Origin of the sequence: Prevotella intermedia ATCC 25611 = DSM 20706 (genome assembly GCF_001953955.1) — a bacterium.
Taxonomy (GTDB): Bacteria; Bacteroidota; Bacteroidia; order Bacteroidales; family Bacteroidaceae; genus Prevotella; species Prevotella intermedia.
Window position 1 is genome coordinate 1,153,428 of record NZ_CP019300.1, and the last position, 115,343, is coordinate 1,268,770.

Here is a 115,343-nt window from a genome sequence, read left to right on the forward strand (position 1 = left end):
ATAAGCTAAGTATTTCATATCTGGATATTTCTTTGCAAAGAAGCGTTTTCCGTCTTCCAACTGTTCTGTTACACTCTTCGTGTGGCTGCAATACGATGGATTGAAACTCTTGTTATCGCAGAATATGCAGCCGCCAATACCTATTCTGCCGTCCCGATTAGGACAAGTAAAGCCGGCGTCTATTGAAATCTTTTGCACTCGGAAAGGCAGTTGATTTCTTATCCAAGTACCAAAATCATGATAGTATTGTTCCATTGTTTTGCAAATTTACTTCTTTTTTTGTACTTTTGTTGCATTAAATCAATTTAATATACAATGAAAAAAATACTTCTTATGTGTGCAGCGTTATTAGCAACGTCTATTCATACGTTTGCGGGTGAGCCTCTTAAGTTAGAAGAGATGACAAAAAACACTTTCGCTGCGAAGACAATTTCTGGTATTAACCCATTGAAGGGGACGTCAGACTATGCGCAAATCTCTGCGGATAGAAAGAAAATAGTAACCTATTCTTTTGTTACCGGCAAAGAAACAGGTGTGCTCTTTGATGTTAATAAAGTCAATGGGGCAAAGTTAAAGGAAATAGAAAGCTATGAAATTTCCGACGATGGACAGTTTATACTTATTCAAACGGGTACAAAACGAATTTATCGCCGTTCCTTTACCGCAGACTTCTATTTATATAATGTAAAGAGCAAGTCGCTGAAAAAACTGTCAGAGGGTGGTCCACAGCAAATTCCGACCTTCTCACCAAATGGAAAGTATATCGCATTTGTGCGCAGCAACAATATCTTTGTAACTGATGGAGCAACTGAAAAGCAGATAACGACCGACGGTAAGTTCAACGAGATAATCAACGGATTGCCCGATTGGGTGAACGAAGAGGAGTTTGGATTCAGCAATGCCTTAGCTTGGGGTGCCGACAGCAAGACTTTGAGTTGGATACGTTACGACGAATCGAAGGTGAAGACCTATTCGTTGCAAATGTTCGAAGGTGCAAAGCCTGCATTTAAGAACTACGAGGTTTATCCTGGCGATTATTCTTACAAGTATCCGAAGGCTGGTGAGGATAATTCTAAAGTGTCCGTTCACGCTTATTCGTTGGAGTCTGGCAAGACACTTACCTACAGTTTGCCACTCGATGCCGATGGTTACATTCCACGCATAAAATCTACGAAGTTTGCCGACCGCATTGTTATTTACACAATGAACCGCCATCAAGACGAGCTAAACCTCTATAAAGCAAACCCAACTACGGGCGAATGCAGCTTGCTAATCAAAGAGAAAGCCAACAAATATGTGAAGGAAGATGCGATGGGAGGTATTCTCGTGATGAACGATTACATTCTTTTCCCTTCCGACCGCGACGGTTATATGCACTTATACCTCTACACCATTGACGGAAAATTCATTCGTCAGATAGAGAAAGGCAAGTATGATGTCATCGAAGTTTACGGCTTTGACGAGAAAACAGGTGAGACTTACTTCCAAGCTGCTGCAAAGACACCGATGCAACGTGAGGTATATGTGGCTGACAAACACGGAAAAGTAACGTGTCTGACAACGAAAGAGGGCTGGAACTCTGCTGTGTTCTCTGGCGATTATAAGTACTTCCTGAACAATTGGAGCGACCGCAATACTCCTTATTCATACGCAATCTACAACAACAAGGGAAAGGTTGTGCGCGAAGTTCTCAACAACGATAAACTCATAAAGGATATGGTAAAGTACGATTTGCCTGCTCGCGACTTCTTCAAGTTTACTACTTCTGAAGGCGTTCAACTGAACGGCTGGATAGTAAAACCTAAGGACTTCGACCCTAATAAGAAGTATCCTGTCATCTTCTTCCAATACAGCGGCCCTGGCAGTCAGCAGGTTGTAGACCGTTGGGCACTTGGCTCAATGGGTGCAGGTGGTATCTACGAGGCATATCTCACGCAGCAAGGCTTCATCGTTGCTTGTGTAGATGGACGTGGAACAGGTGCCCGTGGCTCTGAATTTGAGAAATGCACCTATCTGAAGTTGGGCGATTTGGAATCGAAAGACCAAGTTGAGGCTGCCCTTTGGATAGCAAAGCAACCCTACGTTGATGCCGATAACATTGGAATATGGGGTTGGAGCTTTGGCGGTTTCAACACTTTGATGAGCTTGAGCGAAGGTCGCAACGCCTTCAAAGCGGGTGTTTCTGTTGCGCCACCTACCAATTGGCGTTGGTACGACACCGTTTATACCGAGCGATATATGCGCACACCGCAGGAAAATCCTGACGGTTACGCTGTAAATCCTATTGAACGTGCATCGAAAATGAATGCAAAACTGCTCATCTGTCACGGCATTGCCGACGACAATGTGCACATTCAGAATGCTTACGAATATTCAGAAGCATTAGTGCAAGCTGACAAAGACTTCAAAGAAAACTTCTATACGAATCGTAACCACAGTATTTTTGGTGGCAACACACGCAACCACCTCTTCCGCCAAATCACCGATTGGTTTGTTCAGAACTTGAAGTAATCTTCATCAAGCATACAGAAAAAGGATTGCACATCGTGTTTGTGCAATCCTTTTTCTGTATGTTTTTGTATTCTCCTTAATAGTGTAAGTACCCCAAATGATGGTTTGCAACTTCTGCAAAACTATTCCTCTGCAAACAGATAATCAATAAGCCATATCCTTGTTTCTGATGTCAGGATAGACTTTTTCAGAGGTTCTGATATTATTTTGGCACGTTTCCCTTTTGTGGGAAACCGTATATAGTATGATTTTTCTACGTGTATTTTAAATTATCTAAGCTTTGATAAGTATTTATCTAAGCTTAGATAATAGTTTATCAAAGCTTAGATAAATGTTTCTCACAGCTGTGATAATTCAATTTTCACGTACGTAAATAGTATTAGAATGGGTATAAATATCTTCAGAACCTGTACTTTTGTCAGTTCTTAACGCTCAGAAAGGTTTCGGAATATTATTCTTTTGCATTGGTTTTGGCTTCTTTTTAAGATGTTTTAGTGTTAAAAGACTGTTAAATTAATACTTCTTTTGAGAATTTATTATCTATATATGTATCTTTGTAAAGAAAAATAACGAAACCTAAAAAGTTGATAATTAAAACTCTAAAATCTTATGAAAGTCTATATTAAAAAGCACATTCAATGTATTTGTCTGCTGTTATTGTTTTTCGCTTTGCCTGCACAGGCGAATGATTACAAACATTCCGTTGAAGGTTCTGTTGTTGATAACATCACAGGCATGGGGGTTACAGCCAAAATAACCTTGATGACTGCCGACAGTGTTGTTATTGATACGATTACAGCGGATATAGAAGAGATGCCTTGGGATATTGGTTATCACAAGGCTTATTATGAATTTAAAGATGCTGTAACGTCGAAAGGAAAGTACATTATTAAGGCTGAGAAAGAGGGCTACGACGTTTGTTATATGAATTGTGAATTGAGAAGCACTCGCCAAGACTATATTAAGGTAAAAGAAATCCGAATGACGAAGATTGTGGAACACGAACTACAGGAAGTTACGGTTGTTGCTTCAAAGGTGAAAATGGTCATGAAAGGCGATACCATTGTCTACAATGCTAATGCTTTTAACTTAGCCGAAGGCAATATGCTCGATGCCTTAATCGCCCGCTTGCCGGGTGCAAAGTTAGAGAAAGACGGAAGGATTTATGTGAATGGGAGGTTTATTCAGAGTCTGTTGGTAAACGGACATGAATTCTTTTCCGGTAATCCTAAACTGGCTTTAGAGAACCTTCCTGCCTATACGGTGAACAAAATAAAGGTATATAACAAGGCGGGAACAAAGTCAAGGCTGATGCAACAAAGTATGGGAGATAATACTTACGTGATGGACGTCAGGTTGAAACGTGAATATGCAACGGGCTATATGGGCGATTTGGAAGCTGGAGGCGGTACACAGAAGCGTTACAAACTTCGTGGTTTCGGTATGAAGTTCTCCGATAAAGAACGTATGGGAGCCTTCTTCAATATCAATAATCTGAACGATAATCAGCGTGCTGAACTCACTGGAGAATGGGAACCGCAAGATGTGGGCAACGGTTTGCTTACAGTAAAGAACGCAGGTGTATCGTATGTACGTTTCTTGAATAATGAAAGATCGTGGGTTTCAACCGGAAACACTTGGCAACATATCAGTACAGACAACGAGTCTATTACACATACGCAGACTTATTTGCCTGAAGGAAACTCATTCTTACACAATCATAGCAAACAACTGAATAGTTCGGATAAGTGGGAAAGCATAAACCGTCTTTCTATTGATAAGACTAATTTCTCTACATCTAACTCTCTTAGTATTTCCTATCTGCGCAATAATGGGTTTGGAAGTACGAACAGCACCACTGCAAATGAAACAACAAAGCTGAATACTTTGCTATCGAGAAACAGTTTCGAGTCAAGCGATTTCAACTTTGACTTCTCGACAGGCAATTATGTTAAGTACATTACAGACTTGATACGAGGAGACTTTTCTGTAAGTTACAATCGTAATAAGCAAAAACAGTTTATGTTGAACAACGTTCAATATCTGCAGGGAGGTCAACCCAATGACCTTCGTAACAATTACTTTGACATGCCCAATCAGAAGCTGAAGCTATCTGCTGGTGTGGGCTACGATTTTAAAATACGTGAAACAACTTTAACTCCAGAATATTCTTATACTTACACATATAACAAGGCAAGTAATTTGCTTTACCGTCTTGACTGGATTGCAGGAAGAGATATTAATCAGTTTAATGTCTTGCCTTCTGCTTCAAATGTTTTGCTTTCCGTATTGGATAATAACAATAGCTATCGCTTCAATGAATATCGAAACGAACATAAATTTAATTTTAAATACTTTAATCGTAAGATTAAAATATTGAATAGCTTTGTTTTACTAAATCTTCCGCTGCGTTTGTTAAATGCCGATTTCCATTATTATGGTATTAGTGAGCAACGTTTTTCTCGTCGCAAACTGTTCTTTGAACCAAACGTAGAACTAAACCATTGGGAAGAAGATGTGTCATGGGTGTTTACTGCAGGTATGAAATCAGACTTTCCAAGCCTGCTTGCCACAGCAGATTATCGCAACGACAGCGACCCTTTGAACATTCGATTGGGTAATAAAGACTTACGCAACCTGCATTATTATGATGTAGATGCCAATATTACCTTTAATGGAGAAAATGAAAAAACAATTAGTTTATCTGCCAATTATCACCGAACAGACAATCAAGTGGCCTATGCGCTCATCTTTGATAAGACGACGGGAGCTTCAATTATATATCCTACCAGTGTGAATGGCAATTGGAATACAAAGTTTGAAGTAGAGTTTAAACGTGCATTGGACAAAGCGAATAAAATCCTGTTCAGCAACAATTTCTCTACGAATTATAACCACAGTGTAGATATGGCTTCAATAGCAGGAAGTACTGAAAGCCAACGAAGCATTGTGAATAACTGGGAGTTTGGCGATGAACTGAAGGTTAATTGTCGTCTGAACGACAACTATGAATTTACATTCCATACAGGTGGAAAGTACTATCTTATAAATAGCGAGCGTGTAGGCTTTGAGAAAATCAAGGCATCTGACTACAACATAGGGCTGAATGCACAGATTGTATTGCCTTGGGAGTTACAACTAACTACCGATATGACGATGTTTGCAAGGCGAGGTTATCAGCAATCTGAAATGAATACCACCGATTGGATTTGGAATGTTCAGTTGGCACGTACCTTCTTAAAAGGACATCTTACCGCTAAACTGCAAGGTTTCGACCTGTTGCAACAACTGTCAAACACACGCTACGTTATTAATTCGCAAGGGCGTACAGAGTCGTGGAACAACAGCATACCACGATATGTAATGCTTTCTCTTGCGTGGAAGTTCAACATTAATCCAAAGAAAAAATAATACGTTCGTTAATTAAAAGGATTGCACATAGTGTTTGTGCAATCCTTTTTTTGTGTAACTTTGCGTTGTTATCAGTACTACAAAACGGCAATAATGGGCTTTATACGGAAATACAAATGCGTTGCTTGTGGCTACGAGGCTGACATATACGAAGGAAAAGGCTTTATGGGACAAACCATCGAAATGGTATCGTGTGCCGACTGCCACTCGGTGCAGCCATTGGTGGTGGGTGGCGTAATCGGCGATGCTGCCCCTTCGTTTCGCACATTGATAGGCAGGCTGTGCTTGAATTGCGGTTCAGAACACATCATAAAGTGGGACGGACATACTTGTCCGCAATGTAAGGGCAATATGGAAGATATGGGCAGCCGTGAATTTTGGTCGTAGTCGCAGTGTTAAAATATATGTATAAATGTTTAGAGCGAAAACTTGAGCAGAACAATTGAAATAGAATCGTGAAACAATAAAAAGGCAATTAAATTCCAAAGAAAATTCTTTCAGATTTTAAAACCTATGCTCTTGCAAAGCAAAACAATAGGTTTTACACCGCAAAAGAGCTGCTTTTGCAAGGCGAAACCTACACTTTTATAAGGCGTTTTTAGTTCTATACGCTACTTTTTTTGTTCCTTTTGCGAGTAAATACCTGCTGTTTTATTGCACAAAGTATCTATATAAAGTTGTACTTGTTTAATAGTTAGAAGGTTGTGCTTGCACACGAATGCTTCGATTATTTGCAGATAAATATCTTATCGTTCCTAAAAACCGCCTTCCTGCCATTGTTTCACGCTTGAATTTTAACACTATTGTGCGTTTGGTGATAGTAATTATGATTTAGTAACAATAACACTTTAATTTGTTAATGTGTGATTTTTTTTAAATGAATATTTGCAAATAAAAAGATAAATTTCTATATTTGTAAAAAATATAGTATAAGTTTATCAGAAAAATATCACATCTATACTGATTAACCTAATAGTATGAGAAATGAGTATATTTTAGATGTTGTTGACAAAATATTGAATTTGAACGATATTCATGCTAATAGAAAAAAACTTTTTAAAGTTCTTTTCTCTTCGCCTGTTTTTCCAAGTTTAGCTGCCATTTCTCAAACTTTATCTTATTACGGCCTACATAACAATGCTTTTGTTACTGATTTAAAACATCTATTGAAACTTAAAAATGTAATAGTTCATTCTATTAAAAAAGAGGAAGGACATTTCTATATTCTTACCCAAATAGACAGTAATACAGTAACACTCTATGATGGCGATGAAACAAAAATTAGTCTTGAAGAGTTTACTGTAATATGGGACGGTGTTGTGTTGGTGGTTGAAGAGAAAGAGAATGTCAATATAAAACGGTCTATTATTGCTTTTCCGTTTTGCTGTTTTGGTTTTTGGGGGTATTTATTGTTGTATTTTTTCTTTACCACAACAAAATTTACTATAGACTTTATTTTAGACAGTATAGGGTTCACTTTGTCATTAGTATTGTTTAGGCAACATTTGATAATATTCGAGAAAACTTCTTTTTGCCAAATTGGAAAGAATGTTGATTGCAATTATGTTGCAGATAGAAATCCATTGCAAAAATGGCTACCGATAGATTTAGCTATAATGGGCGTTTTCTTTTTTCTTTTTAATCTACTTAGCCTGATTATAGTTGGAGCAGCAAATTGTATATCGGGTTATATCACTCTTGTTGCAGCTATTTTTATGATGTTTCTTAGTATTTATCAGGTATTTAAAATAAAAAAATATTGTCTTTATTGTTTAGGCATAACGATTGTGGTTTTTGCAAAACTCTACATTTCGGTTTTATCATTTAATGCTAATCATATCTATTTGTTACCTAAATTTGTCATTTCAATAATTATTGCTTATTTATTTAGTTATCTAATTTATAAAATAATGAACTATGATAAACTATTATTAAATAATGATATAGAACTCTTAAGAATAAAACGCAATCCCAGTATTATAAAAAAATATTTCGTTCAATCTCATTCTATCGTGCCTACTGAGGAAATGATGGAGTTTGGCAACAAGTATGCAGATATAGTGATAACTACTTTTATTAGCTTACATTGTCGCCACTGTCAAAAGGTTGTGTCAGAAGTTATTCAGCTTATAGATAAGTTTCCTAAACGTTTCTTATGGCGCGTTGCGATACAAGGTATTAGCAGCAATGATATGGATGATAACGTTTTTGCCCGATTGAATACTCGTCAGTTGAATATTCTTCAACTCTATATAAATGATAAAAAGCGTTGCTTGAAAGCAATGCGCTTATGGAATTTTAAGAATATAACTGATTGTTTGGAAGAGTTGATTGCAAAATATCGTTTTCAGCAGAAAAATATTGAAAAAATGATAATAATGCATTATCCTACAATATGGGTAAACGGTATTGTTCTACCTCAAGAATATACAACATCCGATTTACAATATATTAACCAAGAATTAATAGAAATGAAACATAACGAAACTTATCGAATGAGATAAACATATACTATCTTACTTAAGTAAAGGATTAGCTACCCTTTTTCCAAGTAAGATAGTGTAGAGGAGTTGCCTATTCCCTCTTTTAATGTTAAAAGCATAAATACTAGTTAATGCAATATCGATAAAAGGTATAGTAAATAAAATATAATTTTTTAAATTAAAACAAATGAAAAAGCTAAATTTTATTGAAATGTCCACTGTTTATGGTGGTTTTGACAACGAAAAAGGTCGTGAAGTACAGCAAAGAGGTCATGAACTTGACAACAAACAAAATGGTAGAATTACGCTTTGTAATACTTCAGAAGAAGAAAAAGCTTACCGAGATAAATTGGAGCAAGATTGGGAACAATGGATAATAGATTTTAATAAGTATTGTGTATAATAATTATCTTCCTCACAGAGAATATTATTTTCTGTGAGGAAGGGTTTATAATAAAATAAAAATGAAGACCATAGCATCTTTATTGATGATATTAAGTGTACAATTTTGTTTTTCACAGGAAACCCGTGTTATCGAGCCTGCAGAGCTTGAAATAACTTTTTCTACAAAGGAATATGCATTTTGGGACACCTATACCTTCCGTTGTGGAAAGAATGTGAGCCAATATTTTAGTATTTCTGAATTGCAACATCAAAAGATGTTAGCTGATGATGATCCGGCTCTCTTTATCCTTTGGGATAAGAGATTGGCAGATTACGATGAGCCGGACCCGGCAAAAAGGATGCCTGCGAGTACGGGAAACTTAGATGAAATTTACCGCAACCTTGAGCAAGGGAAGTTTACAACCTATTCAACTGTTGTGGGAACTCATTATTTAATAACCGAAGATGTTGTTATTCCCGAGTGGACAATGTACGAAGACTCCACAATTACAGTCTTAGGCATGGAATGTAAGAAAGCTACGACAAACTTTCGGGGTCGCTATTGGGAAGTCTGGTATGCCGAAGAATTGCCCATCAGCCAAGGTCCTTGGAAGTTGTGCGGCTTGCCGGGCATGATATTAAAAGCGAATTGCCCCAAGTTTATGTTGATAGAAGCAACCGGTATCAAGAACAAAAACCTTGAACCCGTAACCTTTTATAATTATCTGAACTATAAATATGCCCCGATAGACCGCATGGAATATCTAAAGAAAGTGCATAAACCGGGTATCTATCCAACCGGAGGAAGTCGTAAAACGATAGAAATAGATGATACTGAATAGAACTGATATGAAGCCAAGGTCTTTTCTCTTAGTTTTGTTCTTTATGCTAAATGCTGCAATGTGTTTAGCACAAGAAACCCACGTTATAGAGCCGGCAGAACTTGAAATAGTTTATTCGGTAAAAGAACAACCGCACTGGGATACTTATATTTTCCGTTGTGGTAGGAATGTGAGCCAATATTTTAGCCAACCTGCACTGCAAAGTGATAAGATGTTAGCGAATGACGACCCGGCTCTCTTTATTATCGCAAATGAAAGAATGAAAGCTTTAGACACACCCGAATATGCAAAAAAATATCCTGTTAGTACAGGTCGTCATGATATCATTTATCGGAACTTTGAGGAAGGAGTATTAAAAACTTATTCAAGAGTGTTTGGTTCTAAGTATTTAATAGTTGAAGATATTACTATTCCCGACTGGACAATGTACGAAGACTCCACAATTACGGTCTTAGGTATGGAATGTAAGAAAGCTACAACAAATTTCCGTGGCCGTTATTGGGAAGTTTGGTATACAGAGGATATTCCTATTAGTCAAGGTCCTTGGAAACTATGTGGATTGCCGGGTATGATATTAAAGGCGAATTGCCCGGGCTTTATGTTGATAGAAGCAATGGGTATCAACAACAAAAACCTTGAACCCGTAACCTTTTATAATTATCTGAACTATAAATATGCCCCGATAGACCGCATAGAATATCTAAAGAAAGTGCATAAACCTGGTGTTTATCCAGGCGGTGGAAGTTGTGATACTATTGAAATAGACGATAAAAAATAATACCAATATGAAAAAACTATTTGTATTAATTGTTATAACGTTGTTTTCAGAAATATTGCAGGCACAAGTAACAGTAACGGGAGTGATAACTGATGTAAATGGAAGTCCGTTATCCGCAGCAATCATAAAAAGTATTGATGCTTCAACAAAGAAAATGCTTGCATTTTGCAATACCAAAAATGATGGTAAATTTAGTATTAAAGCAAAAGTGGGCGACTTACTGCAAATTTCTGCAATGAGCTATAAGAAAAAGCAAATAGCGGTAATAGCAGATATGCCAGAACAACATATCGTGCTTGAAGATGATGCAAAAGCATTGGACGAGATAACGGTAAAGGCAAAGCCTGTAAGGATTGATGGCGACACGATAAAATATCTTCTTGGCGTATATGCAAAACCTGGCGATCGCACTTTAGCCGATGTATTGGCTCGTGTGCCGGGTTTTGAGGTGAATAAAAGCACGGGGCAAATTTCGTATGAGGGAAGAAGCATCAGCAACTTCTATATAGAAGGAATGGATATGTTGGGCGGAAAATATGGTGTTGCTTCAAAGTCGCTGCCTCAAAACGATATAGCAACGGTGGAAGTGATGAAGCATCATACCCCCATTCGGGTATTAGACGACTTTGTTTATTCAGACGAAAGTGCCATTAACGTTCGTATGAAGAAAGGTGCTAAAGCACATTGGATAGCTACGTTTAATGGTGGCATAGGCTATAAGAGTGGTGGCGGGCTGTGGAACTTTGAAAGTTTTGCCATGCGTTTAAAGCAGAATTGGCAAACCATGATTACCTATAAAACGAACAATAGTGGCAGAGACATTGTTCACGAAACGAACAAAGCCTTTACTTATGGTGAGTTGGACAGCAGGCTGGTCCCATTTATTTCGCTGCCTTCCCCTGCAAGTTCCAGATTGGGAGAACGCTCTTTGTTCAACAGAAGTCATACGTTGAACTTGAATATGTTGCAACGTATAAACGAGACATCGCAAGTAAATGTTCAGGTTACTTACATCAACGACCGCCAAGAGACTTTCTCTAAACGTACAGCGGAGTACTTTTCAAAGCGAGGAAACAAAGTATCGGACAATGAAAAACACTATATAGCAAAGACTAATGAACTCTTTGCAAAGGTTAAATATGAGAACAATGCCAACAGTCAGTATCTAAAGAATGAACTTTCTACGAACTTAAATTGGAACAAACAGCTGCTGATAGAGCGTGGCACAAATCCACACGAAATGAATGGTAACCTTCCTGTATTCACATTGAAAGATAATCTTTTGCTAATGCGTAAGTATGGCAAGCGTTTGTACTCTTTCGAGTCGAAGAATATAATGGAAGCGCGCCCCCGGCAGTTAGCTATGGACACACTGCACCAAGACATTAACCAACATTATTACGAGACTGACAATAAAATATCAGGTAGTTTCCGTTTGGGTAAGTTTGTTCTGACAGGGAAAGTAGGAGCCAATGCAGCACTGCACGCATTTTCTTCGCATCTTGTAGGTGTCCCCGACAGCATCGGAATGCTTTCCGGTAACAGCCGCTTTTCCATGTTTCGGTTCTATGTAAGTTCAAATATAGAATACAAGTTATCCGATTTTATCTTTAATTTTTCTTCGGACGTGTCTTACAATCGCTATAAATACAGTCTAAGCACGGCTTACAGTCGTGCACTTTTCTCGCCCAACTTGCACATTCGTTGGAATGCCACACCGCATTGGACGTTCGCTGTTGATGGAAGAATAGGGCAGAGAGAAGTAGACGTAAATCAGTTTTATCCCACCCTCGTATTAGCCGATTACGAATATATAAACAAAGGCTTTGCCGATTACAGAATAGGTAAGGATAAGACGGCAGGCATCATTGTTCGGTACAACAATGCACTACAAGGCACGTCGGTGTTTCTTACTGCCAACAGAACTTTTATGACCACACCTTATACAGCTTCGCAAGACTATGTAGGCAGCTATATTGTATTGTCGCTTGTGCCACAAGAAACCAAAAGCAATGCGTGGACAATTAACTTAATGGGGTCGCAAGGTGTTGGCTTTCTAAAAGGAAAGCTGAATATCAGAACCATATACAACAGTTCAAAATCGTATATTGTGCAAAACAACGAGGTGATGCCTTTCAATACAAGCACTTGCAATGTGAGAGGAGGCTTAACAGTTGGCCTTGTCAGGAATACCGATTTGGGTTACAATATTGAATATAGCTACTACCAAACCGACATGCCGGCACTCTCTTCCGCCTATACACTGAACAACTGGAAGCACAATGCTTACTTGCGACTGTTTCTTACGAAGAAGTTTACAACCGAGGCAAGGGCAGAATACTATCACAACCAAATAGCGAAAGATAAGTTTAAAGACATCTTCTTTGCCGATTTAGCAATGCGATACAGCTTTAAGAAGTTCGACATTACGTTAGAACTCAACAACTTATTGAATAAGAAAGGTTACGGTTATGGCGTAAACGGCACATTTGTTCGCAGCTATAACAGTTTGAATATTCGAGGAAGAGAGATAATGGTAAGTGTCTATTATAAGCCTTAAAGTAAGAAAAGTATTTTTAAAAAAAGTATTAAAAATTATCCCATATATTTATTTTCAACTTTAAAATGCAACAATTTCCATTATTCAAACAGCACGACTCTATGCTTTGTGGCATAACTTGTCTTAAAATGGTGTGTAAATATTACGGTGCATTTTATTCTATTGAGTTTCTTTCTTCGCTGTGTAAAGAGGGACGCGAAGGTATATCGTTACTTGCAATGAGTAAAGGGGCAGATAGCTTGGGATTAAAAAATGAATGTGGATTAGCTGAAATAGCAGAATTGAAAAATAGTCTTCCTTGTATTCTCCATTGGAATCAAAATCATTTCGTAGTATTATATAAGGTTAATAAAGGGAAGATTTTCTATATTGCAGATCCTGCAAAAGGACTTACAAAGTATAGTCTTGAAGATTTTAAGAAGCATTGGATTAGTACAAAGTTAGGAGGTGAAGAAAAAGGAATAGCGATGTTTATTGAACCAACTTCAGAGTTTTATGAAAGGCAAATAGAAGAACCCATGGAGAAACGATCGTTTAAATTTCTTTTTGGTTATATAAAGAAGTATCGCAAATATTTCGGGCAGATTGTCTTAGGCTTGTTTGTTGGTAGTTTGTTGCAACTAATTTTGCCTTTCCTTACCCAAGCTATTGTGGATGTAGGTATTAAAAAACATAGTATAAGTTTTATTTGGTTGATACTTTTAGGTCAATTGGTATTGACGATAAGCCGTACAGCTATCGACTTTATTCGTCGTTGGTTGTTGCTTCACATATCAATGCGTATCAATATTTCGTTGGTGAGCGATTTCTTCATTAAACTTTTGAAACTACCGATGTCGTTCTTTGAAACAAAGTTGTTGGGCGACCTAATGCAACGTATGGGAGACCATAGTCGTGTGAATGGCTTTTTAACGCAGCAAACATTAAGCATTGTATTTTCGTTTTTTACCTTTATTGTGTTCAGTATCGTACTGTTATTTTATAATTGGTTGATATTTTCCATTTTTCTTTTGGGGAGTTTGTTGTATGGTAGTTGGCTTGCTCTTTTTCTTAGGCGAAGAAAAGTACTCGACTATGAATTCTTTGAGCAACAAGCTATAAACAACAACAAGACTTATGAATTTATTACTTCTATGCAAGAAATAAAACTCCAAGATTGTGAACAGCGTCGTCGTTGGGAATGGGAAGATGTGCAGGCTGAACTCTTCGGCGTGCAGATGAAGTCGTTGAAACTCCAGCAAACACAAGAAGCCGGTAGTATTTTCATAAACGAACTTAAGAATATAATCATCACAGTGGTTGCTGCAACAGCTGTAATACAGGGCCAGCTCACTTTGGGTATGATGCTTGCAGTGCAATATATAATTGGTCAGCTCAATTCTCCAGTTGAACAACTGATGGGATTCTTTTATTCTGTCCAAGATGTAAAAATAAGCCTTGAACGTATCAACGAAATACACAATGTAGACGATGAAAATGGAAAGAATGGATTACAAACAATAGTGAGAGAAGAAAGTAAGGGAATAGACTTTGAAAATGTTAATTTCAAATACGACCCTCACGCACTGAAAGCGATAATTGATAATGTGAACATACAAATTCCCAAAGGTAAAGTAACCGCTATCGTGGGCGCGTCGGGCAGTGGGAAAACAACATTAATAAAATTAATGTTAGGTTATTATCCTGTTTTGAGCGGACAAATTTCCATTGACGGAACAGACATAAATACATTGAATAAAAAATGGTGGCGCAGGCAGTGTGGTGTAGTAATGCAAGACGGCGTTATTTTTTCCGAATCTATTGCACGCAACATTGCCATAGATGATAGTGATATAGACAAAGAACGATTACAAAGAGCTGCCAAGATAGCTTGTATCAACGACTATATTATGGGATTGCCCTTAAAGTATAATACCAAGATAGGGCGTGATGGTATTGGCTTGAGTCAAGGGCAAAAGCAACGTATCTTGATAGCAAGAGCTGTATATAAGAATCCTGACTACATTTTTCTTGATGAAGCGACCAATTCACTCGATGCTAATAACGAACGTATGATTGTAGAAAACCTCAATCAATTTTATAAAGGTAAAACAGTGGTTATTGTGGCACACCGTCTTAGCACGGTAAAGAATGCCGACCAAATAGTGGTATTAGGCAAAGGAAAAGTATTGGAAGTAGGTAACCATGAACAGCTTACTGCAAAACGTGCCGCATATTATAACCTTGTGAAAAATCAATTGGAGCTGGGCAATTAATCTAAAAAAACAGATTATGGCAGATGACAAAATAGAACTTCGTAGCGAGAAGATACGTAATATTATTGATGAACCTCCTTCAAAAATTATTTGTTATGGAATTACGATAATCAGTATTGTTATTTTAGTATTTCTAATTATTGTTTATTTCATAATAAGAAAAACTCCGTACTTTAATATTTAAAGATGAGTTCGGTGTTTTTTATGGTGTTGAATATTTCATTAAAAATGGGAAAGAAATGGTTAATAACTACGAAAGTATATTTCGTCGTGGTCTTAAATTTATCCTTTGGGGGGTATATCATTAAAGAAACGCTTACTGTTCGTTAAACTCAGGTAGTTTAATTATTTCTCATTCTGTCAGAATAGAATGATAGAACGCCTCGTATTGCTTTGCTACTTTAATGTGGTCGTGGTGTTTGTGAACGTAGTCGATGCTTTCTTGTTGAAGTTGTGGTATGCGTTCGGGGTGGAGTGCCAATAGCTTTATTTGTTCGTAACAGCTTTCGTAAGTTGGCTGAACGTTGATGATAGGGTGTAGTTGTGTTTCGTTTAGTATCTCGTAGTTTTCGGGTTCGCCTCCTCCAATGCAAATAATACCCCTGCTCATAGCTTCCAATGGGTTCATCGAAGGAGTGTAGCTATAAAGCTGGTCGAGTATGGCATCAGAGCCTTCCATTAGCTTTACGTATTCGTTGAATGGAATTCCTTCGGCTATGCGCAACTCCAACAGTTCGGGATAGTCTGCTTTTACCGCCTTGGCAGCTCGGAGCATAATGTCTGTTCCTTTATATTCTGAACGGTTCTTGCTTATTCCTATGAACAGTTTTAGTGCTCCGTCTTTCCTTTCAGCTTGTGTGTTTTTTCCTTCGGTGATGATGGGAAAGGGAATGAATGTTGTTTTGTCGGGAAAGAAGGGCTGGTAGCAAACTTGGTATTCGTATAGTCCTGCCACAATGCCGTCACAATCGTTGGCAATTGTTTTGTTCAGTTGTTCTTTGTCTGTGCCTACCCAATCGCATTGCTCTATAATGGCATCTTTGTTTGTTCTTAGTGTTTTGCCGATGTTGAAGTCGCTGTATCGTAAAGGCATGGTGGTGCTATTGACGTGTACCCAATAGTAGTCCATACCGAAAGCACCCATTATTATTTTCTTATTGTGGCGACGCAGGTAGTTGTATATGTACTGAATGCGTTTCGCCTTCAGGTCTATGAAGACGGGATTGATAATTTGCACGATGTCGTAGCCACGCAATTTGTGCAGATTGGCGCATAGATGCAACGTAAGCCGAAGCCCTGCAAACCGTCCTGACGGTCGGGCAAGGTCGATGTCGCGGGGATATGCTTTCCAGTAATCGCCGTTTGAAGCCACAACGACCTTGTGTCCTAAACGATCCAAACCCGCTTTCAAGGTGTTGTGCACATTGCTGTACTCTCCAATCAACAGTATTTTCATTTCGCTATGATGCTACTAATTCAGACGTGGCAGTGTGTGAATAAGGATTTTTCGCCCCACTTTCGAGTTTATCATGATAGAGAACAGCTTGTACTTTCGTGTGTAATTCTTCTTTGGCAGAGGGAAAAGTCCACGCTTTTCGAGCCGTAACAGAACGTGGTTAAGATACTGTTCGTCGCGTGTCAGGATTATAATGTTGTAAATATAGTCCATCGTCAGCTGTGCCACACGGCGCAGCATAGCCACTCTGTCTTTAGCAGGCATAAGGTCGGCTTTGTCTTGCAGGCTCTTTATCACCTGTTCGGTGTCTTGCAGACGCTTTAGTTTCCAGCGTTTGTCCTTGTTGTGCGTTATCGATTCCTTGCGCTTGCGGTAGAAGTAGGCTTGCACTTTGGTGTTGTAAACCTTGTCGGCACGAATAATAAGCTGCGGTGTAAATTCTTCGTCTTCGTGTAGAATCCCCTTTGTGAAACGCAAGTTTACCAATAGATTCTTCTTGAAAATATATCCGCATGCCGATGCCCGCAAGTTGTTGTTGTGCATGTATTCTGTACCAGAAAGTTCCTCGTTGTTGGCAAGTTGTGCACTTGACACTTCTTTGGTGGCAAAGTCGAAAAGAACGATGTCGGCATCTTTAAACCTTATAAAGTCCAAACACTTATCGTAGTTGCTCGATATAAGGAAGTCATCAGCATCTACAAACTGGAGGTATTGCCCATTTGCCATTGCAATTCCAGTGTTTCTTGCGTGGCTAAGTCCTTGGTTGGGCTGCCGAATGTATATCATTTGGTCGGCAATATCTGTCAATAAGTTGAGTGGCGACACATCTGAGCCATCATCAATGACGATAATCTCACGCTCTTCTCTGTTAAATGTGAGCATAAGAATGCTATCGATACATTTCTTTAGCATATCGATAGGTTCGTTGTAATAGGTGATGATAAAGCTGATTAGTGGCTGGGCTTTATCGTTTTGTGGAAGAGGGTGTTGAGTTTGCATAAGCATTTTATTCCTAAAAGATGAAGTAATGTTAGTTTTAAGTTGCCATAGAACGGACGAATCGGCAGCAATGGCACAGCCTTGGTTGCCTCGTAAACGTCCAACTGAATGTTCAGAACGTGTGCGTAATAGGTTGCGTCTATCTCGTTGTTGCCATTTATATAAGCCAAATGCGCTTCTAACAAACTCGTTAGGTCTTGTCCGTTGGCATTGGCAGTAATTCCTGCGTCGTTCCAGCAGTAATAATATGTTCCCAAACTTGTGGTTGCGATGGTTTTAGCCGCAGCCATGAGCTTTGGAAGTGTATGTGCATCTTCAAAATTCTTGCCTTTTGGAAATTCAATATCGGCAAACAGTTCTCGCCGATATATCTTGTTCCACGCGTAAGTATGGCGGTAGGCTTGCCCTTTCAGCCAGTATTCCTGCTGGTTTTGATAGACACAGTCGTCCAATATCAATGGGTGTTGCGCTTTTGAACCATACTTCTCGATAACTGAAAATTCAAGAATGTCGTATTCGGGGTGGGCGTTCAGCAAATCCATAACACCTTTGTAGGTGTCTTGTGCAATGAAGTCGTCGGAGTCTATGAATGTGATGTATTCCCCTTTCGCTGCCTTTATACCTGTATTTCGGGCTGCAGAAAGCCCTTGGTTGCTCTGGTGTATAACGCTAATTCTATTGTTCGTTCGGGCAATTTCGTCTACCATTGTGGCGGAATTGTCTTTTGAGCCATCATCAACCAATATCATTTCAAAGTTTTGAAACGACTGTCTGAGAACGCTCTCAACACACCGAAGGAGCGTTTTCTCAACATTGTAAACTGGTATGATAATACTTAATTCCATAAATTTCCTTGTTGCAAAAATAATAAAAACTTTTAAATTACGTTTAAAGATTAATGAAAAAAACAGACAGCTACAGCCATATTCTGCGATATACTGGACTCTTTGGTGGAGTTCAGGGACTGAATATATTGGTTGGTGTCGTGCGAAATAAGTTGGTTGCAATGATTTTAGGGCCTGATGGAATGGGACTTATTTCGTTGTTTAATTCTACTTTGAAGTTGATGAGCGACTCCACCAACTTCGGAATATCTATCAGTGCTGTCAAGAGTATATCCGAACACTTTGACAAAAACGAAGAAGAGAAGTTGGCAGATACCGTGAAATTGGTGCGTTCGTGGAGTTTGTTGGCAGGATTGTTGGGAATGTTTCTTTGCATCGTATTGAGTCCGTTGTTAAGCAAGTTCACTTTTTCGTGGGACGGACACCGCCTGCATTTCATTCTTCTTTCGCCCATTGTAGCCCTAATGGCTTTGTCGGGAGGTGAGCTTGCTATATTAAAAGGACTTCGTGAGTTAAGGAAATTAGCAGTAATCTCTATCTTTAATGTGTTAGGTGCATTGATTTCTTCAGTGCCGTTGTATTACTTCTTTCGCGAAAAAGCCATTGTGCCGTCATTAGTAATAATGGCACTTATTCAGTTTGCTTTAACGATAGCTTTTTCATATCATATTTATCCTTTGCGATTAATGAACCGTTGGCAATCTATGCGTGAAGGAGTGGGAATGCTACGGCTCGGAATTGCATTCGTGATTGCGGGCATTTTGGGTTCGGGGGCAGACTTCTTGATTCGTAGTTATATTAATAATGTGGCGAACATTGATACCGTTGGTTTCTTTAATGCGGGCTATATGATGACGATGACCTATGTCGGTATGGTGTTTGCAGCAATGGAAACCGACTTTTTCCCTCGTCTTTCAGGTGCCAATCAGTACCGATTTACTTTTAACCAGATAGTAAACAGACAGATAGAAGTTATGTTGCTGTTGGTTTCTCCGCTGTTGGTGCTGTTTTCTTTGTTTCTTCCGATACTGCTTCCTTTATTATATACAGGCAAATTTATGCCTGCTTTGGGAATGATGCAAGTAATTATGCTTGCCATGTACTTTAGAGCCGTGAAATTGCCGGTACAGTATATCCCATTGGCAAAAGGCGATTCTGTTTCCTATTTGCTTTTAGAAGGCATTTACGATGTTGTGTTGGTGGTTGCCGTAATTCTGAATTTCGACCGCCTCGGTTTGGTTGGAGCAGGGTGGGCGATAACCATTGCTGGCTTTTTAGATGCCATATTGGTGTTTGTTTATTCTCGTTGGAAGTATGGCTATAAGGTTTCTTCAAGCGTATTGCTTTATTCTTCCATACAGATTCCCATAGGATTCTTAACCTTTATGGTAACCCAGCAGTCTAATCAGCTGATGTATTGGGGCGTGGGATTGTTGTTGGCGTTGATAAGTGCTGCTACATCAGTTAGCATACTGAAAACAAAAACGAACCTATGGTATAAGCTTACTTCAAAAATATTAAGGCGTTTTAAGCGGAATGGTGAAGATTAGCATTTTAGTAGCTGTATATAATGCAGAGAAATACTTGTCCCAATGTTTGAGTTCCTTGCTCTCTCAGACGCTTCAAGACATAGAAATAATATGTGTTGATGATGCCTCTACCGACTCGTCGCTAAATATTCTTAATGCGTATGCTGCAAAAGACGAAAGGATAAAAGTAGTACACTTGCCCCAAAATGCAGGAATAGCCAAGGCAAGAAATGCAGGATTACATATTTCTACTGGTGAGTATATTGCATTTGTTGATAGCGACGACTGGCTGTCGGAAGATGCTTGCGAAAAGGTTTTTGATGTCTTCAAGCGTTATCCATCAACCGATACGGTGCTTTTCCATGTAAAAAGCGTTTATGGCGATAAGGAAGTAGATTTCTATATGCCTCCTTTTACCACCTTAGACGGCTTCACGGCATTCCGTGAAAGCCTGACTTGGAATATCCACGGCATTTATGTTATTAAGCGAGAATTGCATCTTCGTTTCCCTTACGACGAGTCTGCCATTGCGTACAGCGATGAAAACGTAACACGTTTGCATTATTTGGAGTCGCGGGAAATACGTACTTGCGAGGGCATCTATTATTATAGGCAGCATTTAGGTTCGGTAACGCATAAGGTTAGCTTACGTCGCTTCGACTATTTGTTGGCAAATAAAAGTATGAAACAGCAACTGGAAGCATTGAATGTTTCGGACAAGATACTCGATATATACGAAGAAGTGCGTTGGCGGAATGTGATAGGTCTTTATATGTTCTACTTTCTGCATCGCAAAGACCTTGATAAGCCTTCTCGGAAACAAGGTTTGGAGATAATAAAAAACAGTTGGCAAAGCATAGAACAAAACCGTTTGCCACGGTGGCTGATACGAAAGTTCGGTTATATACCTCTTCAAAAATCCTGGTTTGCTTTTCGTTTGCAGGAGGAATTCTATTTCTTTTTGCGTGCATTGATTGGTAGAAACAAAGAGCAATTGTAGATTTTAAGCTCTTGTTAATGGTTGTATTATCAGTGCAAATTATCTGTTTGTCTTTATTGTAAGCCTGCAACAAAATAATAGAAGTTTTAGTGAGAATACTTATTTTATGAGCAAAAATAATACGGTAGGTGTGTAAACATTTTTCGTAAGAATAACTATTGCTTAACCCATTTGTTATCAATGCGTTACAAAACCTATTGTTTTGCGTTCTAAAAGCGTAGGTTTTGCACGGTAAAAGAGCCTCTTTTGGTCGGCAAAACAGCCGCTTTCGCAACGCCAAAACGAAATTGCTGCTTTTTAACAAAATTATCTTTACAAAATCAAAGTGTTTTTTGTCATTTTCCTAAAGCAAGTAAAAGGAAAGCAATTCCTTCTGTAAATATCAACTATTGAGTGATTGCGATATTAGCAAGGCAAAGCTGTATGAACGTAGTATTGCTGTAATTGACTTTCTTTTTATAATCTGTCGGTAAATATAAACACCGAACGGGAAATATTTTCGTAGTAAGCAAGGAAGAAAACAACCACTTATTCTTCATCAAAATGAAAAGATTTTTTGAAATTAATTCATTATTTGTGCTTTCTGAAAAATAATTCGATAACTCTCTTTGTATTATAGAAAATTTTATTAACTTTGTGCCAAATTTAAATACTACGATTTATACAAACAAGGCGAAGTAATTATGGCTAAGGTCAAAACAATTGGTATTTTAACTTCGGGCGGCGACGCTCCGGGTATGAATGCTGCCGTTAGAGCTGTTACTCGTACTGGAATTTACAATGGGTTTTCTATAAAAGGAATCTACCGTGGATATGATGGGTTGCTTACTGGAGATATAAAGACATTTACAACAGAAAATGTAAGTGGCATTATTGATGAAGGTGGAACAATCTTAAAGACGGCTCGGTCGAAAGCCTTTATGACCAAAGAAGGCAAGGAGAAAGCCTATGAGAATATAGTAAAGGAAGGAATTGACGCACTTGTAGTAATCGGAGGAAACGGTTCTTTGACAGGAGCAATGAACTTTGCTCAAGAATATGACCTTTGTTGTATAGGTTTGCCGGGCACAATAGATAACGACCTCTATGGAACGGATAGCACCATAGGTTACGATACAACCTTAAACACAATAATGGAGTGCGTGGACAGAATACGTGATACGGCGCAAAGCCACGAGCGCATCTTCTTTGTGGAAGTAATGGGGCGCGATGCTGGTTTCTTAGCACAAAATTCGGCAATAGCAAGTGGTGCTGAGGCTGCAATCATTCCTGAAGACTCAACCGATGTAGACCAGTTGGCTCGATTTATGGAGCGCGGTATTCGGAAGTCAAAGAAAAGCTGTATCGTCGTGGTTTCAGAAAGTCCCAAATGCGGTGCTATGTATTATGCTGACCGTGTAAAGAAAGAGTTTCCAAACTTCGATGTTCGTGTTTCGATACTTGGACACTTGCAAAGAGGCGGAAGACCATCGGCACGCGACAGAATACTTGCAAGCAGAACAGGCTATGGCGCAATAGAAGCCATAATGCAAGGACAGCGGAATATAATGGTAGGAGTTCGCAATAACGAGGTGGTGTATGTGCCGCTTTCAGAAGCTATTCGCTCCGATAAGCCTTTCGACAAGAAACTTATTAAAATCTTGGACGTGCTTAGTATATAAGTATAGTTCGCAATAAATATTATTAACAGAGAATTAAAGCATAAAAAAATAATAAAAACAAAGCGTATGTCACAGATAAATGGACGTATTTCCCAAATTATTGGACCAGTAATTGACGTCTACTTTGATGTTAAGGGAGAAGATCCCGAAAAGGTGCTCCCGAAGATTTACGATGCTCTTCGTGTAAAGAGACCTAATGGAGAAGACCTGATTATTGAGGTGCAACAGCACATCGGAGAGGATACGGTGCGGTGTGTCGCTATGGACAATACCGAAGGTTTGCAGCGTGGCTTGGATGTTGAAACAACAGGAAGTCCTATTGTTATGCCAGCAGGTGAGCAAATCAAGGGTCGTATGATGAATGTGATAGGCAAGCCTATCGACGGTATGGAAGACCTTAGTATGGAAGGTGCATACCCTATTCACCGTGAAGCACCTAAATTCGATGAGTTGTCTACACAGAAAGAAATGTTGGCAACTGGTATCAAAGTCATTGACTTGCTTGAGCCTTATATGAAAGGTGGTAAGATTGGACTGTTTGGTGGTGCTGGTGTAGGTAAGACCGTGCTTATTATGGAGCTTATCAACAATATTGCAAAGGGACACAATGGTTATTCTGTATTTGCTGGCGTGGGAGAGCGTACTCGTGAAGGAAACGACTTGATACGAGATATGCTTGAGTCTGGCGTTATTCGCTATGGCGAGAAATTCCGCAAGGCAATGGACGAAGGCAAATGGGATCTTTCGCTTATTGATAAAGAAGAACTGAAAAAATCGCAAGCTACACTTGTTTACGGACAGATGAATGAGCCTCCTGGGGCACGTGCATCGGTGGCACTTTCTGGTCTTACCGTTGCGGAAGAGTTCCGCGACCACGGTGGTAAGGACGGAGAAGCAGCGGATATTATGTTCTTTATTGATAATATTTTCCGTTTCACACAGGCTGGGTCTGAAGTGTCTGCGCTTTTAGGTCGTATGCCTTCTGCGGTAGGTTATCAGCCTACACTTGCAAGCGAAATGGGTGCAATGCAAGAGCGTATTACTTCTACCAAGAAGGGCTCTATTACATCTGTGCAGGCGGTATATGTACCTGCCGACGACTTGACCGACCCTGCTCCAGCTACAACTTTTACTCACTTGGACGCAACAACAGAGTTGAGCCGTAAGATTACCGAACTTGGTATTTATCCAGCCGTAGACCCATTGGGAAGTACTTCACGTATTCTCGACCCATTGGTTGTTGGTAAGGAACATTATGAATGCGCACAACGTGTAAAGCAGTTGTTGCAGCATTATAACGAATTGCAGGATATTATCGCAATCTTGGGTATGGACGAATTGTCAGACGAAGATAAGTTGGTGGTAAACCGTGCACGTCGTGTACAGCGTTTCTTGTCTCAGCCATTTACTGTTGCAGAGCAGTTTACAGGTATTCCTGGCGTGATGGTGCCAATCGAAGACACAATTAAGGGCTTCAATGCTATCTTGAATGGCGAAGTAGACGACCTTCCAGAGCAGGCATTCCTTAACGTCGGTACAATCGAAGATGCGAAGGAAAAAGCTAAGAAGCTTCTTGCAGCAGCTCAGGGCTAATTAATGTAACAAATTAAAAAGGTTGCGATGTTAGTTCTAAGGATAGTATCACCGGAGAAAATCCTCTTTACAGGAGAAGTGGAAAACGTATTAGTCCCAGGTGAAGTGGGAGAATTTGAGATTCTGATAAACCACGCACCCATTATTTCTACATTGGTAGAAGGACGAGTTGTTTATACCATTAACTCCGAGAAGAAGACGATTATGGTTAAAGGTGGTTTTGTGGAAGTAAAGAAGAACGTGGTAAGTCTTTGTGTTGAACTGTAATTCAGCATAGGATTTATACTCAACAACATCTTTGAGACAGTGGATATTGCTAAGATAGAAAAAGGTTATAACAAGATAAACCTTTGGCTTGTAGTAGCACTAACTTTGTTAGGACTACTTATGTCGCAGGTTTTATTGAAACCAAACTTGGTAACACCAATGGTTGTTAGCTCAATATTTTTCATTGCTACGAGTAAGTTATACGGAAAGGCGTGGAAGTATTTTGCAACTAATTCACCAAAAGTGTTAGGGCGTTTTTACTTGGCAGGTTCAATGTTGAGAATGTTTCTTGCGGTAATTGTGATTCTTATAGGAGCACTTGTTTATCGTGGAGATAGCGAGAAGATACTTACCTATGTGGCTGTGTTTGTAGTTTACTATATTACAGCAATGATTTTAGACTGCGTATATTTCTTCCGCATTGAGAAAAATAATAAAATAAATAATAAGAAGATATGAAATTTATCAAACAAGTACTTCTCTTGTTGCTCTTATTTACAGCACTTGTACCGACAGTTGCACGCGATATGTCGAAGAAAGGTGATGTAGATGTGAAAGAGATATTGTGGGGACATATCAAAGATTCTTATGAATGGCATATTACGGATTTGGGTTCGGAAGGAAATTTCCACCCAGTTGTAATACATCTTCCTATTATCGTGAAATCTTCTACGGGTTGGCACGTGTTCAGTAGCGAAGAGTTTTTAGAAGAACGAGATGCTAATGGCGATAGGCCAGGTCCCTATAATCTTGTCATAAAGAATGGAGAGGATAAGGCAAATCCAAACCTAATAGTGGAGAAGATTGGCAACGAGGAAGTACGTCCTATTGATATTTCTATAACAAAAGCAGCTTGCACTGTCTTTATAGATGGCATATTGCTTTTGTTGGTAATCTTAATACCAGCACGTTGGTGTCGTAAGCATAAGGCGAACGACCCAGCACCAAAAGGTTTTACTGGCTTGATGCATATGTTCATTATGAATATTCACGATGATGTCATTAAACCTTGTTTAGGCGAAGATACTCCTAAGTATGCTCCTTGGTTGCTTACATGTTTCTTCTTTATATTCTTTGCGAATCTTATGGGATTGGTTCCGTTCCCTCCAGGAGGCGGTAACCTGACTGGTAATATAACTTGTACCTTCTTTTTAGGAGCTTGTACTTTCCTAATTACCAACTTCACGGGAACAAAAGAATATTGGAAAGAGATATTTTGGCCTGATGTACCAGTGTGGATGAAGTTTCCTGTGCCATTGATGCCAATTATTGAACTCTTTGGTATCTTCACAAAACCATTGGCTTTGATAATCCGACTTTTTGCAAATATGTTTGCTGGACACGCCATTGCATTGTGTTTCTGTGCGATAATCTTCATTATGTTTAGCATTGCTGATAATGCTATTGCGAACTGGAGTGCAGGTACAGGTATGTCAATTGTTGGAGTTCTCCTAAGCATCTTTATGATGTTGCTCGAGCTTTTGGTAAGCTACATTCAGGCTTTAGTGTTTACAATGTTGAGCGCAGTGTTCATTGCACAAGCTCATATTAAAGAACACGAGGCATAAAATAAATAAAAAGAGTAAGAAAAGAAAAATTAAAATTAATAACAAATTAAAGCTTAAAGATTATGTTATCATTATTATTAGCAGATGTTGCTATCGCAAAATTAGGTGCTGCCATTGGTGCAGGTTTGGTTGCTATTGGCGCAGGTATGGGTATTGGTCGTATTGGTAGCCAGGCTATGGATGCTATGGCACGCCAGCCAGAGAAGATTGGCGACCTCCGTTCGTCAATGATTATCGCAGCAGCGTTGATTGAAGGTGTTGCCTTCTTGGCTGTGATTGTATCAATCCTCGCAATTGTAATGTAATTATGGAGTGTGGCGCAAAGTGCGCATAATGCCCAAATAGATTTTTAGAAAGAACAAAACCAGCGTATGGATTTATTAATTCCCAATAGTGGACTTCTTTTTTGGATGACGCTTGTCTTCCTTATCGTGGCTTTCATCGTGATAAAGTTTGGGTTCCCAGTCATTATCAATATGGTGAACGAGCGTAAGGAATATATTGACGAGAGTCTTCGCAAAGCACATGATGCTAATGAAAAGTTGTCTAATATTCAGAAAGAAGGTGAATCCGTCATGCAGCAAGCACGTGAGCAGCAAGCACTTCTGTTGAAGGAGGCAACTGCTACACGTGATGCAATAGTTGGAAAGGCACAAGATAAAGCACACGAAGAAAGTGCACGTATCATCGCAGAGGCAAAATTGGAAATAGCTGCAGAAAAGCAGAATGCCTTTAAAGATATTCGTGGACAGGTTGCAGAACTCAGTGTAAAAGTTGCAGAGAAGATTCTTCGCGACCAACTTTCCAGCGATGAGAAGCAGATGGAATTGATAGGGAAATTGCTGGATAATGTTTCTTCTCCTGTAAGCAACGGTAAGTAAATAAATAAACTATGGATATAGGTGTAATATCTGTTCGCTATGCGCGTGCGCTTCTCAAAGGAGCAACTGTGCAGCAGCAAGAAGATAAAGTCTATGCGGAAATGCAAACACTACTCGGAAGTTATTCTGAGTTGCCACAGTTGCGTTTTACGATAGACAATCCTATGCTATCTAAAGATAAGAAGCAAGAGTTGTTAGAAGTAGCGAGTGGCGGTAGCGTCAGTGCTCTCTTAAAATCTTTCTTTGCTCTTGTCTTGAAAGAAGGGCGTGAAGGAATCCTACTTTTTATTGCGAACTCTTACATCACGCTATATAGGAAGCAGAAGAAAATTATTCAGGGAAAGCTCACAACAGCTGTTCCTGTAACACCAGTTATTGAGGAGAAAATGAAAGACTTGGTACGTGCTAATGCAAATGGTACCGTAGAATTCAACACGACAGTGAACCCTGATATTATTGGTGGATTCATTCTTGAATATGATACATACAGAATGGACGCAAGCGTGAAGACGAAGCTCAATGCTGTCCTCACACAGTTAAAGAAATAAAAGAAAATAAACATGTCAGATAAAATAAAGCCAAGTGAAGTGTCTGAAGTTCTTTTAAAAGCACTTCAAGGCGTTAATGCGGAGGAAAAATTTGACGAAGTTGGTACTGTGCTGACTATCAGCGATGGTGTGGCTCGTATTTATGGACTTCGCAATGCTGAAGCAAATGAACTCTTAGAGTTCGAAAATGGCACAATGGCGATTGTCATGAACTTGGAGGAAGACAATGTTGGTTGTATTCTTCTTGGTCCAACCGCAGGCATCAAAGAAGGGCAGAGTGTGAAGCGCACGCATCGTATTGCTTCTATTCGTGTCAATGATAACTTCTTAGGACGTGTCGTTAATCCTCTTGGTCAAGCTATTGACGGTAAGGGAGAGATTGATTTGTCTGATGCTTTTGAGATGCCATTGGACCGCAAGGCTCCTGGTGTGATATATCGTCAGCCTGTAAAGGAACCTTTGCAGACAGGTCTTAAAGGTGTCGATTCAATGATTCCTATCGGACGTGGCCAGCGTGAGCTTATCATTGGCGACCGTCAGACAGGTAAAACAGCCATTGCTGTTGATACAATCATTAATCAGAAGAACTTTTACGAGCAAGGCAAGCCAGTATATTGTATTTATGTAGCGATTGGTCAGAAAGCATCTACCGTTGCCAACCTTGTGCAAACATTGCGCGACCATGGTGCATTGCCTTACACTATCATTGTAAGTGCAACTGCTGCCGACCCTGCAGCTATGCAGTATTATGCTCCTTTTGCTGGAGCAGCAATTGGTGAATACTTCCGCGACCGTGGATATTCCGCTCTTGTGGTTTATGATGACTTGTCGAAGCAGGCTGTTGCTTATCGTGAAGTATCTTTGATTCTTCGCCGTCCTTCGGGTCGTGAAGCATATCCAGGTGATGTCTTCTACCTTCACTCTCGTTTGTTGGAGCGTGCAGCACGCATCAACGACCAGCAAGAAATTGCTGAACAAATGAACGACCTTCCAGAATGTATGAAGGGACACGTTAAGGGTGGTGGTTCGCTCACAGCACTTCCTATCATCGAAACACAAGCGGGCGACGTTTCTGCTTATATTCCAACCAACGTGATTTCTATTACCGACGGTCAGATATATTTGGAGAGCGATTTGTTCAACCAAGGTTTCCGTCCTGCTATCAACGTAGGTATCTCTGTTTCTCGTGTGGGTGGTTCTGCGCAAGTAAAGAGTATGAAGAAAGTTGCCGGTACACTGAAGATAGATATGGCTCAGTATCGTGAGTTGGAAGCATTCTCTAAATTCTCTTCTGATATGGACAAGGTTACCGCAATGACTTTGGACAGAGGTAGAAAGAACAATCAGTTGCTTATCCAGCCACAATATGCTCCGATGCCAGTTGGCGAACAAATTGCCATTCTCTATTGCGGTGTCCATGGTTTAATGCATGCTGTTCCAGTAGAGAATATTCGTGAATGCCAAGACCAATTCCTTGAAAGTATGCGCAACACGCATAAGGACGTTATTGATAATCTTGCTTCAGGAAAACTTCTTGACGACGATATTAAAGTTATTGAAGAGGTTATGGGCAACATAACTGCACAATATAAATAAGACGATAAGAAATGCCATCTTTAAAGGAAATAAAGATTCGAATTGCCAGTGTCAATAGTACTCGTAAGATTACAAGTGCTATGAAGATGGTGGCTTCGAGTAAACTTCACCATGCTCAGGTAGCCATTGAGAATATGCTTCCTTACGAGAGTATGCTCGAACATATTCTGAAAGCATTCTTGGTGTCTACCCCCGATACCAATACTCCATACAATGAGGAACGACCCGTAAAGCGTGTGGCTTTGCTTGTCTTCTCTTCCAACAGTTCTTTGTGTGGAGGTTTCAATGCTAATATTATAAAGATGCTCCAAAATACAGTCAGCGAATACTTGGCTCAAGGCGTGTCTAAAGATAATATTATTGTTTATCCTATTGGGCGTAAAGTGGCAGAGAAGGTGGCTAAGATGGGACTTAAAAGCGCAGGTTCTTTCTTGGAGTTGGCTGATAAGCCCAACTCTGAAGAATGCCAACGCATTGCTGTTGAGATAGAAAAACTATGGCTCGACGAGGAGATTGATAAGGTTGAAATGATATACCATCACTTTAAGAGTGCAGGTAGTCAGATTCTTACACGTAAGACCTATTTGCCAATTGACTTAGAGACAGAGTTGAATCTTGACAAAGAGCGTGATTTGACTTCAAATATTGCGACGAAAAAAGCCCAAGAGTATCTGAAGCAGCATGGAAAGAATACGCATTCAGGTGAAAAGGAAGAGGTAAAGCCATTGAACGATGACTTTATTGTAGAGCCAGACCTTAAAACCGTATTGACTTCCTTAGTGCCCAAGTTGCTCCATCTAATGGTTTATACAGCTTTGTTAGATAGCAATGCTTCCGAGCATGCAGCCCGTATGGTGGCTATGCAGACTGCTACCGATAATGCAGATGAATTGCTCCGTGGCTTAAAACTTCAATATAACAAGTCTCGTCAGGCAGCCATTACTTCTGAATTGTTAGACATTGTAGGAGGTACGGTTAATAACTAATCTTCTCTTTCAATTAATAATAAAAATCCCTTGCCATTCTTTTGGTAGGGGATTTTTGTTTTATCTGAAATCTGATTTTATTTTACAGAAAGTGTTAATAAATGTTTTATAATCGCCTATTATTTGGTTTTCTTATTTAATAAACGTATATTTGCTACGTGTTTTTATGGATTTAGAGATTTTCTAAATCATTTTTCTCGAGGTTGGTAGCTTCCTGCACCAACCTCTTTTTTATGTTTAAACTTCTCTTATCCATCGGTTCGCTTTAGTAGGAAAGTAGCAATATTTTTCTTTTGTTGCTTATTGAAATTCCTAAGGAACAGTCTTGATTTTGTAAAGATAGTTCGTAAGAAAAATGATAATTTCGATTTGGCATTGCGAAAGCGGCTGTTTTGCGATGCAAAACCTACGCTTTTACCGTGCAAAAGAGCCGCTTTTGCGTTGCAAAACAATAGGTTTTGCAATGTATTGATAATGAGATGGTTATATAATAGATATTCTTGTAAAAAATATTTACACTTCCTCAGTATTCTTTTTGTTCAGAAAGTAAAGAATATAGGCAAAATAAAGTAACAGATAGAATATTCTTTTTATTGGCAACGATAAATTATATGACTGCCTCTATTTGATTTTTTCGAGTATATTTTTGTGTTTTAAAAGTTTGTTTTCCTTTGCTATTTTGAAAATATTTCTTATCTTTGTAAAGAATTATCCTAAACAGAATTAAATAATAGAATACAATGAAAAAAGCTTATTTATCATTTTTACTTATCGTATGTTTCTTGTTTGCAAGTTGTACAAAGAATGTTTACGAATACTATGGGGTAAATCCAGAAGCCGAAAATGAACAAGAGGGCGATGGAAGCAATAAGAAAGATGGTTACGAATTTGAATACGACCATAATAGTAAGGTGCAAACAGTAGCTTCTTTTATTGCAACAGACTTTGGCGATGCTTCTGTTTGGGTAGAAGGATACATTGTCGGCAGTTGCACGAAAAGTATTAAGAATGCTGTTTGGGAACCTCCTTTCTCTTCTGACAACGCCATTTTATTGGCAGATGAGCAAGGAGAAACCGATGCCGACAAGGTTATTTCAATTCAATTAAAGACCAAGGAGTATAAAGAAAATATAGGATTAGCAACCAATTCTAACAATTATAATAAGCGTATAAGGTTTTTAGGCGTGAAGAGAAAATACCTTGGAATATGGGGAATGAAAGACCTTATTCAAGCTTACGAGTGGGTAAAATAGCGTCTTTTAATAGTTTTCATCTACTTTTTTCGTTAATAATTTGTCAGAAAAGATAAAAGTAATTATATTTGCACACGCATAAACAATAAAATGAATTAAAGATACAAGCCTATAGGAACACCATTACTTAAATATAAATCATTTTAAAGAATGAAGAAACTTAGTGAAATGACGGACGAGGATTTGGCCTTGTCGTACATTAATGGTGACAATAGAGCTTTCGATTTACTTTTGTCGCGCAATCAGTCTAAGCTCTTTTCCTATATACTTTTTGTTGTTAGGAATCGTGATGTTGCTGATGACATATTCCAAGAAACATTTGTGAAGATAATCACAAAATTGCAGGAAGGACGTTACAAACCAAGTGGCAAGTTCTCTGCTTGGGCAATGCGTATTGCTCATAATGTGATTATGGATTGGTATCGTGCGCAAAAATCTGATAAGATAGTCGAGCCAACGAAAGAAAACGACCTTTCTAATATTGGCGGTGCAGACGTGCAGATTGGCAATATCGAAAACCAGTTTGTGAATATGCAAACATTGGCAGACATTCAGAAGATGATGGAGCACCTTCCTGCTTCTCAACGTGAAGTCGTGTTTATGCGCTTTTATCAGGAAATGTCGTTTAAAGAAATTGCCAAGACTACAGGTGTCAGTATCAACACGAGTCTTGGCAGAATGCGTTACGCCATTTTAAATCTCAGAAAGATGGTGCGCGAGAACGATGTTCTTTTGCAGTTAGCGTATTAGTTCCCTTAAACTTTTGATGGTTTCGGTTGGGTTGGGAGATTTGAATACATAGCTTCCACTCACCAACATATCAGCCCCAGCCTTTACAAGTCGTGGTGCAGTTTCACCTTGAACACCGCCGTCCACTTCAATAATTGCGTGGCTGCCCGTTTCGTCAATAAGTTTACGAAGGCGTTCCACCTTCTTAATAGCATTTTCGATGAACACCTGACCGCCGAAACCTGGGTTTACGCTCATAATAAGTACAAGGTCTACTTCTACGATAATATCTTCGAGAACCGAAACAGGTGTTGCAGGGTTGATGACAACACCAGCTTTCATACCCGCTTGCTTTATCTGTTGAATGGTTCTGTGCAAGTGTAGGCAGGTTTCGTAGTGCACACTCATAATGGCAGCCCCCGCATCAGCAGTCTGTTGAATATAGTTTTCGGGGTGGACAATCATATAATGAACGTCCATAGGCTTTTTGCAAGCCTTGCCAACAGCTTTGAGAATGGGGAAACCGAAAGAAATGTTAGGAACAAATACACCGTCCATTATATCCATATGGATATAATCGGCTTCGCTCTTATTTATCATTTCGATGTCTTTGTCTAAGTGCAAGAAGTCGGCTGATAATAGCGATGGTGATACTAAAGTTTTCATTTTTCTAATTAAGACAATAGGTTTCTAACTTGCCGTTTACTTTCATTGCTCTGTAAGTATAAGCAATTTGGCGAATAATGTTCAACGTTTTTTCTGACGGTTTCATTTCTTCTTTTGTAAATATTTCTATCATAGGCTATGTTATTTGTTACATACTCTTTTATACATCAAACGCATTCTTTATCTTATTATTATATTTTTCTCTAATCTTTTCATTAACTTTGTAGTATGAAAGATATTTTGGAAGCAATTGTAGCCAATAAACAGAAAGAATTGGAGCAATGGAAACAGTATGTTCCATTGAAGCAGTTGTATGGCATTATTGAATACGAGGGAGCAATGAAGCGTGAAGTTCCTTCACTGAAAGCTGCACTTAGCGATTCTTCTACAATAGGTGTGATAACAGAATTTGTGCGTAAAACACCTGCCTTAGGCTGGATAAACCAAGATGCAAAGATAAGGAATGTCGGTGCGGATTACGCACGTTATGGAGCTACTGCCATAAGTGTTCCAACCGATTTCACTTATTTTGGTGGATACGATGAGTTTGTTCAGGAGGTTCGTGCAATAGGTATAACCTTGCCTTTGTTGTATAAGAATTATATTATTGATGAATACCAATTGTTTCAAGCCAAACACGCAGGAGCATCTGCTGTTATGCTGACTGCCGTATTACTCGAATTGGAGCAATGCCATTCTTTGGTTTCGCTTGCCCATCAGTTGGGAATGGAGGTGGCATTGGAATTGCATACGGCTGAAGAAATGGATTATCTTGCTTGCAATGCCGATATGGTAGTGGTGAACAATCGTAAGGCTTGTAGCTTTGAAATGGATATAAATCGTTCGCTTGAGTTGGCGAAGTTGCTTCCTGCAAGTATGCTTAAAATAAGCGAAGGCGGGATTGACACTCCCGAAACTGCAAAGCAATTAGCAGCAGTAGGCTATCAAGGCGTTATTATTGGTGAGCCGTTTATGCTGGCAGAGAACCCTGGTCTTGCGTTTGGTGAGTTTATAAAGAAATTAAAGGAATAGGTCTGAATATATGATTATAAAAGTTTGTGGCACCCGTGAAGCCGAGAATATTCACGCTTTAGCAGAACTTGGAGTAGATTGGATAGGCTTTGACTTTCGCCCAGATAGTCCGAAGTTTGTACGACAAATATCGTCTCGTGTGGGCATAATTCCCGATTATGGCAGTCGTGAGGCAGCAATGGGCAAGGAAACTGTGCAGAATGAATCTGCCGATGGGTGTTTCCTACAACGCTTTGGCGTGTTTGCCGACGATATGCCGCAGAATATTGTAACACGAGTAGTGAACTTCAAACTCACTATGGTGCAGTTAGATGGCGAGGAGAGCAGCGTTATGGTAAACAATCTTCGTTCTACACTCGACCCAGATATTCGTGCAGGCATCAATATAATGAAGACCTTACACATTCAATTGGTTGAAGACCTAATGCAAACACGAGAGTACGAAGGTACAGTAGATTATTTTTTGTTTAAGGTAGACACAGCAAAGGTCGATTTAAACGTTATCAAAACCTATACAGGCAGTACGCCTTTCATAATAGGAAACGTTGCGTTGGAACAGATGGATAAGCTAAAAGCCTTTCAACACCCTATGTTTGTCGGTGTAGATTTAGACGATTGTGCAGATGTGCAGACCGCAATAAAGACTTTGACTGAATAGAATGGATACGCAAGACGATACTATGAAGAAAGTAAAGTGTGTGATAATAGACAATTACGATTCGTTTACTTACAACTTGGTTCATCTTTTACACGAATTGGGAGCTGAGGTTTCAGTGAAGCAGAACGATAAGTTTGCTTTGGAAGATTTGGAAGAATACGATAAGATAGTGCTGAGTCCCGGTCCTGGCGTACCTTCTGAAGCAGGTTTATTGCTCGAAGTTATTCGTCGCTATGCTGCTACCAAACCCATGTTGGGCGTATGCTTGGGGCATCAAGCCATTGCAGAAGCCTTTGGTGGAAAGATAGAAAAGCTGTCAAATGTATTCCACGGAGTAGAAACACCGATAAATGTAGATACGCATACAAGTTTGTTCAACGGCTTGCCCACACAGTTTTCGGTTGGCAGATACCATAGTTGGGTGGTTTCAAAGGACAGTTTCCCCTCTGAATTGGAGGTGATTGCTGAAACTGCTGATGGATTGATAATGGCTTTGCAACATAAGGAATACGACTTGTATGGTATTCAGTTTCACCCAGAAAGCGTGCTGACACCAATGGGAAAAGCCATTGTAGAGAACTGGTTGGCTATCTGAAAAATAATTGTAGTTGCTATGGAAGAGAAACAGGAAAGATATGTTGATACGATAACAGACGATAAAAACGATTGGTATGCCATTCGTTTATACACCACGAAACAAGAAGAAGTGGCGCAGTTTTTTACTGAAAAGGGGATAGAAACTTTTATTCCAAAACAATATGTAGCTGAAGAGGACAAGCAGGGTAGGGTGCATCAGAAGCTGAAACCTGTTGTGCGCAACCTTCTTTTTGTTAAGAAGACAATGGAAGATACCGATTTTAAACGTTTAGTATACGAATCAAACTTTAAGATGAGCGTACTGACAAAGGCAGAAGACAATAGCAAGTACAGCTTAATTCCCCACGACCAGATGTATGAATTCCGTTTAATGTGTAATCCTGATGTTCATATTCGCAAATTCATTTCTGCCGAAGAAGCCCGCTTGAAGGCAGGCGATGCAGTGCTTGTGAAGTTCGGTCCACTGAAAGGAATGACAGGAAGGCTGGTTCGTTCCAGCAAAAAGTATTATCTACTCAAGGAGATTCCAGGCATTGGCGTTATGTTGAAAGTGTCGCGTTGGTGCTGTGTGCCTCAGTAGAAAGTTAATGGGAACGGTCTGCTTTATGAACGAAAAGAAGATAATAAAGCTGTAAATATTTTTCATGAACATAACTATTGCATAACTTGTTCGTTATCAGTGTATTGCAAAACCTATTCTTTTGCATTCCAAAAGCGGCTGTTTTGCACGGTAAAAGCGTAGGTTTTGCATTGCAAAAGAGCCGCTTTCGCAACGTTAAAGCGCAGTTATCACTTTTTAACGGAATAATCTTTACAAAGCTATTGCTCAGCCTACCAAATGACCATTATGCCTAAAAGATTGAACAGCCATACACGCTCCTAGCTTTCGTTGCGTAGCAACATTAAAAGAAGGGAGTAGAAGTTCCCACTGCAGCTGCGCGGAATACGAAGCGATAACTTAAATCCGTGAAAAGAACAGCGACAGGAATAGAAGCTGTTACACCGCCCATTGCGTTCCCGCTGATTCTTCCAATATTAAACTTTCATAGTTTCAAAAAGAAGAAGTATCAGATTTATTGAAACAGCCGATACCCTCTTTATGGTGTTACAACATTTATTTGCTTACAATATGTTGAATTTCCTTAATGCCTTTTTGGCTATCATTTCATATCCATTGCCTAAATCGCAGAAGCGCATTACACAGCGATAAGCGGCTTGTTTCGTGGGTAAGTCGTTACCGCTAAGGGCAACTTCCGCCTGGTCGAGAAACTCGTTCATACCTCTTTCGTTAGGTTCTTTACCATCAGAAAACAGACAAGCTAATGTCTGAAAACCACACATCTGGTATAAACTCTTATCGGACGCAAGACATTGGTAAGCCAACGATGGGGCAAAATCTAAATGCCGAAGCAGGTTGAACGAAAGAAGTTCTGCGATTTCCTGTGTCGGTACTTGTTCCAACCAAATGTCTACGATTTCGGGCAGCATCTTCTCGGCTGGCATTATGTAGGTTGCAAGTATCTTACATTCGCGGCTATTCTCTTTCCAAAGAGCAATCGCCAAGTCGTAATCCTTGCCATATTCTTTTGCTATCTTTCGCAGATTAATCAAATCTATTCCCCAATTTACTTTGTATTCTGCCCCTTTTTCACGCATTGACTGAGCAGTAACACCATTCATAAACAAGCGAAACGATTGCTTTATCTGCTTTAGTTTATTGTGTGTTTCTTCCGTTATCATAAACTATAATCTTTTGAATATCTCATCATTTGGTCTGAGTAAGTTTCTGTATAATCTAAATTTACATCAACTATTTCGTTATCAGAATCAAACTCTAAGCTCATTACAGGATTTATAAAACCTTTATAAGGTGCTATATTTAGGCGTTCATAGCGTTCCAAAACCTCACTATGAAGTGCCTTATCTACCTTTACGGCATAGCCTTCGACAAGTTCTCGTGCCTTATCGAAATCACCCATGCTCTTTATTCGTTGTATCTCTACAAGCTGTTGAGCAAATATCTGACGTAATGCAGCATAGTCGTTAATACGCACAAAGGTTTTAAATTCATTCGTCGCACTATCGGATAGTTTCACAAACTCTATTACATTCTTCTCCTTACCCAATTCGTATGCCCACCAAGCAATTAAAGCACGGTTCTGCATATGCGATTCTTCTATTTGCTTATCGGGTTTAATGCGGGCTAACTGCGTCATCAAGCCATTCATTATGTAACTATAATATTGCGCTTTGAAAGCTTCTTCCGAGTTTAACAGTCCTAATTCCAACAGCTTTTCGTCTGCCATATAGTAGAGTCCGAACAAGTCTGCCCTTGCTTCTTCTATCGTATTACCATAATTTTTAAGCGAATCGGGGTCGGTGTCAGGAAGCAGTTTGCCGCTACCGTGTCCTAAACATTCGTGCAAATCCGTATGCAGTTCATCGGTTAAATTGCCATAAGTATCTATCAATTCACGTGTTTGAGCATCAATAACAAACTCCTCTATGAATCCATTGCCTTTTGCTGCCCTGTCGTAAGCATGTGTAAGATTGGAGATGGTAACACTTTTTGAACCATATTCTGCTCTAATCCAATCGGCATTTGGAAGATTTATACCGATAGCCGACGCAGGATATTCATCACCTCCAAGCATTGCTGCACACACAACATTGGCAGTAACTCCCTTCACCACTTCTTTCTTGAAACGCTTGTCCACAGGAGAATGGTTTTCAAACCACTGTGCATTAGTCGAAATAGTTTGCGTTCGCTTTGTTGCTTCTAAGTTCTTGTAGTGCACTATGCCCTCCCATGAGCCTTTTAAGCCAAGCGCATCGCCATAAACTTCGATGAAGCCGTTGATGAAATCCACTTGTCCGTTACATTCTGTAACCCATTTAATGGAGTATTTATCGAAGTCTGCAAGGTTGCCCGAGGTATAATAAGCAATAAGTAAACGGATTATCTCTTTCTGCTCGTTGTTCTCGCAAAAGGCAATTGCCTTGTTTAACCAATGAATAATCTGCTCTATGGTTTTGCCATAACGCCCATTCAGTTTCCAAACAATTTCTTCGAGCGTGCCCCCACGTTTTACCAAAGTAGAGTTTAAACCAAACGACAACCGCTTATCGTCAGCAGTTTCTTTCTTTTCCGCATAGAAACGCTCCACCTCTTCTTGGGTAACGCCTTCATAATAATTGTTTGCCGATGTTTTTATTACGTCTGCTCCTTCTGCCTTGTTTACCCGTTTGGGCATACACGCAGGATTGAATATTACTTCGCTTAACGTATTTATATAGTATGTGAGAGATTCTTCTGCATCAAGACCTAACTTTTCCTTGCCAACTGAACCCAACGCTTCGGCAAAATAACTGCGCGAAAATGCAGGAACAAACTTATCCATTGCATAATGATGATGGATTCCACTGGCAAACCAAACTTTCTTCAAGTACAGTTCCAAGGCTTTAAAATCGTCGCTATCCTCTTTATATTTTTCTGTAACGATACATTCTAAAGCCTTTCTTATCTGCAAGTTATACTTACCGAACTGATGAAAAGTTATATCGCGTCCCCACAAAGTAGCTTGTGCAAGACAGTATATATAGAGTTTTTGTGTTAGCGTAAGGTCTTCAAATCCATCTAAACGATAGCGCAACATTTGTATGTCACCAAATCGTTCAGATGAATAACTAAAAGAATCTTCATTCATTTGCGTTGTAGTTTTATTCACTTTTACTTCACTCCGTCCTTGTCGGCAGCGTTTTTGCTTGCCGATTTCTGAGCACTCAATTTGTACTCACGGGGCGTCATTCCGTTTATACGATAGAAAGAAGCATAGAACGATTGGCGATTAGAAAAGCCGACCATATCGCTAATATCCTCCATATTCAAGTCCTTGTACTTTTCTGATGAAAGAATATTCATAGCCTCTTCTATTCTGAATTTATTTACAAATGATGTATAGTTCATGTTGAACTTTACGTTTACCACTGCAGAGATGTATCTTGTGTTGGTTTTCAAATCTTCCGCAAGTTGCTTTGCAGAATAGTTCTTATCCCGATACCTCTGTTGAAAGAGTATTATATTGAGGATTTGGTCCTTCAACTCTTCCATTAACTTTTGACTCACAAGGCCACGATATGCAGCCGTTTTTGTCTTCTTTTCTGTTATATTATACTTTCCCATAAATAGTTAAGCTTTAGATAAGTTACTGTTAAGTTGTTTCTTCTGCAAATATAAATATTTTTTTTTACAAAGTCAATTATTAATCAAACTTTTTTTTTAAATATATAAATTCATAACATAAAAAGAGGCAAAATGAAGCATTTAGGTCTAGAGCAATAATTAATTTTTTAGCAATTGAGAAGAAAGAAAAGGAACTTTATTTTAGGGCAAAAGAGTTTTTTTATCTGTAAATGTTTTTCACAGGCGTAGTTGTTGTGTAACTACTTCATTATCAAAATGTTGCAAAACCTATTGTTTTGCATTCCAAAAGCGGCTCTTTTGCACGGTAAAAGCGTAGGTTTTGCGTTGTAAAAGAGCCGCTTTCGCAATGCCAAAACGCAGTTATCACTTTTTAAGGGATTTATCTTTACAAAATAGAAGATATTCTAAGCCATATCGGCACAAAAAAGATAGAAAGCCCTACAATACTTTTCGATTAAACCGTTTTTTGCTCCAACTCTGCTTGTAAGCGCAATATTTCATCACGATACTGTGCAGCTTGCAAGAAGTCGAGGTTCTTGGCAGCTTCTTTCATCAGTGCTGTTGTATTCTGAATACTCTTTTCAAGCTGTTTTCTTGTCATTTTCATAACAATAGGGTCAGCCACCATTGCAGTTCCTTCTTGCGGTATGTTGTATGTTTGCGATTTCTTCTTGTCAATCGTAACGTTTGGTGTCATAGAAGTATCGCCCACAGGTAGTATTTCTTTTATAGAACGTCTGATTTGAGTTGGCGTGATATGGTGTAATTCGTTATATTTTAATTGCTTTTCACGCCTGCGTAATGTTTCTTCAATAGTTCTTTGCATACTTTCTGTAATGGTGTCGGCATACATAATAACCTTTCCATTTACATTACGTGCAGCCCTGCCTGCGGTCTGTGTAAGACTTCTATGGCTACGAAGAAAACCTTCTTTGTCGGCATCGAGTATTGCTACCAACGAAACCTCTGGTAAGTCTAAGCCTTCACGTAAAAGGTTTACTCCAACAAGAACGTCATAAATTCCACTGCGTAAGTCGTTTATAATTTTTATTCTATCCAAACTTGCGACGTTGCTGTGTATATAGGCAGCTCTTACTTCGTGATTTAAAAGATACTCAGTTAGTTCTTCTGCCATTCGTTTCGTGAGTGTCGTAACAAGAATACGTTCCTCTTTTTCCGCCCTTATCAGAATTTCTTCCATTAAGTTATCAATTTGATTTTCTGATGGACGAACTTCTATTTCGGGGTCGAGCAAGCCTGTTGGGCGTATAAGTTGCTCTACCACGACGCCTTCAGCTTCTTCTAATTCAAAGTTTGCAGGGGTTGCCGATACATAAATAATTTGCTTGATGAGGCTATGAAACTCTTCAAACCTTAGCGGACGGTTGTCGAATGCCGCAGGTAAACGGAAACCAAACTCTACGAGATTCTTCTTTCTTGCCCTGTCGCCACCATACATAGCCGAGATTTGAGGAACGCTTACGTGGCTCTCATCAATTATAATAAGGTTGTCTTCGGGGAAAAAATCCAAGAGACAATAAGGACGTTGGCCAGCTTCTCTGCCATCGAAATAGCGAGAATAGTTCTCAATTCCTGAGCAGTGACCTAACTCCTTTATCATTTCTATATCGTACTCTACACGTTCCTTAATGCGTTGAGCTTTAATACTATCCCCTATTTCATTAAAGAAATCAATTTGTATTGTCAGGTCGTCTTGAATTTGTCGGATAGCATTTTCGGTTTGCTCCTTTGATGTAACAAAAAGATTGGCTGGGTAAACCTCGTATTCTTCAAATGTGCCTAAACGGTGATAAGAAACAGAATCCACCTCTTCTATGGCATCTATTTCATCGTCCCACCACGTAACTCTTAATATATTGTCGCTGTAAGCCATTGCTATATCAACCGTATCTCCCTTTACACGGAAATTGCCACGCTGCAAATCAATATCATTTCTAACGTATAGAGCATTTACGAGTTGTCTTAAAAAGATGTTACGGTCGAGTATTTGCCCTTTCTTTATCCTTATTACATTGTCTTTCATGGCGACAGGACCGCCCATACCATAAATACAGGATACCGATGAGACCACAATTACATCTTTTCTGCCCGACAATAGCGAAGAAACTGCTGAAAGACGGAGTTTGTCAATCTCATCGTTGATTGCCAAATCTTTCTCTATATAGGTGTCGGTTGAAGGCATGTAAGCCTCTGGCTGATAATAATCGTAGTACGAAACATAGTACTCCACCGCATTTTGAGGGAAAAAGCCTTTCATTTCCTCGAAGAGTTGGGCAGCCAAAGTTTTGTTGTGCGATAGAATTAAAGTAGGTTTGTTTACGTTGGCGATGACATTTGCCATTGTGAAAGTCTTGCCCGAACCTGTTACGCCTAACAGAACTTGACTTTTATCGCCACGTTCCAATCCCTCTGTTAATTCCTTAATTGCCTCTGGTTGGTCGCCAGTGGGCTTGTATTTTGATGTCAGTTTAAAGTCCATTGCTAAGTACAAAGTTAATAAAAAACTGCAGATTATAGATAATTAAAAGTGATTTTTTGCTAAAAATGCAGTAACAGCTTTGTTAATTATGGAATTATATGTAACTTTGCATCTCAAAGTGAATTTATGAAGAAGAATATTCTCATTACATTTATTCTGTCGCTTCTTCTCACAAGTTGCGCACAAGAATACAACCAAGTGTATAAAAGTACAGACCATACATACAAGTATGAGTACGCAAAGGAGTGTTTCGCAAAAGGGAAATACAGTTTTGCAGTGCCCCTGCTTCAGGATTTAGTAACTATTCAAAAAGGTACTGACAATGCGCAAGAGTGCCTCTATATGCTTGCAATGGCAGAATATGGGTTGCGCGATTACCAAGCTGCTTCAGAAGCCTTTAAGAAGTATTATCAAACCTATCCGAATGGAGAGTATGCAGAAATGGCTTCTTTCTATATTGGACAGAGTTTGTATGAGGGAACTCCAGAGCCTCGCTTAGACCAGACTCCAACCGTTGCAGCAATCGCAGCATTCCAAGATTACTTGGATTTATACCCAAATGGAAAGATGAAAGGAACTGCACAGCAACGATTGTTTGCTTTGCAAGACAAGCTTATTCGTAAGGAATACTTAAATGCAAAGTTGTATTACAATCTCGGTTCTTACTTTGGCAATTGCGGAAACGATGGCGGTAACAACTATGAAGCATGCATTATTACAGCTCAAAATGCTTTGAACGACTTCCCCTATTCTTCGCTTCGAGAAGATTTTGCCATTCTTGTAATGAAAGGTAAATACGAGTTGGCGCAGATGAGTGTTGAAGAAAAGAAAGTGCAACGCTATCAGGACGCAGAAGATGAATGCTACGGCTTTATAAACGAATATCCTGATTCTAAGGAACGTTCAACTGCCGAAAAGTATATAGAGAAGTGTAAGCAATTTACTGCAAAAGCAAAATAGAAATATAAAACAAGCATAAATAAATGGATTACAAGAAATCAAAAGCACCTGTAAACACAGTAACTCGTGATGTGGTAGAACTTTGGAACGAAACAGACAACGTTTATGAAAGTGTTGCCATCATTGCAAAGCGTGCTAATCAAATTTCAGTTGAAATCAAACAAGACCTCAGTAAGAAACTTGCGGAGTTTGCTTCGTATAGCGATTCTTTAGAAGAAGTGTTTGAAAATCGTGAGCAAATAGAGATTAGTCGTTACTACGAGAAACTTCCAAAGCCAACACTGTTGGCTACTCAAGAGTTTTTGGACGGTAATGTTTATTGGCGCGACCCATCGAAAGATGGCTTAGAGAACGAAGAAACTCAAATATGATACAAAGAAAGCAAACTATCTTCTTGTTCTTATCGTTCATAGTTCTTGCCATTTGCCTTTGTATGCCTATTGGTTTGTTAGAGCCAAGCGGCATGGGAATATCAAGTAAGATGACAAACTTATGGATAGTAGACGGAAATGGAGTGAAAGACTTTAAGGTGTGGCCCTTGTTCGCTACTCTGTTGATAACACTTCCACTGCATTTGTTTGTTATATTTGATTATAAGAATAGGAAACGCCAAATACTTTTTTGCAGCATTACAATATTCCTTGTAATAGCTTGGCATCTTGCCTATTTGCTTATAAGTCAATTTATGATGGGCGAACTGAAGCTTCATTTTGAATATGGAGCGTGCCTACCATTCGTTTCGCTGATATTGTTGATATTAGCAAGAAATGCAATCAAGTCCGACGAAGCACTTGTACGTGCAGCAGATAGAATAAGATAATTATCGTATCCAACCAAACAAAAACTTATTATCATAACTGGTAATAAGTTTTTTGTGTTTATAGTTTGGAGGTTAAGAAGAATTTTACTAAATTTGCAGACAATGCTAAGAATAGACCGACATATTGAAATATTATTATTGGAAAATGATTGTATCATTGTCCCAGGACTTGGTGGCTTCGTTGCATATCATAGCGAAGCACGATACGAGCAATCTGATAATATCTATCTCCCACCTTATCGTACTGTCGGTTTCAACCCTGTGTTAAGAATGAATGACTCTTTGCTTGCTCAATCGTATATTGAGGCTTACGACCTCAGTTATCCAGAAGCAATGAGAGAAATTGAAACAGAGGTTGATAGCATTCTCAAGACTTTAGAGGAAGTTGGGCAACTTGAGCTGAAAGGACTTGGTGCACTTAAGCGTGAGGGAGATAATAAAATCGCATTTGAACCTTACGAGGGTGGATTATTAACCCCTAAATTCTATGGCTTCAGTAGTTTTGAAATAGCAAAATCAAGCAATGTTGCCAATATAGATATAGAAAAGACATCTATTCGCGAAAAGGTAGAAAAGAAACCGCAAGTTATTTATATAGATACCAACAACCAAGGTGATAAGCGATTAAGCGTCAGTCTTAAAGCAGTGAAAGACCTTGCAGTCGCAGCTGTCTTGATTTCTTTTGTCTTTATCGTCGGACTTACCGCTGAAAAGCATAACACGCCCCAACGTCAAGAGGTTAAAAGCGGTATGTTCTATAATATTTTCGATTCAAATAATATCAATAAAAACCAACCTACTACCTCCAAAGGAAAGGTTATTTCAAAAAACGAAACACCTGTTACGCCTTCCAAACATTATTGGAGTTTAGTGTTGGCAAGCCATATAACGGAAAGAAATGCCAAATCCTTTGTAAAGAAACTATACAGCAATGGTTTTGCCGATGCTTGCGTTTACACGGGCGCAGGTAGCACAAAAGTCGTATATGGAAAATATAGAAGTGCTCAGTTAGCAGCCGAAAAACTTAATAATCTTAGAGGTAATGCCAACTTCAAGCAGGCGTGGATATTGGAAATAGGAAAATAAATATATATGAAAAGAGTACGCTGCCCCAAGTGTAAAAACTTTATTACTTTTGATGAAACGAAATATTCAGTAGGCCAAAGACTTGCTTTTGTATGCCCCAATTGTAATAAGCAGTTTGGAATCAGATTGGGAGTATCTGCTGCTAAGCGTGCTCAGAAAGTAGAAAACGCTCCACAAGAAACAAGCGAAGAAGTTCTCGATTATGGTTCATTGCATGTAATAGAAAATGTTTTTCATTACAAGCAGATTTTGCCATTGAAGTTAGGAGAAAACGTCATAGGACGTTATATGAAAGGAAACCCCATAAACTGTCCTATTGAAACCGACGACCCAAGCATGGATATGACGCATTGTACCATCAATGTATCGAAAAATGCAAAAGGAAAGTTGGAATATGTATTGAAAGACGGCCCTTCTTATACAGGTACATTTGTCGATAACGAAATTCTTGCAGACAATGAACGCCGTAACATCTTTGACGGAACGCTTTTCACGATAGGTGCCACAAGCATTATCCTCTATGCAGGAAAGGAATAAAAGAAGACGTTGGAACTTCCCATATCATAATCTTTCTTTTATTATTGTTCGCTAAAACTTCTTACATCAAATAATATTCGGACTGAGTTCCATACAAGGAGCTCAGCCCTTTTCTTTACCATTGATTTTGTAAAGATAAATCCCTTAAAAAGTGGTAACTGCGATTTGGCATTGCGAAAGCGGCTGTTTTGCGATGCAAAACCTACGCTTTTACCGCGCAAAAGAGCCGCTTTTGAAACGCAAAACAATAGGTTTTATAAAACGCTGACATATAGATAGTTATACAATAGCCATGTTTGTGAAAAATATTTACACGCCTTTCGCCGTTTCCACTTATATAATAAGCTACATTGCAGCTAATTTTAGTTTTAACTGATAATAATATTCTGAAACGAGTATTCATAACGTTTGTTTATCGACATTTCAGACGCTTCATTGGCAACACTTTAACTTTTAGCAGACGCCAATATCTTTTTTTACATAATAATAAGGTAAATCATTTTTTTTTCTTATCTTTGCATAAGATATAATGAATCCTCAAAAAGACATACAATGTTAGTAGATTATAATAAAGTAAATATTTTCCAAGACGAAAAACAAGTACTTAGAAATGTAGACTTTCAAGTTAGTGAAGGAGAATTTATCTATATTATAGGTAAAGTCGGTTCGGGTAAAAGTTCTTTGCTAAAGACTATTTATTGTGAACTTGATATTTATGCCGAAGATGCTGAAAAGGCAAATGTCTTAGAACAATCTCTATTAACACTGAAACGTAGCCACGTACCAGCACTTAGAAAGCAAATGGGTATTATATTCCAAGACTTTCAGTTGCTTCACGATAGGAACGTATTTAAGAATCTTGAGTTTGTTATGAGGGCAACGGGTTGGAAAGATACCCAAGCCATTAATCAAAGAATAAACGATGTTCTTGGTGAAGTTGGTATGCTTGACAAAAAAGAAAAGATGCCAAGCGAACTTTCGGGTGGCGAACAACAGCGTATTGCTATTGCACGGGCTTTGTTAAACCGTCCAAAGATAATTATCGCAGACGAGCCTACTGGAAATCTCGACCCAGAAACAGCTACAAATATTGTAAGCATACTGAAGCGTGCTTCTAAAGACGGAGCTGCCGTTATTATGTCTACACACAACATTCATCTTCTCGAGCAATTCCCAGGAAAAGTGTTTAGATGCAAAGACGGAGAGTTCAAGTTGGTTACCGACAATGCAGAAACAAAGGATTTGGAAGAAAGCAACGAACCGATAGAAACGATGATAGAGCCTCTTGACTTTGTCGATGATGAGGAGGCAACTCCGAACGAAGAATAAAACAGCAAGCAGAATACGGTTATGAAAGTAATGAAATTTGGCGGCACGTCAGTTGGTTCACCCGAACGAATGAAGGAGGTTGTAGACTTGGTGCTTAGAAATAATGAACCAGTGTTTGTTGTTCTTTCTGCAATGAGTGGCACGACAAATACACTTATAGAGGTTGCAGACTATTTGTACAAGAAGAATCACGAAGGTGCGAATGAAGTTATCAATAAATTAGAGCAAAAGTATTTGTCGCATATTGACGAACTTTATTCTACCAACGAATACAAAGAGAAGACTCTCAAGCTATTTCAAGAAGAATTTAATTATCTGCGTTCTTTCACAAACGATATTTTTACTTCGTTTGAAGAAAAGAGCATTGTTGCACAAGGAGAGGTTTTATCAACCAATATGGTTGTAAACTATTTGCAGGAAAAGGGAATAAAAGCAAAGCTATTGAATGCCCTTGACTTTATGCGTACAGATAAAAATGCCGAACCAGATGCTGCCTACATAAAAGAAAAGCTTTCTGCTATTATGGCTGACAATGCTGACTACCAGGTTTATATAACACAAGGATTTGTCTGCAAGAACGCATACGGCGAAGTTGATAACTTGCAACGTGGTGGTTCTGACTATACAGCTTCGTTGGTAGGGGCAGCCATCAACGCTGAGGAAATACAAATATGGACCGATATTGACGGTATGCACAACAACGACCCGCGCATCGTTGATAATACGGAAGCGGTTCGCCAGTTGAACTTTGAAGAGGCGTCAGAACTTGCTTATTTTGGTGCAAAGATACTTCACCCCACCTGTGTTCAGCCTGCAAAATATGCTGGAATACCTGTAAGACTGAAGAATACAATAGAACCAGATGCAGATGGCACCATTATAAACAATGTAATGGAACACGGAAAAATCAAAGCCATTGCAGCAAAAGACAATATTACCGTAATAAAGGTTCGCTCCAGCAGAATGTTTGGCTCTCCTGGATTTCTTCGCAAAGTGTTCGAAGTGTTCGAAAGTTATCAAGTATCTATCGACCTTATTGCTACAAGCGAAGTTGGAGTTTCGGTAGCAATCGAAGATGCGACTCACTTGGAAGAGATAACCGACGAGCTAAAGGCTTGCGGCACAGTAACTATTGATGCCGATATGTGCATTGTTTGTGTTGTCGGCGATTTAGCTTGGGAGAACATTGGATTTGAGATTATGGCTGCCAACGCACTGAAAGATATTCCTGTGAGAATGATTAGCTATGGTGGAAGCAATTACAATATATCATTTTTGATTAAAGGAGAAGACAAGAAGCACGCGCTTCAATCTTTATCAGCTGCCTTGTTTAATTAAATAGATAATGTTTATAATTGATACATATACGATTATCGTTTCGGCAATGTTACTTTCAGTAGCATTGCTAACATCTTTTATAAATCCATTTTTCAGAAGACCAAAGTTGTCAGAACCATATTGCAAAGAGGTTGCGGAAGAGGCTCTGACGGAAGAAACAGAAATCATAGAGCAACGAGAAGTTGTAGAAGAAGAAAAGCAATATCCGCCCGTATCAATTATTCTTACACCCAACGACGATGCATTGGCACTGTCAAAGAACTTAAACAAGTATCTAAACCAAGATTATCCAAACTACGAAATAATTGTAGTTGTACCCAAAGGTGATGCGGAAACAGAAGATATTCTGAAAACCTACGCTGGCAACTCGCGACTTTACACAACGTTTATCCCTTCCACTTCTAAGTATATGAGCAGGAAGAAACTTGCAATAACGCTTGGTGCAAAGGCTGCAAAATACGAGTGGCTTCTCGTTTGTGATATTTTCTGCGCGCCACAATCCAAACATTGGTTATCTGCTTTGGCACGAAACTGCAAGGAAAATGTCAATCTTGTAGCGGGATATACAAACTATGATGGCGAAGCACCAGATTTTTGGCGATTTGAACGTTTCTATATATCGTGCTATCTTATGCGTGAAGCCCAGAAAGGAACGGCGTATGCCTGGAATTCCAATGCCTTATTATTTAAGAAAAGCGAGTTTCTTGCTGCAGAGGGCTTTAGAGGTAACCTGAAATATGTGCGTGGAGAGTTCGACTTTATAGTTAATAAGTATGCGCAGAAAGGTGCAACTGTTGTAGAAAACTCTATTGATGGAACACTCATAGAAGAAACTCCCACCTACAAACATTGGATAAACAAGCACCTTTTCTATATAGAGACCCGACAGCATCTTAAAAGAAGTATGGCGCATCGTCTATGGTTCTATATTGACCAACTTGCTATCTACATCAACTATATTTTTATCATTGCAGGTTTGGTTTATTCCATTATAACTGCAAGATGGATAATCTCTATCGCAGCAGCTTTAGCATTGGTTGCAACGTTCATACTGCGAATATCAATAGGCAAGAAGACTTTATCGTTATTCAATGAAGATATTCCGTCTTGGAAAATTATTCCATACGAGTTGCGCCTTATATGGCAAAACCTTGGATACAAAATAAAATACTGGCGAGCCAATAAATACGATTTCATTTCTCACAAACTATAATGCGAATATTGCATTTTACATACAAGATAAAAAAAGGAGAACTTCTCTCTGACTATCTAACACTACTGATTACAAACGAAAAAGGGCAATCAGCAGAAGTTGAGGTGGCAACTACCAAGAAGGAGTTTAGTAAGATGCTGTCAAGTTTCAAACCCGACATTGTACATATACACACGTGTTGGAAACTGAATGCTTTTGCTTGTGCCAAGAAAGCCAAACGTAGTGGCTGTGCATTGCTTTTCTCGCCTCATGGTGAACTTTCTCCTTTGGCAATGAAGTCGGAAGAGCCATTACGCAAGAAGATTCGCACTGTTGCTTACCAACGCAAAACAGTGCTAATGGTTGATGCTGTCCTGGCAACATCGAAGAAAGAAATGAATGATATTGCCCAACTTGGTTGGAATAAGCGTATAGATTTCGTGCCTTCGTGCCTGCTTAATCGTTCTATTTCTGCCAACGAAATGGCAACAAACGTATTACAAGTTTACACAAAAGTTATTGACACAAGGTACAGGCGGTATATGGACAGCCTTGAATGGCAATGCTTATGTGCCATATTGCATACAGGCTTGCAGCAAGAACCAACTAATAAGATTATACCGAGCAATCGTTTATTAGAACTTCGTGGGCTTACTCCTCAACAATGGCAACGAATGCTTATCTGTGCAGACGAAGAGTTTGTGCGCAATTACGTTGATATCGGTGTCGAGCGTTTACTTCTTGTAACACCCAATATTGAAACATCGAAGATTTTAAGGTATAAACCTTATATGCAGAAAGCAGAAGGTGAACTTGAAAGGACAAAGATAGAAACAAACAACTTCTTCGCTAAAAGCCGCTATGAAAATGCCAAAGAGGAGGAAGAAGATACGATAAAGCAAATTACTACAATGCTGGCGAATGCGAAAGTATTGCTGAAACAGAAAAGATTTAGTTTGCTTCATTTATCGCAGATGTATCAAATCATACGATTTGAAGATTACGATGAGGACAGACTTTTAGTTATTTTGCGTCGTATGCGCTTATTGAAGTTTGCCCGTCGTATGGTGCATATACTTTCAGAGTATTTGTATCTGGAAGACGGCTATGCGCCTTTTGCACCCTTGAACGATAAAAAGGTGCGCCCAATAATAGAGAGTATAATAAACAAGGATAAGTACTAATCAACGAATTATTAACGGAGAATTGACTATGACAAACGAAATTTATGATTTAAAGAAAGACGAACGCTATTTGCAGTTGCTGTCTCAATCGTTTCCAACAATTGCAGATGCAAGTACGGAAATCATAAACTTGCAGGCTATATTGAATTTGCCAAAGGGCACAGAGCACTTCTTGGCAGACATTCACGGAGAACACGAAGCATTCCAACACGTCTTGAAGAATGCGTCGGGAAACATTAAGAGAAAGGTGAACGACCTTTTTGGCGATACGCTGCGCGAGTCGGAAAAGCGAGACCTTTGTACACTCATTTATTATCCCGAGCGAAAGATTGAGCTTGTGAAGAAAGCGGAAAGCGATATAGAGGATTGGTATCATATTGCCATTCACCGTCTGGTCAGAATATGCCGAGATGTTTCAAGCAAATACACAAGGTCTAAAGTGCGCAAGTCGCTCCCTGTCGAATTTTCTTACATCATTCAGGAACTTTTGCACGAAAGTTCTGCCGACAAGGACAAGACGGATTATGTAAGCACAATTATTTCGACGATTATCTCAACAGGCAGAGCCGATGACTTTATCACAACGATTTGTAATGTCATTCAGCGTCTTGCCATCGACCATCTGCATATTTTGGGCGATATATACGACCGTGGTCCTGGCGCACATGTCGTTATGGATATTTTAAGAAACTATCATACGTGGGATATAACTTGGGGCAACCACGACATATTGTGGGCGGGAGCCTGTGCCGGTAATGATGCTTGTATTTGCAACGTGATAAGAATTGCCCTGCGATACGACAACATGGACACCATTGAGGACGGTTACGGCATTAATCTAATGCAGCTGGCAACTTTCGCAATGGACGTTTACGGCGACGACCCTTGCATTGAATTTATGCCGAAAGTTACAAATCCCGAAAAGGTTGACGACAAGAGCATATTGCTTATTGCACGTATGCACAAGGCAATTAGCGTAATTCAATTCAAGATTGAGGCGCAGATGATAAAGAAATATCCTCATTGGAAGATGAATCATCGCTTGTTGTTTGAAATGATAGACTACAAGAAAGGGACTATAACCATTGGTGGCAAGGAGTATAAACTTACATCGTGCAACTTCCCTACGGTAGACCCCAAGCACCCAGAAAAACTCACGCAGGAGGAACAAGCATTGATGGAACGACTCCATCATTCGTTTACTGTGAGCGAAAAGCTGCGCGAGCACATTCTTCTCCAGCTTCGCCACGGTTGTATGTATAAGGTGGTAAACAACAACCTGCTTTACCACGCCTCTATTCCATTGAACGAAGACGGTACGTTGCGTGAGGTTGAAATCGAACCAAAGAACTTTGCCAAAGGTAAAGACCTTCTACACAAGGTGGGAATGATTATCCGCCGTGCTTTCCAATCGCAAACCACCGTAGAGCGCAGCAAGATGTACGAGTATGCCGTTGACTATTTCCTTTATCTGTGGTGCGGTCCCGATAGTCCGCTTTTCGACAAGGCTGCCATGACAACCTTCGAACGCTACTTCATCAAGGAGAAGGAAACACATCACGAAGAGAAAGGGTTCTACTTCAAGTTCCGCGAGCGTGAGGACATCGCCGATATGATTATGGAAGAGTTTGGCGTGAACAGTGCCACGGGACATATTATCAACGGCCACGTCCCTGTCCATGTAAACAAGGGCGAAAAACCCATCAAAGCCAATGGAAAACTTATGGTCATCGATGGTGGTTTCTCGGAGGCTTACCATAAAGAGACAGGTATTGCAGGCTACACGCTTATTTACCACTCTCGTGGCTTTGAACTTGTTCAGCACGAACCATTTGCATCGGAAGAAGATGCTATTACCCGTGGTATCGACATCGTTGGTACTACACAGATTGTAGAGCTGAACCAGCGTCGTTTGAAAGTGGCTGATATGGATAAAGGTACAGAGCTGAAACTTCAAATCGAAGCTTTAGAAGAATTGCTCTATGCGTATCGCCATGGCTTCCTGGCAGAAAGCGAAAAGAAAAACCCACCAAAAATGTAAGTAAAACATATTCTTATAAAAGCCCCTAAGTTTATTTCGAGAAACTTAGGGGCTTTCTTCAATATGATGTCATCAAATAACATATCATTTCTTCTTCTGATTTACAAGGTATTTGTTAGAGAAAAGATTATGCTTTTATTGCTGAAAACATCTCTCAAAACATCTTTGGTTTTGTAAAGATAATTCTGAAGGAAAACAATAATTTCGTTTTGACGTTGCGAAAGCGGCTCTTTTACAACGCAAAACCTACGCTTTTACCGTGCAAAAGAGCCGCTTTTGGAATGCAAAACAATAGGTTTTACAATACGTTGATAATAAGATGGTTACACAATAGATATTCTTGTGAAAAATATTTACACCTTTGTTGTCCGTTTTCTGTCTATAAAATACGAGAAAATCTTTCTGCTTATAGGATATTCAAGTTCTATTGTTTTTTGCATCGAAACTTCTATTGTTCTCGCTTCTGATGAAATATGGCGTTATATCTTATATTGTATCTCGCTTTCGTTTTATTTCTTTCTAACGTAGTCCACGTATGCGTAGGCAGGAGTGTCGGCAGTTTCGGGACGTTCTTGTTTTGTTTCTACTTCCCACGTACCATCGTTATATTCTGGGAAAAATACATCAGCGTGGGGCGGAATACCCTCTATTTCGGTTAAGTAGAGGCGGTCGGCGATAGCCAAACCTTCTTTGTACAGACTTGCGCCACCTATGATGAAAGCTTCTTCGTTGTCGGCAATATGCTTTAAAGCTTCATTAAGAGAGGTGTAGACGTCGCAACCGGGGAAGTCGGTTTCGGTGCGGCTCAGTACGATATTCCTGCGATTGGGCAATGCTCCTTTAGGGAGCGAATGGAATGTGCGCCGTCCCATAATAACGGTGTGTCCTGTTGTAAGTTCTTTAAATCTACGCAGGTCTTCTTTAATGAAGTAGACCATATCGTTGTTGTAGCCGATGGCACGGTTCTTTGCCACTGCTGCTATAATGTTTATCTTCATATTTCTGTGTTTGTTATTGTTTCTTTAAACCGATACTTCGGCTGCAATGTGTGGGTGTGGGGTGTAGTCGGTCAGTTCAAAATCCTCGTATCTGAAGTCGAAAATGCTTTTTACATCAGGGTTGATTCTCATCTTTGGCAGTGGGCGCGGCGTGCGTGTAAGCTGCAACTTTGCTTGTTCCAAATGGTTCAGATACAAGTGTGTGTCACCCGTTGTGTGTATAAAATCGCCTATTTCCAATCCTGCAACCTGCGCCATCATCTGCAGCAACAGTGCGTAGGAAGCGATGTTGAACGGCACACCAAGGAATGTGTCTGCCGAACGTTGGTAGAGCTGAAGCGAGAGTTTTCCGTTGGCCACGTAGAATTGGAACAAACAATGGCAAGGAGGCAATGCCATATCCTCTACTTCTGCTGGATTCCAAGCCGTAACGAGCATACGGCGAGAGTTCGGATTGTGGCGCAAAGCGTCTACAACTTGCTGAATTTGGTCGATAGTTCCTCCCTTATAGTCTGGCCACGACCGCCATTGATGTCCGTAAACAGGACCAAGCTCGCCGTTTTCGTCTGCCCATTCGTTCCATATCCTTACCCCATGTTCTTGCAGGTACTTCACGTTTGTATCGCCTTTCAAGAACCATAGCAACTCGTAGATAATGCTTTTCAGATGAAGTTTCTTCGTTGTGAGAAGTGGAAAGCCGTCCTGCATATTAAAGCGCATTTGGTGTCCGAATACCGATAATGTGCCTGTACCTGTGCGGTCGCCTTTCTGCACACCTTCGGTTACGATGCGATGAAGTAGGTCGAGATATTGTTTCATGTTGTTGTCTATGTTAGAATGATTTGTTCATTGGGAATATGGCTGCTTTTAATGCGCCATTCTTGTGGATAAAGATTGTTGGCACGGTTGCCAAGATTGTTGGCAAAACCAATGGCGTGGCTGCGATACACAAGGGTAACAATGCCTTTGGGAGCAGTTGCAGGAAGCACGATGGCTTCGTGGCGTAAATATTTTATCGCAGTTTCGTAGTCTATTTCCACATCAGCAAAGGCACTTCTGTCGCCATTTATCGAGAGTGCCAGACTGTGGTCGGGTATTATTTTCTTGCCTTTCGTCGTGCCTTGCTTTACTCCGTGTGCCATAACTTTCAGCTTCTTGTTGGCTTCTGCTACAAGTTTCTCTGCATTTGGCTCAAGGTTTGTGCTTGTTCCACCTTTCTTTATAATAGCCATAAACAAGCCTTCACCCTGCGTAAAGCCAGGAATGAACCGATAAACAGGGAATGGTTCGCCTGTCTTCAACGGATTTTCAATAAGCGAACCCGCTATGTTCCAAGCCTTTTCAGTTGGTACTTCTAATAGTTCTGCATCGTATTCGTTCAATATCCACGCTATATTTTCTTCGTTTTCGTGCGCGTTGAACGTACAAGTGGAATAGATAAGCAATCCTCCTGGCTTTAGGTTGTCCCATATATCTGCTATAATCGTGCGTTGTAGTTGCCAACAATTTGTTACATTTTGCTCGCTCCATTCAGCGATAGCTTGTGGGTCTTTGCGAAACATTCCTTCACCAGAGCAAGGCACATCGGCTACAACCACATCGAAAGCGAGTTTTGTTTTCTTGTAATCTCTTGGGTAATTGTTGGTAACAACCACATCAGAGTGCCCGAACTTCTGCACATTTTCTGCTAAAATCTGTGCACGTTTATTGATTGGCTCGTTGGAAAACACGATGCTGCCCTCTGCTATTGCTGTTCGTGCACAGGTGGTTTTGCCTCCGGGGGCGGCACAAAGGTCGAGTAGGGCAACGGGCTTTTTAACCAAACAGCGCAAGATATGCGAGAGAAACATAGAAGAAGCCTCTTGAACATAATACAGTCCTGCATGGAATAGCGGGTCGAACGTAAAGTTGGGACGTGCATTCAGATAGAAACCTTCCTTGCACCAAGCTACGGGAGTGGGCGCGAAGCTATCAGCAACTTTTGTTGTTTCGCTCGTTTTAAAAGGGTTTAGACGTATGCTGACAGGCGAAGGTTGCTGCAATCCTTTGCAAAAAGCGTTGTAGCGTTCCTCTCCAAACAGTTTTTTTGTGTAAACTTCAAAAGCCGTTGGCAGAGTAGTTCCAACGAATTCTTGTTTTAAAACGGTTTCGATAGCTTGCTTATTCTCACTCATTATTATCTCTGTTCAGATGCTTATTGAAAATCGAAATAGACATCGCCTTCGTCTTCCAAACGTTCTTTTTCTTTTGGTTTCGGCGGATTTTTTAGGTTGCCTTTCTCATCGAACATACCGTAAGTGGTGCGCAGAACTATAAATTCTGTGCGACGATTCATTTGGTTTGCCGTTTCTTGCTTGTCTTTTGGCAATGCTTTTATAAACTCTTCTGTTAGTACATCGCCCTCTTTCAGCCACGGATACTTCTCTGCAACTTTCTTGCGAATTGTTTTTGGCTTCTCTTTTCCATATCCAACAGGCGACAAGCGTTCGGCTGCAATGCCTTTCTTAATGAGGTAGGTAATCACTGCGTCAGCACGGCGTTGTGATAATCGTTTGTTGTAATCTGCCGAACCTTTATAGTCTGTGTGTGCTGAAAGTTCGATAGTAATATTCGGATTCTCTTCAAGAAGCTTCACAAGCTTGTCCAATGCTGCTTCCGATTCGGGTCGAAGTGTAGCTTTATCAAAATCGTAGAAGATGTTGTCAATCAATACAGGTACACGAATACTTGCCAATGGGAATTGTAACGTATACTCTTTCGATACCGTAACGGGGTCAACCTTCAGTTCTTCTTTATGGTTTAAGTAGCCTTGGCAAGTGGCTAAGACAATGTAATTCACGTTCGGACGAATTTCCTGCTCAAACGAACCATCGCCTTTTACCGACAGTTTTAAGTTCGTACCATCATCGCCCACTAAGAAAACTTGCGCTGCAGGAAGTTCGTAGCCTTCCATTTCGTACACCCAACCCTTTATTGTTTGTATAACTTCGGGCAATTCAAAGCTGTAAATATGGTCCCAACCACGAGCATCTCCACGGTTAGATGAGAAGAAACCGCGGTTGTGTTTCCCCTCGAAAGTCATTCCAAAATCATCTCCTTGTGAGTTTAATGGGAAGCCTGGGTGTTCTAAGTGGTAGCGTCTGTCTTTGCCAACTTTGGCAATAAATATATCTAAACCGCCCAAACCGCCATGCCCGTCCGACGAGAAATACAAATCACCGTTAGGGCGAAACGTTGGGAACATTTCGTTACCAGGTGTGTTAATGGGTGCGCCAAGATTCTCAACGCCGCCAGTTGTGCCACCTATGAGACGAACCCGCCAAATATCGAGTCCTCCTTTACCACCTGGCATATCGCTGACAAAGTAGAGCCAGTTGCCGTCTGGCGACAGTGCGGGATGTGCAAAGCTTGATAAGGTATCGCGAGTAATCTCCAACTTCTTGGGTTTTCCCCACGCTGCATCGGAGCGATTGCTTACCGCTATTTGTGCAAAGCGAGGATAAGTAGGGTCGGTAAGACATTGTGTGATGTACATTTCCCGACCGTCTACTGAGAAAGCGGGCGTTCCTTCATCAGCTTCAGAGTTCAGTCCGCTTTCTATTGTGTGCGGAGTAGTCCATTTTCCTTTCTCATCTTTTTCGCTAACGAATATGTCGCCAGGCTTTACGCCCGTTATACCACTTACTTCATCGCCTTGCGCATCGTTGCGAGTAGAGGTGAAATAAAGTTGGTTGTATTGGTCGCCGAACAACATTGGTGAGTAGTCTTGCCTACGCGAGTTGAATTTATCCATCTTTTTCACTTGATAGTAAGACCCTTGTTCCTTTATCTCAGGTGCCTTGGTGGCAGCCGTTAAACCCTCTTTGGCAATGTCGTTGTCAGGCATAGAGTCCAAAGCAATATTGTATTCCTTTATCGCTTCTGGGTAAGCACCAGCCTTCATAAGGTTGGCAGCCAGCTTCAAGTGGGTATCTTTATCGTCTTGCTTGTATCTGATGACATTCCGATAGGCTGCAATGGCTCTTTGCGACGAACTGATTCGGTCGTAGCAGAATGCCATTTTTGCAGCCAATTGTCCTCTTTGAGCACGGTCTTTTGCAGGTGTACGCTGATAAGCAGTTTTAAATTGTGTGGCAGCATCGTGGTATTCACCAATGGCAAGAAACTTTTCACCTTTCTTTATGTTTCTATCAATACCACAACTGTGCAGAAGCAAAACAACGGTACATAGTAGAAACAGTCCAAAAACTTGTTTGAAACAATGTTTTTGGTACTTTATTTTGTTGTATGAAAGTCGGCGTTTATTCATATTTATATTAAACGTAACAACGGCGAAAATATTGCAAGATAGTAGCTTTCTATTTCTTCTTTATCTTATGCGCCTTGTGTTGCTTCTCCGATTTTTCTGTTGGAGTTGTCGGCAAGCACATCGTTTACGATGTTCGATATTTGTTCTTTCAGTTCGTTAATGAACTGCCCAGCATCGTATTTCTTGTGTTCGATGTCGCGCAACTTCTTCTCCCAGATACCAGTAAGTTCGGCGGAGGTAAGCAGTTTCTCGTGAATGGTATCTATAAGTGCAATTCCTGTTTCGGTTGCAATTAGGTTCTTGCGTTGCCTACGAATATAATTGCGCTTGAAAAGCGTTTCAATAATACCCGCACGAGATGACGGACGCCCAATTCCATTTTCCTTTAATGCTGCTCTTAGTTCCTCATCGTCTACCAATTTGCCTGCTGTTTCCATCGCTCGAAGCAACGAAGCTTCTGTGTAATGCTTTGGTGGAACCGTCTGTTTTTCAGTTAGAGTAGGGGAGTGCTCATCTTTCTCTCCTTTAACGAATGTTGGAAGGATTTTTTCTGTTGCTTCATTCTTCTCGCTTGATTCCTCTATGACTTGCTTTTCGGTATTCTGCTTGTAAACCATTCGCCAGCCTTCGTCGAGTATTTCTTTACCCGATGCTTTAAATTCTATTTCGTCTACCTTGCCGAGAACCGTAGTTGTAGAAAACTTACAATCGGGATAGAACACAGAAATGAAACGCCTTGCAATAAGGTCGTACACGTTTCGTTCTGCATCGTTTAATCCTTGAGGAATCACATTGGTAGGTATAATGGCGTGGTGGTCGGTTACTTTCGACGAATCGAATACACGTTTGCTTTTAGGAAGTGGCTTCCCTCCTAAAGGTTTCACCAAATCTGCGTATGGCTTCTTTGCAGCAAAAGTGGCTTGAAACAACGCATTCATTATTTGTGGACACTCTTTGTAAACATCGTCTGTAAGATGTTGCGTATCGACACGAGGGTATGTGGTGTATTTGCGTTCGTAAAGACTTTGAATGGTATTGAGTGTCATCTCGGCAGAGTACCCGAATTTGCGGTTACAGTCTACTTGCAAAGAAGTTAAATCGTAAAGTTGCTTGGGTTGTTCGGTACCTTTTTTCTTCGTTACGCTGGTTACTTCAAAAGGCTTATTCTCGATTAATGCAAAGGCTTCTTGTCCTTCTTCTTTCGATGTGAACTTGCCTTTTGTAGCTGTAAACTGTGTTTCTCGATAGATAGTAGCCAATACCCAGTAAGGTTCTGGCTTGAAATTGTCTATTTCTTTCTGCCGTTCTACAATCAAAGCCAATGTCGGCGTTTGCACACGTCCTATGGAAAGCACTTGTGCGTTCTTGCCAAAACGGTTGTTTCCATACTTTAATGTGTAAAGACGGGTGGCATTCATACCCAGCAACCAGTCGCCAATGGCACGCGAAAGTCCTGCCAAATAAAGCGGTTCATAGTCTTTTTGGTCTTTCAGATTAGCAAAACCGTTGCGTATAGCCTCATCGGTCATTGACGAAATCCACAGTCGTTTAACAGGACAAGCTACCTTTGCCTTTTGCATTACCCAACGTTGTATGAGTTCTCCTTCTTGTCCAGCGTCGCCACAGTTTATAATTTCTTCTGCGTTTTTATACAGACGCTCGATAACAGCAAACTGTTTTTTTATTCCTTCGTCTTCTATCAATTTTATTCCAAATCTTGCAGGAACCATAGGGAGGGCTGCCAGACTCCAATGTTTCCAATTCACAGCATAGTCGTTAGGCTCTTTTAGTTCGCACAGATGCCCGAAGGTCCAAGTTACTTGATAACCATTACCTTCCATATATCCGTCTTTAGAACTTGTTGCTCCAAGTATTCGGGCAATGTCGCGTGCCACACTTGGTTTTTCGGCAATGCAAACTTTCATACTGCTTTCTTATTTTTCTGCAAAGTTACTTATAATTCTTCTTTTTCGCAAACTATGGTTTAGTAGAAAGTGAATGGGGCTGATTTTCTTTTTGATATTTAAGGCTGATTTTTAGAAGAATAACCTTATTTTTGTAAAGATAATTCTCTTAAAAAGTGATAACTGCGCTTTGGCATTGCGAAAGTGGCTATTTTGCGATGCAAAACCTACGCTTTTACCGTGCAAAACAGCCACTTTTGGAACGCAAAACAATAGGTTTTGCAAAGTACTGATAATTAGTTGGTTAGGCAGCATTTACGCTTCTGAAAAATATTTACACTTTTATAGAAGTCGATTTACTCCAATTAGGCTGAAAAAAGAATCGGTCTGATTATTCAATAAGAATAATCAAACCGATTGCTATTGCTTTTTATCATTTCCCTTTTGCAGAGAAATGATAAGTATTATTTCACTACGACTTTATGTACCTTATTGCCTTGCTTGACAACATAGATACCTGCAGGAAGGGCTGCTGTGCTATTGCCAACGAGTACTCCTGATGTAGTATATACAAAAATTGGACTATTGGCAGTTGCGTCTGTATCAACGTTGTTGATATTCGACGGAACAGCAGAAGCGACATTAGATGGACCAGACTTGCCAACATTGTACATTGTAACGACATAATACTTGTCGTTCTCGGTACCTTCAGGGTCGATGGCAGTTACCTCGCTCATACTGTTGCTGCTTGCAATGAGCTTATCGCCACGATAAACGTTGTAGCCGATGATTTGCAGTGGTGCACTCTCGTAAGTAATGTCGTCGATGATAAGTCCTGCTGGCTCATAGCCATAAGATGTCTGAGGTATTGTTGAGGTGTGAACAATAGCGAAATATTTCGCACCTTCAGGTAGATTGACAGAAACTTTCTTCCAATTGATGTTGTCAGATGCGCTTTCGTTGAGTATCTTCTTGAAGCTGTTGGTATTCTTATCACTCGTAGAGTAAGCCACATAGAAGTCTTCTGGGCCATAGTTAGCATAGTCGCACTGTGGTGCCTTGGTGAAGAAGGTGATGGTTTGTGCCTTGCCTGAGAGCTCAGGAGAAATAATCCAGTCTTCGTTGCCACTTGGCGCATCGCCCAAATTACCAAAGCTCATCATAGCCTGGTCGCTGTTATGTCCTGCAAAACGCTGCTTGAAAAGCTGTGTGGTTGCATCGTCCATACCGTGGGTAGTGCCGTCGCAGTTGAACACGGTATAAGCAAAAGCCAAGCCGTTGCCTGGGAAAGAAATGCCACCGAATGTGTGGGTGCGGCCTTTGTCTGCATCATAGAGTGTCCATGGGTCAATTTCGTCAGTGAGGAATGGTGCATACGTTTCGAAGCTTTCGGTAATCGTGCACTTTTCTACTGCAGGAGCAGTCCACTCAAGTTTCACCTTATCACCGTCCTTGCTGGCTTTCAAGTCGTTGATAGCAGGGTATGGAGCAATGACAACCTTGATGGTCTTCTTTACTGAAACATTGTTCTCCTGATTTTCATCGGCATTCCAATCAGCTTCTCCCCATACTTGGAAATCGCTGTTTTCGAAAGATGCAGGACAGTTGAATGTGTATTCCTTGGTTTCGCCTGGAGTAATTGTACCACTCTCGGTCGCTGTCGTAGTTCCATTGCTTGTGTGAAGCTTAACTTGGAATCCTTCAGCATCTTTTAAACCTACGTTGCGAACGTGTACAGTTACTTCTGCCTTCTCTCCTCCCTGTGTATGGAGTGGGGCAGTAATGGTAGTGATGACATTGTAGTTGATGGCATCATTGACGTTTACATCGTCCACCATAATGTTCTCTCCGTCAGATATTGCGTGGATAAGAACACGACCATAACCGTGCTCTTTCTTGAAGTCGGCGTCGGCGCAGTCTACGTTTATAGTACGCCAACCGGAAGTACCAGTCAGTGTAGCGTAGTCTATTTCTGAAGCAAGTTTACGATGCTGTCCATTCACGTCAAGGTACACTTGCAACTTGCTCTTACTGCCTGGATAAGCATAGAACTGGAATGAAAGACGTGGGTTGGTTGCCTTGCCCATATCCATCTTAGGTCCTACGATGGTTGCAGCGTCGCCTGCTTTTTCTGGCGTAAACATCAATGAGCCTTCATCGTCATCAGCTGAGAAGTCGCGAGAAATCTTGAAGTGTTTCTTCGTGTCGTTATAGCTTGCACTCCATGGACCCTTTTCCCAAGCACCATAAGGCCATGATTCGTGGAATGGGAAATTGTATGGAGTTCCATAGAAGAATGGGTCGGCGAAACCTCCAGCACCGATGTGCTCTGTATCGGTATATGCCACTACTTGATAGTACTTATGACCTTGTGTGCCGTTGAGCGGAATATCCTTGATAGTAACCTCTGTGCTTGTGGTACTTTCGATGATAGGTTGCTCGTAGATTCCTTCGAAGATGCCATACTGAATGGTAGATGGGTCTATGTAACCTCCGCTGGCTCCTGTCGTAACAGGGTCCCATTTCAGAGTAATAGTTCCATCGAGATTGTCGTAAACGGTTACATTCTTGACTTTACCTGGAGTGATTTCGCTGCCGACGTATATTTTAGCCTCAGCCTTGGCACTCTTGAGATCGCCTACGTATGTGTAAACCTCGTATGAGTGTTCGCCTGGGGTTACGTTGTTGTCTGTCCACTCTATCTTCTGTCCTACAGATGGGTTGTCTATCTTATGAATAGGCATTGCAGCACCGTCGCGATAGATAGCTGCCGAAGTGAGCGATGCAAGGTCGCGTCCCATAATATCTTTCGTTGGAGTTGTAAATGTTACCTTCACAACCTGCTGACCGTTCTGTCCAGCCTGCAATGTCAGGTCGGTAATGGCAACAGGTGTACCCGAAGTTGCAGCGGTTACATCTACTTTCACTGGACGCATAATGATGTAGCCTGGACGGTCGCTCACAGCGTGAAAGCCGATACGATAGTCGCCTGTAGCTGTAGGAGTGAATGTGGTCTTCAACGTGGTAGGCGTTCCGAAAGCCGTTCCAGAGATTGGAGTTGTAGCAATGATTTCGCTATATGTTGTTGGGTCATCGCCTGTTCCGTAAGCTACGTTCATACGCTGCCCTGTACCTGAGAAGCCGCCAACAACTGCACCAGCCTCGAGTGTATATGTTTGACCAGCAGTGAGGTGCACAGGTGGCGAAACAAGCCAGTCGTCAGCCTGTACTGTGGCGTTGGCTCCATTGTAGGCTGGTGCGCCCGCACCCATGTCTTCCCACGTGTGGCCGTCGTTGTTTTTGTCCTCTACAGTCCATACTTTCTTTTTGAGTATTGTGCTGACACTTCCCCAATTCTCCTTGTATGGGTTCTCTTTCGTTACTGTGTGCGGAGTGCCCGTTGATGCAGTCTGGGCACTACTTGTCAAGGGGAGTCCAGCTATTGCGAGGGCTCCACCAAGAAGCAATGCATAAATTCTTTTTTTCATAGAAAATGTTTTTTATATTATTATTTTATCTTGAAGTATTCATACACTTGCAAGGTCTTCTTTAAATTAAAAGGTTCACCTATACTAAGAACTTTAAATTATTTGTTTACTCGCTTTGTTCCATTTTGGATAACGATTCCCTTGTAGCCCTTCTGTACACGCTGACCAACAGCATTATACATCGGATATTCTTTCTGGAGAGTTGGTTTATTGATATTGTCAATACCTGCGGTTATATCTCCTTGAACAACGGTGAGAGGTTTGTTAGACACAACACCTTTACCGTGAATCAAGATGTCGCATTTACGACCTTGAACATTTGATGGGAGAGCCTCGCAAGTAAATTTAACGACAGTCAGTCCATAGTCTTTGTAACTCTCTTCGTCTATAGTGTATCCCTTAATCCAACTTGCCATTCCAGACAATGTGTACTGTTCTTGTTTCTTCTCATCGTACCATGTTCCGTTGAGTTGGGCAACAGCACCAGGGAATACCATACCTTGTGTACAGGTTGTTTGCCCCATTGTACCCTCATTGTTCATTTGAACGAGGCCATAGTTAAAAGAAGTAGCACTGCCTTCGTCTACATATCCGTTGGCATAGTCAAACTTTGCTGAGAAGGTAACGCCCAGTGCGATGTTGCTATCAGCATAGATATTAGCTGTTTTCTTATTGCCGTCTTTAGTAGTTATAAGGCAAAGAGCTGGATTCAACACCTTATTATAATAAGGAATTCCAACACCTGACAAGCCCATATCAACACCTGCTTGGTCAAATCCACGTACTATAACGGCCAATTCTTTGTCAATGAGGAAGCCTTTGTCTTTAGGATAGAATACAGCGGCAAACTTATTATAGGTCTTTCCATTACTATCATTGATGGGGTCGTTTGCTTCAAGGTTGTCAGCCGTGCATTTAAGCTCAGCAAGAATTTCGCTTCCAGGCTTTTTAAGACCCTGTGCATCTGTCTCTACATTGGTTATGAGCATCGTCAATTCTGTTCCTTTGGGCAGTGGCGTGCTACTCTTGGAGATAGCAGTTAGGAAGATATCCTCCACCCACAGTGGAGCCATAGGCTTTTCAAGGACTTGTTGCACACCACGTGAAGTGTACTGTCCGCCAGATATCGTGCCCGAACCGAAGAGATAACCGTTGTCCATACCACCAAGGAAATAACCGTTTACCTTGTCGTCAGTGAATTGTAAAGGACGAATATGAGTTTCTGTACCTGTCAGCGTACCGCTCTTGATTCGTGGGTACCAATACATCACAGCGGGGAGGTCATAATCGAGTGGTCCCCAATGAGGATTCTCTTCCGAGAGCGTAAAGCTATCGGTACCACAAACGATGGTAGGAAGTGCATCGGCTCCATTGAAGCGAGATGTCAGATAGAAGTTTCCTTCGTTGTCGATACTGAAAGATTTTCCAGTTTGTCCTGTTCGGTCAAATGAGGTACAATTGCCATTCATATCGTAAATATTCTGATGCCAAAAGAGTTGTGTACTCTTTGGGGCGACAGGTACAAACTTTGCTGTGCCGTAGCCTGGTACGTAGAGATAGCTCGTACCGACCATCTTACCAGTTTTAGGTGTGGCTTCGAATAATGCGCCTGCAGGCTTGAGATAATAGACTGACTTTTGTGCAGCCTTTTTGGGCGACTGCTTTCCTACATAAACAGCTTTACTTTGTGAAAATGCCGTTGTGGCAATCGCCATAACGAACATACTAGAGAATAACTTTTTAATCATAGATAATAAATTTAAAAATTAAGTTAATATAGTATAAGGGTTAGTGAACCAATGTCCATTTTTCGCCTTTCAACAAGGCTTATAGCGTCGCAAATGATATTTATCTTATCAGGATTTATTCGGCAGTTCTCGTTAGACTCATACCTTAAAATCCTTAAAATATGCATCACGGTTGAGTTCTGAAACTATAAAAACATGGTATCCTGCTAATTTTTGCTTTTAAATAGCAAGATAGCATATTATTTACAGTTACCTTTATTCCTCTTACTTATTTGTACTTTTTCATAATATCGTAAAGATAAAAAAAAAAAAATAAACCCCCAAAACTTTTTGTTTATTTTTTCTAAATTTTGCAACTTTTACGTCTTTATGAATAAAGATTATCGTTTTATTGGCAGTAAAATAAAAGAGGGTGTGTTCTAAATGATATGAACCCCGAAAGTTAGACAAAAAACTTTCGGGGTTTTATTATGAGTATTAAGAATAGAAAGAAACACGATTTGGAAGATTTGCAAAAGTATATGTATCTTCTTGATGACGGTCATTCATTTGAGAGTATCCATACTACATATGGTATAAATACGGAACATCTAAAAGTCTTACGTTCAAGATACCTCCAACAGGGTCCAGGCGGCTTGCAAAAAGGTAAAAATATCAAGACTGATTTTGCATTAAAGAAACAAATTGTCCTTGAAATTGAGAAAAAGCACTTAACTTTGCACGCAGCCTCGTTAAAGTTTGGAGCAGCTCCTCAAACCATAAGTAGATGGTTAAAAGCATATCGTGAGGAAGGTTTGTCAGCTCTTGGCAAATTTAAAAGGCGAGGCAGACCACCAGACATGGGCAGACCGAAAAAGAACAGCAAGCCTCTCAGCGAGTTGGAGAAACTTTAAGGCATCAACTCCAAACCAGAAATGGACAACAGATGTCACGCAAGTATGCATACATGGTGTCAAGACGTATCTGTCTCCTATAATGGATATGTTTAACGGTGAAATCATTGCATACACCATATCAAGAAGTCCCAACTTGAAAATGACCATAGATATGCTGAAATCTGCATTTAGGAAACAGGCAAAATTTAATGGGCTGATTATGCACTCTGATCAGGGATGGCACTATCAGCACGGAATGTACCAGAAGATGCTTAAAGATAAAGGTATAGTACAGAGCATGTCTCGGAAGGGAAATTGCTTGGATAACTCCATGATGGAGAATTTCTTCGGATTAATGAAGAATGAGCTTCTATATGTGAATCATTTCGATTTATTGCTGTCTGGTAAACCTTTTTGTTACTTTTGTTTTCTTGGTCAAAACTTCAATAACATGGTCAAAAGTACACATTTTATCGGGCAAATGCAAGAAAAGGTTGATTTATGTAGATTGATGGTAAGTGATTTAGAATGTGTGAGAAACACGGATTTATGCCGTGAATTGCTTAGAGGATGAAAGTGCAGAAAATGCGGATTTGTGCAAAAGATACGTTACCAAATCGTTAGTCAAATGTGAAAGGATGTAGACAGGTAACAGGAAGCAGTTAGCACAATAGTAAGGATTTCTACTGATATGGTGTTTATGCACTGAATCACAATGTTTTGCATAGCTGAAAACGCTTCAAAAGCGGGTAACTTTGCCCACAAAAACAGAAGCGTATGCAAAAAGGGAAAATGAAGGTGTTGCTCTACCTCAAAAAGAGCGGTTTGGACAAGTCGGGGCAGGCTCCGATAATGGGACGGATAACCTATAATCGCACGATGGCTCAATTCAGCAGTAAGCTGTCGTGCAATCCCAAGTTGTGGAATGTGCGAGAGAGCCGATTGAATGGCAAGAGCCGTGAAGCAGTGGCAACCAATGCAAAGTTGGAACAACTGCTTCTCTCTGTACAACGAGCGTACCAAACGCTTTGTGATAGAGGTATAGAGTTCTCTGCAAAAGACATCAAGGAGCAGTTCCAAGGCTCAATGCAGAACCGCACTACGTTCTTGCAACGCTACGACCAGATGGTAGAAGACGAGAAGCAATTGGTTGGCGTGGAGATTTCGGCACGTTGGCACTCGATGTATTACATGCTCCGAAAGCATCTGCAAGTCTTTATACAAGAGCGATACCATACCGGCGACATTACCTTTGGGCAACTAACCGAGGAATTCTTGGACGGCTTGCATGAATACAGCGTGGGAAAACATGGTCATTCACAGAGTTATTACCGCAAGATGGCATTGGCGGTCAAGAAAGTATGCCGTTTGGCTTTTCGCGAGGGTATCATAGACCGTCCTTTCACCTTGTCAAGATAGACAGAGGAGAGAGTAAACTGCCCAGAGCGTTGGACAGGGCTTCTTTTGATAGGATAAAGCAAGTCAGATTAGAAGAGGAGGAAACAGAAATGACACTTGCCCGTAACCTTTTCCTGTTCACCTGCTACACAGGCACAGCCTTTTGCGACATGACGAATCTGCGCAAGGAACATCTTGTGCAGGATGATGCAGGTGCTATGTGGCTTAAATTCAGAAGGCAAAAGACAAACACCCTTTGTCGGGTAAAACTTCTTCCCCAAGCCGTTGCTCTGCTTGATACATACCATTCGAATGAATGGGACACGCTTTTACCGAGTATCAGCTACGAGGCCTATCGTTTCCTATTGAAAGCCCTGCAACTGAGAGCAGGAATTGCCTTTCCCTTGACCGCACATATCGGACGGCACACCTTTGCGACATTGATTACCTTGGAACGTGGCGTTCCCATCGAAACGGTAAGCCGAATGCTGGGACATAGCAGCATCCAAACGACCGAGCGTTATGCCCATGTAACACCGAAGAAAGTATTTGAGGAATTTGGTCGCTTTCTCTCTTTTACAGAAGATTTAACCCTTAGCCTTTGAGATTATGCGCAGTACATTCAACATTTTATTCTACATCAATCGCAGTAAATTGAGAACGGATGGCACAACGGCAATCCTTTGCCGTATTACGATAGACGGCTCAAAAGTCGTGATGTCCACAGGAGAAAATATTTCGCCCAGCGATTGGAGCGTAAAGCGACAAGAAACGAACGACAAGCAGCAGAACCTACGCTTGCATTCTTTTCGTGAGAAGATTGAACAGGGATACGATACATTGCTCTTACAATTTGGCGCAGTGAGTACCGAATTGCTTAAAAACCACTTGCAAGGTGTCGGAGCAAATCCGACCACATTGCTTGCCTTTAGCCGTGAGGAGCTGTCAATCGTTCAATCCACAAGGGCTTCAAGCACTTACCAAAGCTGTCGTAGTTATCACAGGCAGTTGGAAAGCTTTGTGAAAAGTAAAGGCATAGCGGATACTCCTCTGGCAACTCTCACAATGGTTTTTTTTCGATGATTATCGCATCTACTTCAAGCGAAAAGGCTATGCCTTATCCTCAACGAAACAAAATCTCTTTTGGTTGAGTCGGTTGATGTATAGAGCTGTGAGCCAGCAAACCATTCGTTATAATCCTTTTGAGGGTGCCAAGTATGAACGAGTGGAGCGAAAAATTCGCTGTCTGGGCAAGACGGATGTCGCCCGTCTATTGGCTATGCCTTTGCAAAATGAACAGGCGGAATTTGTGCGGAGGATTTTTCTTTTCTCCGTATTCACAGGATTGGCTTTTGCCGATGTGAACAAGTTAAGGTATTGTGATATTGAGACAAACAATGCAGGGGTACGCTATATCCGTCAGTACAGAAAGAAGACAGGTGTGGAGAGCATCACGCCCCTGCACCCGATAGCCGAGCAAATACTCTCGCTCTACCCACTGAAAGACAAGACAGAGGATAACCCAATCTTTGCAACCTCGCAGAGCAGAATGCAGATAGGTATGCATCTCAAGGCTGTTGGTTTGGCTTGTGGCATTTGCCAAAACCTTTCCTTTCATGTAGCACGCCATACATTCGGCACGCTGACATTGGAGGCAGGCATTCCGATAGAGAGTATCGCCAAGATGATGGGGCATTCCTCTATTGCCAGCACACAAATCTATGCCCAAATCACTGACCAAAAGATTTCAAGGGATATGGACAGGCTGATGGAGAAAATGTGAGATAAAAAACGAGTGAAGGAAATGTAATATAGCAATTCTCCTTCACTCGAACTTTTATTCTCTATCCTGCATTTAATGTTGTGTATGCCCGATTTTATCCATATATGTAATGCCCAAAGCGGATAAAACGAATACGATATGAATGCTAATTTGCATTATCGTATGTTGTGTGTCAATATTCTCAGCTACAAACGTTTCCAATAAATGAACGGCAGAAATACTGATTAGCGAAATCATCAATTTGTGCTTTAATGCATTTGGATTTATCTTACCAAGATAACCGAACTGATTACTATCCTTGTCTTTCTCAATAATCTCCAGTCTGCTGACAAACGACCAGTATCCTCCAATTACGCACACAATGATTAAATTCAAAACCATTGAAACATCCACAATACCTATGGCCAGCATAAGCATCGTTTCTTCTGTGAAAGTCTCTATGTTTATCAGGCTATGTATGACTTCTTTACAAAAAACGTAAGAATACATTCCCATCACGACGCACATACCAAGATATACAGGAACTTGAAGCCATCTACTTTGAAAGACACACCACTCTATAGCCTTTTCTAATTTATTACTCATGCTATTATTTTTAAAGTGCTTGTATCAAAAAGTTGACTATCTTTAAGTGACGCTGATGAATTTTCTCTTTGTCCCAAAGTAGGTCATTCTCCGTCATTCTCTGAACTTCTGACTGTTGTTGTAGGTATGTGTAACTATCACGCTTTATCTGAAATCTGCCATTGCTCAATGACATATTATGACTGCCAGACAGCAGCAAATAGTTGCCCAAACATTCCAAATATCGGTTATAGAACTCTTCATCATAAGGGCAATAACCATTATCAGCTTCTGTGTTTTCGGTTTGTGGTGCAATGTGCTCAAGGTGTGGAGTCGCAATGCTGTCATATCTGACAGGACTATAACCAGACTTTCCGCTTGCTATCAGATAGTTTTCGTATTTCCATAAGAGAATCTTTGCGGTTTGATGATTCATCCCCATATTGAGGCAACGAGCAAGTTCTTCATTATTCCAAAATCCCCACCAATCATTTCGACTCTTCATCCATTCAATATGATTGACAACCGTCATAGCATTAGATTCCATTTCCTGATAGCATTTGTTGAGACGCCACAGTAAATTCGCACGAGTACCGATAATACGATTGCGCAAGAATATTTGTTCCAAAGATTTTGCCAATAGGTTTAGTCCATCTTGTTCCATACCATTACGCATGGCTTTAATAACAAATGGGAACATGATACCTTTGTCTGCCGACACCAACAAAGCATGATAGACCATATTTCCTTTTTCTTGCTGGAGGAATTTAGCAGCTTGGGTAAAGCAAGAAGCCAATAAACGTGTGAAGTCACGTATAAAAGCAATACTATTGGCTTTACCTAAATGTTCATTTACAAAGTCTGTGGAGCTGATATCGTCCAAATTGTTTCTGAAAATCTTAACTGTGTAATTCAGGATATTATCTTCGTCAAGATAATCCTCTATTTGTGTAATTGATTTATAAATATACTGAAACCTTTCTGTTATTTCAGACAGTATAAGCTTTGTTTCCTCAAATGGTGCATGTAAATGTATGTGGTACATAAACTGCGCCTTGATGATTTCCAATTTGGTGGGTTTCTTCCCGCGGTTGTTTTGGAAAATAAACATCTGTACAGCCTCTGTGGCATCCTTAACTATGTGTGTAGTGCATGAGGCATGAGTGATGGCATTGAGAAGGGCTAATAGTTCTTTTTCTTCAATATCTGCAACTTGTGCTGTGAAATAATCGAATGCAGCCACAATTCTCGCCTTTGAAAGCGTATCTATGTCGCTATGATTATTGGATGTTTGGTCTATCACATAGTCTCGGAACATCTGATTGTCGTAATCCACAGTAGAAAAACGATATTGACTTCGCTGTTTAATGGTGTTGCAATAGGATATATACAAGTCATCATCGAAATCTTCCACCTTGTCTATATTTCTAATTTCCTTCAATCGTTTATAGAGAGTAGACAGAAAGATAACAGTAGTTGTCAATCGCTGTTGTCCATCTATAATAGCATACTCATTCTCTCCTTTTTCCTCAAAAAGGAAATGTCCAAAATAGTATGGCGTAGAAGTATGACTATGTACATAATCCTGTAAATCTGATAGGAATATATTGACTTGCTTCGCACTTTTGTTTGCACTATCTGTGTCCCATGAATAAGCTCGCTGATAATTAGGCACACTAATAGACTTTCCTGCCAATAGTGTTGATATGTTTATTGATGATTCCATAAGTATTAAGCTATTGATTTGTCTCTTTCCCTACTTTATAAGTTCATAAAGTAGGGAAAGTTGTGTTTTAACGACTTAACTTGTTCCATTGATGCATACCACCAGCCGTGCAACCAAAAGAACTTGGTGTTTTTTTGCTGTTAATAGTAATTCCGCATTTTTTGCATTGGTAAGTGATAGGGCCCAATTCGCCCAAGTCTTGCCATTGATGCATACCTCCTCTGAGGCAATTAAATGAACTTGGTGTTTTTTCACTTTGAATCAACGTACCACATTTTTTACACTGGTAATTCTTCATTATTTTATCCCTAATTCGTGTCGGGCACAACTTTGATTCCCATACAGTTCCTATTGGGTATTAGAATATATGCAGAAGCGTGGAACTGTATGCTCCACGTCTTAATGTACAGGTCCTGAGAAAACTTTTTGTGACAGATGTGGGAATAACAGCCCCACGCTATATGCGTGGAGACTATTACGACCTTTCTTGTAACATTGTTAGGAAGTTTCTCAGGCTTCGTGCATACAAGAATAGGGCATAACGCCTCTTTTTTACCAAAATGTATGAGCATATAATATGCTCAACTGCAAAGATATAAATTTTCTGCGATATTCTGAAGGAAATAAAGATATTTAATGTAAAGCAGTAAAAATCAAGGGGAAATGAAAAAGAAAAACCTGCACCGTTATTGATGCAGGTTTCTGTTTACATAATTTTCTTGCAAAATTCGTTGCAGGTCAGACAATCGGTAAAGTATCTTCCCTGCAATCTGCGTGTATGGGAAAATGCCTTTATCCCGATAATCCTGCAAGGTTCGAGGAGAGAGGAACAGCCTTTCGCATATCTCTCTTCCTGTGAGATAGAGTTCTCCCTCGAACAGGGGACGGTGTGTCTGTGCTGTTGTCCGCACACGCTTTGTGAGGTTTCTGATGCCCGAAATGAGCTGTTTCATTTCGGGCATTTCTTTGCTGATGGTTTCGTATTCCATAGTTCGTTTTATTTATGAGTGTCAGACTTGGCGAGGAGTTTCTCAACGTCCTCACGTTTGTAATAGCACTTATGCCCGATTTGGATGAAGGGCAACACGGAAGTGTCCCGATAGTGTTGAAGTGTCCGCTTACTGATGTTCAGTATTCGGCACACGTCTCCATTGTGCAGGAGGTCGGGCACTTCGGCAGGTGGGGCGAAATGCTCGTTAAAGCAGTCGGTCAGCTCCACGATGCTCTCTTTCAGTTCCTCCCAAGCGGAGGTGTCAATGGCTGTAAATCTCATTTTTCGTTGTTGTTTTATTTGCGTTATTATTGATTTCTGACGCAAAAGTAAGCAGTGGATTTCGATTCCCGAAGAGGTCGGGATAAGCAGGGAAGAAGAGGGAAATGGCAGGAAGTCCGCACACTATACATCCCTGTTTTCCCCTTTCAAATTCTCCTGCACCGCCCGAAAAATCATTTGTTCCTTTCGAATAGTGCAAAACTCTGCAAACAGTTGCAGACCTCACACTTTCCCACCGTGCAATCCGCACACTTCTTTTGCCCCTTTCCCTCCGTTATTGAGGGAGAAAGGGCTTTTTTATTGTGTCGTAGCAGAGAAAAGTGATGTAGTCTGATGCAAGAACACCGCAGATGTTGGCTCATTGCAAAAGGCTGCCTAACTTGGCTTTGGCATTCGAAAACGTGCCAAACTTCAAAACCAAGTAATAGAAAGCAATCCGCACAATGAAAAGAGAAAACAGCGACAACATCTCAAAGAACATCCAAATAGAGGAGTTCCTTTCGGAGCGATATGAGTTTCGGTATAACACCGTACTGTATCGAGCAGAGTACCGTCCACGAGGAGTGGAGGACTATGTGGCAATAGACCGCTACTGCATCAACTCCCTCAAACGAGCCCTGAATAAGGAAGCGATATACAAACCTCGTCCGAAAACTTATACAGCATCATAGAAAGCGACTTTTCTCCGCAGGTCAATCCTGTACAAGCTTATTTTCATAGTTTGCCGACAATGGGAGCAGTGGAGCAAGAAGCAATAACTGCACTTGCAAATAGTGTAATCGTAGCCAATCCCGAGAAATGGAGGGAATACCTTACCAAGTGGTTGGTGGCAGTGGTCGCCAATGCGATGGATGACAGGCAGTGCCGTAATCATACTTGCCTTGTACTGACGGGTGAGCAAGGCAAATTCAAGACCACGTTCCTTGACCTGCTCTGTCCACCGGCATTGTCAGACTATCAATATACAGGCAAGATATATCCACAGGAAAAGGACGTGTTGAGCCTTATCGGTCAAAACCTTATCATCAACATTGATGACCAACTCAAAGCTCTTAACAAACGGGACGAGAACGAACTGAAGAACCTCATTACCTGCCCGCAGGTGAAGTATCGTATGCCCTACGAGAAGCATATCGTGGAACGACCTCACTTGGCAAGTTTCGTGGCTTCGGTCAATGGCAACGATTTCCTCACTGACCCGACAGGAAGCAGACGTTTCCTCCCTTTTGAGGTGCTTGCAATAGATATAGAACGTGCCAAGACAATCCCAATGGATGCCGTGTATGGCAAAGCCAAAGCATTGCTGAAAGACGGATTTCGCTATTGGTTCAATGATGAGGAGATTGCTGAACTGCACCGAAACAGCGAGGCTTTCCAAGTCTATGCGGCAGAAATGGAACTGTTGCTCCGCTACTTCACCTTTCCCACGGAAGCGGAAAAAGCCACTAAGCGTTTCTATATGACCAATTCGGAAATCGTGGGTTATCTCTCTGTCTATACCAGACAGCAGCTCTCACCCAAACGAATGGGCGAAGCCCTGCGAAAGGCAGGCTATGCGAGAGAATGCCGCAGGGTAAATGGCAATCCCGTATATGTGTATGCCGTCCGCAAGATTTTTCCCGAGCAGCCACCATAGCATTCTGTTATTACCAATCCCTTTGTTATACTCCTTTCTATTTTCTTTCCTATTCTCCTTACTACATTACTACAAACAAGGATAATACGATGAAAGAAAAAAGATTGCAAGGGGGATTCATCTTGCGAACAGCTTACTACCATCTTTCTACGCTTCTACGATAGTATGAATGAGGAAGGTATAGAAAGGAGGTGTAGAAAGATAAAACCGAAAGAAGTGTTACACTTTTCTCTTTCACTGTCAATCACTTATATCCATATCGAAGAGTAGTAAGATAAAAATGGGAAATTCCAAAAAGAGAAAACAGAGCGAACAATAAAATATCGAAAAATCCAAATCCAACGATAACAACAATGAACAACGAATATTACAATTTACAAAACATCAAGGACATACCCATAGCGGACTATCTTCATGGCTGTGGCATACAGCCCGTCAGGAAATACGGCAGTTATGCCCTTTACAACGCACCTTATCGGGAAGACCATAACGCCAGTATGAAAGTGGATTTTGCACGCAACCTCTGGTACGATTTCGGCTTGGGCAAAGGTGGCAGCATCATAGATCTCGTGATGCTGTTGCAAGGGTGCGATGCTCACAAAGCCATGAGTCTTTTGGCAGGGAACAACCTTTCCTTTCATAGTGCAACTCCTCCAAAGGAAAAAGTCGCTGCACTGTCCCCGAGCGCAAGGCGCATTCTCGGCATCAGCGATGAGTTGCCCCACACCTACAACACTATTTGCAGGAGGAACGCAAGATAGACCTTTCGCTTGCCAAACCCTATCTGTGTTCCGTATGCTACGAGGTGGGAGGAAGAACTTACACCGCCATAGGATTTTCCAACCGTGCAGGAGGGTATGAACTTCGGGACAACATGACGTTTAAGGGAGCTATCGCCCCAAAGGATATATCCGTGATTGCAGGAGAAGCGAATAACGCTCCTCTCTGTATCTTCGAGGGCTTTATGGATTTCCTTTCCTATCTCACAATGAAGGGAAAATAAATCGCTCCCTGCCTTGTGCTGAACTCCGTAAGCAATATACATAGAGCCGTTGCATATCTCCGTGAGCATCGTATTGCACATGTCCGTGCGTTTCTTGACAACGATGAAGCAGGACGGCAAGCTTTACTGGTTCTTCAATCGGCAGGAATGAGCGTAGAGGATATGAGCCGACATTACGGCACGTGAGTTCGATATAAGAAAGTTGTTTTAAAAGTTGTAGGAGTGGAATATTTTTTGTACCTTTATACTTGTAAACCAAAGAGTTACAAACAAATACCCACTCCTATGACTGATACAAATTTAATAGAAATATTCTGTATATTCGACGATTTTTGCAAGTATTTTACTCCAGAGTTGAAAAAACATACGCTTCAGGTACCCGGCAAGCGGCACCGTAACCGTGTTTCCCGTATGTCAGACAGTGAAATCATGACCATTCTGGTCCTGTTCCACACTCACCGCTTCCGAGACCTCAAGTCCTTCTACTTAGGCTATATCTGCCAGCATATGCGTGGAGACTTCCCACATCGGATTTCCTACAACCGCTTCGTCGAGCGACAAGCACAGGTCGCACTGCACCTGTTGCTGTTTCTCCAGACATGTGCACTGGGCAAGTGTTCAGGCATATCCATCATTGATTCCACACCACTGGCTTCCTGCCACATCAAGCGTGAGCGGCAGCACAGGACCATGAGGGGCTGGGCGGCAAAGGGAAAGTGCACCATGGGCTGGTTCTACGGCTTCAAGCTACATCTTGTCATCAATGACAAGGGAGAGATTATCCAGTGGAAGCTCACGCCAGGAAACGTAGATGACAGGGAGCCACTGAAGGACAAACGCTTCACCGAGAGGTTGTTTGGGAAACTCTTCGCAGACAGGGGGTATATCAGTCAGAACCTCTTTGAGATGCTCTTTGTGGACAATATACATTTGGTGACCAAGATAAAGAAGAACATGAAGAACTCCCTGATGAGCCTGTATGATAAGTTGTTGCTCAGAAAGCGTTCTGTGATAGAGACGGTGAACGATGAACTGAAGAATGTATGTCAGATAGAACACACCAGACATCGCTCTTTTGATAACTTTGCAACAAATCTGATAGCAGGACTCATTGCATACAATCTGTTGCCAAAGAAGCCAGAAATGAACATAGAAATAATTGATAAAAGCAGAATAATTGCATAGAGCTTATATCGAACTCACGTTGAGGAACATACGGGGCATGAGTTCCACAAAACGGTTATAGGAGACGGCAGCAGGGAATTCATGCCTGAGCCAGCCACGGATACAGTTCTGATAATACTCCTTGAAATTACGATATGTACCGAAATGATAGCACACAAGGATCGTCATGATTTCACTCTCAGAAAGCCTTCCCTTACGATTCCTACAACGTTTTCCATTGCTGTTATAAGATGGTAAACATAGGTTTTTACTCAGTTCAACATTCAAATTCTTGTCAAACTCATCAATAATACAGAGTATTTCCGTAATTTTGTCTTTGGTAATCATCGCTTGGCTGTTTTGTAAGTTATTGAATTACAACTATAAAGTTACAAAAAACTAACGAGATTACCAACTTTTACAAGGACATTCTTAACCCGAACTCGCGTAGTATTGCTTTTTGATTCTGTTATACGTTCCTTGTTTTGAACTGGACTAACAGAATAACATACATCACATGCTTCTTTACCAATAGATTTTGCCTGCTGAATAGAAATCGAGAAAGAAGAACTACCAACAGCCTTCAATTTTTTACATTCAGCAGTTTTATGGTACAACTTCGAGGTTGTACCAGGTGTCACATAAACTTTCTGAGCAAACGCAATGCAAGTACAGGACACAAAACAAATTATAGCACAAATTCTATTCATTCTTATAAAACGCTTATATCAAATCTCCCTATACCGACGTGTTCTTGTGGGGTGGATTATTGTTGTCATTTAATTAGATGCCAACCATTCCTAAAACAGCACGGACAAAACTAATCAAACCTGCTATAATCAACAGCCAGCCAACCAACTTAATAATAGTGGCTTGAGTTCCCTTATCTTTAAGCATTTTGGGTGCTTTATATGTTATCAACCAACCTATTACGATTTCAATTATTGAGCCTATCATTATTTGATGTCATTTGTTATAAAGAAAATGGCAGACTTGCATCTGCCACTTTCTTTGTGTAGATTATTTGAATATTAAATGTTTAAGTTCTCTAACTCCAGTGACTAAGAATCCAATGATGAATATAATCACCCAATCACTAAATGGCAACTGCTGAACATTAAAGAAACTATTCAGGAACGGAACTTGAACGATAGCAATCTGTCCAACAGTCACAACCGTAGCAATAATAAGGAATCCATCACAACCCTTTAGATTCCAGCCAGAACCTCCCGTCTTGTAACCACGAGCATTAAATATATATCCCATATGAGTCATAACAAATATCGTAAATATTAGAGTTAGCTCATAAACAGAAACCTCATTACGTTCACCAAAATGGAAGTTAAGCAGGTCACTCATACTCTTAATATCTGCATGTTGAGAGATAATCAAAAGAGCAAGGAGAATAACGAAGAAGAATCCGCCAACACCAAAGATGTTACGCAACATTGACGAGTCTAGAATAAATGCCTTTGGATCACGTGGCTTATCTTCCATAACAGATTTCTGTGGTGGAAGGGCAGAAAGTGCAATTGCTGCGAAGGTGTCCATAATCAAGTTAACCCAAAGCATTTGCGTAACAGTAAGAGGTGACTCTGTACCCAAAAATGCTCCAAAAAGGACAAGGAAACATGCAGCAACATTAACAGTAAGCTGGAAGAGAAGGAAACGCTGGATATTCTTGTAAAGAGAACGTCCCCACATAACAGCATTGGCAATAGTACTGAATGAATTATCCTGGATAATCATATCTGAAGCATCTTTAGCCACAGCAGTACCATTACCCATTGACAAACCTACGTCAGCCTTATTCAAAGCAGGAGCATCGTTAGTACCATCACCAGTAACTGCTACGACTTGATCAAGACTCTGAAGAGCTTCTACAAGACGTTTCTTATCCATTGGTCTTGCACGAGCAATAATCTTCAGATCCATTGCTCGCTCTTGAAGTTGTTTATCAGTCAAAAGGGCAAGCTCTGCCCCCGTAATGATATTCTTGCCTGTATCTGAATCCTGCCAAAGACCAATCTTTCGTCCAATCTCCTTAGCCGTTCCAGGAGTATCACCAGTTACAATCTTCACAGCGATACCTGCCTTCATGCAATCACCAATAGATTCCTTAACGCCATCGCGTATATCATCTTGAATTGCAAAGATGCCTACGAACTTAAGATTATTAGCAATAAGTTTTCCATCCTTAAAGATGTTATCATTATCCGTAAGTTCCATGTAAGCAAGACCTAATGTACGCATTGCTTTATTCTGATATGACAAGAGTTCTTTTTCTAGAGAGTTCTTTGAATCAGAACTAATATCACAGAGATTCAGTAAAATCTCAGGAGCACCTTTGACATAGACTACCTTCTTACCAAGAACAGCAGATTCTACGATTGTAGCCATATATTTATTTTCTGTTGTAAATGGTAGTCTGTCTATCAATTGTACTGTATCACGTATCTCTAAATAATCAGATCCTTTCTTCTGGATCCAAAGGAGAAGAGCTCCTTCTGTAGGATTGCCGATGACCTTGGTATTATTCTTGTCTGAGAAATCAAGATTAGCGGTCGTATTAACCGCAATCATTTCTGCAATAAGATTGTTGTCTGAACATGCTATTTTAGAATCAACAACCTCCATTTGGTTCTTCGTCAAAGTACCTGTCTTATCAGTACAAATAACAGAGGCTGCTCCCATGGTTTCACAAGCATGCATTGTACGTGGAAGCGTATTACTCTTCATAAGCTTACGCATACTGAATGCAAGGCTTAAAGTAACAGACATTGGAAGACCTTCTGGTACAGCAACAACAACAAGTGTTACGGCAATCATTATAGTCTTAAGGAAGAAGCTTACGAACTCTACCCAGTATTCGCCTGAAGAGAAATTAATATCACCAGAAACAAAGAACCAAATCAATCTTCCTATAATGATGAATCCTGCAATCCAGTAACTTGCTTTGGTAATCCAATCGGCAAGACCGTTAAGTTTTCTGCTGAGAGGCGTTTCACTACCCTTGCGTACACGCATACGGTCAATAAGTGGCTGTTCAACCACAACATCATCGTCTTCATGCTTACCTTGATATTCTTTTAGAGCATCATTAGCATCATCTTCTGTGCTATACTTACCAACGATCTCACCTGTAGAGTTATTCTTAACGAACCAACCAACAGTGATTTCATCGCCTTCATTCAGAGATTTATAAACCTCACCACATTCAGTACTCATACCTACCTGAGTTACCTCTGCTGTACAATAACCTTCAATAATATTTGTACCTTTTTTAATCTCATTAGCTCTATATGTTGCATCTGGATATGCATTCGCGTCAAGAGATTTTGTTGCCTGAAGTTCGCCTGTAAGCGAAGACTCATCAACAGTAAGACTAAGGCAATCCAACAATTTACAATCAGCAGGTATTTCTTCACCAGTTTCCAGTTTAACTATATCGCCCACAACAACATCCTTACGTAGAACCTGACATACATGGCCATTACGAATGACCTTCACAGGTTCATTATCATTTGACTGATTAAGACTCTGAAACGTCTTTTCATTGTTTTTTTCAAGCCAGTATGCAATACTTGTGGCAAGAATAAGAGCAACAATAATACCTATTGGTTCAAAGAATGCTGTCCATTCTGCATTATTCCATTCGTATTCGTAGGTTGAAATACCCATTGAAAGGACAAATGCAGTAATCAGGATTTTGAAAAGAGGATCTCCAAAACCGCCAAAGAAGCCTACTATGAGAATAAGCAGTGTTGCAATTGTTACGATTGCCGGCATAACCCAAACAGCCACGCCCATGCTAGATACAAGTATTCCTGCAAGAACAACCGACACAGCGATAAGCCCAAACATTGCTATCGCAATCGGATGTTTACATACTTCTTTAATCTGATCCCACAAGGAATCTTCTTCTGACGGAGTCAGCACGTTTGCACCATACTTCGCACGGCTTTCGAGCACCTGGGCATCGGTTAAGCCTTGATAGTGAATCTTACTCATTTTGCTCTATTATTTAGTTTATTCTTAATGATTCTTTTAACATTATAACTGATAATTGCAAATAATGCAACTACCAGTATAACGGACAAGGATATACAAAACATCTTCAAGTTGCCCTTTGTGTTCTTGACCATAAATAATTAGGCCCATCATCCCAAAGGTTATAATAACACTCGCAACGAATCCTAAAAGATTCCATCGTTTACGTCTCATGTTTAATGGTTCCATACTATCCATTGTTTATTCATTAATAATTATTTCCTATTACCTAAGAATCTCAATAGGTATAAGAAAAGATTAATAAAATCAAGGTAAAGAGTCAAACTGTCCATAAGAGCAAGTTTATTCGTCTGTTCCTCATCTCCATACATTGTTGCTTCATGAATTAACGTTTTTATTTTCTGAGTGTCGTATGCGGTCAAACCGACAAAGACAAACACACCAACATAATTCAAAATGAGAGACAGTCCAGAGTTTGCAACAAATATATTAACTATTGTCGCAATAACAAGTCCAATCAGAAGCATTGTGAGTATTTTACCTATGCCAGATAAATCCTTCTTTGTGACAAATCCGATAAAGGACATGACAGCAAATGTTCCTGCCGTTGTAAAGAAGGTCGAGGCAATACTCTCCATAGTGTATGCAAGAAATATGAATAACATCGTTACGCCATTAAGGATAGCATATGCAGCAAACATCAAACCTGCAGTCATTGATGACATGGAATTTATTCTAGCACTTAGCCACAAAACCAATCCTATCCCCGCACCAAAAAGTCCCCATAAAAGAAGTTTATTCGTAGCAATAGCATATATAATGTCTGGATGTCCTGCCACAATCATTGCTGTTAGAGCTGTCATCAATAATTCACATGACATCCAACCATAAACATTTCGCATTACCTTAGCAAATGTTGCAGGGAAATCTATGACATTACCTTGCATATTGTAATTATATAATTTATTATATTCCATGATTACATAACTTAAATTACACTTACATTATATATACTCTGTTTAGAAAACCTCACTTGCGTTGCTTTGCTCAGTTGTAAAGTTACTATCAGGCTGAGGTATCAACTCATACTCCAGTCCCTGATAGTTCAATGTTACTGGTTCATCTTTTGAATAGGAATCATTTGCCACAAATCCTCCTTCTTGTCCATTGGGCATAGTCTTATTAGGCTTCCAACTACGTCCACCATAGAAGAAGACTTGATATGTACCATTTGGAAGATTAAACTTATATGAATCTCCTGCTTTTATATAGGAATTGCAGACCATAACGTCATCGCTCTTTATAATAACAACTACGTCACACTCAGAACTACTTGAAGTGCGAACTTCTATAGATGATTTATCTCCTCGGAGATTACTGCAATCATAAGGTTGTTCCCCCGTAGATAACGAGCAGTCTATATAAGGATTATCTTATTCGGAATCTGTAGCAGTTGAAGAAGAGTTATATCCTGATTCATAGTTTCTACTCTCTGGACCAGGCTTAGAAGAACGACTATTACAGCTATTCAATGCAAAAAATGTTATCACCCCAAAGGCTAGTAAGAATATTTTTTCATTGATTTAAATGTTTTGTTTTACTTTTATGTTGCAAAGGTACGCACTTCTCTTCGATAACTATTCGGGGCTAAAACCTTTCTTCTTTGTGACGCTTTTGCTATCACAATTTGGTTGCAATATTGCAAGATGTTGTTACACAACTCTTATCTTGTTAAAGACAAGCTACTTACGGATTGGTACATTTTCTCTTTCATTCCCATACTCTCTAACAAGGACATTTTCTAACGGTATATTTACGCAGAAATTCCCATAAGAATTCTTGGAAACATTGTAATCATTTACATTATGCAAAACATCAGACATTTTATTAATACACCTTCGTATATTACTAATTATGGGTCTTCTTATCTCTGGGTCTTCAAGCCTTGGTGCAGAAGCTTTATCCCCATTAAGAGCGTGATATATGAGGTTATATTTATTCTGCATAGACTTCATTCTATTTTCATAGTTCCTTTTTTCTTTAACCGACATTGGAAGCGAAAAGTTAAGGCCTCCATTTTCACTTTCTATAAGCAGTAGTACATACAACGCTTTGTCACGTCTATGAAGACCTGTTATCTCCAAAGATAATTCTGGTAAGAACAAACTACCTTTTATTAAATCCAACAATATACCACTCTTTACGCCACGCTGAAGAACATATATATCGAAGAGCTGTTTATAGAAACCATGATACATAAATTGTCCATGAGCTTCTTCTGTATTCTTGACGAATCTTATTCCTGATATTAACATTCCTATGTATCTGTCAACAATATCTTGCATCAGAGGCAAAACATCGTTGTCAATAGTAATACGTAAGAAGTTAGTATAAAGCTTGTCACCAACGTAAGTATTACTAATCTTAAACAATAGAGAAGGAGGCACGTCTCTAAGATTATGGATGCCAAGTTTATTACATAACTGCTCAGAACAATATTCTGCAGTTGTAATGTTTTGCAAATTCTTGACAAGAATAGGAATGTTATTCTCTGGTATTGTCGGAGCCAAGATTTTTGCAATTTCCTTAAACAATCCTATATCTGTTTTCTTATAATGATTGGAAATAAATGGGATATAAATAAAATAAAACCCAGCCAAATGGAATTCCTTATCTATAGAGCGATAATTATTTGTAATGTCGGAGTTAATGTTGTTATCAAATGCGGGCTCTACATAAATAACTTGATTGTCCTCTATTGTAACTTCAGGTTCATGAACAGAGTACATCTCTGTCATACCAACAAACTCTTCGCTTAGACAAAAGATTAGAGCAAATATCAGTTGAGCCTCCTGTTCTGCACAGAATCCATCACTGACAGACATTTTTGAAAAAGATTCAATTAGAGATTTTCTCAACAGTGGAGTAGAGTCAGCAAGGGGCATAACGGCATCTGCAAGGGTCATCGACGATGCACTGATTTCATCTTCTCTGCTAATGTTGTATTCTTGTTTCAACTTAGCATAAAGAACCATTTCATATTCATCGATAACCAAATCTGCCTTGATAAGATCTATCAAGACTCTAACTATTGATGCTCGTTCAACCTTTTTCATTATTCTTCTTTATCTCCGAACCCTTGTGAAAAACCTTCAATTAGGCCTTCTGCTTCTTTCATTGCATCTTCAAGCCCACTTTTGAAAGTCTTAAAAGAATGCTTTGTAAACCGAGCAAGACAAATGCCTTTTAGGCGGCCTATTTCTTTCAGCTCCTCATCTGTATATTCGGATTTATATTGTTCAATTTCTTTTTCTATCTGCTCCAACTCCTCAGCAGAAGTCTTCCAATCCTCTTCTGTATAATCCTGAGCTTTGTTCTGAATTTCTTCAGTAAAGTTTTCAAGTTTATCAATTGGAGTTTGCTTAGAATGACAACCAATAGCACACAGTACAAACAATGCACCAGTCACATATGAAGCAAAATGTCTAAAACTTACCATATAATTTAAATAAAGAAGGAGGGATTTGCCCCCTCCTTTAATGTTAGAGTAAAGAGGCGAGTTTTTCAGGGAAACTCTTTGCCTTAGCTTTAATGTTCTCTAGGAGGGCTCGCTCTATATCATCTACTTGATCGTCGCCTTTAATCCGATTGTAAAGGTATTCTGCTTCATCTTCGTCAATCTCGTTTGGAGAGACTTCGTCCTCTAATACGAATGCAGTAATTGCATCGACAAACAAATCTTTCCATTCAGGCGCATTTTCTTTGCCTGAAACAGCGTCATTCAACTCAAAAAGAAAATCTGCTTCATCTTTGTCGATTTTACCATCCTCATAGAGGACAGCTTTGATTGTTTTTACTTCTTCAGAATCAATAATACCATCTGCGAGAAGATCCTTCTTTAATTGTTCTAAATTTGCCATAATTAATTCTGTTAAATTATTATTATTTCATGAACTCATCTTCGTTGATGGGAGTTGCAAGGAAGTTATTTTCTAATTTACTTTCTACAACATTTATTTCAAGACGATAGTTCACTTCATCTCTAGAATTTTTCACACCAAAATCAAATGTGTCTTGGCTACGTTCATAAGATACGTTTCTTGTAAACTTACCAATTTTCACATTGTCTTTTTCATACTCCATCCAATCATAACCATATGCAAGCTTCAGATAATATACACCTTGTGGTATTTCTTGGACTGTTGTAGTTGAATTTTCCGCACCATAAACATAACGAATACATTTATCTGTGCGTAAATCCATGATTTTTACAGCAACATTACAACCACTTCCCATTGCTATATCAAAGTAGTTGTCTTGTATGCCATATATTGGTTGTATTCCATATTCTTCCGTCAGATCTTCTGCCGGAGTTTCAACTGTCCAGCCTGCATTGAGCAACTTCTGTTGTGATGGAGTTGGCTCTGACACAACCTCATTCTGGCCATTTCTTTGATGGCATGAGACCAACGACAAAAGTCCGAATGCTATAATTGCAACATGAATCTTCATTGCTTACTGACAATTACAATTATAATTAAGGGGCACTACTATCTGTCGTAATGTCCCTTATTAAGACAATACATCAGTTATATTGCATTTATTTAATATACAAGTCCCTGTCGATACATTTCATTAACTTTACTTTGTATCTCTACATAAGCAGAACCAAGTTTGTCCTTACGTTCCTGACCATTGCCGAAATCACCACGAATAACACGTTTGGCGTTTTCAGCAACATCGCCTCCTATAGGTGCAGATGCAGCTGCTATTTGGCTAGTTGTAGCATTATTCTTTGGTGACTGAGCTTGTTGAACAGGCTTAGTGAAAGAAGATGCAACAGACGATGGCTTGTCTGCTTTCTGTTCTGTAGGCTGTGTCGGAGTTTGAGTTTGATCTGTTCCGGTTTTTGCAAGAGCATCACTCGCTTCAGCAGGACTTACAGTCTCAGGAGCATCTGAAGCTGCTCCACTTTCTTCGGCCGTACCCTCTTCTGGAACATCTGTCTGTGTTGTAGGCTCTGGTTGAGTAGCATCCCTGGCTTGAGCTATTTGCTCAGTCGGAGGAGTAACGTCATCACCAGTCTTATCATCACCTTTTATTCCGAAGAAATATACACCTGCGAGTATTGCAGCAGCGGCAGCAACACCACCAATGATTTTGCCTTTATTGGATTTCTTTGGAGTCTCTGGAACAGGTGCAACCTTAGTTGGCTCATTAGCAACTTCTGGTTGCTTCCTCTTCAATGTAACAGCAGGACTTTCAACTGCAGCAGGAGTTTCCTCCTGTGCAGTTTTTGTCTTTATTGTTACTTTATGCTTTATTGAAACCATAATTATGAATTGCAAATGAGGGCGAAACCAGGAATCTTCTCAAATGCGGTACTGAGATCCATAACTTCTGGATGATCCTCATCACCACCGCTCTTCTTAAGAGAGTTAACGCCATCGTTGTTCTTGATAGTACATACACAATAGATTGGACCGTGGTCAGCAGAATCCGCGATTACTTCAAGATAATCACCAGAGTCACTCTGAAGTTCGACACGGCCACCTTCCTCTGCATAAGTCACATCTTCTTCTTCAACAGCAGCATCATAGTTTACAATACAAATGTATGCCTCGTCGATTTCATTAAGACTTGCGACATTAATCTGCTCAGTTTCTTCTGAACCAGCTGCAGGTTCCTTGTTATCTCCCATGTGGAGCATATAAGGGAATGCGTTCAAGTCACCAAGGTCGCTCTTGCGTCCACGGTATTCATTAGAGAAGATACCACCAACTTCTCCGTTTTTCTTCTTAAAGAAGAGACAGAGGTCGAGGTCAGTTGGAGAGCTCCAGAAGAGCTTAATTTTTAACTTTCCACTGAATGTAAAATCAGCAGCTTCACCCTTACGTTTGAGGGTAATCTTTTTCTTTAATGTTACAGCCATGATAATTTAAAATTTTGGGTTTGACTTTATATTATTACTCACAAATAAGAGAAAATCCTGGAATTTTATCAAATGCAGTACCTAAATCCATTACTATACCTTCATTCATAACAGAGTTCTCACCATTATTGTTCTTAATAGAACATACATTATATACGTGTCCCTGTTCTTCAGAATCTATTACCACTTCAAAGTAATCACCATTATCACTCTGAATTTCAACACGTCCTGAATCCTGAGTGAAGTTAATTTCCTCTCCGTCGATAGCCTTACTATAGTTAAGCACACATACATATGCAGTATCAATGTCATTGAGACTTGCAACGTTTATTTGCTCAACTGACTCGCCACCTGCTTCTGGTTCTGCTTCGTCTCCCTTATGAAGCATGAAAGGAAACTCTGTTAAAGAACCGAGATCTGATTTCTTCTGACGAAAAGCAGAAGAGAATACACCACCTACTTCGCCATCCTTTTTCTTAAAGAACATGCAAAGGTCTAAATCTGTTGATGACTGCCAAAGGAGCTTCACCTTCAGAAGTCCTGTGAATGTAAACTCTGCAGGTTTCTCTTTCCTGCGAAGTGTTACTTTTCTTTTAAGTTGTACGCCTTCCATTTTTGTTTAAAATTAGAATGTTTATACTGTTCTAGAAATCGAAATCATCATTAGTTATCTTACCTTTCGGTTTTGATGTGACGGATTTCGTTTGAGTTCTATTAATCGATACAGAATCAAAAAAACTATCGTCTGTTTTATGCGATGTCTTTTGAGGTTTCTGCTGTGGAGGTGGAACCGTCTTGCTTTTTTTAGGAGAACCAAAATCCCAATCGAAATCAGGGTTTACCGAATTACCAGAGGTACCTTTCTGTTCTTTCGTTTTGGAGTTTGACTTTCCATTTGGTGCAAAACCTTTAATATGTGTGCGATCGTCCTTTCCTCCAAGGAAGTCATCCTTTGGAGAAGAACTAGTACTACTTTGTCCAAAATCAAACAAACTTCTTCGAGTTTCACGTATTTGAGCTTCTTTTGCAGCATCCAACAAACTGTCCTTGCGCAAAGACCTTTCAAGACTATTCAGTTTGTCATTTGCTGCATCAAATTCTTTCTTGACTGCAAGTTCGTTTATCTCTGACATAGTCTTTTTAAACTGCTCAGACTTATGAATCTCAACGAGTTTTTCCTCAGATTTCTCATATTTAGATCTAATGTCAGAATCTTCACGAATATCAAGTGCTTTCTTGCATAACGAATTTAGTTTCTTCCAATCTTCTGCAAGGTGAGCAGAATCTATATCGCGAATAAGTTCATTCCATCGTTTCTGTTCCTCTTCTGCTTTTTCTTTCTTGCTGTTGATTTCTGCAATTTTTGCACTCCAACGACGTGAATTAGCAAAGTCAACCACAATCAATTCATTGCAACTTTTAAGAGCATCATCATAGCGACCTTCATTCATTGATGAATTAAGATTATTAGTCAACTCTGCAACCTGTGCATTTGCAGCCTGTTCTTCTTTAGTATTTTATTCTCACGATCTTCAATTTCTTTGTAATCAACATCTAGAAGTCTGGCCTTTTGTAATTCTTGCTTAGCTTCATTGTATGCTTTTTGCGCAATAAACAAATCAGCTCTGTCAAGGTAACGTTCCAAATCTTTTTGACTCTTTATACGACGTTGAGAATCTTCTTTTATACGCAATGCCTCCTTTGACTCAGGCATAAAGCTAAGAGCTTCTTCTGCTTTGAACTTTGCCGTTTCGTAGTCTGCATCATCATAAGCAGACTTAGCCTGTTGGATTTTCTCTTTATAATGATTCTGCTGAACAGCCACTTCGGCTTTCTTTCGAAGAGCTTCTTCATGCTTTTGTTTAGCCTCCTCATCGTCAGGACGCAATCCCAGTGCAATATGGAAATACTCTTCCATATCGTCATAGTTATGCTCACGTTCTGCGTCATAACCTCTATCCATAGCATCCTTGAACTTTCGTTCAGCATCAGACGCTTCGCGCTCCTCAGCAGCTGCAGCATCTGTTTCGTCTTGTGCTTTCTTCAAAGCAATAGCTTCTTCTTCTGCGTTCTTGATACGCATCAATTCAGCTTCTGCATTTTCACGAACATACTTTTTGGTAGCAGAAAACTGTTCGCAGTCAATAAAGGTATATGCACTAACTAGAGAGGGTAAATCAGAATCTTTAAAACAAACCATTTTGCTATTATCGAGATTATAATAGCTTGTCAGTTCTTTTTTAAACTGGACATTTGTAAAGGTATTGCCAAGAAAAAGTATTCCACGAAGCTGTTCATGACTTATTTCTGCATCTTTAACAAAACCGACTATAACATTAACGATGTCCTTTACAATCTTTTCAGTTCTCTCATCAATTTTTACTTTGCGAACAGAAACCGAATAGTCCTTGTAAGGATCTCGTGAAAATGTTACGTTTGTCAGCTGTATTGGAATGAATCCTTTTGCAGTAGAAAGCCTTACAAGCCAGTCATCTACATATTGATTCATTCTCAGATATTCAGATTCTCGTTCCTCAATAGTCTTAAAAAAATGTTCTCTGTCATTGATATTATCAACGACATGCTCAATGAGAGCACGGCTTCTAACATCCGTACCCAAACCTATTAGAACATCTTCTTTCACTCTATTGAATAAGTCATCTGTTTTCTGATAAAGAGAGTAATGAAGATTCTCATTGCAAGCATTAAGAACCAAATAATACCCATCTTCTACATAGCCAGACTTTTTTGACGCATACTCCAAAGCTAAATGACCAATACGAGCAACTGTTTCTTTCACATCGATTTTTTCTGCCTTAAGTTCTTCCAGGAACAAAAGGCGCGAAGCTAAAGAAATATCTTTTGAGAAAGAAACATATGTAGTAATGTCACCATCTTCATCCATGTCTTTGCGCAAATCATAAAAAATCTTTGAAGACTTGAATATACCTCTCATAGGCTGAAAGCGCTTAAACATAGTATATTTTGCAGATGATTGAGTAATCAAAGAGAACACATCGCCATAATAGTGATTCTCATTGTTACGAAATTTGCTCTGGAAGCCTTTACCATAAGAAATCTCATCATTGGCTACATCTTCATAAAAATAAAGCCAAATACGATCCTCATGGTTGGGTAGATTTACAGGACGAGTGATACCGTCGGTGTTTACAGCACCAACGATATACCACTTGTCTATGTAAAGAGCTAATGATTTCATATATTTAGGATTCAATCCTACTGATTAAAAGCTTTTCTAATTAATGTACTAAGGAAACAGATTCCTTCTGCGATAATTATAGGCTGATGATAGTGGAAACCATCACCTGTTTTTGCCTTCTCCTTGGCTTTCCTATATTCTCTATCGTTGTTACAGATAAAACTTGCAATTCTAGTAGGAAGATCGGATAAGTCATCACGAAGTTCACTATCAGCTCTTGCGTAAAGTTTGGTTTTCTGACTAACGAATTCTATGAAAATATCCATGAAAGCTTCGAAGTTAGTGACACCTGAGAAGTCAAAATTACCCATGTCATCGGAGAAGTAATCACCTGTCAACTCATCCTCAACAGAAAGAGTCTTCATGCTTCCTCCAGGAATGAGGTATTTGACACCTATTTCGCCACAAATGTCACGGTCATCTGCTTTCTGCTTCTTAACTACATCTTTTGGATCACACAAACCCTTTGCAACCTCTGCTTTATTGTCAACCTCAATTTCATCACGGTATTTTACAGTGAGTTCGACATCAGTTACACAATGTACACCAGCATTTAAGCAAGTTGAATAGTATTCACGAGTAGCGCGATTACCAGCAGAGTTACGTAACCAGTGGAAAATACGTCCTCCCTTACCGAAAGAAAGAATATCAACACGGTCAATATTAGTGAGTCCATTATCTTTGATTGTTTTACCAATCAACATACCAGAATAATACAAAAGAAGACCTGTCACATATGCAGGAATAGTGAAAACAAACTTCGCATCACGGTTGATTGTGTCGTAGAATGCCTCATATTCATCGAGAGTCTTCAACTGATCAAATATGTTGTTAAGATAGTATGGAGCCTTATTCGCTTCTGTGAGGACATCGCGAATGTTTGAGACATAAACAGACTTCTGGTTACTTTCATGGAAGTTTACCAATGCTTGTCGGAATGTCTCAGACTTAATGACTGCATCAAAGAATACACCAGCGGCAAGACGTACAGAACTCTCCCGGAACAATGTATATTTATTGCCATTATTTGGATCCTTTCCAAGCAGAAGTATATCACTTGTACTACCACCAACATCAATACCAAGGAAGAGATTATTGTTAGACAATCCGAAATCCTGAGACAGAGCAAAACTACAAACGGCTTCGGCTTCTGTTGGGAAGTCTTCGTTGATTGTAGGCTTTCGTCCCGTTGTGATAGGATTTATCTTAATAAGATCATTAAAAATCTTATCATAATCATTCACGTCGGACTCCATCATAGATCCAGGATGGCTCCAACTGATTTCTTCTGGACGAATCTTATTCTTGTAAAGGAACGCACACGCCTGTAACCATATAGACTTCAAATAAGCCCTTTTCTTTTCAAGTCCCTTTTGGTTGTCAAGCCATTTCATGTTATAATGAAGCGTTCCTGCCTGAGTCTTTATTTCAAACTCATCCATCTCACGTACTACAACATTAGGACGATTTACTGGTACACCGCCAGCAACCTCTTCTGACTGATTGTAGCAATTATAACGGCTATCATGTTCATGAAGCCATGACTTCAATTGGCCATTCTCTGCAGGATAATTAGTGAAGAACAATAGTTCGTCATTTCCTGCATTGGCTTTTTTATCGTCATTCTCATTACCTACCAGTACTGCACGATTATTCTCAAACTGAATAGGCATTGCTCCACGGTCATTCGCGTTATAGTATACACATGTATTATTGCTACCGAAGTCAATACCAATGATAGCAGTACTATTCATATCTACCGAAGTTAAATCTTTAACAATACTATGACGAAGCATCAGATAGCCAGCTCGCTCATCATGTCCACCTTTTTGCACTGTAGCGATAAGACCTTCAAATGGTTTATAAGCGGCAATAATATTGTACTTAGGCAGATCCTCACCTTGTCCAGCAGGATAAGTTATAAGTGGCTTAATGTCAACTGCAAGTTCCTCGTTTGGTGCAGCCTCATACAATGGAGTTAAGAAATTTTTGTTTCCATCACGAAGAATATTGCCATTAAATTTAAAGATTGGCTGGAATTTGTTCTTTGCATCAGAAGTAAACTCTGTATAAAGATAGTATTTGTTCCACTTGTCTGACACGAAATTAGGCCACATGATTACACGACCCATATCTTCCATCCAGTCAATTTGATATTCACGAGTGTTAAGAGTTACCTTCTCGCCATCAATTTCAACAACCATTGCGACAGAAAGCACATCGCCCTCGTCACTAATTGAAGCAGAAATGCTACTATTACCACCGGCATTGTAATCTAAAAGCTCACCTAAGCGATTCTTAAAGATGTTAATACCCATCTCTGAAAGAGGAATTGTAAAATAGCAAGTTGAGCCAGAATGTAAGTCCTTGACCTGAAGATAATATACAGGAGCATCAGAACACTTTTGACGCTGATTCGCATCCTCGGCCCAACCGACGACATACCCATCACTACTCAACAGACTCTGAATATCACCGATTTCAATGCATTCTTCGTCCACCTTGCGATATGTAAATGTATAATCGCTTAACTTAAGATACACAGGAACATCGCTGTTAAACAGAATACTGAAAGGACATAAAAGTGCTCCGTATGTAGGAATTGGACCTTTATCACGTAAGTCTTTACGAGAATTGAGAATTTCTGCTTCCCAATCACGACTCATGCTCTTGAATCCATCAATATTAACCTTCTGTTCGTTTTGACGGAATTGATTAACCTTTGCTTCAAAAGCATCAAGGTTACTATTCATGTTCTTGACAAACAGATAGAGCTTCTGTAATTGGTCTGGAGATAAGTAAGGCATAGGATCCTCCAGCTTACCATTTCTGTACCAACTTATATCAGACATACCATCAAGGTCTGAGTAGTTTACACCAGTAAACACACCTGTGAGTGGAGAAGTTCCACCAATTAACTGATCTTTGTAGTAGAGAAGATGTATATATGGCTGGGCATCGGGATTCTTAGCAAGAGCATCCTGGTTACTCCAAATATCCTTATCATTAAAAAGCATTCGACCAAAGGCAGATGCAATGTCGTAATCTCCTCCCTTCGAATTCATCGTAACAGGTTTGGAAACGCGAATACGGTCAGAGTACAATGCCATCAATGCAATAAGTCCACGCCACTCACCATGAAGCATTTCGTAGAACTGAGTGAGGCCTGAATTTGAAATGGCAGGGTCAGGATTCGCAAGTGTTCCAAGAGCGAACTTAAAAAGTTTAGCACGAGCCCATGGGGTAGGTACACCAGAAATAAGTGCTGCTATTTTATCTGCACTTACATCTTCAAGTATCTTACCCGTTTGAATTCCTTGGATATAGGAAGACGCCATGTTCAGGTCATTCCAATTACCTTGTGTGCCAGTTGTAAGAGTTGTATAACTCTTTATCAATAAAGCTTTAGACATAGCGTATCAATTTAATTAATGTTATAAATTTTGCAGAGTGTTTCATAAATAAGTTTATAAAAACGCTCACCTGTATTTGTTATAGTTGTTGGAGCTCCATTATGCAGTTCCTCAATAAACTTCTTCTTGAAAGTGTCAAATTTTGAACCAAAAATTCCGACAGAGAACGTCCAATCTTTGCCAACTCCTTCATTTCGATAGAGGCTCTTATTCCAATCAAATTTATGCAATTCCTTCATTGTATGGAATGCGAATAGTTTTGGGTTAAACAGGAAGTTATCACCTCCATTAGCGGAACGATGAATCTGACGAATCCATCCTTCTGCCAATTCTCCATTAATATTACGAACGTTAAACAAACGGAAATACTTCTTCAAATATTCCACCTGATTAACATCGATACCGTCAAATCCTGTAATTTCCTTTTGCTTATTGCAACGAACACTCTCAACAAAGTCAATATCTGGATCATTGCAAAGGAACGAGAATGCTATCAGCATACCGAACTTCTTAGCAAAATCCTTATCATAGTTGTCTTGGTTGTTTCCGACAAAATCCTTAAATTCAAATTTTCCAGAACTATCAACTGCTCTATACACGTAATCAGTCTCGCCAGCACTCTTATTCCCTTTAAAATGTGCCATATCAGCATGGTAGAAATCAAGTGCAGCACATGCAGCTAACAATTCAATATAATGAGAATCGTTTTTCTGGTCGCCACCGCCTGTGATGGTCTTGGTAATTTTATCCTTTTCACGAACCATAGGATCCCAGCCTTGACCATCAGTACCCATCATGTAAAAACGCTGGTAAGTATTTTTTACAGTAGTATCATCATCATAAAACATCATTGCAACTTGTGAATTCAATGCAAACTTATCACTTGTAGCAATGACTTTCTGTTCTTTCAACTCTTCAGCAGAAGGAGCCTTGAAACTAAAATAAGCAGTAAGAAGGGTTGAAGCAAAATATGCACGGCCAAGAACATTAGCCGCCCCATTACTCATAATGCTTGCTGCTTCAGAAATAGCCTGTGGAATAATAGGAATAGAAGATGCACCTGTTCCCCCAAAAACAGAACCCAAAATAAAGATTTTAGGATCACTACCACCATTACAAGCAGCGATTAAGACTTGAAGGAATTGTTTCAAATCACTATCCATACGAGAACGAGCAGCTTCAACGATGGAATGGTACATCATCATTGACCCTAAGTGTGTCTGTGCGCGATAACCATGACGAAGATTGAAGTTCTCGACATTTTCCGTCAAGACAAGGTCTGCCAAATCAGCTTCCTCTGGGCTATTATATTTAGTGTTTCCGTAATTAAACACATCATTAAACGTACTTTTTTTCTCATAATTGGGACTAAATTCATAATACTTGATGTCTGCAGAGAAAAAAGTGTTAGTTAAAGCCGTGCGATTGGCTTTGTCTAGATTCTTCGAGTTTACATATGCTTCCTTGACTTCTTTTAGACGAGAAAAATTACCATTATTCTTGTCAGTATCAAGTGCCAAAAGATGAATCTCGGTATCATCGAACATACCCATTGCACATAGGTGAATCAAAGATTCTATGCAACGCATTCCTGTACCGCCGATTCCCAATACGAAATACTGCTTTGCCATAATCCGTTGATTATTATTTATTAGACTAAGCGTTCTTCTCCTTACCGAGGATTGAACCGAACTTCTTGTGACGGAAAACAAACATAAGAATTACACCTCCTACGATGTATACGCCAAGATTAATTCCAATGCAAATAAGATTGGTATCAGAGAACATGCTCTGCCAACCAGCATTTGTGATGTCTGGCTTAACTACAAGGTCATTGTAAACATAGAATCCAGCAGCAGCCACAAGACCAATAATAACGTACCAGATTCTGCGTGTAATGTAAGAACGGTCATCACCCCCTTTATAAGCTACCAAAGAAGCAACAAGGAAAGATAAACCAAGAGCTACCGCACCAACGATTGCGGCATAAACCATTGTTTCGTCTTGCAAAGACTGAAGTGCAGGAAGTGTTGTAATTCTCATATGATTAATTTTTAATATTTATTACTTTTTACGTAAATTGAATAGAAAGGCGAATGCTTCATTTGATTTTGGAGGTCTTTATCTACCAAACATTGCTGCACACTTGTAACAACAGAACTGTTTGTAACACCAGGCTGTCCAAGGAGATCAAACGTGAACATTGAGGAATATTTCGAGAACACGTTTTCTGTCTGACTAATAAAGAAATCAATCTTAAAATAATTGTTTGGATTGCCATATTTCAAGAATGAGTTATCCAATCTCATCACATCAAAATACAAGTTGATAATTCCGTGACGGCTGAATTCTTTGTGGTCAACCATCAAGAAATTTGGACACTCCGTTAATTCAGCATCTAATGGACCAACCTTTTCTTTTGCCTCTTTTCTCATGTAATAATCCATGTATTCAGCGTTCATGTCATAGACTCTCACACCCACATCTGTGATTCTATAACCGCCAAAAGAATTTCTGTTCACTTTAATCCCAGAAATAACAACGTCGCCATTGGGTAGAGGATTACCAGTTTGCTGATCCACAGCCCCCATAATGAAATTATTAATACCCTTCCAATCGATAGTCCAATCCTGAATCTCAAAAGACCCACAAGGAGTTATCGTAGCAGCTAACATGTCATTTGGCTTAGACGAGTTGCCTTCTACCATAACACCAGGATGATCGGCTGAAAGATGGAAGAGCTGTACCTCTGGGAACTGTTCCAAACTAGCAGTTTGAGTTATCCGCTCAAAAATATTGTTTTTCAAACGAGAGTCCGTAAACAAGAAATAAAAACGTTTTTTGTTGTATTGCTGAACATGGTTCACCTCCACATATGGTTCTGACAAGATAAATATATCATGTCCCTTTTTCAACCAAGTCTTGAATGCCTTAGCAAGATACGGATTATTGGGATTAGCACCAGCCAAAGTTGGATTGTAATACTCACCATCAGTAAGCAATGCTGCTTCGGTATTGCCATTTGCTATCTGTTCTGCAGCAGATTTAAGGTCGGCATAATTAACTTCTACGATGTTCAAAAGACGATTATACGTATCTGTAGGTTCTTCTTTTGTGATAACATTTCCTTTTATGGAATAATAAGATTTTGTCGCTTCAACAAATGAAGGAAGAAGCTTAACATAGAAAGGAGATGTTTTCATGCCTTCTGCAATACATGTGGAATAATCCACATACAAAGCCAAATTGTCTTCTTCTATCATTTTTGAAGATTGATAGAAGTTTGCTACATGAAACTCTTTGATATACTTTGTGTCAGGAGGGGTTGTTTTTTTACATGACACAAACATGGAAACAAACGCAGACATGGCTAGGCATGCAACGGTTGTTTTTAAACATTTCAAGCAATTATTCATATTTAACGTTCTATATTTTTTGCTATTCATTAACATCTTATCTCTCTCTTGACCAACCAAAGAGCACTGTCACTGGGAGATTGTATTCTTCATAGGCAGGTTCGTCAGTAATGTCGCAAGGCTCGCGCGTACCTAAAAAACACGTTTACGCGTACAAAATTACAACTTTTCTACGAGAAAATTGCAATTTAATGAAAGAAAGTTAAACAAATAAAAATAAAAAAATAGCAAATTTAATGTTTTTTGTATCTTCGGATGCCATTTTAACAACGAATCCTGCACATGGTATTGCTATTTTTGTCTATTTTTGCTAATTTATGACAACAAGCTCTTTCTCGCCACAGAGACAAAAGGGGTAATTACTGCCATTCAAGATTATTAACTCCAGCCCCAATCTCGAAATGACACTTTGCGATACCCAAATCCAGCTGACAATATCCAGTCATAGAAAACCCTTTCTTGGCTCTAATCATGTGATAATTGTCACTAATACCAACATTCTCAAACGAAAATTTCTGCTGATCCACGGTTGTTGGAGCAAGCAAGGCAGCTTCCCCCCCCTTCTTGAACCACGACGAAGTGATGTCGCTCGCATTACTAACGTCCTCAACAATCTTAATTTTATGGCTAACACCTTGCGTTTCCCCATAACCAAGGGCAATCATACATGCCAGCTTTTCATCATTACCCACATGGTACGCCTCTGGAACCTTACGGTATGAAAGACCAACCCAACAGGTATTTAGTCCTAAAGTCTGAGCAAGCAAAACGAGCTGTTCGCCATAGTAACCAATACGCTCATCATGGTTGTCACCTTTCTTGACAACCATGACGAGGTAGTTCTTAGCCTCGCTGAACTGACCATACGACAGCATTCCCGTGAATGCCCTCGTCTCGTTCAGTACCAGCTGAATGTTTAGGTTGCCGACTTTATTGCACTCTGCGATTTTATCTTGGAGAGCAGTAATGATGTCGGCAGGTATTTCCCTGTCGATATACCTACGTAACGTGAGTTCGATATAAGAATTTTCTCCAATATATTATCTATAAGGCACTTAGAGATTTAATAAACTCCAAAATAAAGAAATAATCTTGTAATTCGAGTATTTATTACTACTTAAAATGGTTATAGTGAGCTATTTTATCTAATCAAGTCCATTTTAAGAAGATTTAACAACAATCTAATATGCTTATAATCAATAAGAAACGGAATATTTTCATTTAATTCTTATATCGAACTCACGTTACGTACAGTATGACGTGCTTTTATAGCTTCTTGAAGAGTCATTGCTTAATCTTCTTTTTATTGAATATCTTTTCCTTTGCCCTTCTGGTTATTCCGTTCACTTTTCTTTTTAATCGGACCAGAATGTTTGCCACGATTCAGCTTTATACCATGCTTATTCAATATGCGGAATACAGAACTACGACTGTGGAACCCACTTGCTTTCCAGATTTCATCTATTGGATGACCAGCAGCATATAGGTTAATAACAGTTTTCTCCCTGTCCATACGTTTCTCTTTTGCAGTAGAAATCGGAGGTAGCTGAACTATCTCCGTTCCTGCAATTTTGAGACATGCTCGGAAGACTTGCGAAGAACCAGTGCTTCGTCTGGTAAAGATCCAGTCATCAGCAACACATCTGAAGGTTTTGTCTCTGGGAACAATTCATTGTTGGAGTCGATGCGGTCATGAATGCTGATAATCATGAATGCTGATAACACGTATGACCTTCACCTGGCAAAATTCCAGGAACATTGCCAGTTCACGTGCGCGACGAATTGCATTGCTATACTTGCTGATGACAAGCTCATCGCCACGTTCAAGGGCAATCATTAGTTGCTTCCAAAGCGGACGGCTCATTCTCGTCTTCTGACGTTCATAGTGGAATATACCATTTACATACTGTTCCTTCTTTGCATTGAAAATGTCCACGGCATTCAAACCGCACATGCAAAAAGAAATCAGAGCCACATCTTGACCAACCTCCATAAGAGGATTAGTAAATCTGCTCCTGTCTGGAACAACATTGAAGAACTTACGCAACATACTAGCTGGAATCGCACGTTTCTCAGGAATATCACTTCTTGGTATGACAACATTTCCCCAAGGATTCTTGATTTTGTTGATTCCAAGCTCTTCGTCATTAAACTCCTTCAGTGCTGGTTTATACACCTCTCTAATACATACGGGATATTGCTCCTTGCAGCGACTAGTCTCGGATAGGGACTCTATCCATCGGTTAAGAAAAGCAGATGTCATGCGAGAAAACATGATATTGTCTGTTTCTGCAAATCTCTCCATGTGTTGCAAAGCCCACTTGTAATTTCGAGAAGTTCGCTCCTGACCTCTACTAATCAGTTTGTCAATATGCTTTCTTGCATATCGGAGAAAGAAATATCCTTGCCATAATCTGTGCATAGGTTAGCAGTTCGTTTGCTGACCAACTAGAGGTGTCAATCTGATTAAGTTAAGTATGGTGTAGAACTTCTCAATCAAGATAGAAGTTTGTTGTAATGACATAAGGACCAATGATGTCCTTCTTGTCATCACTTAACCCTTTGTCATTAACCGTCCATGAAGTTCTCATGTAAGAGAACTGTCTGTTATGAGTGAAGCGGATGTAAACATTGTACATTCCATTCTTCATCTTTGACTTTACGATTGCCTTTAATGTTGCCATAGCTGAAAATTATTTTATGTTACTTATTCTTGTTTTGTAAAAGTTGCCGTTAGGAAGCTCCAAAATTTGGGAAATATCTCGATTTTTTGGGGAAACAAATAAATGTCTTGGGAAATACAAGTGTGAAATTTGGGAAACATTTACCCGATTTTCGGCAACTTGTTCTGCATTTAGAACGTGCAGAATATGCACAAAAAATAAAGGGCAAGTACCTGTTCCCCAGATACTTGCCCTTTATATAGCTAATTTTCAGCATTTTCCGTTTATTCTTCGACAGCAGCCTGCGCCGCAGCCAATCTTGCAATTGGAACACGGAAAGGAGAGCAGCTTACATAGTTTAAGCTTACACGGTGGCAGAACTTAACAGAGGTTGGTTCGCCTCCATGCTCGCCGCAAATGCCACATTTAAGGTTCTTACGGGTTTTGCGTCCTTTCTCTACCGCAGTCTTAATGAGCTGTCCGACACCTTCTTGGTCAAGAACTTGGAATGGGTCTACGTCCAAAATCTTCTTTTCAAGATAGCTTGGCAAGAAGCTTGCGATGTCGTCGCGGCTGTAACCGAAAGTCATCTGGGTCAAGTCGTTCGTACCGAAGCTGAAGTATTCAGCCTTGTTGGCGATTAAGTCTGCTGTAAGTGCTGCACGTGGAATCTCAATCATCGTACCCACTTTGAACGGAACTTCAACGCCTTCTGCCTTGAAAATCTTATTAGCAGTCTTGCGAATGATTGCTTCCTGATTGTCGAGCTCGTGCACGATACCTACGAGTGGTACCATGATTTCAGGCATTGGATTGAACCCTTCTTTCTTTAACTGAACAGCCGCACCAAGGATAGCACGTGTCTGCATCGCTGTAATTTCAGGGAATGTATTGCCAAGACGGCAACCACGAAGTCCCAACATAGGATTGTGTTCCGACAAAGAGTTCACACGATTGCGGATAAACTGAACGCTAACGCCCATTTCCTTTGCCATAGCTTCCTGTCCTTCTTCATCGTGTGGTACAAATTCGTGCAATGGAGGGTCGAGCAAGCGAATGTTTACTGGCATGCCGTCCATACATTTCAAGATGCCATAGAAGTCTTGTTTTTGATATGGCAACAACTTCTCAAGTGCTTTTTCTCTGTCTTCAACCGTATCTGAAAGAATCATTTCACGCATGGCTTTAATCTTCAGGTCTTCAAAGAACATGTGTTCTGTACGGCAAAGACCGATACCAACGGCACCAAATGTGCGTGCAACTTCTGCATCGTGTGGCGTATCTGCATTTGTGCGGACACGCAACTTTGTATATTTGTCGCAAAGCGTCATAAGTTGAGCAAAGTCGCCTGTAACTTTGGCAGCCTTTGTCTTAACTTCTCCGTAGTAAACCTCGCCTGTTGAACCATTCAAAGACAAGTAGTCGCCTTCGTGCAATACAGTTCCGTCAATTTCTACTGTACGTTTTTTATAGTTTACAACAACGCCACCAGCTCCACTGACGCAGCATTTACCCATACCACGGGCTACAACGGCAGCGTGAGAGGTCATACCGCCACGGGCTGTAAGAATACCTTCAGCGGCTGTCATACCTGCCAAATCTTCTGGAGATGTTTCGATACGAACCATGATAACCTTGTGTCCATCTTCGTGCCACTTTGCCGCATCGTCGGCAAAGAACACGATTTGTCCACTTGCTGCACCTGGAGATGCTGGCAAGCCACGTGTAAGCACTCTGGCTTGTGCCAATGCTTCCTTGTCGAATACAGGGTGAAGAAGTTCGTCGAGCTTGTTTGGCTCGCAGCGCAGAATGGCTGTCTTCTCGTCGATTTGACCTTCCTTGAGCAAGTCCATTGCAATTTTAACCATTGCCGTACCCGTGCGCTTACCGTTACGAGTCTGCAAGAACCAAAGTTTACCATCTTGTACGGTGAACTCCATATCCTGCATATCGTGGTAATGCTGCTCCAACTTATTTTGAATACTGTTGAGTTGTGCATAGATTTCAGGCATGGTTTCTTCCATTGAAGGGAACTTTGTACGACGGATTTCTTCGTCTACACCTTGCTGATTTGCCCATTTGCGTGAACCTTCCAAGGTAATTTGCTGTGGAGTGCGGATACCTGCTACAACGTCTTCGCCTTGTGCGTTCACCAAATATTCGCCATTGAAAACATTCTCGCCATTACCAGCATCGCGAGAGAAGCATACACCCGTTGCAGAAGTCTCGCCCATGTTACCGAATACCATTGCCTGAACGGTAACTGCTGTACCCCATTCTTGTGGAATACCTTCCATCTTGCGATAAAGAATGGCACGTTCGTTCATCCACGATGTGAATACAGCGCAGATAGCACCCCAGAGTTGTTGCATTGGATCGGTAGGGAAGTCATTTCCAGTCTGGCTTTTGATAGCTTTCTTAAATTCTGTAACAAGTTCCTTCAAGTCAGCAACACTCATTTCGTTGTCCAACTTAATGCCACGTTTAGCCTTTACATTCTGAATGATAGCTTCGAATGGGTCGATGTCCTCCTTGTTTTCAGGCTTCATACCCAATACTACGTCGCCATACATCTGTACGAAACGGCGGTAGCTATCGTATGCAAAACGTTCGTTGCCAGTCTTCTTTGCAAGACCTTCAACAACCTCATCGTTCAAGCCAAGGTTCAGAATGGTATCCATCATACCAGGCATTGATGCACGTGCTCCAGAACGAACACTGAGCAATAAAGGGTTTGACGGGTCGCCAAACTTAGAATTCATCAAGTCTTCAATGTGCTTAACACTGTTTGTTACCTCTGAAGTTAAAACCTTGATGACAGTCTCTTTACCTTTTTCAAAATATTCGTTACAAACATCGGTTGTGATTGTGAAACCTGGAGGTACAGGCACTCCGATTAAATTCATTTCTGCAAGATTGGCACCCTTGCCACCTAACAAATTCCTCATGTCAGCTTTTCCTTCAGCTTTTCCATTGCCGAAGGTATAAACTCTTTTCTCTGTCATAATAAAATATGTAAATATTTAAATCTTTTTTCGTCAGTGCAAATGTAACAATAATTTAGCAAATAAGCAAACTTTTAGAAAGGAAAGTACATCATAAACTTAACATCTGCTATTAGTCTCTTGCTTTATTAAGTTTTTAGAATTATTTCTTGACAATATTATTCGATAGCAAATGGTAAGTGTTGCTGTTTTTGCGCTAAAGCAAAACTCTATTTTAATGAATACATAGATGATGAATAAAGTATAGCTTTTTATGAATGAAACAGCTGCAAGGTTGTAAATATTTTTCACAAGACTGCCTATTGTTTAACCACTTCATTATCAAGGCTTTGTAAAACATATTGTTTTGCAATCCAAAAGCGGCTGTTTTGCACGGTAAAAGCGTAGGTTTTGCATCGCAAAACAGCCGCTTTCGCAACGTCAAAGTGCAGTTATCACTTTTTAAGAGAATTATCTTTACAAAATCAAAGAAGTTTTCAACAATTGTTTTGGGTAAGAAAAAGGAAACCAACAGTTTTAATAAGTATCGCTAACCTTATTTTTTAAGTTCTTCAAAAACATAAATGCCGAACTGTTATTGCAACAATTCGGCATTTTATTGTTAATCTTTAAAATCGTTGAGGAACGTTTTTAGGTATATTCTCCTACTTCTTTCCTCTTTTCTTCCCGAAGAAACTAAATAGGCTTGGCTTGCCATTAATGCGTCTGTAAAGCTTCCAACCCAAGATAACTGCGTCGGCAACACCCACGCCAGTAGCCATTAAGCCCGAAATTCTTTTCGTTGGAGCAGACGATTTCTGTGGTTTATGGAACACGCTGTCCCATAAAGTCGAAACCTGTTTGCTCTCTTTTGTAATGTCGGTGAGCAATTGTGCCTTCCGCAAACGTATCTGGCTCAAAGTCCTGTATACAGCTTCGTTGTTTGAATTATGATGCATAGGGCATTTACTTTGCCATTAATAGATGTGCCAAAAACTTAACGAGTGGTCGCTGGATAAGCTGATGGCGGAATAAAACAATCAAGATGAGCAGTAGCAGATACACTCCTCCAACTATGAGAAAGGCGCAAGCTAACGAGCCTACCAATGGTTGCAACGCATAAGCAGCAGCGAACGAGAAGTAGATTGCAGTCAATGATAACAAGCCAACTATCGCTGTTAAAATGGCAATAGCTGTAAACAAGCGCACCACCTTTTCTATTACATCAAGCTTTACATATTCTGTTTGAAGCCCTATGTAACGTTTCAGTCGCTCTATGAGCTGTGCAAGCGTCTCTACATTATTATCGTTCGAGAACATACTTATGGTTTAGAGTACGTCAGATGCAGCGTCCTTGATGTCTTCTACAAACTCTTCTGCTTCTTTTCGGCTAAGTTTTATATCGTGTTTCTTGCAGAAATCGTCTACTGCATCAGAGATTTTTGTACGTGTATCAGCACCTTTTTCAGGAGCCATCAATATTCCTAATGCTGCACCTGCGATTGCGCCTCCGAGAAATGCGCCAATATAACCTAATGTTTTCATAATTAATCAATGTTTATAGTTGAACATATATTTTTATCAAAGGCAAATATAACATTTTTTTTTGACTTATAGCAGATATTGGCACTTATTTTGTGTTAATTTTTTTGTAAATAGTTTATTTAACAAACTTTAGTTGGCAGAATAAGTTTAGTTTGCAGCTAAATTAGTAATTTCGCAAAGTTTAATTTTTGAAATCAAAAAGAATATTGTCAAACAAAAACGGAAAGAATATGAAAAAATTGATGATTTTTGGCGCAGCTATCTGTGTTGCGATGGCTTTTACAGGTTGTAAATCAAGCGAAAGTGCATACAAGAAGGCTTACGAGAAAGCTAAGGCACAAGAGCGTACTGGCTATACAACCGATGGAACTGCAAATGGGTCATCAGATGTACCTACGGTTGCTCCAGTTGAAATACAGCCAACAATAGACACAAGTGTTGAAGACAACTACGACAACGTAGCGGTTCGCCAGGAAAGCGTATCGGTTGTAAATGGTGCAGGTTTGAAGTCTTACAGCGTAGTTGTTGGTTCGTTCGGTGTTAGAGCTAACGCTTACAACTTCCAAGAGCGTTTGAAGAATACTGGCTACGATGCACAGGTGGCTTTCAATAGTGGCAATAGTATGTACCGCGTTGTAGCAGCTACATTCGATAGCAAGGCTTCAGCTGTTCAGAGTCGTAATCAGTTGCGTTCTCAATATCCTGACGCTTGGTTGCTTTATGCTAGGTAATGAGCAGAATTTTATCTGTTGATTACGGAAAGAAAAGAACAGGTTTAGCAGTTACCGACCCATTGCAGATTATTGCAAATGGATTGGTAACTGTTGCTACATCTAAACTGTTCGATTTCCTTAAAGATTATATAAGTAAAGAGGAAGTTGAACTTATAGTTGTCGGTCGTCCGTTGCAACTGAATGGACAACCGAGCGAAAACTTGGCAAGAGTAGAGCAATTTGTCAATCGTTGGAGAAAGGCGATGCCTGAAGTTCCGATAGAATATTACGACGAGCGTTTTACTTCCGTACTTGCTCAGCAAGCAATTATAGCTGGTGGAGTGAAGAAAAAGACACGCAGAGAGGATAAAGGGCTTGTAGACGAGGTGTCTGCTACCATTATTTTGCAAGACTATATGCGGTCGAAAGGTTTGTGATTAGGTATTGATATGGATTTTGAAATATACCTAATATATAATAGAAGAAAATAAAAATGATATTACCAATATATACTTTAGGTCAGCCAGTGCTTCGTAAAGTGGCTGAAGATATTCCTTTGGATTACCCCGATTTGCAGCAGCTGATAGCCGATATGTTTGAAACATGTGCTGCCAGCGATGGCATTGGTTTGGCTGCTCCTCAAATAGGCAAGGCCATTCGTGTTGTTGTAATCGATTTAGATGTTATCTCGGAGCATTTTCCAGAGTACAAAGGCTTCCGTCACGCTTTCATAAACGGACATATATTAGAGTTCGACGATACAGAAACCGAAACAATGGAAGAGGGCTGTCTGTCGTTGCCAGGGATACACGAGAACGTTACTCGTCCCACTCGCATTCATGTGAAGTATTTGGACGAAGAACTCAAAGAACACGACGAATGGATAGATGGCTATTTGGCTCGTGTCATTCAGCACGAGTTCGACCATATAGAAGGTAAAGTGTTTACCGACCGTATTTCACCTTTCCGAAAGAAAATGATAACCAAAAAGATGAAAGCGTTGGCATCTGGGAATTTCAATTGTCATTATAAGGTGAAATCAGCTAACCGAAAATAATAAATGTTTCGGTGCTTCGTAATATCCATATTGGCTTTGTTTGCGCTGCCTTCCTTTGCTCAATACAATATTAAACGATTGATGGAGGAGGGGAGACGCTCGCTTGATAGTGGATATTACATTGCTTCTATGGAAATATTTCGGCGCATCGTGGCTCTGAAACCGAATCTTTACGAAGCTTGGTATTTAATGGCACTGTCCAAATACCACCTTGAAGATTATAAAGGAGCTGACGATGATTGCCAAAAAGCACTGCAACTGCAACCTTATATAGCCGATATTTACGACCTTTACGGTATGGTTTGTATTCGCGAAGAAAAGTACGACAGTGCTATTGTTGCCTATACAAGAGCATTGGAAATCGACCGCGACAATCAGGAGTTTTGGTTTAATCGGGCGTACAGCCTGTATATGACGGGGAACAACAAGGAAGCCACATCGCAATTGGCGTTTATTCTTAAACGATGGCCGCACTTTTCTGCAGCACAATCTCTGCTCGGTGAAGTGAAAAGTGGGCGTAAGCCAACTAAAAAATCTATTCAACGTTCGAAGAACGATAATCTGAAGCTCCACTCATTGAATAAAGGCTCGTGGCTAATGCAGCGCGTACAGGAAGAAAACGAACAGAAACAAAAGCAGAAAGAAATAAAGATGAAACTGAATTAATGGTTTCATCTTTTTTCATTTATATGCTACTTGTTCCTCTATTATTGTTTTATAATACGAAAAAATGAGATAAACTTGAGGGATATTGCTCCATTTTCGTTAAAAAGTTGTACCTTTGTTCCCATATTGATTTATAAAAACTAATTTGTATTATGGTTAAAATCACTTTCCCAGATGGTTCTGTTCGTGAGTATGAACAGGGCGTAACTGGACTTCAAATCGCAGAGAGCATTTCACCGGCTCTTGCTCGCAACGTTGTATCTTGCGGGGTTAATGGTGTAACAACTGAGTTAAACCGTCCTATTAACGAGGACGCAACCATAGCTTTGTATAAGTTTGAGGACGAAGAAGGAAAGCATACGTTCTGGCATTCTTCAGCTCACTTGCTTGCAGAGGCATTGAAAGAACTCTATCCTGGTATTCAATTTGGCTTCGGCCCTGCACTCGAAAATGGCTTCTTCTACGATGTGCAAACCGCTGACGGACAAGTTATATCAGAAAACGACTTCCCAAAGATTGAGCAGAAAATGCTCGAATTGGCAAAGAAAGACTCTAAAATAGTTCGCCGTGATGTTGCAAAGGCAGATGCAGTAAAGGAATTTACTGCCGATGGACAAGAATATAAGGTTGAGCACATCGTTGAAGACCTTGAAGATGGTACTATTTCAACTTATTCACAAGGCAATTTCACCGACCTTTGCCGCGGTCCTCACCTTATGTCTACGGGCGCAATTAAAGCCGTTAAGCTTACAAGTGTGGCTGGTGCCTTCTGGCGTGGCGATGCAAAGAGCGACCAGCTGACACGTATTTACGGTATAACCTTCCCTAAGAAGAAGATGCTCGACGAGTATCTCGTAATGTTGGAAGAGGCAAAGAAGCGCGACCATCGCAAGATAGGTAAGGAAATGGAACTCTTTATGTTCTCGGAACGAGTTGGAAAGGGACTTCCTATCTGGTTGCCGAAGGGCACACAACTTCGTCTCCGCTTACAAGAGGTGCTCCGTAAGTTGCAACGTCCATACAATTATCAAGAAGTTATCACCCCTGGAATTGGTGGAAAGAACCTTTATGTTACGTCTGGGCACTATGCTCACTACGGTAAGGACGCATTCCAGCCCATTCAAACTCCTGAAGAAGGCGAGGAATATATGCTCAAACCGATGAACTGCCCTCACCATTGTGAAATTTTTGCACATAAGCCACGCTCTTACAAAGACCTTCCGCTGCGTATTGCAGAGTTCGGAACAGTGTTCCGTTACGAGAAAAGTGGCGAATTACACGGCTTAACTCGCGTTCGTACCTTTACACAAGACGATGCTCACCTCTTCGTACGTCCCGAACAAGTAAAGAAAGAGTTTGAAGATGTTATTGACATCATTCAGAAAGTGTTTGTAACATTTGGCTTCGACAACTACGAAGCACAGATTTCGCTCCGTGACCCTGCCAATAAAGAAAAGTATATCGGTTCTGATGAGATATGGGAAGAAAGCGAACGTGCTATCAAGGAAGCGTGTGAGGAGAAAGGACTTAAAGCAAAGGTTGAGATTGGCGAAGCTGCTTTCTACGGTCCGAAGCTTGACTTTATGGTGAAAGACGCTATCGGACGTCGTTGGCAGTTGGGTACAATTCAAGTAGACTACAATTTGCCAAACCGATTTAAACTGGAATATACGGCAGAAGACAATACGAAGCAGACACCTGTGATGATTCACCGTGCACCATTCGGTTCGTTAGAGCGTTTCACAGCTGTGCTCATTGAACACACTGCAGGACATTTCCCGTTGTGGCTGACACCCGACCAAGTTGCTATCCTTCCTATTTCAGAGAAGTATAACGAATATGCGCAAGAAGTTCAGCAGTTCTTCGATGCCAACGGTGTGCGTGCTTTGTTAGATGACCGCAACGAAAAGATTGGTCGTAAAATCCGCGACAACGAGTTGAAACGTATTCCTTATATGGTAATTGTTGGTGAAAAAGAAATGGCAGATGACTTGGTTTCTATGCGCCAACAAGGTGGTGGCGAACAAGCTATAATGAGTAAGGAAGATTTTGTACAGCGCATTCAGAACGAAGTTGCTGAACAGCTGAAGAACTTAGACTAATCTTTTGCGACCTAATATAATAGGTGCAAAACAATTAGAAGTAAACATAAATATCTAATCGAGGTACAAACTCTCAAAGACTTTATTGATTAATCAATACTGTTTTTAAGAGTTTGTATCTCGATTTTTTATATTGCACTGAAATGCTACATACTGCAAATACTTGATAAAAAAGTCAATATTTTTCAAAAGATTACATAATGCTTAACTCGTTCGCTATCAGCATCTATCTGCCAAGGCGGCTTTCGCATATTCACGAAATACCCCACGAGTGAGGTTCTTGCACCTTGCCCGTGGGGTAATGAAAGCATTATGTGGCTCCTTTATTTCTTCACAGTCTTCTTTCCGTCTACAATGTAGATACCAGCAGGCAGACTCTCGAACTTGCCGTTGATGCGGATACCGTCCAATGTGTATATGCCGTGCTTCTTTGCGGCTGTGTCGGTAGCAGCAGAGTTGATACCACTGGCACCTTTACTGATTACAACCCAATCGGTCAGCACGTTTCTGTCTGAATCGTAAAGATAGAAGTAAGGATATTCGTATTCTTCAATTTCTTCCCAATACGTTCCTGCAGGTGAAGTAATGGCGCAATCGGTGAAGGTAGGTATTCTGTCCCATACCCAAGCGATGCTGCCCTTGTGGTTGCTATTGCTCTTGCTGCCGCCTTTGGCGCGCACGTTGCAGTTGTCGAATGTCCAATAGCCGCCATACAAACCATTACTTCCGCCGCTGGCTTCCACGCTGCAGTCTCTTATTGTGATAGTACCTTGATTGAAAACAGCCTTGTTATATTTGTCATCGCTTGCTGTTGACGACCCTGTCAGCGTGAGTTTGCCGTCGCCTACAATAGAAATATCCTTATCCATATTCCATATACCAACTTTCTTGTCCGAAGTAATGGCGTTTTCGTTGGTAACGCGAATAATCAGACCGTCGATTCTGTTTTCAAGTCCGTGCGCCGAAGTGGCGTGTATGGTTGCGCCATCGAGGGTCAGTTTCTTTGATTCGTTGTCGTACTTCGCATTACCCGTTACACCCTTTATCACGCTCAGGTCGTTACAGTTTTCAGAAGTTACCGCCACGCCTGCAATCTTAAGGCCGTACACCTCCTGTGCCATTCCTTGCTGTGGCATTGCGATGAATAACGCAGCAATTGCTGCATACATACTTTTAGATAGATTGTTTTTCATTGTTCTACGTGCCTCTCCTTACACCCTCCTGCAAGAGGGAACACCTTACCGAGGCGGGGGCGTTAGGTTAAGTTTATGTATTCGCTTGCAAATGTAGTCCTTTTTCTCGAAAATTGCAAGAGATAGCGAAAGAAAGTGCCTGTCAGACAATATCATTTAAGGCTAACGACAAGAAAAAGAAGCATCACTTTTTCGAGTGCGTGAGATATGTTGTAAAACCATTTTCAGAACCACTTGAAAAGATGATACCGACCGACCGTTTGAAAGATACCGAGAAAACGTTCAAAAGATACCGAGCAATCTTCAAATCGCTCGGTATGTTTTTCTTGATTGCTCGGTATCTTTTTTTCGTTCACTCGGTATGTTTTTGTAAAAAATTAATTACCTTTGCACTATTAATATGAAAAACAGACTTCCGCAAGCGAAATCCTCCGACTTCGGAAGACATAATAAAGGAGGAAATACTATGAAATTATGGCTAATAAACCATTACAGTTTGTTCTTATGGAACGAAAAATGAACGTTGGTCCTCATGCAGGAAAAATCGTTCAAGTAGCCCATCCTACGGGCAGGCATCGTGTAGACTTCCGCAATTTTTGCGACCGTGTGGCAAAGTCCACCACGTTCAACCGTCAGGAAGTACAAGCCGTATTGAACTATGCTACGGAAATTGCCAAAGACATTGTGTCTAACGGCGACATCGTAGAGTTTGGCGACTTGGGAACACTTAACCCTTCGTTTAAGAGTAAAGTCGTGCCCAAAGGCGAAACTTTCAACGTGCAGAAGCACATCGAAAAGCCCGTTCTTCGTCTGTCGCCCTCGCGCAAGTACTTTACACTTACCGATGTGAGCTACGAACAAACAACCGCCAAGCCCAAGAAAGGCAAGAAGCCAAACACGGGCGGTGGAGAAAGCGGGGAAAACGAACATCCGTAAATTTATTTTAGTGCTGGAGCAACTGTCTGTGAATGGCGGTTGCTCCGCTTATCTTTTTCATCACAGATTATAAACCTAACAACCTTTTAGCCGATGAAGTAAGGTTATCTCAATGCATCATATCAGCCGTACTTTTAAAGTAATGGAGGTTAAAAAATAAAAACATAAATAAGACCTATGATTTTTAGAAGAACATTTTATCCTGTAGGACAGGGCGCATTTTACATAGAAGAGTTTGAACTATCATATAGTTCAACGTTCACTATAGTTTACGATTGTGGCTCAACAACTCTTGAACCAAAAGATTTTGAAGCGAAGATTGAATTTTCCTTTCGAGAGAGACAAGATTATGTTCGAAAATGGCCCTATCAGATTGATATTCTTTTTATTTCTCATTTCCATGCTGATCATATTAATGGAATAAAATATTTGAAAAAACATTGCAATATCAAAAAAGTTGTTATTCCACTAATTGATGATGAAGAAAAAGCAATATTAAAAGTTTCAAACTATATAGAAGATAAACAAAAACTTCATGAAGAACTGATAAATAATCCAGAAGCTTTTTTTGGAGAAAATACTTCTATCATAAGAATCGATACAGAATATAATCCAGAAAATCAAAGACCTTTTGATATTTCAGAAATAAATGATAATCGTACTTTACCAAGTGGAACCATTCTTGTACATAAAGAAAAAAAACATATTGATTTTGATTGGGTCTTCATTCCGTTTAATTACAAACAGAAAGAACGAATAGAGGAGTTTAAATCGGTAATAGCTGAGATAAATAAAGAGCGAAATAAAGATTGTAAAAAAAATCTTTCTCTTGCAGAAATGAATAATATAGATTATATTAAAGAGAACAAGAAAGATTTAATTAAAGCATACAGAAAAGTTAAAGGAGATCTTAATGGAAACTCAATGGTGTTATACTCAGGTCCTCGAAAGTATAATAGAAATAATTGTTATCTTACCCCTTATAACCTAAGGAATGCTTATTGTTTAAATCCTCATTGTTTCGCACCTCGTCGTTTGCGAAGCGGTTGTTTGTACACAGGAGATATCAATCTAAATGAAGATAACATTGTTAAAGATATAAATGAAAAATTAGATAAAGTTTCTCAGTTTATAGGCACCCTACAAATTCCACACCATGGCTCTTGGTATAGTTTTAATGAGTCTATTTTAAAAATAAATGAACTTTCTTGCGTAATCTTCTCATTTGGTACAAAAAACAGATATGGTCATCCAGCATTTCTTGTCCTTGAAAGTATAGTAAGAAATAGGGTTTTTCCTTATTTTGTTACTGAGAGGGGAAATGATATAGTTGTACAAGAGGGATTTTTTTTATGAAGAAATATAGTAATTAACTAAGACATATATTTTACAAATCGCAATAGAATAAAACTCGGTCGGCAGATTTGCCGACCGAATTTATATATTCTTATTCGAAAACTATTGCTTGCTGTTGTAATTCTTAATCATATCCGAATTCAGGTGGCTGAGTACTATTTGCATACTTCCTTTGCTGAATGCAAGTCGGTAGAGTCCGCCTTGCTTATCTTTCCGCTTGTAAGTGTAGGCGTATTCTTTTACTTTCCAGCAAGTATCTTGTAGGGCAGCCTGCTCAACTCTTTCGTAAAACGCTTGCGACGGAATGGTATCGAAACTTAATATGGCTGAATAGTTGCCACCTGCTACAGTCTCTTCGTCGAGTGCAAGACTGACAGAGTCGGGAATGATAGGTTGTTGTTTCAGAATCTTATATTTCGGAAAACGTATGCTCGTAATAGCCGACAGGTCGATATTCAACGTCGTGTCGTTTACGATGGGAGCAAATACAGAAGCTGCTACCGTATCTTTCGGCGATGGCGACGGAGTTGCGTTGTTGTTGCATGAGGCAAAACCAAAAACTCCTGCCAATGCAACACACAGTACAGCGTAAAACGTTCGTTTGTTCAACATTCCTTTCATCGTCTTTATACTTCAAGCGGCTCTATGCGTGGTTTTGGAACGGGGATAGGAGCATTTGAAGGTTGCTTGGGTTTATTGTTCTCCTCATTCTCGCGAGGACGAGGAGGAGCTATCCTGTCTTCTATATTCCTGTTCACAGCACCTTCTGCATCTTGTTCGTTTTCATCGGGCAAATCCTCTTGTTCATTTCTGTAATAGAGATGCAGGCTATCGGGCTCTCGTGTCGGTTGAGCCGCCGATTGGCAATTATACATTGTAGGGTCTATATCCTTTTCAGGATTGGGCAGCCACTTTGCGTGATATTTTTGGAAAGCTTTGTCGCGCATTAAATCGTAAATGAAGTTACCGCACATTGGGAGTGCCGTCTTGGAACCTTGCCCTAAAGCACCTGTTCGGAAGTGAATGCTACGATATTCGCCGCCTACCCATGCACCGACAACAAGTTTCGGGCTTACTGCTATGAACCAAGCATCGGAATGATTGTTGGAAGTACCTGTCTTTCCGCCCCAATCGGTGTCGCCAAATGTGTATTGATTTAATGTGCGACTAGTTCCGCCTGGTTCAGTAAGACCGCCTTTTAGCAATTGCTGCACGAAGAAAGCACTTTGATAAGACAGCACTTGTTTGTTGTCTGGTTTTGCAACATACACTTCGTTGCCACGCTGGTCGAGTATCTTTGTAACCACAATCGGGTCGCAATGTTCACCATCGTTTGCAACCGTACAGTATGCGTTCACCATTTCAAGCAAGTTTACATCGCTCGAACCTAAAGCCAACGAAGGTTCGTTTTCGAGCGGACTCTTTATGCCCATGTCTTGAGCAGTGCGAATAATGTTCTTTATGCCCATCTCTTGTCCCAAACGGACAGCTATTGTATTGATACTTCGAGCGAAGCCTGCTTTTAATGTTATAGAGTCGCCCGAGTAGTTGCCATTGGCATTGCGTGGCGTCCAAGTTTTCAATATTCCGGTCTTCTTGTCGGGCACCTGCATGCTGATGTATTCATCTCTGCGCTTATCGCATGGTGCCAAGCCTTGATTCATTGCTTCGGAATAGACAAAGAGCTTAAAAGTGGAACCTGGCTGACGTTGCGCTGTAACCTTATCGTATTTCCACGTTCTGAAGTCTATATCGCCAACCCATGCCCGCACCGCACCTGTTTCAGGCTCCATGACAACCATTGAACAGTGCATGAACTTTACCATATAACGAATGGAATCCATCGACGACATTTCCTTTTCGATCACACCTTTATCGTAATCGAAGAGTTTCACCTTGTGAGGCTTGTTGATGTAGTACAATACGCTGTCTGGTTGGTTAGGGTATTTCTGTACCAAGTTCTTATAAAATGGTTGGCGTTCTGCAATTCTTTCTATAAAGCCTGGCACTAAGTTGCCATTCTCGTCGCGCCATGGGTCTTGTCCGCGCCAATGTCTGTCGAAATCCTGTTGGATTTTACGCATCTGTTTCTTTGCAGCGTCTTCTGCATATTGCTGCATGCGAGTATCAATTGTCGTGTAGATTTTCAAACCACTGCTATAAAGGTCGTAGTCGTTGTCTTTTATCCAATCCTTCAGATAATCGGCAACGTATTCGCGGAAGTATTGTGCTCTACCGTCATAATTTTCTTCTACGTGGACGTCAAGTTTCAAAGGCTTCTTTGAATACTTATCGTATTCATCCTTTGTTAAATGCCCATGCGTTACCATATTATATAATACGGTGTTACGCCTACCAAGAGAATTTGAAGGATTTGAAATCGGATTATAGTAAGTTGTCGCCTTCAACATTCCGACCAACGTTGCAACTTGTTCGGTAGTAAGTTGGCGGGGAGTAGTGTTGAAATAAGTTCTTGCAGCTGTCTTTATTCCATACGAATTGTTTCCGAAATCAACTGTATTGGCATACATTGTCAGGATTTCATTCTTGGAGTAAATAAATTCTATTTTATATGCTATAATCCATTCCTTGGCTTTGACGATAAGCATTCGCAAGCCTGGGATTTTGCCCAGTAATCCAGAATATTCCTTATTTCTAATACGGAACATATTTTTAGCAAGCTGCTGCGTTATGGTAGAGGCACCACGAGCACCATCGCGCGTTACAGCATCTTTTACAGCACCACCGATTCCCATAAAGTCTACTCCATGGTGGCTGTAAAATCTTTCATCTTCAGTACTTATCAAAGCTTTCCAAAACGTTGGATTTACATCTTCATACTTCACTGGTATGCGGTTCTCCTTAAAATATTTGCCAATTAAAACAGAGTCAGCACTATATATTTCTGAAGCAGCATAGGTTGGTGGGGTCTTGATTTCTGCAAAACCAGGAGACTTGCCGAAAAGCCACAAGAAATTCATATCAACCATACCAAAGAAGAGAAAGACTGACACAAAGAATGATACAATACCCAATGACAACTTTGTGTACCATGCCCGCCCTTTATACAGCTTAATATACCATGGGAAGAAATTAAAAATTCCCTTTATAATGTTTTTGAATAATCTGATTATACTTTTCATTTAGAAGTAGTTTATATAGGTCGTCTTATCCTAACAAGATTACAAAAATAGTAAAATGTTTTTTAGAACAGATAACTATCAATGTGTTTTAATATTTCTTTAGTTTCATTTGGGTGAAACCAACGAATATTCTCATCTCTTTTGAACCAAGTCAGCTGCTTACGTGCATATTTCCTTGTGTTGCTTTGTATCTTAAAAATAGCTTCGTAAAGAGTAGTTAAGCCATCAAGATATTCAAACAATTCTTTATAGCCTACAGTGTTCAAAGCATTTAAGTTTCGGTAATCATACATACGCAAAGCCTCACCTATCATTCCCGAAGCAATCATATCTTCTGTGCGTGCGTTAATCCGTTCGTATAATTCTTCACGCGAGCGATTTAATCCTATTTTTATTATATTAAATGGACGTTCTTGATTTTTATTAGTACGGTATGATGTGTATGTTCTTCCTGTTTGAATGCACACTTCAAGTGCATGGAGAACTCTGCGAGGATTTTTCTTATCTACAATTTCCCAATGAGTGGGGTCTAATTCCTTTAATAATTCGCAAAGTTTTTCTAATCCTTCTTTTTCAAGTCTTTGCATTAAAGTTTGTCGTACCTCGTCATCAATGGTTGGTATATCGTCTATACCATTGCAAACAGCATCAATATACATCATCGAACCACCAGACAAGATGTACGAAGATGTTGGATTTGCTTTTAACAAACTTAAAACTTCTTGTTCATAAAGGCTTGCTGAGTAATACTCGCTGATACTTTTACAAGCAACAAAATGGTGCTTTACGCGAATCAGCTGCTCCTTGGTAGGAGCAGCTGTACCTATGGGTAACTCTTTGTATAT

Annotated in this window: 97 protein-coding genes and 6 pseudogenes (2 of these 103 cut by a window edge); 52 read left to right on the top strand and 51 right to left on the bottom strand. The window is 40.1% G+C overall.

What is annotated here, in order from left to right:
- Nucleotides 1-255: the 5' end (the start) of a TIGR01212 family radical SAM protein gene (locus BWX39_RS04800; RefSeq protein WP_028904688.1), read on the bottom strand. 648 nt of this gene lie to the left of the window's left edge; 255 of the gene's 903 nt are visible here — the first part of the coding sequence; its start codon is at nucleotides 253-255; the stop codon falls past the left edge of the window.
- A 60-nt stretch (nucleotides 256-315) separates the two neighbouring features.
- Between BWX39_RS04800 and BWX39_RS04805 the strand changes: the two genes are divergently transcribed.
- The 9 genes from BWX39_RS04805 (at nucleotide 316) to BWX39_RS04840 (ending at nucleotide 15,224) form a co-directional block, all read left to right on the top strand.
- Nucleotides 316-2,511 (top strand): S9 family peptidase, encoded by a 2,196-nt coding sequence (locus BWX39_RS04805; RefSeq protein WP_036860207.1) that lies wholly within the window; start codon nucleotides 316-318, stop codon nucleotides 2,509-2,511.
- A gap of 609 nt (nucleotides 2,512-3,120) precedes the next feature.
- Complete coding sequence (locus BWX39_RS04810) at nucleotides 3,121-5,922, top strand: outer membrane beta-barrel protein (protein WP_028904686.1); 2,802 nt, start codon at nucleotides 3,121-3,123, stop codon at nucleotides 5,920-5,922.
- A 93-nt stretch (nucleotides 5,923-6,015) separates the two neighbouring features.
- Nucleotides 6,016-6,309: a hypothetical protein gene (locus BWX39_RS04815; RefSeq protein ID WP_028904685.1), complete on the top strand. Its 294-nt coding sequence runs from the start codon at nucleotides 6,016-6,018 to the stop codon at nucleotides 6,307-6,309.
- Between the two features lie 590 nt (nucleotides 6,310-6,899).
- Nucleotides 6,900-8,426 (top strand): vitamin K epoxide reductase family protein, encoded by a 1,527-nt coding sequence (locus BWX39_RS04820; RefSeq protein ID WP_028904684.1) that lies wholly within the window; start codon nucleotides 6,900-6,902, stop codon nucleotides 8,424-8,426.
- A 166-nt stretch (nucleotides 8,427-8,592) separates the two neighbouring features.
- The gene (locus BWX39_RS12110; RefSeq protein ID WP_028910931.1) at nucleotides 8,593-8,808 is read left to right on the top strand and encodes a hypothetical protein; all 216 of its coding nucleotides are present in this window, start codon (nucleotides 8,593-8,595) and stop codon (nucleotides 8,806-8,808) included.
- 61 nt (nucleotides 8,809-8,869) lie between these two features.
- The gene (locus BWX39_RS04825; protein ID WP_028904683.1) at nucleotides 8,870-9,631 is read left to right on the top strand and encodes a GLPGLI family protein; all 762 of its coding nucleotides are present in this window, start codon (nucleotides 8,870-8,872) and stop codon (nucleotides 9,629-9,631) included.
- Complete coding sequence (locus BWX39_RS04830; protein WP_244271452.1) at nucleotides 9,618-10,409, top strand: GLPGLI family protein; 792 nt, start codon at nucleotides 9,618-9,620, stop codon at nucleotides 10,407-10,409. The genes BWX39_RS04825 and BWX39_RS04830 overlap by 14 nt, the downstream gene beginning before the upstream one ends.
- A gap of 7 nt (nucleotides 10,410-10,416) precedes the next feature.
- Nucleotides 10,417-12,969, top strand: a complete 2,553-nt coding sequence (locus BWX39_RS04835) for a TonB-dependent receptor (protein WP_028904681.1) — start codon at nucleotides 10,417-10,419, stop codon at nucleotides 12,967-12,969.
- A 65-nt stretch (nucleotides 12,970-13,034) separates the two neighbouring features.
- Nucleotides 13,035-15,224, top strand: a complete 2,190-nt coding sequence (locus BWX39_RS04840) for a peptidase domain-containing ABC transporter (protein WP_028904680.1) — start codon at nucleotides 13,035-13,037, stop codon at nucleotides 15,222-15,224.
- Nucleotides 15,225-15,576: 352 nt separating this feature from the next.
- Here BWX39_RS04840 and BWX39_RS04845 read toward each other — a convergent pair whose 3' ends face one another.
- Genes BWX39_RS04845 through BWX39_RS04855 form a run of 3 tightly spaced genes read right to left on the bottom strand, consistent with a single transcriptional unit; the run spans nucleotide 15,577 to nucleotide 18,524 of the window.
- A complete protein-coding gene (locus tag BWX39_RS04845) occupies nucleotides 15,577-16,680 on the bottom strand; it encodes a glycosyltransferase family protein (protein WP_028904679.1) in 1,104 nt (367 codons plus the stop codon).
- Nucleotides 16,681-16,695: 15 nt separating this feature from the next.
- Nucleotides 16,696-17,679 (bottom strand): glycosyltransferase family 2 protein, encoded by a 984-nt coding sequence (locus BWX39_RS04850; RefSeq protein WP_028904678.1) that lies wholly within the window; start codon nucleotides 17,677-17,679, stop codon nucleotides 16,696-16,698.
- On the bottom strand, nucleotides 17,631-18,524 hold the full coding sequence (locus BWX39_RS04855; RefSeq protein ID WP_028904677.1) for a glycosyltransferase family 2 protein: 894 nt from the start codon (nucleotides 18,522-18,524) through the stop codon (nucleotides 17,631-17,633). The genes BWX39_RS04850 and BWX39_RS04855 overlap by 49 nt, the downstream gene beginning before the upstream one ends.
- A gap of 53 nt (nucleotides 18,525-18,577) precedes the next feature.
- Here BWX39_RS04855 and BWX39_RS04860 point away from each other — a divergent pair, with 53 nt between their 5' ends.
- The 14 genes from BWX39_RS04860 to BWX39_RS04930 all read left to right on the top strand — a co-directional run bounded on the left by BWX39_RS04860 (nucleotide 18,578) and on the right by BWX39_RS04930 (nucleotide 32,156).
- Nucleotides 18,578-20,074 carry an oligosaccharide flippase family protein gene (locus tag BWX39_RS04860; protein ID WP_028904676.1) on the top strand — a complete coding sequence of 499 codons (1,497 nt, stop codon included), beginning with the start codon at nucleotides 18,578-18,580 and terminating at the stop codon, nucleotides 20,072-20,074.
- A complete protein-coding gene (locus BWX39_RS04865; RefSeq protein WP_028904675.1) occupies nucleotides 20,061-21,053 on the top strand; it encodes a glycosyltransferase family 2 protein in 993 nt (330 codons plus the stop codon). The genes BWX39_RS04860 and BWX39_RS04865 overlap by 14 nt, the downstream gene beginning before the upstream one ends.
- Before the next feature lie 683 nt (nucleotides 21,054-21,736).
- Complete coding sequence (gene pfkA / locus BWX39_RS04870) at nucleotides 21,737-22,714, top strand: 6-phosphofructokinase (protein WP_014710205.1); 978 nt, start codon at nucleotides 21,737-21,739, stop codon at nucleotides 22,712-22,714.
- Nucleotides 22,715-22,780: 66 nt separating this feature from the next.
- A complete protein-coding gene (gene atpD, locus BWX39_RS04875; protein WP_014710204.1) occupies nucleotides 22,781-24,307 on the top strand; it encodes a F0F1 ATP synthase subunit beta in 1,527 nt (508 codons plus the stop codon).
- A gap of 27 nt (nucleotides 24,308-24,334) precedes the next feature.
- On the top strand, nucleotides 24,335-24,574 hold the full coding sequence (locus BWX39_RS04880) for a F0F1 ATP synthase subunit epsilon (protein WP_014710203.1): 240 nt from the start codon (nucleotides 24,335-24,337) through the stop codon (nucleotides 24,572-24,574).
- Nucleotides 24,575-24,613: 39 nt separating this feature from the next.
- The gene (locus BWX39_RS04885) at nucleotides 24,614-25,033 is read left to right on the top strand and encodes a hypothetical protein (protein ID WP_014710202.1); all 420 of its coding nucleotides are present in this window, start codon (nucleotides 24,614-24,616) and stop codon (nucleotides 25,031-25,033) included.
- The gene (gene atpB, locus BWX39_RS04890; protein ID WP_028904674.1) at nucleotides 25,030-26,142 is read left to right on the top strand and encodes a F0F1 ATP synthase subunit A; all 1,113 of its coding nucleotides are present in this window, start codon (nucleotides 25,030-25,032) and stop codon (nucleotides 26,140-26,142) included. The genes BWX39_RS04885 and atpB overlap by 4 nt, the downstream gene beginning before the upstream one ends.
- Nucleotides 26,143-26,204: 62 nt before the next feature.
- Nucleotides 26,205-26,447, top strand: a complete 243-nt coding sequence (atpE, locus tag BWX39_RS04895; protein WP_014710200.1) for an ATP synthase F0 subunit C — start codon at nucleotides 26,205-26,207, stop codon at nucleotides 26,445-26,447.
- Nucleotides 26,448-26,513: 66 nt separating this feature from the next.
- Entirely contained in the window at nucleotides 26,514-27,023 is a 510-nt protein-coding gene (gene atpF / locus BWX39_RS04900) for a F0F1 ATP synthase subunit B (protein WP_028904673.1), read from the top strand.
- Nucleotides 27,024-27,034: 11 nt separating this feature from the next.
- The gene (locus BWX39_RS04905; protein ID WP_028904672.1) at nucleotides 27,035-27,571 is read left to right on the top strand and encodes a F0F1 ATP synthase subunit delta; all 537 of its coding nucleotides are present in this window, start codon (nucleotides 27,035-27,037) and stop codon (nucleotides 27,569-27,571) included.
- 12 nt (nucleotides 27,572-27,583) lie between these two features.
- Nucleotides 27,584-29,167 carry a F0F1 ATP synthase subunit alpha gene (gene atpA, locus BWX39_RS04910; protein WP_014710197.1) on the top strand — a complete coding sequence of 528 codons (1,584 nt, stop codon included), beginning with the start codon at nucleotides 27,584-27,586 and terminating at the stop codon, nucleotides 29,165-29,167.
- A gap of 11 nt (nucleotides 29,168-29,178) precedes the next feature.
- Nucleotides 29,179-30,153: a F0F1 ATP synthase subunit gamma gene (locus tag BWX39_RS04915; protein WP_028904671.1), complete on the top strand. Its 975-nt coding sequence runs from the start codon at nucleotides 29,179-29,181 to the stop codon at nucleotides 30,151-30,153.
- A gap of 740 nt (nucleotides 30,154-30,893) precedes the next feature.
- A complete protein-coding gene (locus tag BWX39_RS04925) occupies nucleotides 30,894-31,406 on the top strand; it encodes a DUF6359 domain-containing protein (protein WP_028904670.1) in 513 nt (170 codons plus the stop codon).
- A 150-nt stretch (nucleotides 31,407-31,556) separates the two neighbouring features.
- A complete protein-coding gene (locus BWX39_RS04930) occupies nucleotides 31,557-32,156 on the top strand; it encodes a sigma-70 family RNA polymerase sigma factor (protein ID WP_028904669.1) in 600 nt (199 codons plus the stop codon).
- Here BWX39_RS04930 and rpe read toward each other — a convergent pair.
- Both rpe and BWX39_RS12715 read right to left on the bottom strand, forming a co-directional pair.
- Complete coding sequence (rpe, locus tag BWX39_RS04935) at nucleotides 32,145-32,801, bottom strand: ribulose-phosphate 3-epimerase (protein WP_028904668.1); 657 nt, start codon at nucleotides 32,799-32,801, stop codon at nucleotides 32,145-32,147. The two genes, BWX39_RS04930 and rpe, sit on opposite strands and share 12 nt — an antisense overlap.
- A gap of 4 nt (nucleotides 32,802-32,805) precedes the next feature.
- Entirely contained in the window at nucleotides 32,806-32,934 is a 129-nt protein-coding gene (locus BWX39_RS12715; protein ID WP_014710190.1) for a hypothetical protein, read from the bottom strand.
- A gap of 95 nt (nucleotides 32,935-33,029) precedes the next feature.
- On the opposite strand from BWX39_RS12715, the gene BWX39_RS04940 reads away from it, so the two are divergent.
- The 5 genes from BWX39_RS04940 (at nucleotide 33,030) to BWX39_RS12425 (ending at nucleotide 35,943) form a co-directional block, all read left to right on the top strand.
- Nucleotides 33,030-33,833, top strand: coding sequence for an indole-3-glycerol phosphate synthase TrpC (locus BWX39_RS04940; RefSeq protein ID WP_028904667.1), 804 nt, complete (start codon nucleotides 33,030-33,032; stop codon nucleotides 33,831-33,833).
- A 10-nt stretch (nucleotides 33,834-33,843) separates the two neighbouring features.
- Nucleotides 33,844-34,491 (top strand): phosphoribosylanthranilate isomerase, encoded by a 648-nt coding sequence (locus BWX39_RS04945; RefSeq protein ID WP_028904666.1) that lies wholly within the window; start codon nucleotides 33,844-33,846, stop codon nucleotides 34,489-34,491.
- Nucleotides 34,492-34,513: 22 nt separating this feature from the next.
- A complete protein-coding gene (locus BWX39_RS04950) occupies nucleotides 34,514-35,086 on the top strand; it encodes an anthranilate synthase component II (RefSeq protein WP_028904665.1) in 573 nt (190 codons plus the stop codon).
- 18 nt (nucleotides 35,087-35,104) lie between these two features.
- Nucleotides 35,105-35,668: a UpxY family transcription antiterminator gene (locus BWX39_RS04955; RefSeq protein ID WP_028904664.1), complete on the top strand. Its 564-nt coding sequence runs from the start codon at nucleotides 35,105-35,107 to the stop codon at nucleotides 35,666-35,668.
- A 77-nt stretch (nucleotides 35,669-35,745) separates the two neighbouring features.
- Nucleotides 35,746-35,943: a hypothetical protein gene (locus BWX39_RS12425; RefSeq protein ID WP_076123245.1), complete on the top strand. Its 198-nt coding sequence runs from the start codon at nucleotides 35,746-35,748 to the stop codon at nucleotides 35,941-35,943.
- 267 nt (nucleotides 35,944-36,210) lie between these two features.
- Here the strand turns inward: BWX39_RS12425 and BWX39_RS04965 are convergent, their stop codons facing one another.
- The 4 genes from BWX39_RS04965 to uvrB all read right to left on the bottom strand — a co-directional run bounded on the left by BWX39_RS04965 (nucleotide 36,211) and on the right by uvrB (nucleotide 41,792).
- Entirely contained in the window at nucleotides 36,211-36,828 is a 618-nt protein-coding gene (locus tag BWX39_RS04965) for a DNA alkylation repair protein (protein ID WP_028904663.1), read from the bottom strand.
- The gene (locus BWX39_RS04970; RefSeq protein ID WP_028904662.1) at nucleotides 36,825-38,795 is read right to left on the bottom strand and encodes a dipeptidyl-peptidase 3 family protein; all 1,971 of its coding nucleotides are present in this window, start codon (nucleotides 38,793-38,795) and stop codon (nucleotides 36,825-36,827) included. Before BWX39_RS04970 ends, BWX39_RS04965 begins: the two co-directional genes overlap by 4 nt.
- 23 nt (nucleotides 38,796-38,818) lie before the next feature.
- Nucleotides 38,819-39,271 carry a helix-turn-helix domain-containing protein gene (locus BWX39_RS04975; protein ID WP_028904661.1) on the bottom strand — a complete coding sequence of 151 codons (453 nt, stop codon included), beginning with the start codon at nucleotides 39,269-39,271 and terminating at the stop codon, nucleotides 38,819-38,821.
- 475 nt (nucleotides 39,272-39,746) lie between these two features.
- Nucleotides 39,747-41,792 (bottom strand): excinuclease ABC subunit UvrB, encoded by a 2,046-nt coding sequence (uvrB, locus tag BWX39_RS04980; RefSeq protein WP_028904660.1) that lies wholly within the window; start codon nucleotides 41,790-41,792, stop codon nucleotides 39,747-39,749.
- Nucleotides 41,793-41,918: 126 nt separating this feature from the next.
- On the opposite strand from uvrB, the gene BWX39_RS04985 reads away from it, so the two are divergent.
- The 10 genes from BWX39_RS04985 to BWX39_RS05040 all read left to right on the top strand — a co-directional run bounded on the left by BWX39_RS04985 (nucleotide 41,919) and on the right by BWX39_RS05040 (nucleotide 52,279).
- On the top strand, nucleotides 41,919-42,752 hold the full coding sequence (locus BWX39_RS04985) for an outer membrane protein assembly factor BamD (RefSeq protein WP_028904659.1): 834 nt from the start codon (nucleotides 41,919-41,921) through the stop codon (nucleotides 42,750-42,752).
- 23 nt (nucleotides 42,753-42,775) lie between these two features.
- Complete coding sequence (locus BWX39_RS04990; protein WP_014710018.1) at nucleotides 42,776-43,123, top strand: DNA-directed RNA polymerase subunit omega; 348 nt, start codon at nucleotides 42,776-42,778, stop codon at nucleotides 43,121-43,123.
- Nucleotides 43,120-43,572, top strand: coding sequence for a DUF4293 domain-containing protein (locus BWX39_RS04995; RefSeq protein ID WP_028904658.1), 453 nt, complete (start codon nucleotides 43,120-43,122; stop codon nucleotides 43,570-43,572). Before BWX39_RS04990 ends, BWX39_RS04995 begins: the two co-directional genes overlap by 4 nt.
- Before the next feature lie 102 nt (nucleotides 43,573-43,674).
- The gene (locus BWX39_RS05000; protein WP_028904657.1) at nucleotides 43,675-44,658 is read left to right on the top strand and encodes an HU domain-containing protein; all 984 of its coding nucleotides are present in this window, start codon (nucleotides 43,675-43,677) and stop codon (nucleotides 44,656-44,658) included.
- Nucleotides 44,659-44,664: 6 nt separating this feature from the next.
- On the top strand, nucleotides 44,665-45,195 hold the full coding sequence (locus tag BWX39_RS05005; protein WP_028904656.1) for an FHA domain-containing protein: 531 nt from the start codon (nucleotides 44,665-44,667) through the stop codon (nucleotides 45,193-45,195).
- 552 nt (nucleotides 45,196-45,747) lie between these two features.
- On the top strand, nucleotides 45,748-46,524 hold the full coding sequence (locus tag BWX39_RS05020) for a cell division ATP-binding protein FtsE (protein WP_028904655.1): 777 nt from the start codon (nucleotides 45,748-45,750) through the stop codon (nucleotides 46,522-46,524).
- A 21-nt stretch (nucleotides 46,525-46,545) separates the two neighbouring features.
- Nucleotides 46,546-47,862, top strand: a complete 1,317-nt coding sequence (locus BWX39_RS05025; protein WP_028904654.1) for an aspartate kinase — start codon at nucleotides 46,546-46,548, stop codon at nucleotides 47,860-47,862.
- A gap of 7 nt (nucleotides 47,863-47,869) precedes the next feature.
- The gene (locus BWX39_RS05030) at nucleotides 47,870-49,075 is read left to right on the top strand and encodes a glycosyltransferase (protein ID WP_028904653.1); all 1,206 of its coding nucleotides are present in this window, start codon (nucleotides 47,870-47,872) and stop codon (nucleotides 49,073-49,075) included.
- A complete protein-coding gene (locus tag BWX39_RS05035; protein ID WP_028904652.1) occupies nucleotides 49,075-50,238 on the top strand; it encodes a glycosyltransferase in 1,164 nt (387 codons plus the stop codon). The genes BWX39_RS05030 and BWX39_RS05035 overlap by 1 nt, the downstream gene beginning before the upstream one ends.
- A 28-nt stretch (nucleotides 50,239-50,266) precedes the next feature.
- Entirely contained in the window at nucleotides 50,267-52,279 is a 2,013-nt protein-coding gene (locus tag BWX39_RS05040; protein ID WP_028904651.1) for a fructose-bisphosphatase class III, read from the top strand.
- Between the two features lie 509 nt (nucleotides 52,280-52,788).
- On the opposite strand, the gene BWX39_RS05045 is transcribed toward BWX39_RS05040, so the two are convergent.
- The 8 genes from BWX39_RS05045 to BWX39_RS05080 all read right to left on the bottom strand — a co-directional run bounded on the left by BWX39_RS05045 (nucleotide 52,789) and on the right by BWX39_RS05080 (nucleotide 64,726).
- On the bottom strand, nucleotides 52,789-53,277 hold the full coding sequence (locus BWX39_RS05045) for a dihydrofolate reductase (protein WP_028904650.1): 489 nt from the start codon (nucleotides 53,275-53,277) through the stop codon (nucleotides 52,789-52,791).
- Nucleotides 53,278-53,301: 24 nt separating this feature from the next.
- A complete protein-coding gene (locus BWX39_RS05050; protein WP_028904649.1) occupies nucleotides 53,302-54,096 on the bottom strand; it encodes a thymidylate synthase in 795 nt (264 codons plus the stop codon).
- Nucleotides 54,097-54,104: 8 nt separating this feature from the next.
- A complete protein-coding gene (locus BWX39_RS05055) occupies nucleotides 54,105-55,451 on the bottom strand; it encodes a methyltransferase RsmF C-terminal domain-like protein (RefSeq protein ID WP_028904648.1) in 1,347 nt (448 codons plus the stop codon).
- A 20-nt stretch (nucleotides 55,452-55,471) separates the two neighbouring features.
- Nucleotides 55,472-57,586: a PorE family type IX secretion system protein gene (gene porE, locus BWX39_RS05060; RefSeq protein ID WP_028904647.1), complete on the bottom strand. Its 2,115-nt coding sequence runs from the start codon at nucleotides 57,584-57,586 to the stop codon at nucleotides 55,472-55,474.
- Between the two features lie 65 nt (nucleotides 57,587-57,651).
- Nucleotides 57,652-59,511, bottom strand: a complete 1,860-nt coding sequence (locus BWX39_RS05065) for a DNA topoisomerase 3 (RefSeq protein ID WP_028904646.1) — start codon at nucleotides 59,509-59,511, stop codon at nucleotides 57,652-57,654.
- 111 nt (nucleotides 59,512-59,622) lie between these two features.
- Nucleotides 59,623-59,805, bottom strand: coding sequence for a hypothetical protein (locus BWX39_RS12430; RefSeq protein WP_370446762.1), 183 nt, complete (start codon nucleotides 59,803-59,805; stop codon nucleotides 59,623-59,625).
- A 149-nt stretch (nucleotides 59,806-59,954) separates the two neighbouring features.
- Nucleotides 59,955-62,978, bottom strand: a complete 3,024-nt coding sequence (locus tag BWX39_RS05075; protein WP_028904645.1) for a choice-of-anchor J domain-containing protein — start codon at nucleotides 62,976-62,978, stop codon at nucleotides 59,955-59,957.
- A gap of 98 nt (nucleotides 62,979-63,076) precedes the next feature.
- Complete coding sequence (locus BWX39_RS05080) at nucleotides 63,077-64,726, bottom strand: hypothetical protein (RefSeq protein WP_244271453.1); 1,650 nt, start codon at nucleotides 64,724-64,726, stop codon at nucleotides 63,077-63,079.
- A gap of 470 nt (nucleotides 64,727-65,196) precedes the next feature.
- Here BWX39_RS05080 and BWX39_RS05085 point away from each other — a divergent pair, with 470 nt between their 5' ends.
- The 4 genes and pseudogenes from BWX39_RS05085 (at nucleotide 65,197) to BWX39_RS05100 (ending at nucleotide 68,782) form a co-directional block, all read left to right on the top strand.
- Nucleotides 65,197-65,619: a helix-turn-helix domain-containing protein gene (locus tag BWX39_RS05085; protein WP_076123250.1), complete on the top strand. Its 423-nt coding sequence runs from the start codon at nucleotides 65,197-65,199 to the stop codon at nucleotides 65,617-65,619.
- Nucleotides 65,510-66,175, top strand: coding sequence for an IS3 family transposase (locus tag BWX39_RS12800; protein ID WP_370446763.1), 666 nt, complete (start codon nucleotides 65,510-65,512; stop codon nucleotides 66,173-66,175). The genes BWX39_RS05085 and BWX39_RS12800 overlap by 110 nt, the downstream gene beginning before the upstream one ends.
- Before the next feature lie 203 nt (nucleotides 66,176-66,378).
- A pseudogene (locus BWX39_RS05095) lies at nucleotides 66,379-67,604 on the top strand (site-specific integrase).
- 4 nt (nucleotides 67,605-67,608) lie between these two features.
- Nucleotides 67,609-68,782 (top strand): annotated as a pseudogene (locus BWX39_RS05100) (tyrosine-type recombinase/integrase).
- Nucleotides 68,783-68,854: 72 nt separating this feature from the next.
- On the opposite strand, the gene BWX39_RS05105 reads toward BWX39_RS05100, so the two are convergent.
- The 4 genes from BWX39_RS05105 to BWX39_RS05125 all read right to left on the bottom strand — a co-directional run bounded on the left by BWX39_RS05105 (nucleotide 68,855) and on the right by BWX39_RS05125 (nucleotide 72,345).
- Entirely contained in the window at nucleotides 68,855-69,367 is a 513-nt protein-coding gene (locus BWX39_RS05105) for a TIGR00645 family protein (protein ID WP_028904643.1), read from the bottom strand.
- Nucleotides 69,368-69,377: 10 nt separating this feature from the next.
- Nucleotides 69,378-71,072 (bottom strand): DUF262 domain-containing protein, encoded by a 1,695-nt coding sequence (locus tag BWX39_RS05110; RefSeq protein ID WP_028904642.1) that lies wholly within the window; start codon nucleotides 71,070-71,072, stop codon nucleotides 69,378-69,380.
- Between the two features lie 686 nt (nucleotides 71,073-71,758).
- Nucleotides 71,759-72,061 carry a helix-turn-helix domain-containing protein gene (locus tag BWX39_RS05120; protein WP_028904640.1) on the bottom strand — a complete coding sequence of 101 codons (303 nt, stop codon included), beginning with the start codon at nucleotides 72,059-72,061 and terminating at the stop codon, nucleotides 71,759-71,761.
- An 8-nt stretch (nucleotides 72,062-72,069) separates the two neighbouring features.
- Nucleotides 72,070-72,345 carry a helix-turn-helix domain-containing protein gene (locus BWX39_RS05125; protein WP_076123350.1) on the bottom strand — a complete coding sequence of 92 codons (276 nt, stop codon included), beginning with the start codon at nucleotides 72,343-72,345 and terminating at the stop codon, nucleotides 72,070-72,072.
- A 443-nt stretch (nucleotides 72,346-72,788) separates the two neighbouring features.
- Between BWX39_RS05125 and BWX39_RS05130 the strand changes: the two are divergent.
- From BWX39_RS05130 to BWX39_RS05140, 3 genes and pseudogenes are all read left to right on the top strand, one after another.
- A pseudogene (locus BWX39_RS05130) lies at nucleotides 72,789-73,981 on the top strand (VapE domain-containing protein).
- Nucleotides 73,982-74,334: 353 nt separating this feature from the next.
- Nucleotides 74,335-75,161 (top strand): annotated as a pseudogene (locus BWX39_RS05135) (toprim domain-containing protein); the annotation flags it as partial.
- Nucleotides 75,162-75,269: 108 nt separating this feature from the next.
- On the top strand, nucleotides 75,270-76,169 hold the full coding sequence (locus BWX39_RS05140) for an IS982 family transposase (RefSeq protein WP_076123173.1): 900 nt from the start codon (nucleotides 75,270-75,272) through the stop codon (nucleotides 76,167-76,169).
- Between the two features lie 15 nt (nucleotides 76,170-76,184).
- On the opposite strand, the pseudogene BWX39_RS05145 reads toward BWX39_RS05140, so the two are convergent.
- The 25 genes and pseudogenes from BWX39_RS05145 to BWX39_RS05270 form a co-directional block, all read right to left on the bottom strand.
- Nucleotides 76,185-76,496: pseudogene (locus BWX39_RS05145) on the bottom strand (IS982 family transposase); the annotation flags it as partial.
- A gap of 672 nt (nucleotides 76,497-77,168) precedes the next feature.
- Complete coding sequence (locus BWX39_RS05150) at nucleotides 77,169-80,159, bottom strand: cation-translocating P-type ATPase (RefSeq protein WP_028906119.1); 2,991 nt, start codon at nucleotides 80,157-80,159, stop codon at nucleotides 77,169-77,171.
- Between the two features lie 254 nt (nucleotides 80,160-80,413).
- Nucleotides 80,414-81,136, bottom strand: coding sequence for a Bax inhibitor-1/YccA family protein (locus BWX39_RS05155; protein ID WP_028906120.1), 723 nt, complete (start codon nucleotides 81,134-81,136; stop codon nucleotides 80,414-80,416).
- Nucleotides 81,137-81,901: 765 nt separating this feature from the next.
- Nucleotides 81,902-83,275 (bottom strand): hypothetical protein, encoded by a 1,374-nt coding sequence (locus BWX39_RS05165; protein WP_028906122.1) that lies wholly within the window; start codon nucleotides 83,273-83,275, stop codon nucleotides 81,902-81,904.
- A complete protein-coding gene (locus BWX39_RS05170; protein WP_051129518.1) occupies nucleotides 83,275-83,658 on the bottom strand; it encodes a DUF6565 domain-containing protein in 384 nt (127 codons plus the stop codon). Before BWX39_RS05170 ends, BWX39_RS05165 begins: the two co-directional genes overlap by 1 nt.
- Before the next feature lie 43 nt (nucleotides 83,659-83,701).
- On the bottom strand, nucleotides 83,702-84,079 hold the full coding sequence (locus BWX39_RS05175; RefSeq protein ID WP_028906124.1) for a hypothetical protein: 378 nt from the start codon (nucleotides 84,077-84,079) through the stop codon (nucleotides 83,702-83,704).
- 22 nt (nucleotides 84,080-84,101) lie between these two features.
- A complete protein-coding gene (locus tag BWX39_RS05180) occupies nucleotides 84,102-84,671 on the bottom strand; it encodes a hypothetical protein (RefSeq protein WP_028906125.1) in 570 nt (189 codons plus the stop codon).
- Between the two features lie 92 nt (nucleotides 84,672-84,763).
- On the bottom strand, nucleotides 84,764-85,492 hold the full coding sequence (locus BWX39_RS05185) for a hypothetical protein (protein ID WP_028906126.1): 729 nt from the start codon (nucleotides 85,490-85,492) through the stop codon (nucleotides 84,764-84,766).
- 2 nt (nucleotides 85,493-85,494) lie between these two features.
- The gene (locus BWX39_RS05190) at nucleotides 85,495-86,091 is read right to left on the bottom strand and encodes a hypothetical protein (protein ID WP_036860823.1); all 597 of its coding nucleotides are present in this window, start codon (nucleotides 86,089-86,091) and stop codon (nucleotides 85,495-85,497) included.
- A 34-nt stretch (nucleotides 86,092-86,125) separates the two neighbouring features.
- Nucleotides 86,126-86,704, bottom strand: coding sequence for a hypothetical protein (locus BWX39_RS05195; RefSeq protein WP_028906128.1), 579 nt, complete (start codon nucleotides 86,702-86,704; stop codon nucleotides 86,126-86,128).
- 31 nt (nucleotides 86,705-86,735) lie between these two features.
- The gene (locus tag BWX39_RS05200; protein ID WP_208857162.1) at nucleotides 86,736-87,566 is read right to left on the bottom strand and encodes a hypothetical protein; all 831 of its coding nucleotides are present in this window, start codon (nucleotides 87,564-87,566) and stop codon (nucleotides 86,736-86,738) included.
- Nucleotides 87,563-89,311, bottom strand: a complete 1,749-nt coding sequence (locus tag BWX39_RS05205; protein ID WP_028906130.1) for a tetratricopeptide repeat protein — start codon at nucleotides 89,309-89,311, stop codon at nucleotides 87,563-87,565. The genes BWX39_RS05200 and BWX39_RS05205 overlap by 4 nt, the downstream gene beginning before the upstream one ends.
- Nucleotides 89,312-89,328: 17 nt before the next feature.
- A complete protein-coding gene (locus BWX39_RS05210; RefSeq protein WP_028906131.1) occupies nucleotides 89,329-92,724 on the bottom strand; it encodes a hypothetical protein in 3,396 nt (1,131 codons plus the stop codon).
- Nucleotides 92,725-92,735: 11 nt separating this feature from the next.
- On the bottom strand, nucleotides 92,736-94,355 hold the full coding sequence (locus tag BWX39_RS05215) for a hypothetical protein (RefSeq protein WP_028906132.1): 1,620 nt from the start codon (nucleotides 94,353-94,355) through the stop codon (nucleotides 92,736-92,738).
- A 25-nt stretch (nucleotides 94,356-94,380) separates the two neighbouring features.
- A complete protein-coding gene (locus BWX39_RS05220) occupies nucleotides 94,381-94,767 on the bottom strand; it encodes a hypothetical protein (RefSeq protein ID WP_036860826.1) in 387 nt (128 codons plus the stop codon).
- 11 nt (nucleotides 94,768-94,778) lie between these two features.
- Complete coding sequence (locus BWX39_RS05225; RefSeq protein WP_232620417.1) at nucleotides 94,779-95,987, bottom strand: hypothetical protein; 1,209 nt, start codon at nucleotides 95,985-95,987, stop codon at nucleotides 94,779-94,781.
- Between the two features lie 512 nt (nucleotides 95,988-96,499).
- Nucleotides 96,500-97,177 (bottom strand): nitroreductase family protein, encoded by a 678-nt coding sequence (locus BWX39_RS05230; protein WP_028906135.1) that lies wholly within the window; start codon nucleotides 97,175-97,177, stop codon nucleotides 96,500-96,502.
- 266 nt (nucleotides 97,178-97,443) lie between these two features.
- On the bottom strand, nucleotides 97,444-97,653 hold the full coding sequence (locus BWX39_RS12805) for a hypothetical protein (RefSeq protein ID WP_028906136.1): 210 nt from the start codon (nucleotides 97,651-97,653) through the stop codon (nucleotides 97,444-97,446).
- Nucleotides 97,654-97,830: 177 nt separating this feature from the next.
- Nucleotides 97,831-98,190 (bottom strand): recombinase family protein, encoded by a 360-nt coding sequence (locus tag BWX39_RS12810; protein ID WP_370446767.1) that lies wholly within the window; start codon nucleotides 98,188-98,190, stop codon nucleotides 97,831-97,833.
- A 234-nt stretch (nucleotides 98,191-98,424) separates the two neighbouring features.
- Nucleotides 98,425-98,562, bottom strand: a pseudogene (locus tag BWX39_RS12815) (hypothetical protein); the annotation flags it as partial.
- 70 nt (nucleotides 98,563-98,632) lie between these two features.
- Nucleotides 98,633-98,824: a hypothetical protein gene (locus tag BWX39_RS05245; protein ID WP_028906138.1), complete on the bottom strand. Its 192-nt coding sequence runs from the start codon at nucleotides 98,822-98,824 to the stop codon at nucleotides 98,633-98,635.
- Between the two features lie 263 nt (nucleotides 98,825-99,087).
- Complete coding sequence (gene ppdK / locus BWX39_RS05250; RefSeq protein ID WP_028906139.1) at nucleotides 99,088-101,808, bottom strand: pyruvate, phosphate dikinase; 2,721 nt, start codon at nucleotides 101,806-101,808, stop codon at nucleotides 99,088-99,090.
- Nucleotides 101,809-102,452: 644 nt separating this feature from the next.
- On the bottom strand, nucleotides 102,453-102,746 hold the full coding sequence (locus BWX39_RS05260; protein ID WP_028906140.1) for a hypothetical protein: 294 nt from the start codon (nucleotides 102,744-102,746) through the stop codon (nucleotides 102,453-102,455).
- 7 nt (nucleotides 102,747-102,753) lie between these two features.
- The gene (locus BWX39_RS05265; RefSeq protein ID WP_028906141.1) at nucleotides 102,754-103,107 is read right to left on the bottom strand and encodes a phage holin family protein; all 354 of its coding nucleotides are present in this window, start codon (nucleotides 103,105-103,107) and stop codon (nucleotides 102,754-102,756) included.
- Between the two features lie 9 nt (nucleotides 103,108-103,116).
- Complete coding sequence (locus BWX39_RS05270; protein ID WP_014710032.1) at nucleotides 103,117-103,332, bottom strand: YtxH domain-containing protein; 216 nt, start codon at nucleotides 103,330-103,332, stop codon at nucleotides 103,117-103,119.
- 230 nt (nucleotides 103,333-103,562) lie between these two features.
- Here BWX39_RS05270 and BWX39_RS05275 point away from each other — a divergent pair, with 230 nt between their 5' ends.
- The 5 genes from BWX39_RS05275 to thrS all read left to right on the top strand — a co-directional run bounded on the left by BWX39_RS05275 (nucleotide 103,563) and on the right by thrS (nucleotide 107,870).
- On the top strand, nucleotides 103,563-104,063 hold the full coding sequence (locus tag BWX39_RS05275; protein WP_028906142.1) for an SPOR domain-containing protein: 501 nt from the start codon (nucleotides 103,563-103,565) through the stop codon (nucleotides 104,061-104,063).
- Nucleotides 104,063-104,482: a Holliday junction resolvase RuvX gene (ruvX, locus tag BWX39_RS05280; protein WP_028906143.1), complete on the top strand. Its 420-nt coding sequence runs from the start codon at nucleotides 104,063-104,065 to the stop codon at nucleotides 104,480-104,482. Before BWX39_RS05275 ends, ruvX begins: the two co-directional genes overlap by 1 nt.
- A 56-nt stretch (nucleotides 104,483-104,538) precedes the next feature.
- Complete coding sequence (gene def, locus BWX39_RS05285) at nucleotides 104,539-105,102, top strand: peptide deformylase (RefSeq protein ID WP_014710035.1); 564 nt, start codon at nucleotides 104,539-104,541, stop codon at nucleotides 105,100-105,102.
- 3 nt (nucleotides 105,103-105,105) lie between these two features.
- On the top strand, nucleotides 105,106-105,768 hold the full coding sequence (locus BWX39_RS05290; protein WP_028906144.1) for a tetratricopeptide repeat protein: 663 nt from the start codon (nucleotides 105,106-105,108) through the stop codon (nucleotides 105,766-105,768).
- 152 nt (nucleotides 105,769-105,920) lie between these two features.
- Complete coding sequence (gene thrS, locus BWX39_RS05295) at nucleotides 105,921-107,870, top strand: threonine--tRNA ligase (protein WP_014710037.1); 1,950 nt, start codon at nucleotides 105,921-105,923, stop codon at nucleotides 107,868-107,870.
- Nucleotides 107,871-108,193: 323 nt separating this feature from the next.
- Here the strand turns inward: thrS and BWX39_RS05300 are convergent, their stop codons facing one another.
- On the bottom strand, nucleotides 108,194-109,063 hold the full coding sequence (locus BWX39_RS05300) for a hypothetical protein (RefSeq protein WP_036860828.1): 870 nt from the start codon (nucleotides 109,061-109,063) through the stop codon (nucleotides 108,194-108,196).
- 474 nt (nucleotides 109,064-109,537) lie between these two features.
- Between BWX39_RS05300 and BWX39_RS05310 the strand changes: the two genes are divergently transcribed.
- Entirely contained in the window at nucleotides 109,538-109,999 is a 462-nt protein-coding gene (locus BWX39_RS05310; protein ID WP_028906147.1) for an HU family DNA-binding protein, read from the top strand.
- Between the two features lie 177 nt (nucleotides 110,000-110,176).
- A complete protein-coding gene (locus BWX39_RS05315) occupies nucleotides 110,177-111,355 on the top strand; it encodes an MBL fold metallo-hydrolase (RefSeq protein WP_028906148.1) in 1,179 nt (392 codons plus the stop codon).
- 102 nt (nucleotides 111,356-111,457) lie between these two features.
- Here BWX39_RS05315 and BWX39_RS05320 read toward each other — a convergent pair whose 3' ends face one another.
- The 3 genes from BWX39_RS05320 to miaA form a co-directional block, all read right to left on the bottom strand.
- Nucleotides 111,458-111,967 carry a hypothetical protein gene (locus tag BWX39_RS05320; protein WP_244271454.1) on the bottom strand — a complete coding sequence of 170 codons (510 nt, stop codon included), beginning with the start codon at nucleotides 111,965-111,967 and terminating at the stop codon, nucleotides 111,458-111,460.
- 14 nt (nucleotides 111,968-111,981) lie between these two features.
- Complete coding sequence (locus tag BWX39_RS05325; protein WP_028906150.1) at nucleotides 111,982-114,498, bottom strand: transglycosylase domain-containing protein; 2,517 nt, start codon at nucleotides 114,496-114,498, stop codon at nucleotides 111,982-111,984.
- A gap of 62 nt (nucleotides 114,499-114,560) precedes the next feature.
- On the bottom strand, nucleotides 114,561-115,343 hold the 3' portion of the coding sequence (miaA, locus tag BWX39_RS05330) for a tRNA (adenosine(37)-N6)-dimethylallyltransferase MiaA (RefSeq protein WP_028906151.1). It continues 117 nt past the right edge of the window; only the last 783 of its 900 coding nucleotides appear in the window; its start codon lies off the right edge, out of view; the stop codon is at nucleotides 114,561-114,563.

Excerpts from the sequence above, each read along its gene's own strand:
- BWX39_RS05220 (WP_036860826.1), bottom strand. The coding sequence starts at position 94,767 with ATGAGAATTACAACACTTCCTGCACTTCAGTCTTTGCAAGACGAAACA.
- BWX39_RS05045 (WP_028904650.1), bottom strand. The coding sequence starts at position 53,277 with ATGAAGATAAACATTATAGCAGCAGTGGCAAAGAACCGTGCCATCGGC.
- BWX39_RS05025 (WP_028904654.1), top strand. The coding sequence starts at position 46,546 with ATGAAAGTAATGAAATTTGGCGGCACGTCAGTTGGTTCACCCGAACGA.
- BWX39_RS05165 (WP_028906122.1), bottom strand. The coding sequence starts at position 83,275 with ATGAAAAAGGTTGAACGAGCATCAATAGTTAGAGTCTTGATAGATCTT.
- BWX39_RS04845 (WP_028904679.1), bottom strand. The coding sequence starts at position 16,680 with ATGAAAATACTGTTGATTGGAGAGTACAGCAATGTGCACAACACCTTG.
- BWX39_RS04860 (WP_028904676.1), top strand. The coding sequence starts at position 18,578 with ATGAAAAAAACAGACAGCTACAGCCATATTCTGCGATATACTGGACTC.
- BWX39_RS05225 (WP_232620417.1), bottom strand. The coding sequence starts at position 95,987 with ATGATAGAAGAAGACAATTTGGCTTTGTATGTGGATTATTCCACATGT.
- BWX39_RS12430 (WP_370446762.1), bottom strand. The coding sequence starts at position 59,805 with ATGCTGCCTAACCAACTAATTATCAGTACTTTGCAAAACCTATTGTTT.
- BWX39_RS05150 (WP_028906119.1), bottom strand. The coding sequence starts at position 80,159 with ATGAGTAAGATTCACTATCAAGGCTTAACCGATGCCCAGGTGCTCGAA.
- BWX39_RS05265 (WP_028906141.1), bottom strand. The coding sequence starts at position 103,107 with ATGTTCTCGAACGATAATAATGTAGAGACGCTTGCACAGCTCATAGAG.
- BWX39_RS04905 (WP_028904672.1), top strand. The coding sequence starts at position 27,035 with ATGGATATAGGTGTAATATCTGTTCGCTATGCGCGTGCGCTTCTCAAA.
- BWX39_RS05270 (WP_014710032.1), bottom strand. The coding sequence starts at position 103,332 with ATGAAAACATTAGGTTATATTGGCGCATTTCTCGGAGGCGCAATCGCA.
- BWX39_RS05005 (WP_028904656.1), top strand. The coding sequence starts at position 44,665 with ATGAAAAGAGTACGCTGCCCCAAGTGTAAAAACTTTATTACTTTTGAT.
- BWX39_RS12110 (WP_028910931.1), top strand. The coding sequence starts at position 8,593 with ATGAAAAAGCTAAATTTTATTGAAATGTCCACTGTTTATGGTGGTTTT.
- BWX39_RS05120 (WP_028904640.1), bottom strand. The coding sequence starts at position 72,061 with ATGGAATACGAAACCATCAGCAAAGAAATGCCCGAAATGAAACAGCTC.
- BWX39_RS05035 (WP_028904652.1), top strand. The coding sequence starts at position 49,075 with ATGCGAATATTGCATTTTACATACAAGATAAAAAAAGGAGAACTTCTC.
- pfkA (WP_014710205.1), top strand. The coding sequence starts at position 21,737 with ATGGCTAAGGTCAAAACAATTGGTATTTTAACTTCGGGCGGCGACGCT.
- BWX39_RS05055 (WP_028904648.1), bottom strand. The coding sequence starts at position 55,451 with ATGAGTGAGAATAAGCAAGCTATCGAAACCGTTTTAAAACAAGAATTC.
- BWX39_RS04830 (WP_244271452.1), top strand. The coding sequence starts at position 9,618 with ATGATACTGAATAGAACTGATATGAAGCCAAGGTCTTTTCTCTTAGTT.
- BWX39_RS05245 (WP_028906138.1), bottom strand. The coding sequence starts at position 98,824 with ATGGCAACATTAAAGGCAATCGTAAAGTCAAAGATGAAGAATGGAATG.
- BWX39_RS05275 (WP_028906142.1), top strand. The coding sequence starts at position 103,563 with ATGAAAAAATTGATGATTTTTGGCGCAGCTATCTGTGTTGCGATGGCT.
- BWX39_RS04975 (WP_028904661.1), bottom strand. The coding sequence starts at position 39,271 with ATGGGAAAGTATAATATAACAGAAAAGAAGACAAAAACGGCTGCATAT.
- BWX39_RS05310 (WP_028906147.1), top strand. The coding sequence starts at position 109,538 with ATGGCTAATAAACCATTACAGTTTGTTCTTATGGAACGAAAAATGAAC.
- BWX39_RS04925 (WP_028904670.1), top strand. The coding sequence starts at position 30,894 with ATGAAAAAAGCTTATTTATCATTTTTACTTATCGTATGTTTCTTGTTT.
- BWX39_RS05065 (WP_028904646.1), bottom strand. The coding sequence starts at position 59,511 with ATGAAAGTTTGCATTGCCGAAAAACCAAGTGTGGCACGCGACATTGCC.
- BWX39_RS04810 (WP_028904686.1), top strand. The coding sequence starts at position 3,121 with ATGAAAGTCTATATTAAAAAGCACATTCAATGTATTTGTCTGCTGTTA.
- BWX39_RS05105 (WP_028904643.1), bottom strand. The coding sequence starts at position 69,367 with ATGAGTAATAAATTAGAAAAGGCTATAGAGTGGTGTGTCTTTCAAAGT.
- BWX39_RS05300 (WP_036860828.1), bottom strand. The coding sequence starts at position 109,063 with ATGAAAAACAATCTATCTAAAAGTATGTATGCAGCAATTGCTGCGTTA.
- BWX39_RS04940 (WP_028904667.1), top strand. The coding sequence starts at position 33,030 with ATGAAAGATATTTTGGAAGCAATTGTAGCCAATAAACAGAAAGAATTG.
- BWX39_RS04950 (WP_028904665.1), top strand. The coding sequence starts at position 34,514 with ATGAAGAAAGTAAAGTGTGTGATAATAGACAATTACGATTCGTTTACT.
- atpA (WP_014710197.1), top strand. The coding sequence starts at position 27,584 with ATGTCAGATAAAATAAAGCCAAGTGAAGTGTCTGAAGTTCTTTTAAAA.
- BWX39_RS05215 (WP_028906132.1), bottom strand. The coding sequence starts at position 94,355 with ATGGCAAAGCAGTATTTCGTATTGGGAATCGGCGGTACAGGAATGCGT.
- thrS (WP_014710037.1), top strand. The coding sequence starts at position 105,921 with ATGGTTAAAATCACTTTCCCAGATGGTTCTGTTCGTGAGTATGAACAG.
- BWX39_RS05175 (WP_028906124.1), bottom strand. The coding sequence starts at position 84,079 with ATGGCAAATTTAGAACAATTAAAGAAGGATCTTCTCGCAGATGGTATT.
- BWX39_RS04955 (WP_028904664.1), top strand. The coding sequence starts at position 35,105 with ATGGAAGAGAAACAGGAAAGATATGTTGATACGATAACAGACGATAAA.
- BWX39_RS05325 (WP_028906150.1), bottom strand. The coding sequence starts at position 114,498 with ATGAAAAGTATAATCAGATTATTCAAAAACATTATAAAGGGAATTTTT.
- BWX39_RS05050 (WP_028904649.1), bottom strand. The coding sequence starts at position 54,096 with ATGAAACAATATCTCGACCTACTTCATCGCATCGTAACCGAAGGTGTG.
- BWX39_RS04865 (WP_028904675.1), top strand. The coding sequence starts at position 20,061 with ATGGTGAAGATTAGCATTTTAGTAGCTGTATATAATGCAGAGAAATAC.
- BWX39_RS04815 (WP_028904685.1), top strand. The coding sequence starts at position 6,016 with ATGGGCTTTATACGGAAATACAAATGCGTTGCTTGTGGCTACGAGGCT.
- BWX39_RS05180 (WP_028906125.1), bottom strand. The coding sequence starts at position 84,671 with ATGAAGATTCATGTTGCAATTATAGCATTCGGACTTTTGTCGTTGGTC.
- BWX39_RS05155 (WP_028906120.1), bottom strand. The coding sequence starts at position 81,136 with ATGGAATATAATAAATTATATAATTACAATATGCAAGGTAATGTCATA.
- BWX39_RS05290 (WP_028906144.1), top strand. The coding sequence starts at position 105,106 with ATGTTTCGGTGCTTCGTAATATCCATATTGGCTTTGTTTGCGCTGCCT.
- BWX39_RS04990 (WP_014710018.1), top strand. The coding sequence starts at position 42,776 with ATGGATTACAAGAAATCAAAAGCACCTGTAAACACAGTAACTCGTGAT.
- BWX39_RS05020 (WP_028904655.1), top strand. The coding sequence starts at position 45,748 with ATGTTAGTAGATTATAATAAAGTAAATATTTTCCAAGACGAAAAACAA.
- BWX39_RS04820 (WP_028904684.1), top strand. The coding sequence starts at position 6,900 with ATGAGAAATGAGTATATTTTAGATGTTGTTGACAAAATATTGAATTTG.
- BWX39_RS04835 (WP_028904681.1), top strand. The coding sequence starts at position 10,417 with ATGAAAAAACTATTTGTATTAATTGTTATAACGTTGTTTTCAGAAATA.
- BWX39_RS04805 (WP_036860207.1), top strand. The coding sequence starts at position 316 with ATGAAAAAAATACTTCTTATGTGTGCAGCGTTATTAGCAACGTCTATT.
- BWX39_RS05080 (WP_244271453.1), bottom strand. The coding sequence starts at position 64,726 with ATGATTAAAAAGTTATTCTCTAGTATGTTCGTTATGGCGATTGCCACA.
- BWX39_RS05110 (WP_028904642.1), bottom strand. The coding sequence starts at position 71,072 with ATGGAATCATCAATAAACATATCAACACTATTGGCAGGAAAGTCTATT.
- atpE (WP_014710200.1), top strand. The coding sequence starts at position 26,205 with ATGTTATCATTATTATTAGCAGATGTTGCTATCGCAAAATTAGGTGCT.
- def (WP_014710035.1), top strand. The coding sequence starts at position 104,539 with ATGATATTACCAATATATACTTTAGGTCAGCCAGTGCTTCGTAAAGTG.
- rpe (WP_028904668.1), bottom strand. The coding sequence starts at position 32,801 with ATGAAAACTTTAGTATCACCATCGCTATTATCAGCCGACTTCTTGCAC.
- BWX39_RS05000 (WP_028904657.1), top strand. The coding sequence starts at position 43,675 with ATGCTAAGAATAGACCGACATATTGAAATATTATTATTGGAAAATGAT.
- BWX39_RS05125 (WP_076123350.1), bottom strand. The coding sequence starts at position 72,345 with ATGAGATTTACAGCCATTGACACCTCCGCTTGGGAGGAACTGAAAGAG.
- BWX39_RS04945 (WP_028904666.1), top strand. The coding sequence starts at position 33,844 with ATGATTATAAAAGTTTGTGGCACCCGTGAAGCCGAGAATATTCACGCT.
- BWX39_RS05195 (WP_028906128.1), bottom strand. The coding sequence starts at position 86,704 with ATGGAAGGCGTACAACTTAAAAGAAAAGTAACACTTCGCAGGAAAGAG.
- BWX39_RS05205 (WP_028906130.1), bottom strand. The coding sequence starts at position 89,311 with ATGAAATCATTAGCTCTTTACATAGACAAGTGGTATATCGTTGGTGCT.
- BWX39_RS04855 (WP_028904677.1), bottom strand. The coding sequence starts at position 18,524 with ATGGAATTAAGTATTATCATACCAGTTTACAATGTTGAGAAAACGCTC.
- BWX39_RS05315 (WP_028906148.1), top strand. The coding sequence starts at position 110,177 with ATGATTTTTAGAAGAACATTTTATCCTGTAGGACAGGGCGCATTTTAC.
- atpF (WP_028904673.1), top strand. The coding sequence starts at position 26,514 with ATGGATTTATTAATTCCCAATAGTGGACTTCTTTTTTGGATGACGCTT.
- atpD (WP_014710204.1), top strand. The coding sequence starts at position 22,781 with ATGTCACAGATAAATGGACGTATTTCCCAAATTATTGGACCAGTAATT.
- BWX39_RS05190 (WP_036860823.1), bottom strand. The coding sequence starts at position 86,091 with ATGGCTGTAACATTAAAGAAAAAGATTACCCTCAAACGTAAGGGTGAA.
- BWX39_RS05085 (WP_076123250.1), top strand. The coding sequence starts at position 65,197 with ATGAGTATTAAGAATAGAAAGAAACACGATTTGGAAGATTTGCAAAAG.
- BWX39_RS05040 (WP_028904651.1), top strand. The coding sequence starts at position 50,267 with ATGACAAACGAAATTTATGATTTAAAGAAAGACGAACGCTATTTGCAG.
- BWX39_RS04840 (WP_028904680.1), top strand. The coding sequence starts at position 13,035 with ATGCAACAATTTCCATTATTCAAACAGCACGACTCTATGCTTTGTGGC.
- porE (WP_028904647.1), bottom strand. The coding sequence starts at position 57,586 with ATGAATAAACGCCGACTTTCATACAACAAAATAAAGTACCAAAAACAT.
- uvrB (WP_028904660.1), bottom strand. The coding sequence starts at position 41,792 with ATGGACTTTAAACTGACATCAAAATACAAGCCCACTGGCGACCAACCA.
- BWX39_RS04930 (WP_028904669.1), top strand. The coding sequence starts at position 31,557 with ATGAAGAAACTTAGTGAAATGACGGACGAGGATTTGGCCTTGTCGTAC.
- BWX39_RS12805 (WP_028906136.1), bottom strand. The coding sequence starts at position 97,653 with ATGGACAGGGAGAAAACTGTTATTAACCTATATGCTGCTGGTCATCCA.
- BWX39_RS05170 (WP_051129518.1), bottom strand. The coding sequence starts at position 83,658 with ATGGTAAGTTTTAGACATTTTGCTTCATATGTGACTGGTGCATTGTTT.
- BWX39_RS05260 (WP_028906140.1), bottom strand. The coding sequence starts at position 102,746 with ATGCATCATAATTCAAACAACGAAGCTGTATACAGGACTTTGAGCCAG.
- BWX39_RS04995 (WP_028904658.1), top strand. The coding sequence starts at position 43,120 with ATGATACAAAGAAAGCAAACTATCTTCTTGTTCTTATCGTTCATAGTT.
- BWX39_RS12810 (WP_370446767.1), bottom strand. The coding sequence starts at position 98,190 with ATGTTGCGTAAGTTCTTCAATGTTGTTCCAGACAGGAGCAGATTTACT.
- BWX39_RS05140 (WP_076123173.1), top strand. The coding sequence starts at position 75,270 with ATGACTGATACAAATTTAATAGAAATATTCTGTATATTCGACGATTTT.
- BWX39_RS05075 (WP_028904645.1), bottom strand. The coding sequence starts at position 62,978 with ATGAAAAAAAGAATTTATGCATTGCTTCTTGGTGGAGCCCTCGCAATA.
- ruvX (WP_028906143.1), top strand. The coding sequence starts at position 104,063 with ATGAGCAGAATTTTATCTGTTGATTACGGAAAGAAAAGAACAGGTTTA.
- ppdK (WP_028906139.1), bottom strand. The coding sequence starts at position 101,808 with ATGACAGAGAAAAGAGTTTATACCTTCGGCAATGGAAAAGCTGAAGGA.
- BWX39_RS05030 (WP_028904653.1), top strand. The coding sequence starts at position 47,870 with ATGTTTATAATTGATACATATACGATTATCGTTTCGGCAATGTTACTT.
- BWX39_RS12715 (WP_014710190.1), bottom strand. The coding sequence starts at position 32,934 with ATGATAGAAATATTTACAAAAGAAGAAATGAAACCGTCAGAAAAAACG.
- BWX39_RS04915 (WP_028904671.1), top strand. The coding sequence starts at position 29,179 with ATGCCATCTTTAAAGGAAATAAAGATTCGAATTGCCAGTGTCAATAGT.
- atpB (WP_028904674.1), top strand. The coding sequence starts at position 25,030 with ATGAAATTTATCAAACAAGTACTTCTCTTGTTGCTCTTATTTACAGCA.
- BWX39_RS04965 (WP_028904663.1), bottom strand. The coding sequence starts at position 36,828 with ATGATAACGGAAGAAACACACAATAAACTAAAGCAGATAAAGCAATCG.
- BWX39_RS04850 (WP_028904678.1), bottom strand. The coding sequence starts at position 17,679 with ATGCAAACTCAACACCCTCTTCCACAAAACGATAAAGCCCAGCCACTA.
- BWX39_RS05210 (WP_028906131.1), bottom strand. The coding sequence starts at position 92,724 with ATGTCTAAAGCTTTATTGATAAAGAGTTATACAACTCTTACAACTGGC.
- BWX39_RS05320 (WP_244271454.1), bottom strand. The coding sequence starts at position 111,967 with ATGTTGAACAAACGAACGTTTTACGCTGTACTGTGTGTTGCATTGGCA.
- BWX39_RS04970 (WP_028904662.1), bottom strand. The coding sequence starts at position 38,795 with ATGAATGAAGATTCTTTTAGTTATTCATCTGAACGATTTGGTGACATA.
- BWX39_RS04880 (WP_014710203.1), top strand. The coding sequence starts at position 24,335 with ATGTTAGTTCTAAGGATAGTATCACCGGAGAAAATCCTCTTTACAGGA.
- BWX39_RS04985 (WP_028904659.1), top strand. The coding sequence starts at position 41,919 with ATGAAGAAGAATATTCTCATTACATTTATTCTGTCGCTTCTTCTCACA.
- BWX39_RS05185 (WP_028906126.1), bottom strand. The coding sequence starts at position 85,492 with ATGGTTTCAATAAAGCATAAAGTAACAATAAAGACAAAAACTGCACAG.
- BWX39_RS04825 (WP_028904683.1), top strand. The coding sequence starts at position 8,870 with ATGAAGACCATAGCATCTTTATTGATGATATTAAGTGTACAATTTTGT.